The sequence below is a fragment of the Terriglobus aquaticus genome, from assembly GCF_025685415.1.
In the GTDB taxonomy this organism is placed as follows: Bacteria; Acidobacteriota; Terriglobia; order Terriglobales; family Acidobacteriaceae; genus Terriglobus; species Terriglobus aquaticus.
Window position 1 is genome coordinate 746,733 of the sequence record NZ_JAGSYB010000001.1, and the last position, 115,343, is coordinate 862,075.

At 61.6% G+C, this 115,343-nt stretch carries 94 protein-coding genes and 2 tRNA genes (2 of these 96 cut by a window edge); 45 read left to right on the plus strand and 51 right to left on the minus strand.

The window, feature by feature from the left end:
• Positions 1–1,286, minus strand: partial view of a single-stranded-DNA-specific exonuclease RecJ gene (recJ, locus tag OHL12_RS03300; protein WP_263412414.1) — the 5' portion only. Its footprint begins 577 nt before the window's first position; only the first 1,286 of its 1,863 coding nucleotides appear in the window; the start codon lies at positions 1,284–1,286; its stop codon lies beyond the left edge, outside the window.
• Between the two features lie 34 nt (positions 1,287–1,320).
• Positions 1,321–1,788: a hypothetical protein gene (locus OHL12_RS03305; RefSeq protein WP_263412415.1), complete on the minus strand. Its 468-nt coding sequence runs from the start codon at positions 1,786–1,788 to the stop codon at positions 1,321–1,323.
• A gap of 80 nt (positions 1,789–1,868) precedes the next feature.
• Between OHL12_RS03305 and OHL12_RS03310 the strand changes: the two genes are divergently transcribed.
• The 7 genes from OHL12_RS03310 to OHL12_RS03340 all read left to right on the plus strand — a co-directional run bounded on the left by OHL12_RS03310 (position 1,869) and on the right by OHL12_RS03340 (position 8,196).
• Positions 1,869–2,147 carry a DUF507 family protein gene (locus OHL12_RS03310; protein WP_263412416.1) on the plus strand — a complete coding sequence of 93 codons (279 nt, stop codon included), beginning with the start codon at positions 1,869–1,871 and terminating at the stop codon, positions 2,145–2,147.
• Positions 2,147–2,422 (plus strand): DUF507 family protein, encoded by a 276-nt coding sequence (locus tag OHL12_RS03315; protein ID WP_263412417.1) that lies wholly within the window; start codon positions 2,147–2,149, stop codon positions 2,420–2,422. The genes OHL12_RS03310 and OHL12_RS03315 overlap by 1 nt, the downstream gene beginning before the upstream one ends.
• Positions 2,423–2,487: 65 nt before the next feature.
• Positions 2,488–2,564, plus strand: a tRNA-Glu gene (locus tag OHL12_RS03320).
• Between the two features lie 423 nt (positions 2,565–2,987).
• On the plus strand, positions 2,988–4,535 hold the full coding sequence (locus OHL12_RS03325; RefSeq protein ID WP_263412418.1) for a TolC family protein: 1,548 nt from the start codon (positions 2,988–2,990) through the stop codon (positions 4,533–4,535).
• Positions 4,532–4,801, plus strand: coding sequence for a YtcA family lipoprotein (locus OHL12_RS03330; RefSeq protein ID WP_263412419.1), 270 nt, complete (start codon positions 4,532–4,534; stop codon positions 4,799–4,801). Before OHL12_RS03325 ends, OHL12_RS03330 begins: the two co-directional genes overlap by 4 nt.
• A gap of 3 nt (positions 4,802–4,804) precedes the next feature.
• On the plus strand, positions 4,805–6,037 hold the full coding sequence (locus OHL12_RS03335) for an efflux RND transporter periplasmic adaptor subunit (RefSeq protein WP_263412420.1): 1,233 nt from the start codon (positions 4,805–4,807) through the stop codon (positions 6,035–6,037).
• 62 nt (positions 6,038–6,099) lie between these two features.
• Positions 6,100–8,196, plus strand: a complete 2,097-nt coding sequence (locus OHL12_RS03340) for an FUSC family protein (RefSeq protein WP_263412421.1) — start codon at positions 6,100–6,102, stop codon at positions 8,194–8,196.
• Positions 8,197–8,448: 252 nt separating this feature from the next.
• Here the strand turns inward: OHL12_RS03340 and fabF are convergent, their stop codons facing one another.
• From fabF to OHL12_RS03370, 6 genes are read right to left on the minus strand one after another with little or no spacing between them, the layout of a single operon-like run.
• The gene (fabF, locus tag OHL12_RS03345) at positions 8,449–9,702 is read right to left on the minus strand and encodes a beta-ketoacyl-ACP synthase II (protein ID WP_263412422.1); all 1,254 of its coding nucleotides are present in this window, start codon (positions 9,700–9,702) and stop codon (positions 8,449–8,451) included.
• Between the two features lie 27 nt (positions 9,703–9,729).
• A complete protein-coding gene (locus tag OHL12_RS03350; RefSeq protein WP_263412423.1) occupies positions 9,730–10,488 on the minus strand; it encodes an SDR family oxidoreductase in 759 nt (252 codons plus the stop codon).
• Positions 10,489–10,528: 40 nt separating this feature from the next.
• Complete coding sequence (locus tag OHL12_RS03355) at positions 10,529–11,428, minus strand: SDR family oxidoreductase (protein WP_263412424.1); 900 nt, start codon at positions 11,426–11,428, stop codon at positions 10,529–10,531.
• A gap of 21 nt (positions 11,429–11,449) precedes the next feature.
• A complete protein-coding gene (locus tag OHL12_RS03360; protein WP_263412425.1) occupies positions 11,450–11,746 on the minus strand; it encodes a putative quinol monooxygenase in 297 nt (98 codons plus the stop codon).
• 25 nt (positions 11,747–11,771) lie between these two features.
• A complete protein-coding gene (locus OHL12_RS03365; protein ID WP_263412426.1) occupies positions 11,772–12,404 on the minus strand; it encodes an NAD(P)H-dependent oxidoreductase in 633 nt (210 codons plus the stop codon).
• 24 nt (positions 12,405–12,428) lie between these two features.
• Positions 12,429–13,409: a zinc-dependent alcohol dehydrogenase family protein gene (locus tag OHL12_RS03370; protein ID WP_263412427.1), complete on the minus strand. Its 981-nt coding sequence runs from the start codon at positions 13,407–13,409 to the stop codon at positions 12,429–12,431.
• A 127-nt stretch (positions 13,410–13,536) separates the two neighbouring features.
• Between OHL12_RS03370 and OHL12_RS17365 the strand changes: the two genes are divergently transcribed.
• From OHL12_RS17365 to OHL12_RS03385, 3 genes are all read left to right on the plus strand, one after another.
• The gene (locus OHL12_RS17365) at positions 13,537–14,067 is read left to right on the plus strand and encodes a CGNR zinc finger domain-containing protein (protein WP_344688095.1); all 531 of its coding nucleotides are present in this window, start codon (positions 13,537–13,539) and stop codon (positions 14,065–14,067) included.
• Between the two features lie 127 nt (positions 14,068–14,194).
• Positions 14,195–14,785 carry an alkylmercury lyase family protein gene (locus OHL12_RS03380; RefSeq protein ID WP_263412429.1) on the plus strand — a complete coding sequence of 197 codons (591 nt, stop codon included), beginning with the start codon at positions 14,195–14,197 and terminating at the stop codon, positions 14,783–14,785.
• On the plus strand, positions 14,785–16,170 hold the full coding sequence (locus tag OHL12_RS03385) for a pyridoxal phosphate-dependent decarboxylase family protein (RefSeq protein WP_263412430.1): 1,386 nt from the start codon (positions 14,785–14,787) through the stop codon (positions 16,168–16,170). Before OHL12_RS03380 ends, OHL12_RS03385 begins: the two co-directional genes overlap by 1 nt.
• A 111-nt stretch (positions 16,171–16,281) precedes the next feature.
• Here the strand turns inward: OHL12_RS03385 and OHL12_RS17370 are convergent, their stop codons facing one another.
• Positions 16,282–16,518, minus strand: a complete 237-nt coding sequence (locus tag OHL12_RS17370) for an ATP-binding protein (protein ID WP_399260544.1) — start codon at positions 16,516–16,518, stop codon at positions 16,282–16,284.
• Here OHL12_RS17370 and OHL12_RS03390 point away from each other — a divergent pair.
• Complete coding sequence (locus OHL12_RS03390) at positions 16,462–16,896, plus strand: hypothetical protein (RefSeq protein WP_263412431.1); 435 nt, start codon at positions 16,462–16,464, stop codon at positions 16,894–16,896. The two genes, OHL12_RS17370 and OHL12_RS03390, sit on opposite strands and share 57 nt — an antisense overlap.
• A gap of 294 nt (positions 16,897–17,190) precedes the next feature.
• On the opposite strand, the gene OHL12_RS03395 is transcribed toward OHL12_RS03390, so the two are convergent.
• The 3 genes from OHL12_RS03395 to OHL12_RS03405 form a co-directional block, all read right to left on the minus strand.
• Positions 17,191–18,138, minus strand: a complete 948-nt coding sequence (locus OHL12_RS03395) for an alginate lyase family protein (RefSeq protein WP_263412432.1) — start codon at positions 18,136–18,138, stop codon at positions 17,191–17,193.
• 217 nt (positions 18,139–18,355) lie between these two features.
• Entirely contained in the window at positions 18,356–21,844 is a 3,489-nt protein-coding gene (locus OHL12_RS03400) for a TonB-dependent receptor (protein WP_263412433.1), read from the minus strand.
• A 435-nt stretch (positions 21,845–22,279) separates the two neighbouring features.
• Positions 22,280–23,491, minus strand: a complete 1,212-nt coding sequence (locus OHL12_RS03405; protein ID WP_263412434.1) for an alginate lyase family protein — start codon at positions 23,489–23,491, stop codon at positions 22,280–22,282.
• 241 nt (positions 23,492–23,732) lie between these two features.
• Here OHL12_RS03405 and OHL12_RS03410 point away from each other — a divergent pair, with 241 nt between their 5' ends.
• From OHL12_RS03410 to OHL12_RS03425, 4 genes are all read left to right on the plus strand, one after another.
• Complete coding sequence (locus tag OHL12_RS03410) at positions 23,733–24,953, plus strand: hypothetical protein (RefSeq protein WP_263412435.1); 1,221 nt, start codon at positions 23,733–23,735, stop codon at positions 24,951–24,953.
• Positions 24,954–25,291: 338 nt separating this feature from the next.
• Positions 25,292–26,776 (plus strand): L-arabinose isomerase, encoded by a 1,485-nt coding sequence (gene araA / locus OHL12_RS03415; RefSeq protein WP_263412436.1) that lies wholly within the window; start codon positions 25,292–25,294, stop codon positions 26,774–26,776.
• Between the two features lie 5 nt (positions 26,777–26,781).
• Positions 26,782–28,365, plus strand: coding sequence for a ribulokinase (locus OHL12_RS03420; RefSeq protein WP_263412437.1), 1,584 nt, complete (start codon positions 26,782–26,784; stop codon positions 28,363–28,365).
• Between the two features lie 9 nt (positions 28,366–28,374).
• Positions 28,375–29,085: an L-ribulose-5-phosphate 4-epimerase gene (locus OHL12_RS03425; RefSeq protein ID WP_317889795.1), complete on the plus strand. Its 711-nt coding sequence runs from the start codon at positions 28,375–28,377 to the stop codon at positions 29,083–29,085.
• Positions 29,086–29,207: 122 nt separating this feature from the next.
• Here OHL12_RS03425 and katG read toward each other — a convergent pair whose 3' ends face one another.
• Positions 29,208–31,493 (minus strand): catalase/peroxidase HPI, encoded by a 2,286-nt coding sequence (katG, locus tag OHL12_RS03430; protein WP_399260551.1) that lies wholly within the window; start codon positions 31,491–31,493, stop codon positions 29,208–29,210.
• Between the two features lie 118 nt (positions 31,494–31,611).
• Between katG and OHL12_RS03435 the strand changes: the two genes are divergently transcribed.
• A complete protein-coding gene (locus OHL12_RS03435; RefSeq protein WP_263412438.1) occupies positions 31,612–32,505 on the plus strand; it encodes a LysR family transcriptional regulator in 894 nt (297 codons plus the stop codon).
• A gap of 33 nt (positions 32,506–32,538) precedes the next feature.
• On the opposite strand, the gene OHL12_RS03440 is transcribed toward OHL12_RS03435, so the two are convergent.
• The 18 genes from OHL12_RS03440 to OHL12_RS03525 form a co-directional block, all read right to left on the minus strand.
• Positions 32,539–33,936 (minus strand): glycoside hydrolase family 27 protein, encoded by a 1,398-nt coding sequence (locus OHL12_RS03440; RefSeq protein WP_263412439.1) that lies wholly within the window; start codon positions 33,934–33,936, stop codon positions 32,539–32,541.
• A gap of 130 nt (positions 33,937–34,066) precedes the next feature.
• The gene (locus OHL12_RS03445; protein ID WP_263412440.1) at positions 34,067–36,145 is read right to left on the minus strand and encodes a beta-galactosidase; all 2,079 of its coding nucleotides are present in this window, start codon (positions 36,143–36,145) and stop codon (positions 34,067–34,069) included.
• A gap of 161 nt (positions 36,146–36,306) precedes the next feature.
• Positions 36,307–38,367: a beta-galactosidase gene (locus tag OHL12_RS03450; protein WP_263412441.1), complete on the minus strand. Its 2,061-nt coding sequence runs from the start codon at positions 38,365–38,367 to the stop codon at positions 36,307–36,309.
• An 84-nt stretch (positions 38,368–38,451) separates the two neighbouring features.
• A complete protein-coding gene (locus tag OHL12_RS03455) occupies positions 38,452–40,017 on the minus strand; it encodes a sodium:solute symporter family transporter (protein WP_263412442.1) in 1,566 nt (521 codons plus the stop codon).
• Positions 40,014–41,057: a LacI family DNA-binding transcriptional regulator gene (locus OHL12_RS03460; RefSeq protein WP_263412443.1), complete on the minus strand. Its 1,044-nt coding sequence runs from the start codon at positions 41,055–41,057 to the stop codon at positions 40,014–40,016. Before OHL12_RS03460 ends, OHL12_RS03455 begins: the two co-directional genes overlap by 4 nt.
• A 41-nt stretch (positions 41,058–41,098) precedes the next feature.
• Positions 41,099–42,742 carry a DUF5597 domain-containing protein gene (locus OHL12_RS03465; protein WP_263412444.1) on the minus strand — a complete coding sequence of 548 codons (1,644 nt, stop codon included), beginning with the start codon at positions 42,740–42,742 and terminating at the stop codon, positions 41,099–41,101.
• 44 nt (positions 42,743–42,786) lie between these two features.
• Positions 42,787–44,097, minus strand: a complete 1,311-nt coding sequence (locus tag OHL12_RS03470) for a hypothetical protein (protein ID WP_263412445.1) — start codon at positions 44,095–44,097, stop codon at positions 42,787–42,789.
• On the minus strand, positions 44,094–45,200 hold the full coding sequence (locus OHL12_RS03475) for an alkaline phosphatase family protein (protein ID WP_263412446.1): 1,107 nt from the start codon (positions 45,198–45,200) through the stop codon (positions 44,094–44,096). Before OHL12_RS03475 ends, OHL12_RS03470 begins: the two co-directional genes overlap by 4 nt.
• Before the next feature lie 53 nt (positions 45,201–45,253).
• Complete coding sequence (locus tag OHL12_RS03480; protein ID WP_263412447.1) at positions 45,254–46,573, minus strand: tetratricopeptide repeat protein; 1,320 nt, start codon at positions 46,571–46,573, stop codon at positions 45,254–45,256.
• Positions 46,574–46,842: 269 nt separating this feature from the next.
• Positions 46,843–50,433 (minus strand): TonB-dependent receptor, encoded by a 3,591-nt coding sequence (locus tag OHL12_RS03485; RefSeq protein WP_317889796.1) that lies wholly within the window; start codon positions 50,431–50,433, stop codon positions 46,843–46,845.
• Between the two features lie 231 nt (positions 50,434–50,664).
• Positions 50,665–51,753: an anti-sigma factor gene (locus OHL12_RS03490; RefSeq protein ID WP_263412448.1), complete on the minus strand. Its 1,089-nt coding sequence runs from the start codon at positions 51,751–51,753 to the stop codon at positions 50,665–50,667.
• Entirely contained in the window at positions 51,750–52,313 is a 564-nt protein-coding gene (locus OHL12_RS03495) for an RNA polymerase sigma factor (protein ID WP_263415061.1), read from the minus strand. Before OHL12_RS03495 ends, OHL12_RS03490 begins: the two co-directional genes overlap by 4 nt.
• Positions 52,314–52,455: 142 nt before the next feature.
• A complete protein-coding gene (locus OHL12_RS03500) occupies positions 52,456–53,262 on the minus strand; it encodes a high-affinity nickel-transport family protein (protein WP_263412449.1) in 807 nt (268 codons plus the stop codon).
• A gap of 52 nt (positions 53,263–53,314) precedes the next feature.
• Positions 53,315–54,382 carry an aldo/keto reductase gene (locus OHL12_RS03505; RefSeq protein ID WP_263412450.1) on the minus strand — a complete coding sequence of 356 codons (1,068 nt, stop codon included), beginning with the start codon at positions 54,380–54,382 and terminating at the stop codon, positions 53,315–53,317.
• A 58-nt stretch (positions 54,383–54,440) separates the two neighbouring features.
• The gene (larB, locus tag OHL12_RS03510) at positions 54,441–55,223 is read right to left on the minus strand and encodes a nickel pincer cofactor biosynthesis protein LarB (RefSeq protein WP_263412451.1); all 783 of its coding nucleotides are present in this window, start codon (positions 55,221–55,223) and stop codon (positions 54,441–54,443) included.
• Positions 55,220–56,638 carry a nickel pincer cofactor biosynthesis protein LarC gene (larC, locus tag OHL12_RS03515; RefSeq protein WP_263412452.1) on the minus strand — a complete coding sequence of 473 codons (1,419 nt, stop codon included), beginning with the start codon at positions 56,636–56,638 and terminating at the stop codon, positions 55,220–55,222. The genes larB and larC overlap by 4 nt, the downstream gene beginning before the upstream one ends.
• A gap of 49 nt (positions 56,639–56,687) precedes the next feature.
• Complete coding sequence (larE, locus tag OHL12_RS03520) at positions 56,688–57,545, minus strand: ATP-dependent sacrificial sulfur transferase LarE (protein ID WP_263412453.1); 858 nt, start codon at positions 57,543–57,545, stop codon at positions 56,688–56,690.
• A gap of 57 nt (positions 57,546–57,602) precedes the next feature.
• Positions 57,603–58,523: a hypothetical protein gene (locus OHL12_RS03525; RefSeq protein WP_263412454.1), complete on the minus strand. Its 921-nt coding sequence runs from the start codon at positions 58,521–58,523 to the stop codon at positions 57,603–57,605.
• A 451-nt stretch (positions 58,524–58,974) separates the two neighbouring features.
• On the opposite strand from OHL12_RS03525, the gene OHL12_RS03530 reads away from it, so the two are divergent.
• The 4 genes from OHL12_RS03530 to OHL12_RS03545 all read left to right on the plus strand — a co-directional run bounded on the left by OHL12_RS03530 (position 58,975) and on the right by OHL12_RS03545 (position 65,189).
• Positions 58,975–62,202 (plus strand): TonB-dependent receptor, encoded by a 3,228-nt coding sequence (locus tag OHL12_RS03530; protein ID WP_263412455.1) that lies wholly within the window; start codon positions 58,975–58,977, stop codon positions 62,200–62,202.
• 64 nt (positions 62,203–62,266) lie between these two features.
• Positions 62,267–63,601: a tRNA (N6-isopentenyl adenosine(37)-C2)-methylthiotransferase MiaB gene (miaB, locus tag OHL12_RS03535; protein ID WP_263412456.1), complete on the plus strand. Its 1,335-nt coding sequence runs from the start codon at positions 62,267–62,269 to the stop codon at positions 63,599–63,601.
• Positions 63,598–64,110 carry a bifunctional nuclease family protein gene (locus tag OHL12_RS03540; RefSeq protein WP_263412457.1) on the plus strand — a complete coding sequence of 171 codons (513 nt, stop codon included), beginning with the start codon at positions 63,598–63,600 and terminating at the stop codon, positions 64,108–64,110. Before miaB ends, OHL12_RS03540 begins: the two co-directional genes overlap by 4 nt.
• A 29-nt stretch (positions 64,111–64,139) precedes the next feature.
• Positions 64,140–65,189: a glycosyltransferase family 9 protein gene (locus OHL12_RS03545; protein WP_263412458.1), complete on the plus strand. Its 1,050-nt coding sequence runs from the start codon at positions 64,140–64,142 to the stop codon at positions 65,187–65,189.
• On the opposite strand, the gene aroA is transcribed toward OHL12_RS03545, so the two are convergent.
• Genes aroA through deoC form a run of 3 tightly spaced genes read right to left on the minus strand, consistent with a single transcriptional unit; the run spans position 65,140 to position 69,126 of the window.
• Positions 65,140–66,435, minus strand: coding sequence for a 3-phosphoshikimate 1-carboxyvinyltransferase (aroA, locus tag OHL12_RS03550; RefSeq protein ID WP_263412459.1), 1,296 nt, complete (start codon positions 66,433–66,435; stop codon positions 65,140–65,142). The genes OHL12_RS03545 and aroA overlap by 50 nt on opposite strands.
• Before the next feature lie 41 nt (positions 66,436–66,476).
• Entirely contained in the window at positions 66,477–68,387 is a 1,911-nt protein-coding gene (locus tag OHL12_RS03555; RefSeq protein WP_263412460.1) for a SpoIIE family protein phosphatase, read from the minus strand.
• A 10-nt stretch (positions 68,388–68,397) separates the two neighbouring features.
• A complete protein-coding gene (deoC, locus tag OHL12_RS03560) occupies positions 68,398–69,126 on the minus strand; it encodes a deoxyribose-phosphate aldolase (protein ID WP_263412461.1) in 729 nt (242 codons plus the stop codon).
• Between the two features lie 110 nt (positions 69,127–69,236).
• On the opposite strand from deoC, the gene OHL12_RS03565 reads away from it, so the two are divergent.
• Positions 69,237–70,271, plus strand: coding sequence for a M20/M25/M40 family metallo-hydrolase (locus OHL12_RS03565; protein WP_263412462.1), 1,035 nt, complete (start codon positions 69,237–69,239; stop codon positions 70,269–70,271).
• A 21-nt stretch (positions 70,272–70,292) separates the two neighbouring features.
• On the opposite strand, the gene OHL12_RS03570 is transcribed toward OHL12_RS03565, so the two are convergent.
• The 8 genes from OHL12_RS03570 to dnaX all read right to left on the minus strand — a co-directional run bounded on the left by OHL12_RS03570 (position 70,293) and on the right by dnaX (position 78,422).
• The gene (locus tag OHL12_RS03570) at positions 70,293–70,469 is read right to left on the minus strand and encodes a copper resistance protein CopC (RefSeq protein ID WP_263412463.1); all 177 of its coding nucleotides are present in this window, start codon (positions 70,467–70,469) and stop codon (positions 70,293–70,295) included.
• Between the two features lie 28 nt (positions 70,470–70,497).
• Entirely contained in the window at positions 70,498–71,274 is a 777-nt protein-coding gene (locus OHL12_RS03575; protein WP_263412464.1) for a cytochrome c oxidase subunit 3, read from the minus strand.
• Between the two features lie 16 nt (positions 71,275–71,290).
• Positions 71,291–73,075 (minus strand): cytochrome c oxidase subunit I, encoded by a 1,785-nt coding sequence (locus tag OHL12_RS03580; protein ID WP_263412465.1) that lies wholly within the window; start codon positions 73,073–73,075, stop codon positions 71,291–71,293.
• Positions 73,072–73,788, minus strand: a complete 717-nt coding sequence (locus tag OHL12_RS03585; protein ID WP_263412466.1) for a cytochrome c oxidase subunit II — start codon at positions 73,786–73,788, stop codon at positions 73,072–73,074. The genes OHL12_RS03580 and OHL12_RS03585 overlap by 4 nt, the downstream gene beginning before the upstream one ends.
• Positions 73,789–73,790: 2 nt before the next feature.
• Positions 73,791–74,399 (minus strand): recombination mediator RecR, encoded by a 609-nt coding sequence (recR, locus tag OHL12_RS03590; RefSeq protein WP_263412467.1) that lies wholly within the window; start codon positions 74,397–74,399, stop codon positions 73,791–73,793.
• Positions 74,400–74,409: 10 nt separating this feature from the next.
• A complete protein-coding gene (locus tag OHL12_RS03595) occupies positions 74,410–75,495 on the minus strand; it encodes a serine hydrolase (protein ID WP_263412468.1) in 1,086 nt (361 codons plus the stop codon).
• Positions 75,492–75,809: a YbaB/EbfC family nucleoid-associated protein gene (locus OHL12_RS03600; RefSeq protein ID WP_263412469.1), complete on the minus strand. Its 318-nt coding sequence runs from the start codon at positions 75,807–75,809 to the stop codon at positions 75,492–75,494. Before OHL12_RS03600 ends, OHL12_RS03595 begins: the two co-directional genes overlap by 4 nt.
• A gap of 273 nt (positions 75,810–76,082) precedes the next feature.
• Positions 76,083–78,422, minus strand: a complete 2,340-nt coding sequence (gene dnaX, locus OHL12_RS03605; RefSeq protein ID WP_263412470.1) for a DNA polymerase III subunit gamma/tau — start codon at positions 78,420–78,422, stop codon at positions 76,083–76,085.
• Positions 78,423–78,543: 121 nt separating this feature from the next.
• Here dnaX and OHL12_RS03610 point away from each other — a divergent pair, with 121 nt between their 5' ends.
• Complete coding sequence (locus OHL12_RS03610) at positions 78,544–79,020, plus strand: hypothetical protein (RefSeq protein ID WP_317889797.1); 477 nt, start codon at positions 78,544–78,546, stop codon at positions 79,018–79,020.
• Positions 79,021–79,240: 220 nt separating this feature from the next.
• Positions 79,241–81,079, plus strand: a complete 1,839-nt coding sequence (locus tag OHL12_RS03615; RefSeq protein ID WP_263412471.1) for a hypothetical protein — start codon at positions 79,241–79,243, stop codon at positions 81,077–81,079.
• A 59-nt stretch (positions 81,080–81,138) separates the two neighbouring features.
• On the opposite strand, the gene OHL12_RS03620 is transcribed toward OHL12_RS03615, so the two are convergent.
• Positions 81,139–81,627, minus strand: a complete 489-nt coding sequence (locus OHL12_RS03620; RefSeq protein WP_263412472.1) for an SET domain-containing protein — start codon at positions 81,625–81,627, stop codon at positions 81,139–81,141.
• 219 nt (positions 81,628–81,846) lie between these two features.
• Between OHL12_RS03620 and OHL12_RS03625 the strand changes: the two genes are divergently transcribed.
• Positions 81,847–82,677 carry a tetratricopeptide repeat protein gene (locus tag OHL12_RS03625; RefSeq protein WP_263412473.1) on the plus strand — a complete coding sequence of 277 codons (831 nt, stop codon included), beginning with the start codon at positions 81,847–81,849 and terminating at the stop codon, positions 82,675–82,677.
• 51 nt (positions 82,678–82,728) lie between these two features.
• Here OHL12_RS03625 and OHL12_RS03630 read toward each other — a convergent pair whose 3' ends face one another.
• The gene (locus tag OHL12_RS03630; RefSeq protein ID WP_263412474.1) at positions 82,729–83,352 is read right to left on the minus strand and encodes a hypothetical protein; all 624 of its coding nucleotides are present in this window, start codon (positions 83,350–83,352) and stop codon (positions 82,729–82,731) included.
• 171 nt (positions 83,353–83,523) lie between these two features.
• On the opposite strand from OHL12_RS03630, the gene OHL12_RS03635 reads away from it, so the two are divergent.
• The 3 genes from OHL12_RS03635 to lysA all read left to right on the plus strand — a co-directional run bounded on the left by OHL12_RS03635 (position 83,524) and on the right by lysA (position 86,692).
• Entirely contained in the window at positions 83,524–84,735 is a 1,212-nt protein-coding gene (locus OHL12_RS03635; RefSeq protein WP_263412475.1) for a tetratricopeptide repeat protein, read from the plus strand.
• Positions 84,736–84,856: 121 nt separating this feature from the next.
• Entirely contained in the window at positions 84,857–85,261 is a 405-nt protein-coding gene (locus tag OHL12_RS03640) for a PspC domain-containing protein (protein ID WP_263412476.1), read from the plus strand.
• Between the two features lie 129 nt (positions 85,262–85,390).
• Positions 85,391–86,692, plus strand: coding sequence for a diaminopimelate decarboxylase (gene lysA, locus OHL12_RS03645; RefSeq protein ID WP_399260580.1), 1,302 nt, complete (start codon positions 85,391–85,393; stop codon positions 86,690–86,692).
• 51 nt (positions 86,693–86,743) lie between these two features.
• Here lysA and OHL12_RS03650 read toward each other — a convergent pair whose 3' ends face one another.
• Positions 86,744–88,486, minus strand: a complete 1,743-nt coding sequence (locus tag OHL12_RS03650) for a M28 family peptidase (protein WP_263412477.1) — start codon at positions 88,484–88,486, stop codon at positions 86,744–86,746.
• A gap of 130 nt (positions 88,487–88,616) precedes the next feature.
• On the opposite strand from OHL12_RS03650, the gene OHL12_RS03655 reads away from it, so the two are divergent.
• From OHL12_RS03655 to OHL12_RS03670, 4 genes are all read left to right on the plus strand, one after another.
• Positions 88,617–89,357, plus strand: a complete 741-nt coding sequence (locus OHL12_RS03655) for a YebC/PmpR family DNA-binding transcriptional regulator (RefSeq protein ID WP_263412478.1) — start codon at positions 88,617–88,619, stop codon at positions 89,355–89,357.
• Positions 89,358–89,433: 76 nt separating this feature from the next.
• On the plus strand, positions 89,434–90,162 hold the full coding sequence (locus OHL12_RS03660; RefSeq protein WP_263412479.1) for an acyloxyacyl hydrolase: 729 nt from the start codon (positions 89,434–89,436) through the stop codon (positions 90,160–90,162).
• 148 nt (positions 90,163–90,310) lie between these two features.
• Complete coding sequence (ftcD, locus tag OHL12_RS03665; RefSeq protein WP_317889833.1) at positions 90,311–91,234, plus strand: glutamate formimidoyltransferase; 924 nt, start codon at positions 90,311–90,313, stop codon at positions 91,232–91,234.
• Between the two features lie 25 nt (positions 91,235–91,259).
• Positions 91,260–92,228 (plus strand): hypothetical protein, encoded by a 969-nt coding sequence (locus OHL12_RS03670; RefSeq protein WP_317889798.1) that lies wholly within the window; start codon positions 91,260–91,262, stop codon positions 92,226–92,228.
• Positions 92,229–92,314: 86 nt separating this feature from the next.
• Here OHL12_RS03670 and OHL12_RS03675 read toward each other — a convergent pair whose 3' ends face one another.
• A complete protein-coding gene (locus OHL12_RS03675; RefSeq protein ID WP_263412480.1) occupies positions 92,315–93,712 on the minus strand; it encodes a DUF2252 domain-containing protein in 1,398 nt (465 codons plus the stop codon).
• A 65-nt stretch (positions 93,713–93,777) separates the two neighbouring features.
• On the opposite strand from OHL12_RS03675, the gene OHL12_RS03680 reads away from it, so the two are divergent.
• Both OHL12_RS03680 and OHL12_RS03685 read left to right on the plus strand, forming a co-directional pair.
• Positions 93,778–94,083 carry a PadR family transcriptional regulator gene (locus OHL12_RS03680; protein WP_263412481.1) on the plus strand — a complete coding sequence of 102 codons (306 nt, stop codon included), beginning with the start codon at positions 93,778–93,780 and terminating at the stop codon, positions 94,081–94,083.
• Positions 94,071–95,666 (plus strand): hypothetical protein, encoded by a 1,596-nt coding sequence (locus OHL12_RS03685; RefSeq protein WP_263412482.1) that lies wholly within the window; start codon positions 94,071–94,073, stop codon positions 95,664–95,666. Before OHL12_RS03680 ends, OHL12_RS03685 begins: the two co-directional genes overlap by 13 nt.
• A gap of 8 nt (positions 95,667–95,674) precedes the next feature.
• Here OHL12_RS03685 and OHL12_RS03690 read toward each other — a convergent pair whose 3' ends face one another.
• Both OHL12_RS03690 and OHL12_RS03695 read right to left on the minus strand, forming a co-directional pair.
• Complete coding sequence (locus OHL12_RS03690; RefSeq protein WP_263412483.1) at positions 95,675–95,911, minus strand: anti-sigma factor family protein; 237 nt, start codon at positions 95,909–95,911, stop codon at positions 95,675–95,677.
• A 118-nt stretch (positions 95,912–96,029) separates the two neighbouring features.
• Complete coding sequence (locus OHL12_RS03695) at positions 96,030–96,656, minus strand: sigma-70 family RNA polymerase sigma factor (protein ID WP_263412484.1); 627 nt, start codon at positions 96,654–96,656, stop codon at positions 96,030–96,032.
• A gap of 164 nt (positions 96,657–96,820) precedes the next feature.
• Between OHL12_RS03695 and OHL12_RS03700 the strand changes: the two genes are divergently transcribed.
• The 3 genes from OHL12_RS03700 to OHL12_RS03710 all read left to right on the plus strand — a co-directional run bounded on the left by OHL12_RS03700 (position 96,821) and on the right by OHL12_RS03710 (position 101,462).
• The gene (locus OHL12_RS03700; RefSeq protein WP_263412485.1) at positions 96,821–99,244 is read left to right on the plus strand and encodes a lytic transglycosylase domain-containing protein; all 2,424 of its coding nucleotides are present in this window, start codon (positions 96,821–96,823) and stop codon (positions 99,242–99,244) included.
• Between the two features lie 76 nt (positions 99,245–99,320).
• A tRNA-Ser gene (locus OHL12_RS03705) sits at positions 99,321–99,408 on the plus strand.
• Between the two features lie 566 nt (positions 99,409–99,974).
• The gene (locus tag OHL12_RS03710) at positions 99,975–101,462 is read left to right on the plus strand and encodes a serine hydrolase domain-containing protein (protein WP_263415066.1); all 1,488 of its coding nucleotides are present in this window, start codon (positions 99,975–99,977) and stop codon (positions 101,460–101,462) included.
• A gap of 96 nt (positions 101,463–101,558) precedes the next feature.
• Here OHL12_RS03710 and OHL12_RS03715 read toward each other — a convergent pair whose 3' ends face one another.
• Positions 101,559–102,182: a CGNR zinc finger domain-containing protein gene (locus OHL12_RS03715; RefSeq protein WP_263412486.1), complete on the minus strand. Its 624-nt coding sequence runs from the start codon at positions 102,180–102,182 to the stop codon at positions 101,559–101,561.
• A 120-nt stretch (positions 102,183–102,302) separates the two neighbouring features.
• Between OHL12_RS03715 and OHL12_RS03720 the strand changes: the two genes are divergently transcribed.
• The 3 genes from OHL12_RS03720 (at position 102,303) to OHL12_RS03730 (ending at position 104,719) form a co-directional block, all read left to right on the plus strand.
• Positions 102,303–103,151, plus strand: coding sequence for an alpha/beta fold hydrolase (locus tag OHL12_RS03720; protein WP_263412487.1), 849 nt, complete (start codon positions 102,303–102,305; stop codon positions 103,149–103,151).
• 65 nt (positions 103,152–103,216) lie between these two features.
• Positions 103,217–103,912 (plus strand): alpha/beta fold hydrolase, encoded by a 696-nt coding sequence (locus OHL12_RS03725; protein WP_263415067.1) that lies wholly within the window; start codon positions 103,217–103,219, stop codon positions 103,910–103,912.
• A 33-nt stretch (positions 103,913–103,945) separates the two neighbouring features.
• Positions 103,946–104,719, plus strand: coding sequence for an SDR family oxidoreductase (locus OHL12_RS03730; RefSeq protein ID WP_263412488.1), 774 nt, complete (start codon positions 103,946–103,948; stop codon positions 104,717–104,719).
• A 344-nt stretch (positions 104,720–105,063) separates the two neighbouring features.
• Here OHL12_RS03730 and OHL12_RS03735 read toward each other — a convergent pair whose 3' ends face one another.
• On the minus strand, positions 105,064–105,477 hold the full coding sequence (locus OHL12_RS03735; protein ID WP_263412489.1) for a YybH family protein: 414 nt from the start codon (positions 105,475–105,477) through the stop codon (positions 105,064–105,066).
• A 142-nt stretch (positions 105,478–105,619) separates the two neighbouring features.
• On the opposite strand from OHL12_RS03735, the gene OHL12_RS03740 reads away from it, so the two are divergent.
• From OHL12_RS03740 to OHL12_RS03755, 4 genes are all read left to right on the plus strand, one after another.
• Positions 105,620–105,997: an ArsR/SmtB family transcription factor gene (locus OHL12_RS03740; RefSeq protein WP_263412490.1), complete on the plus strand. Its 378-nt coding sequence runs from the start codon at positions 105,620–105,622 to the stop codon at positions 105,995–105,997.
• On the plus strand, positions 105,997–106,449 hold the full coding sequence (locus OHL12_RS03745; RefSeq protein WP_263412491.1) for an SRPBCC family protein: 453 nt from the start codon (positions 105,997–105,999) through the stop codon (positions 106,447–106,449). Before OHL12_RS03740 ends, OHL12_RS03745 begins: the two co-directional genes overlap by 1 nt.
• Before the next feature lie 135 nt (positions 106,450–106,584).
• A complete protein-coding gene (locus tag OHL12_RS03750) occupies positions 106,585–107,337 on the plus strand; it encodes a DUF899 family protein (protein ID WP_263412492.1) in 753 nt (250 codons plus the stop codon).
• Positions 107,338–107,839: 502 nt separating this feature from the next.
• Positions 107,840–111,421 carry a carboxypeptidase regulatory-like domain-containing protein gene (locus tag OHL12_RS03755; protein ID WP_263412493.1) on the plus strand — a complete coding sequence of 1,194 codons (3,582 nt, stop codon included), beginning with the start codon at positions 107,840–107,842 and terminating at the stop codon, positions 111,419–111,421.
• A 366-nt stretch (positions 111,422–111,787) separates the two neighbouring features.
• Here OHL12_RS03755 and OHL12_RS03760 read toward each other — a convergent pair whose 3' ends face one another.
• Positions 111,788–113,716 (minus strand): hypothetical protein, encoded by a 1,929-nt coding sequence (locus OHL12_RS03760; RefSeq protein ID WP_263412494.1) that lies wholly within the window; start codon positions 113,714–113,716, stop codon positions 111,788–111,790.
• Positions 113,717–113,749: 33 nt separating this feature from the next.
• On the opposite strand from OHL12_RS03760, the gene OHL12_RS03765 reads away from it, so the two are divergent.
• A complete protein-coding gene (locus tag OHL12_RS03765) occupies positions 113,750–113,872 on the plus strand; it encodes a hypothetical protein (protein ID WP_263412495.1) in 123 nt (40 codons plus the stop codon).
• A gap of 486 nt (positions 113,873–114,358) precedes the next feature.
• Positions 114,359–115,343, plus strand: the start of a protein-coding gene (locus OHL12_RS03770; RefSeq protein WP_263412496.1) for a TonB-dependent receptor. It continues 2,459 nt past the right edge of the window; the window shows 985 of its 3,444 coding nt (coding positions 1–985); its start codon is at positions 114,359–114,361; its stop codon lies off the right edge, out of view.

Genomic DNA, 115,343 nt, shown 5'->3' on the forward strand with positions numbered 1-115,343 from the left:
ACGGATCGCCCTGAGCCGTGCGCCGCGCCGTCGTCATGCGTGATGACCAGGGCTGCTCGCTGCGTGCGATCGACCACTCGTGACGCCAGGATGCCGATAACTCCGCGGTGCCAACCTTCTCCGTCCAGGACGAAGATGCCCGGCCGCTCCGATCCCGCGGCTTCGATCAGTTGATCGATCTGCTCGTGGAGGCCCAGAAGGATGCTGGATTCAACGTTGCGACGATCTTCGTTGAGCGTGTGCAGTCGTTGGGCCAGGGTCTCTGCCTCTTGCGGATCCCGGGTCAGCAAGAGGGCAACCACATCGCTGGCCACATCCATGCGTCCTGCTGCGTTGATGCGTGGAGCGATGCGGAAGGCGATTTCGGAAGCGAGTGGCGCGCGGCCGGAAGAACCGACCTGCGCCAGCCGCATGAGCGCGCGTAGCCCGGGCTGCCGAACGTCGCGCAGTTCCGCCAGACCAAGTGCGACGATCGCGCGGTTTTCGCCGGTCAGCGGGACGGCATCTGCGACCGTCGCGATCGCGACCAGCTTGAGAAGGGAACGCTGGAGCTTTTCAAAGCTGGCCGGCTCTACGGGTTCTAGTGGCGTGCCGGGTTCGCCAGCAGCCCGTAACAAGGCTTCTGCCAGCTTCCAAGCCACCGCGGCGCCACAGAGGTGTGTTTCGGGGTACGCACAGCCAGTCTGGTTGGGGTTGATCACCGCGACTGCCTGTGGGACGCCGCGAGACTCCGGCAGGTGGTGATCCGTGACAATCAGATCCATGCCGCGGGCCGCCGCCTCCTCGGCGGCGACAAAGGCGCGAATGCCTGTATCGACGCTGATGACGAGCCGGACGCCTTCGTCGGCGGCCTCCGCCAACACACTCGGCTGCACCCCGTAGCCTTCGCGGATGCGATGCGGAATGTGGTAGCGGACCAGGGAGGGTCGGCCGCGAGGTGTGATGCGGTCAATGGCCGTCTTCAGCAGAACGGTCGCTAGCGTGCCATCTACGTCGTAGTCGCCGTAGATCAGCATGGGCTCTTCGCGGCGTACGGCTGTAACGATGCGACGAACGGCGCTCTGCATGCCCAGGAGCAGGGAAGGATCGTGGAGATGAGTTAGCGAGGGCTCAAGGTAGGTTGGGACGTCCTGCGCGTTGCGCAAACCACGCAGCCAGAGCAGCCGTGCAACCCACTGTGGCAGATCCGCTTGCCGGGAAAGGGCGTCTACGCCGTCTGTGTCTGCCGGGGCTAGTTCCCAGGTACGGCTTGATGCCGTCACGGCCGGGTTTGCGTGCTGGGCCATGGCACCCTCATGCGGGGTGAAGCTGGCACTCACTCTAGGCGTCCGAGTCGTCGCCGCTTTCGATGTGGATCGAACCCAGCTCTGTCATTGCTTCGAGCCACTGCTGATAGCGGTCGTACCACTCGGTCGCGGTCTCGTACAGAAAGACGACACCCTGGTGGGCAAATCCTAGCTGCAGGTAACCGATCTTTCCGACGTGCTTGGCAAGGTGGTGCGCATCTTCCATCTCCGGACTGTCGTCGTCCGGGAAGTTCTGGGCGCGCATCTGCTCCATCAGAAGTTCCAGATCTTCCTTTTCCAGCACGACGTCCGACATGGTGACGAACTGCGCTCCGCTCGCCTTGGCGTGCTCGACGAAGTCCTTCCAGCTGTCGGCGTTCTCCTCTTCAAAGATGATCGACGGCACATCCTCTGGCACATAGGCACTGAACCTGCGCAGCCCATTTCCGGCTACAAAGGCAATCATGTCGTCTTTCAAGGAGTGGAGGTCGTCAGGCTGCATACAGGGTATTGTCTCACCGCGCGCGTCCTCGAAAGCACTGGGTGGCGGCATGCGCACGCATGGTACGATGATTTCCGTTCATGCTCTTCTCCAAGGAATACATCGGCTATCTTTCGCGCCAGGTGGTGCGCCGCCTGACGGAGGCGAAGATGGTGCGCACCGAAACGCCTGCTGTGCTGCAGGAACGCGTCTACCAGGGTCTTCTGGACGAGTTGTCGCTGGAGGACCGTATCAACGACGAAGCGCGCCTGATTCTCGAGAGTATTCAGGACGACATGTTGCGCACTGGCGCCAGCTACCCTGAGATGTTTAAGAAGATCAAGATGCGTTTGGTGCAGCAATACAAGGCGGTGCTCTAATGCGCCTTTCCCGGGACAAAGTGAACAAGCTGGCTCACGTGATCGCGGATACTCTTGCGGATACTGACCAGGCGGAGTTCCTTGAAGATCGGAACACGTTGCGCCAGGAGGCGCGACGGATCCTGGAGCAGCTCTTCGTCGAGGAAACACGCATCGACGGTGCTGCCCGGCAGAAAATTCTGTCTCAGCAGCGGATCATCCCGGAAGGTTCCCAGGAATGGGACATCCTGTACCGGAAGTACTATAACGACGAGGTCAAACGGCTCGGAGTGTAAGCAGGCGCGACACCTCGGATTGAAACTGCCGAGCGGGTTGCGTATACTGAGTCTGTTGCTGTTACGGCGATATGGTGTAACTGGTTAACACGTCGCCCTCTCAAGGCGAAGAGTTCGGGTTCGAGCCCCGATATCGCTACCAAGATTCGAATAGACGAGCAAGTTAGAGGCGATCCGACAGGGTCGCCTCACTTGCGTTTGGGCCGGGCATTCCTACGGGTGCCCGGAGTACATCTCTCTCATGTCAGAACGTTGAGGAACTCTCTTCAAGCCGTATGCTGAGCGCGCTGCAATCGAAGGCATCCTTCACACCGTTGAAGATGGTGGCCAAGATCTGAAGCTCTGGCGTGGAGGTACCGAGAACACTCGATCAGTAGCCAAGGCTGTCTGTGCTTTCGCAAATGCGATTGGCGGTGTAACCGCACCGCGGGGCCGACCTCTTCCAGAGCCCATCGTCCGGCCGATTCCGCGGGTGCTACTGTCGCCGGCCAGCGTGTTGGAATACGCTGACCACAGACGGCCTTGGGGAGAGAAGCGGTCCCGAACTCGCTAGACTCGAGGTACGATGCGCAATCAGCCACAGGAATCGCTCGATGCGGCACGGGAAGGAGCATCCCGGGTTCGCGACGCTAGCCTGCGATCTTCGCGCGTTTGCGCGCTCGACTTTCACATCGTACTTTTTGCAACGATCTCCGTTTTCTTCGCTCTAGGAGCCAGGGCACAAGAGCTCCCCTCGCGACCCGACCGGCCCTGGCTGACTCCGGACCAGACAAAGCTCGCCACCAGAGCCATTGCGAACCGCCAACCGAAAGAGGCCGAACTCGAAGACAGGGTCTACACTCTCTCCGATCTCATCGACTTCGCCGAGGCTCACAACCCGGAAACCCGCGAAGCCTGGCAAGCAGCCGTCGCTCAGGCGAAAGAGACAAACGTCGCCCGCAGCGCACTATTCCCATCCCTCGATGTCGGCTTCCTTGCTCTCAGCCAACGCAATGGCGTGCTGCTCTACGACACCTTCGTTATTCAGGAACTCGGCATCGGTGAAGTCAGCGCGCGCCTCACCTATACGGTCTTTGACGCTAACGAGCGTCTGAACCGGGTTCGGCAGCAACGTGAACTACTCCACGCTGCATCGTTCCGCTTCAATGACGCGCATCGCAAGCTGCTCTACAGCGTCATGCACGGTTACTACACCTTGCTCAATGCACAGGGGCAGCGCGAAGCGGCCCAAGCGAACTACACCAGTGCCGCGGCAGTTGCCGACTCCACGCAGGCGCGCTTTGACGAGGGCCTTGCCACGCTGCCCGACCTGTCCGAGGCCAAGGCTGCAGCCGCGCAGGCGAACTACGAAGTGCAGCTTCGTATCGGTGATGAAAGGAAGGCGGCCGGCACTCTCGCGACCACGCTTACAGCGCCCCCAGACAGCGCCTTCAAGGTGCAGTCCATCGCCGATCTGGAGATTCCCTCCACTATGGCCGATACGGCTCGCGGACTCATTGAGACCGCGCTGCACAACCGCCCTGACCTGCTCGCGCAAGCATCCAACGTCGATGCCGCGAAAGCCGGGGTCCGCGCTGCCCGCAGCCGATATTATCCCAGCGTCAGTTTCAACGGTACGCTCGGGGAACTCCGCGCCATCGGCGGCCAAAGCGACTATCTGGCCGCCTACGCCACCGGCAAAGTCTGGGATGCCGAAATGAACCTCCGTTGGAACGTCTTCGACGGGGGTGAGCGCCGCAATCGCGTAGCAGAGGGCCAAGCGGATGTGCGGCGCGAACAGGAGGCTCTTCGTGCATCACAGGACCGCATCGAGTCCGAAGTCTGGAATGCCTATGTTGACGCTCAGACTGCGCTACGCCAGCGCGATGCAGCCACCGCCCTGCTGAATGCTTCGCAAGACTCCTACAATCAGGCCCTCGAAAGCTACCAGGCTGGCGTTCGCAACATCGTGGACGTGCTTACCGCACAGCGCCAGCTTGCCCAGGCACGCTTTGAGGACACGGCGGCGCGGGTGGCCGTGCTCGACAGCTTTGCCCAAGTGCAATTGCGCACTGGCACACTGCTGCGCCTTGTTTCTCAGATGCCAAGGACTGCCGGAGCAAGACAGCCATGAAATTCAGAGCACCCTATCTCTGCGCTACGCTACCGCTCTTGCTCTTGGCGGGCTGCGCACACAACCCATCCGTCAACGTCCTGGGCTCCTACTTTCCGGGTTGGGTATTTTGCGTTTTCGTCGCATCGCTGCTTACTGTGTTCGTACGCTTTCTTCTACGCCGGCTCGGCTGGGAGCACCAGCTCGCTCCGCTCGTCGTCATCTATCCGTCGATCGCCATCCTTTTCTGTCTGACTCTATGGCTCATCTTCTTCGGGGTGCGATAAACCATGCCGACCCAGACGTCATCCGCAGACTCGCAAGCTCCCGTCCAGTCCCTGGTCGGCAAGGTTGTCAGCGCTGTGATCGTGCTGCTTTCTCTGCTTATGGTCCTATTTGCCATCTGGATCACCACAAGAAATCCACGCACTGATGACGCCGAGGTCTTCGCCAACTTCATCGGCATCGCGCCCGTTGTCGAAGGCCCCATCACCGAGCTACCGGTCAAAGACAACCAACTTGTTCGCGCCGGTGATCTTCTCTTCCACATCGACGACGCTCCCTACCTCTACGCGCTGCAGAACGCGCAGTCGCAGCAGGCAGCGCTCGCCGGCCAGATCGACAACGAGAGCCGCCATATCGCCGCGCAGCAACACGCCGCAAGCGCAGCGGCGGCCGGCATCGATACTGCACTGGCGAACAATCAGCGCAATGCTGCCGATGTGCTGCAGGCTGTCGCGCAGGTCGATCAAGCGAAAGCCGAGCTCCAGCGAGCGACGGAGGAAGCCAGCTATGCGAAGGCCAATGCCGAGCGCATCGCACCTCTGCTTGCTAAGCGCTATGTCACTCCAGACCAGTTACAGCAGGCACAGACTCTCAGCGCCTCGCGCGCGCAATCCGTTGGCACCGCGCAGGCAGCGCTTGCAGCCGCACAGGCCAGGCTGGAGGCGGCACGCGCCGGCCAGCGCGCCTCCGCCGCTAACGTCACGCAGAGCGGGGCACAGTATCGGCAGTCGCAATCCGCCGTCGATATTCTGAGCCCGCTCACCGCACAGCGTGGAGCCCGTGCCGCCGCTGTCAGCCGGGCCCAATACGACTACGACCACACCCGCGTCTACGCTCCCTTTGACGCGCGCGTCACAAACCTTCGCATCTCCGAGGGCGCCTACGCAAAGGCCGGCCAACAGGTATTCACCCTCATCGATACCCGTGTCTGGTGGGTCATCGCCAACTTTCGTGAGACGCAGCTTCAGCGCATCCACGTCGGCGACCCCGTTGAGGTCTACACGATGTCGCATCCCAACGAGCGTCTTCACGGCACGGTCGACAGCATCGGTTACGCCGTAACGCCAGACGCCGACACCATCGGCCGCCTCAGCCCAGACCTTCCCGATACGCAACGCACTCTCAACTGGGTGCACCTCGCCTCGCGCTACCCGGTGCGCATCCGCATCGACCACCCCGCGGCCGACCGCCTCCGCATTGGTGAGTCCTCCACCGTCATCGTTCACCCAGCTCATTAGAAGGGCACGCAACGTTGGGCACCGCCGTCACTCCCGCCTACGCACAGGTCCGTCAGGAGCGCGTGCCGCGTCCCACTCTGGCCTCTTTGTGGGACTACCTCAAGCAGGAGCTCAAGCCCTATCCCGGACGCTGGTGGCTCGTTCTCCGCATGGTGATGGCCGCGGCCATCATGATGCTGTGGGTCGTCACGTTCCGGATCCCCAACGCGGCCCTCGGCGTCTACTACACGCTGCTGATCTCTCGGGAGTCCGCCAGCGAAACCTGGGAAGGCGCATGGAAGCTTCTCGCCTCCATCGGTGCATCCCTCGTTTTCACTCTCACCGGCAACATCCTCACAGCGGGCTCACCCGTACTCCACTTTCTGTGGGTTGGCCTCTCGTTCCTGGTGATCTTCTTCCTGATCAGCGCCGTCCGGGAGTACCGCGTCGCTACCGGCTTCGGCTTCCTCGCCATCTCTTCTATTCCACTCTGGGACTTTCCCACCTCAACTGACCGCGCCCTCACCTATACCCTATGGGCTGCCCTCTCCGTCACCATGGGTGCCGCTGTCACCGTTGTCGTCGAAACGGTCTTTGCGGCCCTTCACCGCACCACGCCGCTCGAGGATGGCGTTCTCGGCCGCCTCAGCGACGTTGCATCCGTCCTGCACGATCCGCAACATGTAGCCCGAGACACCCGCGAACAGGTTCTCCAGTACTCCGAAATCGGTACCGGCCTGCTGCGCCGCTATCTCGCACGCGCCGATGCCGGAGCGGCCGAGTATGCACGCCAGGCAGTCCTTATCGGTCTCGCCGGCCGTCTTATCGACCTCACCGCAGCGCTCCTCATCCCTGCGGAACTGGAAACTCTCACATCAGCGGACCTCGAGCACCTGCGCATTCTCGGGGATCGGGTGCAGGCCATTCGAGAGATCGGCATCTTGCAGCAGGGCAGCACCACTCCGCTGGTGGAACAGCTGCCCTCGCCACCCACCGCTGCCACGGTTGTGCAATTGCTTCACTCCACCGTCGATCTGCTCGGCCAGTCGCTCGACCAGCCCCAAAATGCAGACATCTATATCGCAAGCGACGAGCTTCGCGAGGCGCCCGTCTTCAAACGCGACGCCTTCACCAACCCGCAGCATCTTGTGTTCGCACTCCGCGGCGGGGGCGCGGCCATGTCGTGCTTCCTGCTCTATCACCTCTTCGCGTGGCCGGGCCTTTCTTCCTCCCTTGCCACCTGCATGATTACCGCGCTCAGCACGACGGGGTCCTCGCGCCAGAAGCAGATTCTCCGCGTGCTGGGGGCCATCACAGGTGGCCTTGTGCTCGGCATCGGCGCGCAGGTCTTCTTGACGCCCGCGTTCGACACGGTAGCCTCGTTCGGAGCCATGTTCACGGCTGTTACCGCGATCGCCGCCTGGATCGCCACCTCCAGCCCACGAATCTCCTTTTATGGAGTGCAGATCGCCTTCGCCTTTTACCTGGTGCACCTGCGCGTTTTTGGACCGCAGCGAATGCTGACGCCCGCTCGCGACAACGTCATCGGCATCCTGCTCGGGCTGCTCGCCATGTGGCTCATCTTCGATCAGTGGGACGCGCAACAGGCGAGCACCGCCATGCGCACGAGCTTTGTTCATGCTATGCGCCAGATCGTCACGCTAATGCGCACCCGCACCGCTGGCAATGGCTCCAAGGCCGATTTGCTCCGCAGCATTCGTGCCCAGCGCGACAGCATCAACGCTACCTTCACGCAGGTCCGCACGCTCGCCGATAGCGTCCTGCTTGAATTCAGCTCCGACCGGTCCGAAGCGCTCCGCGTCCGCCGCCACATTCGCACATGGACGCCCGAGCTCCGCGCCTTCTTCTTGCTTCAGGTCACACTGTCCCACATCCGTCTGATCAGCCCGGACGGTCGCCTGCTGCGCCATGCCGAAGAAGTGGAAGAAGCAAACGCCGCCACGCTTGAGAGCCTCGCGGACTACCTCGAGCACGGCTCCGCGCCGCCTATCAGTAGCTCGCTCCTGCGCGTGCCCGCGGATGGCGACTCGCGGGAGTACACCATCGTCTGCAACAGTGCGAAGATTCTCAAGAACCTGACACCGCAGTTCCTCGCGCTCAATGGTGACGGAAGGCCCGGCGATGACCCCGCAGAAGAACGCCTCGAAGGCGGTGCCTGAGGAACGGGATCCCAAGCGCGCCAGTACAAGGCAGATCGCCGGTCAGATCACATCTAAGCAAAGGTGGCCTGTCTCGCAGCGGAACGTGTCTTGCTGTCCATCTTGTTGCGCAGCTCCATCGTGTTGGCGGTAATGGTGCGCTTGCTCAATGCATTGCCCTGGTCTCGCCATTTGAGAACGGCTTTGCGATCGAAATCCGGCTGATCGTTACCGATCTCCAGGGAAGGTTCAAGAACCGCAGAGGTCCCGTTTCTAGGGCATTCGCTTGAAGATCAAAGAAGCATTTGTCCCTCCGAAACCAAAGGAGTTAGACATCACATAGCGCGATTCCATCGCTCTCGGCTGGCTCAACACCAAAGGAAAAGTGCAAGCAGGGTCTTCGGTCTCAAGGTTGGTCATTGGCGGTGCTACTTGATCGCGCAGCGCCAGAACGGACAGACCCGCTTCGAGGCTTCCAGCGCCGCCGAGAAGGTGGCCTGTCATCGACTTCGTCGAACTTACCCAAAGGTCAGGGTTCGCGGAGAAGACCTGCCTGATGGCCGTGGCCTCCGCGCGGTCACCCAGCGGAGTGGACGTGGCGTGAGCATTCAGGTAAGCGATGTCGGACGCGGAGATTCCAGCGTCAGCCAAGGCAAGCTCCATGACTCGGCGGATTCCGCTCCCATCCTCTGGAGGAGCATTGGTGTGGAAGGCGTCCCCATTCGCGGCATAGCCAACGATCTCCGCCAGAATCGACGCATTGCGGGCTTGGGCATGCTCCAGAGTTTCAAGTACAAGGATGCCTGCACCCTCGCCCGTCACAAAGCCGTCCCGACCGATGTCCCAAGGGCGGGACGCGCACTCGGGATCTTCGTTACGCGTCGAGAGGGCCTTCATCGCAGCGAAGCCGGCAATAGAGAGGGGAGTAACGGCGGCCTCGCCGGCACCAGCGAGCATGACGTCTGCCTCGCCACGCTGCAGGATCCGAAACGCCTCTCCGATGTCGTGTGCTCCGGTGGTACAGGCCGTAGCGCAGGTGAGGTTTGGCCCGCGAGCGCCGTGGCGAATCGCGATTTGACCCGCGGCGAGGTTTGCGATCGATGCTGTTATGAAAAAGGGCGAGACCCGGCCTGGACCACCTTCCATGAGCCGAGTGTGCTCGCGCTCGATGACCTCAAAGCCTCCGATACCGCTACCGACGTGCACGCCAACACGGTGTGGATCCTCATCAGCCATAGCGAGCTTGGCATGACGAACAGCCATCTCCGCGGCTGCAATCGCAAACTGGATGAAGCGGCTGGTCTTCTTGATGTCCTTGCGGTCGATGAAGGCCTCAGGCCGAAAGTCCTTCACCTCTCCCGCGATCTTGCATGCGTGGTCTCTTGGGTCGAAGAGTGTGATTTTCTCGATTCCGGAGCGGCCCTGAAGGATGGCGGCCCAGGTCTCTTCCGTGCCGATACCGACGGGACTAATCAGTCCTACACCCGTGACCACCACGCGCCTCTGCTCAACCAACCGCACTTGCATCGATGACTCCTTGATTCTGTGCCTGGCTTAGACCTGGGCAACGCCACCATCAACGAAGAGCTCAATGCCAGCGACAAAGCTCGCATCTGCTGACGCGAGGAAGACGGCGACTCTCGCCACCTCTTCCGCGCGACCGATACGCCCGAGGGGAATGTCCGATCCGAGATGGTCGTGAAATCCTTTCAGATGTTCAGCGTCCGTGACGCCGGCGAGTCCGTTCAGGCCAGGCGTTTCGATGGGACCCGGGCTGATTACGTTGACACGAATCCCGCGATCCTTCAGATCGTTCGTCCAGCCGCGAGCGAAAGACCGCACCGCTGCTTTCGTCGCCGAATAGACGCTGAAGGCAGGCTTGCCCTGCTTAGATTCGATAGACGCGTTGAGAAGGATCGAACCACCGTTGGGGATGAGCGGCAGCGCCTTTTGCACGGTGAAGAGCAGGCCTTTCACGTTTGTGTTGAAGTGCTGGTCAAAATGCTCTTCCGTGATCGAGCCCAGCGGCGAGAAGCTTGCCACACCTGCATTCACGAACAGGATGTCGATGCGGCCCTTCTCCTGCTTCACCCGGGTGAAAAGTGCATCCAGCTCGGCAAGGTTGCTGACATCCGTCCTGATGCCGCGGGAATGTGCTCCGAGGGACTCCACGGCTCTGTCGAGCTCAGCCTGACGCCGCGCGGTGACGTACACGAAGGCACCTTGTTTGATGAATTCCTGTGCCGTCGCGAGGCCGATACCGGAGTTGCCTCCGGTGATGAGTGCGATTTTGCCTTGCAGTTTCCCTGACATCTGCGTTTCTCCTCTACGATTTTTGGTGGCGTATGCCGCTTTACTTGTCTGTGGCCCCCAGAAGCCGCGCCTTGTTCTTCACGAGAAAAGACTCAAAGCTCGTTGGGGGAACACCTGTAAGTTCCTGGACGGCATGCGATACACGTTCGAAGTTGCCGGCTCGGGTATTCGCATCGGTGGTGACGAGCATCGGTGCAAGCTGTGGAGATACGCCACTCGCGACCAACTCGCGTGCAAGGGCGGTATCGTCAACCTGCCGCACCTCAATGGGGCGATCGACTGAGCGGGACAGGGCAGCTGCCAACTCGGCCGCTGACATCGCGTGCGGTCCGGTGATGTCGTAGATCTGGCTGGTTTCTTTGTCGCGCACAAGAGCTGCGGCGGCGGCGCGCGCGACATCGGAGCGCGTCACGTAAGCAATCCTCCCAGCACCTGCTGAGGTCAGCCAGGTGCCGGTCCTCAGCGCAGCGGGGATTAGGCCTAGTTCTACCGGGTTTTCGGCGTACCAAGCGACGCGAAGAATCGTGTAGGAGAGATCGCTCTCCCGTATCGTGGCTTCGGTAGCCACGTGGTCCGAGGAGAACGGAATGGCAGTGCTCGCCTCGGGCTCCGGCATCGAGGTGTAGTGGATGTGGCGAACTCCCGCGCGCTTCGCTGCGTCGATCGCATTCGTGTGCTGCTGAACGCGTCTGCCGGAGAAGAGATCATCTGTCGAGATCAGCAACAGACGATCAGCACCTTGGAATGCCTTGCTCAATGTTTGCGGATCATTGAGATCTGCATGACGTAAATCCACACCAAGGCTTGCATAGGCGCCCAGCTTGTCTGGTGTGCGCGTGGTTGTGATGATGCCCGACACACCCGCATGTAGCAGTTGGTCCAACACCATTTGGCCAAGGCGTCCACTGCCCCCCGTGACTAAGATTCTTGATTGACTCATAACCGTCTTCCTTCTGCCGTATTACAGCTCGGTCAGGCGTGTCATCGTGGGCGGCGCAGCAAGCCGTCCTTCGAGTGCCTTGAAGACTTTCTTCGTGTACTCCTGCTGCATGTGAAAGTCATGGGCGGCTTCCGAACGGAACACTTCGAAGAACACCAGCCGGTTCGGATCGTCCTGCCGAACGGTTTGGTAGAAGACTTCGACGCCCGGTTCGGCGATTGTCAGCGGTAGATTCTCGTTTGCAGCCGCCACAATCAGGTCCCGATACTCCGGCTTCACCGTGGCTTCTACCAACAGAATGACTTTGTTCTCAGGCATGGCTTTCCCTCTCCTGTCGTTTCGCTTACAAGCTCTGGTGGATCTGCTCGATCGGTTTGCGAACCTTCGCCAAATGCGCGTGCTCATCGCCATTGGAGTGAACGCCCACAGCTACCAGCACCGTCGAGCGCAGGAGCCTTGCCGGTAGACCGAGGATCGCGTCGACCTTGTCCGGCACGAAACCTTCCATGGGACTGACATCGATGCCAGCCTCTGCGGCCGCTGACACAAGCACGCCCAATGCGATGTAAGCCTGGCGCTGCGCCCAGATGAGGCGCTGCTCCGGAGCGAAGCTCATGATGAACCCTTTGATCTGGTTTTCGCGAGCCTCAAGAGCTGATCGAGGAACACTGCGCACTGCAGCGGCCAGGTCGATGGAACGCGCAATGGTCCGCTCGTCAACGTCGGTCTCGGCCGCCAGCACGAAGAACAGCGAAGCCTCCGTAACCTGTGGCTGATTGAATGCAGCTTCCGTTCGAATGCGCTCGCGAACGACAGGGTCAGTGACCTGTAGAAGACGGAAGGGCTGCAGATTGAACGACGTGGGCGCAAGCCGCAACGCTTCCAGAAGTATGTCGAGCTGTTCAGGCGAGATGCTCGCGGCAGGGTTGTACTTCTTGACTGCATAACGCTTCTGCAGCGCAGGAATGAGGGACATGTTTTTCTCCAAAGAAGGTTGAGTTTAGAAACGAAACAGGATCTTGCCGCTGCGCTCTGCGGTTTGTGCATGCGCCAGAGCTTCCTGGTATTGCTCGAGCGAGTACGTCTGCTCAACTTGGGCGAAGAGCTTGCCTTCCGCGACGAGCGACGCAAGATGCTGGTAGGTCCACTGCACCTCTGCTCGCGGAGCATTCCGAAGCCACCTGATCAGCCAGAAGCCGTGAAAGCTGAGTCCGCGGAAGTACATATCCACGGGGTCGATCTTGGGGAAGACGCCGGTCTGCAAGCCGTACCCAACACCGACACCGCCATCGCGCACAAACTGCAGAAGCGTTCCGATGGGTTCGCCTCCGAGCGTGTCGAAGGCGACGCTGAGGCGATCGGAACCGAGGGCAGCCTCAATCTGCTGCTTGAGGTCATCGCCCTGCAGCACGACTGCGTCGCCCCCAAAGGCGCGTACGGCATCTGCAGCCTCTTGCCGCCGCACCACGTTCAATGTCTTCAGGCCAGCCAGCTTCGCCAACTGCACGATGTATTGCCCCATGGCTGCGTTTGCGGCGGTCTGGCCAATCCAGTCGCCTGGCATCAGGTGCGTGTATTGCTTCAAAAGGAGGTACGCGGTTGCCGGGTTGATGCCGATCATGGCGAGTTGAACCGGGTCGGCGGATTCGCTCACCTCCACCACGTTTCGGCTGGAAACCACGGTCTGTTCCGCCCACGTCCCTTGCTCGTACGTTGGCAGAATCAGCACCCGCTTTCCGTCCAGAGCACTTGCCGCGTGGCCGGTACCGATTACGCGGCCAACACCTTCCGAACCGACGTTGTACGGGAACTCGGGCCGCACCCCATATTTGCCTTCCACCAGCATGAAGTCGGATCGGTTCATCGGAGCCGATTCCATCTGCACCAGCAGATCGTCCGCGGCAAGCGACGGTGCCGGTGCACTGTCCAGCCTGACTACCTTCGCAGCGTCTCCAAAAGCTGTGAGTTGTAAACGACGCATTGAACTCTCCTTGTGCCGATCGCGGCTGTAATGATCTAATAAGAGAGAGGCATTACATCAGGAGCAGATTCGAACAACCAACAAAGAGATTCAGAAAAGATTTGGAATCGTCTGGAAAGGACAATGAATGGAATCGACGGAGAAGTTGAACAAGTCGATTGAGCGCGTCCTGGCCTTCCTTAATTCGCGTGCTGTGGGCTTTGAGAAGGGCATAGACCAACTGCGCAACGCGGAGGAAGCCTCCCGGTTCTTGGCACCCGCTTTCGGTCAGCAGGCTGTGATCTCCTCCCGTGCCCTGGGAGAGCTCAGACGCTTGAGGCAAGCCCTGCTGGATCTGGTAGCCACAGGATGGCGGGAAGGAGCGGCCGCGGACGCGCTGAATGAAATCGCGTCCCGTTCGCTGTACACCATCGCCTTTCGAGGCGACCAGGAGATTGCCCTTCAGCCTGTTCACGAAGGCGCAGCCTTGAGTGTTCTTATCCGGGACGTTGCCGGTTTGATCGAGGCGGGCCAGTGGAATCGCGTAAAGCATTGCTCGGATGGAGCATGCTCCGCGACCTTCTTCGACCGCAGCAGGAACAGGACGCAGCGCTGGCATTCTTTTGAGATCTGCGGAAACAAGAACAACGTGGCGGCTCACCGGGCCCGCCACGCCTGAAAGGGCGCAGATGAAGCTAGGAAACGAGCCGGTCGAAGCGCAGCAGTTGGCGGATGTGCATGCAGCGCTTATTCAGCAGTTCTTGACCGCAGGTAATTTGCCGTCCATGGATCGCATCGCATCGTCCTTGCAGATCACCGCCCTTGAGTTGACCAAGCGATTGAACGCGCTGGCCGATCTGCACGGCCTCGTCTTGCATCCGCACGCAACGGAACCGTGGGTCGTGCACCCGTTCTCAACGACGCCAACGCTGCATTATGTCGAAGGCAGTTTGCATGGCTGGTGGGCGCCGTGTATTTGGTGCGCCCTGGGCGTTGCGCAACTCGCAGGCGGCGTGGTGCGCATCCATACGCGCATCGGTGCGGAAATCGAGCAGATTGTGGTGGAAGTCAGAAACGGTGTTCCGCTAGATGCCGATGGCATCTTCGTTCACTTCTCGATCCCGCCCCGTCGCGCATGGGCCAACGTTCATCAGCATTGCTCTCTCGTGCTGCCCTTCCGCAGCCACAACGACATCAACCAGTGGTGTGAGCGGCATGGCCAGACATACGGAGAAGCCGTAACTCTGGAGAGGACGGCGGCTCTCGCAAGGCGTTGGTATGGACCCTACGCGCGAGCATCCTGGCGCAAATGGACCGTGGAACAGGCGCGGGAGATCTTCAATGAGTCCGGTCTGACGTCCCCGTTCTGGGAAATCCCGGGGAGAGGGACCTACTGATGTCGTCACTTCTAGCCGACCCCGCCCAGGAAGTGCAGTTGATACGCAACGCTGATGATCGCGCTGCGAACTATCTTCGGCAGATTGGTTATCGCCGCGTCTTTCCGAGCGACGAAAGCCTCGCAGGGCTTGCGGCTTTCGATGAGGCGTTGCCAGAGCACGGGAAAGATCCCGCTGAAGGATTGGCGCTGCTTGACGAAAAAGGCTCGCCCGCGACCGTCGCCACAAACGATCCACGATACTTCGGATTTGTCATTGGAGCAGCACTGCCGGCAGCAGCAGCGGCGGAGCGGCTGATGCTGTCCTGGGATCAGAGCGCGTCACTCTTCCTTGGATCACCCGTAGCCGCGAAGATCGAGAAAGTCGCCGCGAACTGGATTCTGGAGGTTCTCGATCTGCCGCGTGAAAGCGCCGTCGGGTTCGGGACCAGCGCTACCGCCTGTACGCTGGCCTGCATCGCGGCTGCGCGCCGATCTATCCTGGCGCGGCATGGGTGGAACATCGATGATGAGGGCTTGATCGGGGCACCGGAGGTCGAAGTCGTTCTCTGCGAAACGGCCCACATCACCGTCAAGAAAGCTCTCCGCATTCTGGGCTTTGGCATGAAGCGCGTTCACATTGTTCCAGCCGACGCCTATGGAAGACTTGATCCGAGCAAGTTGCCAGCGCTGAACGATCGCACCATCCTCTGCCTGCAGGCGGGCGAGGTGAATACCGGCGAGTTCGACGACTTCCAGCAGATCATCCCCAGAGCCAAAGCTGCAGGAGCTTGGGTCCACGTTGATGGTGCCTTCGGGCTGTGGGCCCGTGCATCCAGCTATGCGCACCTTACTAGTGGGATCGAGCAGGCGGATAGTTGGACGACAGATGGTCACAAGTGGCTCAACACTCCGTACGACTGCGCCATGTCTATCTGCAGAGACCCGAACGCTCTCGCAGGCGCCATGAACAGCGACGCTGTCTACTCCTCCGCGTCCCCTTATGCACAGAAGAATCTCACGCTTGAGTTCTCACGCAGGGCACGGGGTATTCCGGTGTGGGCGGCGCTTCGCAGTCTGGGCAAAACAGGCGTGGCCGAGATGGTGGAGCGTCACTGCTTACTCGCACGTCAAATCGCTGAGGGTCTGACTGAGGCGGGCTACACAGTCCTAAACCGCGTCGTCATCAACCAGGTCTTGGCACGTGCCGCTGATGATGAGGAGACGAAGGCTGTGGTCAAGGCGGCGCAAGAATCGGGAGAAGCGTGGTTCGGTGCGTCGATCTGGAACGGCAAGGCGGCATTTCGGATCAGCGTCTCGTCCTGGCGTACACATGAGCTTCATGCAGAACGCTTGATTACTTTGATGAGAGCAATCAGGCGGTTAGAAGTCCGGATCCGGCCCTGAGCCGTCGAATGAAGTGTGTCATCGATAGTGACATTGCGATCTGTCGTGAGTCGCTCGTATTGACCCTGCAGGAGTCGCAGTCGAACCAATCCGCGTCTTGTGGTCCTTACGCTAAACGCGGGCAAGAGGAAGCTGCACCACGCATCGTGCGCCGGAAGAGGTATTTTTGTCGAAATAGATTCGGCCCCCCGAGCGCTCGACAACGAGTCGCGACACGGCCAGGCCTAGGCCAGCTCCGCTGGCGTTTTCTCGTGGCTGCTCGCTTCCCCTGTAGAAGCGATCAAAGACGGTGTGCTGGGAGCGGAGGCTGTCCTCCGCGCGGCGCAGGCGGCGCAAGCTAATCGCCACCTGATCTCACGCCAGCTTTCGGCCTTGGCTCAGAGCGAGCTGCGCTCCACGCTGGATGTAAATTTCGCCAGCGTACTGGAAAGTGAAGCGGACCTCGCCGTGGTACGAGCGCAGAGCATCGTTGCGCAGCATCGGGCACGGCTTGCCACCGCGGTCGGATCGCAGAGGCCAATCATGGAGTCGCTCGTTGAGCCGTCCGGCAGCGGCGATGCAAGGCCAGGTTCGCCCGATGCCTTGCAGCAACAGGCCCAGGCGCAACGTGCAGATCTGGCGGCGGCACAGGCACAGCAGCAAGCGGCACAGGAGCTCGCCCTTGCGGAAAAGCGCCTGAAGTATCCCACGCTCAATGGCCTGCGCACAGCCCGCCAGATTCCATAGCGGGATCACACGCTGCACGACAACTACGCCGCTGCAGGCTTCAACTTGAACATATCTCTCTTCACGGAAATCTTTTTGCCGCCCGGCGCGCGGAAGCCGAACTGGAATCGACAGCACGGCAGCGCGACGTAGAGCAGGTACACCTGCGGGTGACCGAGCAGGTGCGGGATGCATGGTACCGGGCAGATGAGGCTTACCGTAGCTCGATGTAGCGGCTCGTCTTGTCGTCAGAGCAGGGAAGCGCTGCATCTGGCTTAGGATCGGAACCTTTTCGGACAGCCGTACCACTATTCCCTACCTCGGTGGCTCTCCTCCTAGGTAGAAGACACGCAGCGAAGGGGCTTGGGCGATGAGCGTTGTTAGCCCGGGAAGTTGGAAGCGCGCCGCGACTGGTGGAGCCCAGCCGATCTGGTCACCGCTAAGTGGGTGAGCGTTTTCTTGGGCGACGCCGGTCCGCCTTTGGAAGAGAGAGGGATCTTGTGTTTGCGCGATGGTTGCAGCTGCGAGCTTTCGTAGAGCTCCGTCTCGTTCGGCAAAGAGATCTGTGCCGTTTGCCTGGCCGAACTCCCCGATCATCACCAGGGGAGCAAGCGCATACAGGTGATAGTGCAAAGCCTTGCTGCCGCGGGCCATCTCAAGCGGCAATGTGCCGTCTGGCTGAATCTGTGCAATGCCGTTCCGATATGCTGCGTAGGCCCATTCCAGATCGTTCGGCTCGTTCGTTGCAGCGGCGATAGCGGCCAACTCCATTCCGGCCCAGTACAGGTGATTATTCCCCTGCGTCTTCCGTTGAGCGGCCTGGTCGTACCAGTCGCGTGTAGCTTGTCCTAGCGTCCTTAGCCAAGGGATGATTACCTGCTGCTGCGAAGAAGTCTGCAGCCCGGAGTCACGCACTTTCAGGTAGGCGACGGCGATCGCTCCGGCCAGCCAGCCCTGCACGTAATACGACTGCGCCGAAGACATGCGGCCCGTCATGGCATGCTGCGCCGCGAGAGAGGCGATATAGCCCAGCGTGCATCGGGCGGCGTCGCGTGAGCCGGTGTCGCGATATTCATCTGCCTCCGTCACAATCTGCAGCGCTGCTGACTTCGCCGGCTTTGCTGCTTCGGTGTAGGCCTTCATGCGGACAGGGTCGACGATCGAGTGCGTCGGATCGTCCAGGCGGTAGAAGCCGTCCATGATCAGATCGGGACCTACGGCCGGGAGCGCAGGACAGGAAGCCGCTGCGTCGGTCAGGGTCACGGGACGACCGCTCCACGGAGAGCGAATGGGGCTTTGTGCGCTTGCAAATCCACAAACGATAGCGAAGGCAACAGCAACAGCAGCGCGCTGTTTCAGCATGGTCAGACTCCCCGGAGTTGCGGAAAAAGAAGGCGGAGAGGCAGGAAACCTCTCCGCTGGAGGGAGGCACAGCGAATGCAAGTCAGGAATAGTTGATCCCTGGCCCGCAGACATCGTGTCAGAACGTGAAGCGTCCTTGCAGTTGCAGGTTGCGTGGACTCTGCGCGCTGGTGATCTGGCCAAATCCATTGGATCCCGCACGGAAGTCGGGAACGAATGTGTTGGTTCCGGAAACCTGATCCGCAGCCGCGGTCAGCGATGAGTTGGGCGCATTGAAGTTGGTGTGATTCAGCACGTTGAACGCATCCAGGCGCAACTGCAATTGCAGTTCCTTGTACAGCGGAATTGTCTTGGACACGGAGGCGTCGAACTGCACGATGCCGAACGAGCGCGCTGCATCGCGTGGCATGGTGCCCAAGGACGAGTCTAGAATCCGAGTGCGGTTGCCGTTCACCGTGGCGTAGATGGGACCGCTGGGCGTGAGCGGGTAGGCCTGCGGACCGACGGCTGTGTTATCCACCTTGCGGAAGTAGCGCAACGAAGCACCATCAAAGTACGGCTTTACGATGATGTCTTTCACCTGCCCGTTCGGCCGCTGTTGCGAGACGTTCGGATAGACGTTGTTCTGCGTGATGTTGACCGGCAGGCCCGTTTGCCCGACAAAGGCAGGCGAGATGTTCAGGCCGCGCAGCCACTTCGGTCCGCCTGTCGTGTATTGCAGTGCGATGTTAGCGCGGTGCTTGATGTCGATATTGCTGACTGCGTAGTCCTGCTTCCGGAGGCTGTCGATGCCGGTGTACTGCGCGTTTGCAGTGCCGTTCGGCGCGGAGAAGTTGTAAATGGTGGAGCCATCGTCCAGCGCCTTGGCGTACGTATAGCTGGAGAGGATCTTGAGGCGCGCGTTGAACTGCCGGCGAGCATTCACCTGCAAGGAGTTGTAATTCGACATGCCCACGTGTCGCACGACACTGAATGTCTGTAATGCCGGGAAGGGCTTGACGAGTTGTGTGGCCTGCGTCGTGTTCGCCTGAGTGACCGCGTTTGCCTGCGCAAACGGGACAAGGTTGACCGGGATGTTGTACGGCAGATGGAGCGAGTGGTTGCCAACGTAGTTCACTTCGAGCGTGACGGCCAAAGGCAGCTGCCGCTGGAAGCCCAGGTTCCATTGCTGCACCAGCGGCATGGGCGAGAGCTTGTCGAAGCTGAGGCCGCTGACGGTGTAGGGATTACTGGCGCGTGTCGTGTCAGTAGGCGAGGGGATCGCCGCAAAGGAAGCCGTCAGGTCAGGAGAAAGCGTGAGCGGCAATCCCTGGCTTAGGCTGAAGGCCTGAGGCCTCGCTGTTCCCAGCGCATTCGAGGTCTGCGTCTGGTCATAGCCCGGGAAAGCGATCTGGCCGCCAAGGTTCTGGAAGATCGTTCCATAGAACGTGCCAAAGGCGCCGCGGATGACAGTCTTTTGATCCACGCTGAAGGCAAATCCGACGCGGGGCGACAGGTCCACCTTGGCCGTCTGCACGTTCAGCGATTCGGATGCATTGACGCCGGCACGCAGCAGCAGGCCCGTCGCCGGATCGAAGCGGGAGTACACATTGTTGGCAATTTTGACAGGAGCTTCGTACTCGTAACGCAGGCCGGCATTCACGGTAAAGCGCGGTGTGACCTTCCAGTCATCCTGCATGAAGAAGCCCAGGTTCCAGTTGCGGCGGCCGGTGGGCGGCTGCGGCAATTGGTAATTCGCTGTGCTGATCTTGCCAGTCAGGAAGTCGGCGAGTCCCGTCGTCGGATTACCGCCCGCACCATGATTCGTCTGCGTCCCGTTGAAGTTGATGGAGCCGTTGGGGCTGCCGGAAGGGTTATAGCTGTTGAACTGGTTCTTGCGCAGGGATGCGCCGAAGCGGAAGGTATGCTCGCCCAGCGTCTTGGTGACGGTGAGGTACGGGCTGAACGTGTTCGTGATGTTGATCTGATTCGTGTTGGTGTCGGCACCGATGTTGTTGTAGCCGGTGATGGTGATCTGAGGCGTCTCATCCAGCGGAAGGCTGGCAATGCCGAGTTGCTGGCTGGCGCCCAGACCCGCACCCGGCGGATTGCGACGCACGTCATTGCGGAAGAAGCCCATGTTCAGGTCAGTCACCAGCGTGCTGGTCCACGCGCGCGTGTGCTGAATGGAGCCGATCCATGCGCTCGAGCATGAGCAATCGAAGTTGGTGTTGAGCAGCGGCACCTGATAGACCACCGGGTTCGGCGAGGTGTTCCGGTACCGATACACGTTGAAGCTGAGGCGATCCTTCTCGGTGGCTGCGTAGTCGACGCGGCCCACCAGGCGAAGCTGGTCCGGCGAGGTCGTGTCCTGCTGCACATAGTTGTTGGTGTTGCGGCCGTTCACAGGGTCTGGTGTTCCCGCCACGTTGGGTAAGGGCATGAGCGCCAAGATGCGGACGGCCGCTGGATCCAGACCGGTGGTGATCCGGTTGCCAGCGTAGCGGGGCGTGTTTGTTCCCGGTGCGGTGGCGGAACCGGGTACGTAGATCGGCACCGTCGAAGCCGAGAAGTCGCCGGCACGTTTCGCCGCATCGGGTACGGTCAGCGTGGTCGTCGTGGTAGCGCGCTGGATCTGCCGGTCATAGTTGACGAAGAAGAACAGCTTGTCCCGGCCATTAAAGACCTTGGGGATCCACACCGGGCCGCCCAGCGAACCGCCGAATTGGAAGAAGCGGTTGCGCGGCCTTGGGATCGGTGTACCGTCTGACTGAAGGTTCAGCTTGTTGAAGTAGGTGTTCGCGTTCAACGCCTCGTTGCGCACCAGCGAGTACACCGCGCCGTGAAAGACGTTCGTGCCCGAGCGCGTGTTGGCCGAAAGGACGGCGCCGCTCGTGCGGCCGTACTCGGCAGGCGCGTTCGTCGTCAAGAAGCGGAGTTCGTCGACACCGTCCGGAGAGGGAAGCGTCTGAGGCTGCCCCGTGGAGGCGACGATGGTCGAGACGCCGTTTAGCAGGACCTCTGTGTTCAAGGTGCGGCTGCCATTGATCGAAAGCTGGGCGGTATTGACCGTGGTCGGGTTTCCGCCGGTCGCGACGCCAGGGACAAAAGCGAGAAGGTTCTCGGTATTCCGATTGGCCAGCGGAAGGTTCTGCACCTCAGATGGCGAGATCAAGGTTGAGACGTTCGACGTCGTTCGGTCGAGCTGCTCTCCTTTTGCTGTAACGGTGACCACCTCATCGCTGGCGCCCAGCTCCAGGGTCACGTTTACCGCCGTCACCTGGGAGACGGTGGCGATCACATTATTGATCGTCGTCGTCTTCAGACCGGATGCGGTGACGGTGACCTTATAGCTGCCCGGGAGGACCGAGGGAGCGTTGAAGGTACCGGCACTGTCCGTCTGACCACGAAACACGACAACGTTGGTGTCGTTATTGGTGATGGTGACGTTGGCGTTCGGCACCAAGGCACCGGATGGATCGAGCACCTGACCGCGGACGGTTCCGTTGGTGTTCTGTGCCATGAGGCTGGGCTGCAGGGTCGGAACCACCTGCAGAGCGGCAACTGCCAGACTGGCCGCGAGCAGGCCATTGCGGCTGCGCCGATAGGAATTGATTTGAGTGCTCATACTGCCTCCAAGATGTGGTGCGGATTTCGGAGCTCGCATGCCAGCAGGAGGGGTGCTTGGCCCCTCCCGCGTCTGCCTGGTAGGCGGGCTTTGTTCAACGCCACGTCACAATGCGTGTGGAGGAAGAACAGTGACAAGTTACTCACCGTTTGACACTGAATTGATCCCGTTTGAATCTTTGCCAAACCCATTCGGATCAGCGGCTTAGCTTCATCCAAGCGTGACCGGGCTTCAGGTCAATCGGTTGCCGGAGTGCTCTCACCGAGGCGGCGGTACGGGAGTTCGCTAAGAGCAAGACGCAAATTGCTGAGTTCCGGACAGACCACCCGAGCGATGCCCGAGCATGTGGCAGGCGAGATCCTACCCTTCTCCTAGGTGGAGCGAGCGACCGCAGCAACGCAGCCTCCACCTCCGCAGCCTGGTCGGATCAGGACGCTAGCTGACCCACAGCAGCGGCTGCCGGACCGGGTAGTTGCGGATCACTTCACGATCACTCGGGTCGGGATTCAGTCGCTTCCATGTGTCCAGGTAGTCCGGCCGGTTGCAGGCCAAGCCCGTAAACAGCAGACCCGGTGATCGCACCGGCAGCGCGTCGAAGTGTTGCACGTCATGGGCGTACGGCCAGGAGCTCTTATCCCGCAAGTAAGGGTAGAGCCACGCGGCTGCCCGGCAGGCACCGCGGCCGTCCGGCAGGCTAGCCTGCACCACGTTACGCCCCGGAACGGTCAGCGATTGCGCCAGACACACCGTCACGTCAAAGTTGAAGATCGAGTAGCTGTACGGTTTTGTCCGGGCAAGTTCCAGAGGGAAGGAGCCATCCGGAGCCATCTGCGTCGTCAGCAGCTTGTCCATGTACCACTGGCGGATGCGGTCGCGGATGCCCTCGTCCCGGTTCACACGGGCAAACTCCGCTGCCTGCAAAGCCCAGCAGGTCGCATGGTTGTTCTTGGCGTCGCGCTCCGTCACGCCTTTCTGGCTCGTGTCCATCCACTTCAGGTACTCCCGAAACCAGGTCGTTACGCCTACCCATTCTGCGTCCGGCATGTTGGACTGCAGCAAAACGGCGGATCGTGCGACTTCAACCAGGTGCAGAGTATCGATGATGCCGTAGCTGCGTCCGGTCGAGACCCCGACCACACCTTGCGAATATTCAAGGTTTGGGTTCATGCGCGTATCTGGCGTTACAAACCAGGCACGGAGGTGAGCTCTCGCCGCATCCGCGTAAGCTGCCTTTCCCGTCAGCATCCAGGCCGCGGTCAGTTGTGGTACCAGCAGCGAGAGCCGAACCATGACGTGGCGGTGGCCATCGAAGTTGTCAGGATTGCTCTGGCCGTCCCGATTGATGTAGGGACCGCTCGGGTTCGCGGGGTTGGGCCAGAAATAGTCAGCTTGCGAAAAGTAGTCATGCCGGCCTCCGGGGCTTTTGGCTGAGGGCACATCCACCACCGTCAGCGGCTTCTCAACCAAGGCAGATTCCGCAGCCTTCAGAATGCGCGCGCGATCGACATTCGCAACGAATTGCTTCGGATCAGGCAGGCTGGGGATCGCCGCGACCCAACCCGGAAGACGCGTTGTGCCCACGCCCGCAGCGGCCAGGCCGGATCGCTTCAGCATGTCGCGTCGGGAATGTGTGCCTTGCGCCTTCACAACGTCTCCTTTCGACAGGCGGACGCCTGCAACGGCTCCGCCAAGCTAAGCTTTACTCGTTCCGACGCACTATCGCCAGTGTGAAACCGTTAGTGCGCCGTATTCATGTTTTCTGAGGAAATCAGCTGTTTGGGCCGACGTTACAAACGTCCTCGCGTTCCGCTATGATGCCTCGGTGGTCACGACGCAGCGCCATTGGACGACCTGGAAACCGATCACAGAGGAAGATCGGGCGATCGTCATGGCGGAGCTGCAGGCGGTGCTTGCGCATCCGCAGTTTGCGAACAGCAAACGGTATCCCAGCCTGCTGCGCTACCTGGTCGAGCACACACTCGCAGGCGACGTAGACCACATCAAGGAACGCACGCTGGGTGTCGAAGTGTTCGGGCGACCCGCAACCTACGACACGACGAATGACACCGTGGTTCGCTTCACGGCAAGCGAGGTGCGGCGCCGTCTAAACACCTTCTACTTGCAGAGCGAAGAGCGTCCGATCCAGATCGCACTGCCGGTCGGCTCCTACGTACCTGAATTCCTACGTGACATGTCCGCCGAAGAAGAGCACGCGGTGCAACATGTTCCAGCTCTTCACCCAGCCATAGACAGCAAGCCAGCAGCACCCACTGCGCCTCAGGAAAGTTCGCCTCTAGTTCAGTTGGAGCCGGAGCAATCAGCGGCATATGAGACCACTGCCGCTCACAGGATTTCTCGCTTATCGTCAATCCTCATCACGGTTGCGGTCGCGTTGGCCGTCTGCGGATCTGCAGCTTTCGCGTGGTACCGAATGCACCCGATCGGCGGATCGGCGGTCGACCGCTTCTGGCAGCCGTTTGCCCGAGACAGCCAGAAGCCCTTGCTCATCGTCGGCGGCAATATCTTCTCTGACAACCTCTACTCGGGGACCGAGACGGCGACCTCTGATGTGGACTATCCCTTTGTGTCGATTCAGATCGCGTCGGCCATGACACGGGTCAGCAGCCAGTTGCAGCGCGAGGGCAGCAGCGTGGACGTGAAGGCTGCCAACGGCACCACCCTCAACGATCTTCGGGATCGGCCGTTGATCCTGATCGGCGGCTACAACAATCAATGGACGAAGCGGCTCACAAGCGCGTTGCCGTTGCGGCTGACTCCAGCAGCGGCACCCGCGATTCAAGATTCCGCGCGTCAGGCACAGGTCTGGCAGCGGGATCGAAACCAGCCCTACAACTCGTCCGACGACTACGCCCTGATTGGCCGCTACCGCGACACTACCACGGGCAACATGGTCGCGCTCATCGCGGGCATCGGGCGCAACGGTTCGGAAGCTGCTGCGCAGTTTCTAACGGACGAGCGCCGCATGGGAGATCTTGAGCGGCAGGTAGGAAAGAGCTTTGATCGCGCCAACTTCGAGGCTGTGCTCCGTGTCCAGGTAATCCAGGGCAAGACAGGAGCTCCTACCCTGATCTCTGTACGGTCTTGGTAGGCACTGGGCCTTAGAAGCTGCCGCGAAGCCGTACGGCCTCATCACCTCACTCCTTCTAGTGTCCGAGCGGAGGTCTTGCCAACTACATCGGTGTGACCTGGAAGCGCGTGCTTTACGGAAGCACCTGTGGGCCTCACTCCAGCGTAGAGTGGGCGAGCGGTCGGTCGTCGATGTATACAGTTCGAATGGCCGGCCCCTTGACTCGAGTCAGTTCTATGGGTGCCTCGGGCTTGTGGCGGATGCCGGTCCGTTCATGTTCCAATGCTGGGAAACGTTTCGACTTGATCCTCCAGATCGGAATCGTACTCATCCCTCTACTCGTTTAGTCAGGATTTGGCATGACCTCAGCAGCGCAGAAGGAACTTTGGTTTTGTACGGGCAGTCAGCACTTGTACGGCCCTGGCCCGTTGGGTCAGGTTGCTGAACATTCGCAGGCTATTGCGGCTTCGCTCGATGCGCGATCAGAGATTCCCGCCCGCGTCGTGTTCAAGCCGGTGCTGACCACAGCCGATCAGATTTTGCAGTTGTGTCGCGAGGCGAATAACGCGGAGACCTGCATTGGTCTTGTGCTGTGGATGCACACGTTCTCGCCGGCAAAGATGTGGATTGCCGGTCTGACCGCGTTGCGCAAGCCATTCCTTCACCTCCACACCCAGTTCAACCGCGAACTGCCGTACGCCACCATCGACATGGACTTCATGAACCTGAACCAGGCGGCGCACGGCGACCGCGAGTTTGGCTTCCTGACGGCGCGGCTGCGTCTGCCGCGAAAGGTGGTGGTGGGGTATTGGGAAGACGGCGACACCATTGACGAGATAGGCACATGGACCCGAGCGGCTCTGGGCTGGGGCGAGTCGCAGACGCTGAAGGTTGCGCGCTTTGGCGACAATATGCGGAATGTCGCGGTGACGGAAGGGGACAAGGTTGAAGCACAGAAGGTGTTCGGCTACACCGTTTCCGGTTACGGCATTGGTGATCTGACGGACCGCATGGCGCAGGTCGCGGACCGCGAAGTAGAGACGCTCGTGCAGGAGTATCGGGACAGCTACTCCATCGCGAAGGAACACGACAAGCCAGACGCCCTTGCCGTCGCGGCGCGAATCGAATTGGGCCTGCGCGCCTTCCTCACCGAGGGAGGCTTTGGCGCCTTCACCGACACCTTTGAAGACCTGCACGGTATGGGGCAGCTACCAGGCATCGCAACCCAAAGGCTGATGGCAGATGGGTTTGGTTTCGGCGGCGAAGGCGACTGGAAGACTGCCGCGCTCGTTCGCGTGATGAAGGTAATGGCACAGGGGCTGCCGGGCGGCACCAGCTTCATGGAGGATTACACGTACGATCTTGCGGGACGGGCGAAGGTGCTGGGATCGCACATGCTGGAGATCTGTCCCACAATTGCGGCAGACCGGCCGTCGTTGGAGGTTCATCCATTGGGCATCGGCGGAAAGTCGGATCCGGTGCGGCTTGTATTCACATCGCCTGCAGGTGCGGCCATCGTTGCCAGCGTGGTGGACATGGGCAATCGCTTCCGCATGATCGTCAATGAAGTCGACGTGGTTACACCCGAACAAGCGTTCCCCAAGCTTCCGGTCGCACGGACGCTGTGGCATGCGAAACCGAACCTGAAGGTCGCTGCCGCCGCATGGATCTACGCCGGTGGTGCGCACCACACCGGGTTTTCTCAAGCGCTGACCATGCAGCATATGGAGGACTTCGCGGAGATCGCTGGGATCGAGCTCGTCCGCATCGATGACGAGACCAGATTGCACGAGTTGAGGCGTGAACTTCTCTGGAGTGATGCGGCGTACCGCATCGGAAAGTAGGTACTGTGGCGATCGTTGCCGGCGTTGATTTTGGAACGCTCAGCACGCGGGTGACTCTGCTGGATAGCGAACGCGGCCGGCTTGGCATGGCGCTGGCTTCCTATCCTCTGCAGCGGCGGCGTGACGACCCGGATTACGCAACCCAGTCGCATGAAGACCAGATGGGTGCATTGGTCAAGGCCGTTAAGCAGGTGCTTGCGGATACGGGAGTTGCAGGCGAAGAGATCGCAGCCATTGCTCTGGACACGACGGGATCCTCGGTGATCCCGGTCGATGCAACGATGCAGCCGCTGGACGACTACTACTTGTGGTGTGATCACCGCGCGCTGAAGGAGGCGCAGCAGATTACCGCCGCCGCCCACGTACAGCAAGTGGAAGCGATCGACTGGTGCGGGGGCGTTTATTCGCATGAGTGGGGTTGGGCCAAACTGCTGCACTGGTTGCGCCATAACCCGCAAGAGCGAGATCGATTCGCAAGCGCGTTCGAGCACTGCGACATGGTGGCCGCTACCCTTGCCGGCATCACCCATCCGAAGCAGGTGAAGCGTTCCGCATGTGCCATGGGCCACAAGTGGATGTGGAATCCGAAGTGGGACGGCTACCCTTCCCAGCAGTTCCTATCGTCGCTTGATCCTCTGTTCGACGGCATCCGCGAAAAGATGTCGGGTGATGTACTGACCAGCGATCACCTGGCGGGGCACTTGTCGGAGGCGTGGGCGGGCAAGCTCGGCTTGCGTGCGGGTATCCCGATTCCAGTCGGCGCCTTCGACGCGCACTGGGACGCAATCGGTGCTGGTTGCCGCGAAGGCGACGTGGTCAACGTGGTTGGTACGTCCACTTGCATCATCGCGATGACACGGACCACCCAGCTTGTGCCCGGCGTGTGTGGTGTGGTGCCGGGCTCAGTGCATCCGTCCTTCACGGGGGTTGAAGCAGGACTTTCTGCCGTTGGGGACATCTTTGACGCCATCGCCAAGCGTGCCGGCCGCGACGTGAAGTCGCTGTCGCAAGGTCTGGATGCCTACGCCGCTGGGCAGACCGGCCTTCTGCGTCTGCCATGGGATAACGGCGACCGCACCGTTCTGGTGAAGAGCGAACTGGGCGGTGTTACGCTCGGCTGGAACCTGCTGCACACCGCCCAGGACGAGTTGTTTGCCGCAATCGAGGGAACCGCCCTGCACACCCGGATCATCCTGGAGCGCATGGCAGAGCACGGCGTGCCAACGGAGCGAGTGATCAATGCGGGAGGTATCCCGCAGCAGAATGCGGTACTGAACCAAGTGTATGCGAACGTCTTCAACAAGCCGGTGCTGGTGCCGCAAACGCCGCCCACCAGTATCGGGTCAGGCATCTTTGCTCTGCTTGCAGCCGGCGCCTTCGGGTCCATCGAAGAGGCGCAGCAGAAGATGTGTCCCGACACCCGCACCTTCACCCCGGAACCGGTTGCGGCTGCGCGCTATGAGAGGCTCTACCATCTGTTCCGCTCGGTCTACTTCGGGCTGGGTGATTCGACAGCGGACGCAGTCCCGCTAGGCCACGTTCTTCGGGAGCTTAGGAATCTCGCGGCACAAGCACGCGAGCATGCGTAGGAGAGATCGATGCTGCTGCAGCGTTTGCGGGAAGAGGTGCTCGAGGCCAACCTGGAGCTGGTCAAGCGAGGGCTGGTGCTTTATACTTTCGGCAATGCGTCCGGCGTGGATCGCGACCAGGGCTTAGTTGTGATCAAGCCCTCGGGCGTGGACTATGACAAGCTGAAGCCCGAGCACATGGTTGTTACCGATCTCGAGGGCAACATTGTGGACGGCGAACTTCGGCCGTCCTCTGATCTGGATACACACACGCTGCTGTACCGCGAGTTCACCGGGATCGGCGCAGTCGTTCATACCCATTCGGAGTATGCGACCAGCTTCGCCCAGGCTGGCCTGCCCATTCCGGCCTACGGCACCACGCATGCGGACTACTTCTATGGTCCTGTCCCGGTCACCGAACCGCTGAAAGATGAAGCCATTCAGGGCCGTTATGTTCATGAGACCGGGGCGGCGATTGTGGAGCGTTTTCGGCAGCCCGGCCGCGAGGTCGATCCGCTGGCAATCCCCGCGTGCCTCGTGGCAGGGCATGCGCCGTTTGTGTGGGGCAAAGACGCGCATGATGCTGCGCACAATGCTGTGGTGCTGGAGGCCGTCGCGCGCATGGCATTTCGCACAACGCTGCTGCGGGCAAACTGCGAAGGCGTGTCGCAGGCCTTGCTGGATCGCCACTATTTCCGCAAGCACGGGGCATCCGCGACGTACGGTCAGCGCACCAAGTAGAGGCTGCCGGGAAGCATTCGTCGACCCAAACAAATGAGAGCGGCGCAACTCTTGCTGGTCTCCTGCAAGGGTGCGCCGCTCTCGTTGTTGGCGGACTGCCTGTGGCTCAGGCACTCCGGAGGTTACACGGTATGAATGATGTCAAAGCGATCCAGGTTCATCACCTTGAACCAGGCATGGACGAAGTCGTTCACAAACTTCTGCTGGGAATCCGAGCAGGCATAGACCTCAGCCGTGGCGCGAAGCTGAGCGTTGGAGCCAAAGATGAGGTCGGCGCGTGTTGCCTTCCACTTCACCTCGCCTGACTTCCGCTCGCGACCCTCGAAGGTGTTCTTCTCGCTGTCTGCCGCCTTCCAGACGTACTTCATGTCCAGCAGGTTAACGAAGAAGTCGTTGGTCAGCGTGCCGGGCCGATCGGTGAAGACACCGAAGTTCGTCCCGCCGTAGTTGGTGTTCAGCACTCGTAGTCCGCCGATCAGCACGGTCAGTTCGGGCGCGGTCAGGCGCATCAGCTGAGCCTTGTCCAACAGCGCGACCTCCGCCGGTTCCGGATCGTTGTAGCCGTAGGAGCGGAAGCCATCTACCTTTGGCTCCAGCACCGAGAACGACTCCACATCCGTCTGCTCCTGCGTTGCGTCGGTGCGTCCCGGCGTGAAGGGAACCGTGACCTGGGTTCCTCCATCCTGAGCGGCCTTTTCGATCGCTGCCGCACCCGCGAGGACAATCATGTCAGCCAGCGATATCTTCTTCCCGCCCGTGGCGGAAGCGTTGAACTCCTGCTGCACCTGCTCCAACTTCGCCAGGACGCGGCTCAACTGTTCCGGCTGGTTGATCTTCCAGTCCTTCTGCGGTGCGAGCCGGATACGAGCTCCATTCGCACCACCACGCTTGTCGGAACCGCGGAACGTTGAGGCGGAGGCCCAGGCCGTCGATACCAGCTCCGGCACAGTGAGTCCGGATGCCAGTACCTTCTCCTTCAGCACCTTGATGTCCGCTTCGTCAACCACTGGATGGTCGACAGCGGGCACAACATCCTGCCAAAGCAGATCTTCGCTCGGCACTTCCGGCCCGATGTAGCGGGCCTTCGGGCCCATGTCGCGGTGGGTCAGCTTGAACCAGGCGCGAGCGAACGCATCCGCGAACTTGTCCGGGTTCTCGTAAAAGTCCTGCGAAATCTTCTTGTACACCGGATCCGCAATCAACGCGACGTCCGAAGTCAGCATTCCTGGCTGATGCTTCTTGTTCGGATCGTGAGCGTCGGGCACCGTGTTTGCGCCCTGGTCGCCCTTGGGCTTCCACTGGTGCGCACCGCCCGGGCTCTTGGTAAGCTCCCACTCGTACTTGAACAGGTGCTCGAAGTAGTCGTTGGTCCATTCACGAGGCTTGGTCGTCCAGGTCACTTCCAGGCCGCTGGTGATGGCGTCTCCCGCAATGCCCGTCTTGTACGCACTGGACCAGCCAAGGCCCTGATTCTCGATGGGCGACGCTTCCGGATTGTGATCCAAGTGGTGGCCTGCGCCGGCTCCGTGGGTCTTGCCGAAGGTGTGGCCGCCCGCAATCAGGGCCACCGTCTCTTCGTCGTTCATCGCCATGCGTCCGAAGGTGATGCGGATGTCTCGTGCGGAGGCGGCCGGATCGGGAACGCCTTCAGGACCTTCCGGGTTCACATAGATCAGACCCATGGTGGTCGCCGCGAGCTGTGGATGAAGCTCACGATCGCCGGTGTACCGCTTGTCCGTACCCATCCACGTGTTTTCCGCACCCCAGTTCACATCGTGGTCCGGCTCCCAAACATCGGGTCTACCGCCAGCGAAGCCAAAGGTCTTGAAGCCCATGGTTTCGAGGGCGACGTTGCCGGCCAGAATCAGAAGGTCGGCCCACGAAATCTGCTTACCGTACTTCTGCTTGACCGGCCACAGGAGCCGGCGGGCGCGATCCAGGTTCACGTTGTCGGGCCAGCTGTTCAGAGGTGCAAATCGCTGCTGTCCGCGTCCGCCGCCACCACGACCGTCATAGGTGCGATAGGTGCCTGCTGAGTGCCAAGCCATGCGGATCATCAGTGGACCGTAGTGGCCAAAGTCGGCCGGCCACCAGTCCTGCGAGTTGGTCATCACGTCGGCAAGATCTTTCTTCAGACCCCAGTAGTCAAGCTTCTTGAACTCCTGGACATAATCGAAATCTTCTGCCATCGGGTTGGACAGGCGCGAGTGCTGGTGCAGCAGATCCAACTGAAGATGGTTCGGCCACCAGTCCCGGTTGGTCATGGGCGCGTGGCGCTCCACGGTGTTGCTCGGCGCAGCCCCACTGGCAGCCGCTTTGTGATCAAACGGGCAGCCTGCCTGTCCGGCCACCTGTGCGTTCGGCTCGGACTGTGCCGGTGCCACGTATTCGCTCTGTTCGAAGCCCATCGTTTCTCCTTCTGGTCTCTTCGAGGGCTCCCACAGGGCACACCCGAATCGTCGAGTTCGACTCTAGCACCCGCGATTTCATAGTTCAAATAAGCCACAGGCTTGCGAGGTATAGGCTATGGCTATGGAATTGCACCAGCTCCGATACGCCTGTGCTGTACACGATACGGGCAGCTTCAGCCGCGCGGCCGAGCGTTGTCAGGTGGCGCAGCCATCGCTTTCACAGCAGGTACTCAAGCTGGAAGAGGAACTCGGCACCAAGCTCTTCGACCGCCTCAGCCGCGGCATCCGGCTGACTGAGGCCGGACGCGCTTTTCTGCCGCACGCCCGTTCTGTGCTGGACCATCTGGAATTGGCACGTGCCAGCGTTTCTAATACGGCCGACGTTCGGGGCAATGTGACACTCGGCGCGATCCCGACAATCGCTCCGTACCTGATCCCGCCGTTTACGGTCGCGTTCGCCAAGCAGTACCCAGTGTCGCGGCTGCGGATCGTCGAAGAAACCACGCCAGGTCTCATCGAGAGCTTGAGAAATCTCTCGATCGACTTTGCGCTGCTGTCCTTACCCATCCGGCAGAAAGATTTGGAACTGACCCGGATCCGCACCGAGCGGCTCTTTGTGGCTCTGCCCGAAGCGCATCCGCTCGCCAGTCGTCGCTCCCTTGCGCTGACAGAGCTGCGCGGCGAATCCTTTGTTATGCTGCGCGACGGCCATTGCTTCCGCGATCTAAGCCTGAACCTGTGTGGAAGCGCTCGCGTCACACCGAATATTTCGTTTGAGAGCAGCCAGTTCAGCTCTGTGCTGGGCATGGTTGCCGCGGGCATTGGAATCTCACTCATCCCAGAGATGGCGCTCACTCGAGCGGCTGCCTGCAGGTTTCTTCCGCTGCGCGACAGCACGGCGGTTCGCACCATTATTCTGGCGTCTCTTCGCGGCCGCAGCTTCAATCAGGCGCAGCAAACGTTCGCAACCTGGCTTCAGGCTCGCTCTCGAAGGCGCAAAGAGGTATAGCACCAAACCCGCTTCGAGATGCTCGCAGGAAGCCTAGTTTTGCCACAAGTACATCGCGCAGCCATGCGGTGGCAACTGCTTGAACTGGGCGCTGTCGCTCAAAATTTCGCCAGTCCATGCATCTTTGATAGGGATGCCACGCGGAATCTGAACACCGTGCAAAGAACTCGGTGCGGGCAGCGTTGCCTCTGACAAGTTGAAGAACGCGATCGCATGGTTCTTGTTCAGCATGTCGGCCGTCCACACGACCATTCGTTCGTCGGCGTAGACCTGACGGCTCACCAGAGCGGTTTGATCGACACGAATTACCTTCCGGTTTGTAAGCAGCGAGATCGTTGCCGCATCCAGCATGGTCAAATTCGTGCCAAGAACAAGCGGGCTGCGACTGATCGCCCACAACGTAAACTGCGATTGCTCCTCGTCCAACGAAAGGCGTGACATGCGCGGTCCCGGTCCCACGTCCGGCCTGGGTGCAAGCATGCCGAACGGCAGCATATCCGCATCCGGCCAGTGACCTGGACCTGCGTGTGGCGCCCAAGCGGCAATACGTGCAAACTGACTGCTGACCGAGAAAGGGAAGTCGCCGGAGCCGCTCCAGACGTCCCACACGTCATTCGAGATGCGCCACATCTGCGAGAGCCGTTGCACCTCGTCGGCATGCTGCAGATTCGTCGGTCCGGGAGAGAGGCTTAGCACCATGGCACGTCCGCTCTTTGCGATGGCGTCGTGGATTTGCCGAATCTCCGAAGCCCTGTACGGGTGGTCTGCAATGCAATCGACCTTGAGGAAGTCCACACCCCAGTGGCTGTACTGGCGGATGAGGGAGTCATACCAAGCCTGGCCGGCTGCGTTGTCGCGCACCCCGTAACTGGTGGGGTCCCAGGGGCAGGTCTCGGCAACATCCGCCGCATCGGGAGCGGAAAAGGGCGAGCCCTCGATTGGCAGCTTCAGGCGAACACTTTCTTTAGGGATGCCGCGAAGAATGTGAAGCCCAAACTTCAGGCCTTGCGCATGCGTCCACCGTGCCAGCTGCATCATGCCTTCAGACCCGCTATACAGCCGCGTCTGCCCGTCGTGCTTCACTGGTGCGCCGCCCGCGGAAGGAAAGCGCACCGGAGCCGGCAGGAAGCGGCCGTGTTCGTCGAGAGCGTATTGCAGGTTTCCCGGATGAGGCCGCTGTTCGGGGTTCTCCATGTACCAGCCCTCGTCGACGACGGCATAAGTCCATCCGAACGGCTTCAACTTGTCTCTGAGAACCTCCGCGTTGGCGTGGAACTGCTGCTCGGTCACAGTCAGGCCGTAGCTGTCCCAACTGTTCCAACCCATCGGTGGCGTGGGCGCCAGGATGGTCGAACCGCTCTGCGCCCCCAACGTCGCCGCCAGTAAGACCGCAAACGCCGCAAACAGACAGGAGGAAAGCCATCGACGCATTGAGACCTCTTTCCGACTTGGCGCGCTTGCGGCTCACCGCAGCCAGCCTTCGCGATATTTAGAAGCTTCCCGTAAACGCTGCCCTTTGTGATCGGAAGCGCGGCAAGCACCGAATCAGGCGCGTCCTGAGTTATCGTCGGCTCGGTCTCGTACCGCTTCCGAGTGACTTGCTCTCGATGATCATCAAATCCCAGGGCTGCAGATGCACGCTCGCACCCTGAGCCACGGAGGCGTTCGTCAATAGATCCTTGCCCGCGGTTCCGTTGAACCGAACATCCTGCGCGTCCGAGCTGTAGTTCAGCAGATAGGTCAGTGTGCTGCCGTCCGCGCTGCGGCCGCGCTTCACGCGCACCGGCGACGCTACTGTCCCTGCGTCCACCGGAATCCCGCTGCTCCGCAACGTGTCCAGAACGACGGCTTGCTGCAGTTCGGGCGATAGAACCGTCCCCTCATAGGTGAGGGTTCCCGTGCCCCAGGTGTTGCGCGTGATCGCAGGCCACCGGCCAAAGAAAGGATGATCGTACGTTGCAAGCGTCTGAGCGGTCGTTGGTCGCAGGAACTCCGCCCAGTCGGTCACCCGGTTGGCTGCGCCGGCGTGGAAGGGATCATTTCGCAGGCTCAACGGCTTTTCCAAGCTTGAGAATTCCTGATAAGTGAAACCGGCCGCTTCGCGCAACGGCCCGGGCGCCAGCTCCCAGCGCACCGCTGAGTTCTCATTGGTGAAGCCGCTCTTGAAGGTCATGAGCACGTGGCCGCCGTGATGCACGTAATCGGCGATGCGCCGCAGCAGCGCGTCGTCTGCAGAGTAGAGCGACGGGACGACAAGCAGCTTGTACTGCGAAAAGTCCGGCGTGGTGGGGAACACAAAGTCGGTTCCAACGTTGGCGCGGTACAGAGCACGATGCAACTGCTGCAACGTCCCTCCATACGAATCGCTCATCTGACCTGGCGTCCAACCACCGGGCGAGGATGCGTACGGCATGAAGCGGATGGCGTTGGCCGAGTCGACGCTGTAGAGAATCGCGACATCGTTATGCACCTGCATGTTGGCAATCTTCGGTCCGATCTGGCGAAGTTCGTGCGCCACTCGCGAGACTTCCGCATAGGCTCGATTGGGTTGCAAATCGTGGCTGAGCACGCCCTTCCAGTAGGTCTCCTGTCCCGCGTGGATGGAATGCCAGTGCCAGTACTCCACCGTGTTGGCGCCGCTGCTGGTGTGGGTATACACGTCCAGGCGTAACTGTCCGTCATAGGGCGGGAACTGCCCTTGTGAGCTCCAGCCCTCGGTCTGCGCATCCGTCTCGGTCACCAGGTAGTTGCCATGCTTCAACGAGCGTGCGAAGTCGCCCTGCATCGCCTGGAACGCACCGTCCATATGGTCCTGTGCAACCCAGTAAGGATTGTTCGCGACCACGTCCAGAACCTTGGACACCTCGACTTCGTTCACGTCGGCCCGCATCATGCTGCCAAAGTCCTGCGTCACAAACTGGTTCGGCCCGCGATGGGAACGCACGAGCGCGGCCTGCCATGCTAGGAAATCTGTGACTCGATCCTGCTGGAACCGAGACCACTCCAGCTTGTAACTCGTACTGGTGGCATGATCGCGTGTGGGAAAGTCGGCCCAATCGTTCACGTCCTGTCCCCAGTAGTTGAGAAACCAGGCTTTGTTCAGCGCGTCCGTTGTGCCGAACTTGCGCTTGAGCCGATCCACAAACGCTGGATAGAGCGATGAGTTGGTGGCGCCGTAGCTGGAGGTTTCGTTGTCGATCTGCCAGCCGATCACGGCGGGATTGTCCTTGTAGTGCTCCACCAGGTTCACGATCAGGCGTTCGGCATAGCGCCGATAGTCTGGATCGTCGGTGTTCATGTTCTGCCGCATACCGTACCCGGTAGCGCCCCCGTCTATGGGCCGGGCGAGCATCGCTGGATGTGCCTTCGCCATCCAGCTCGGAATCGAGTACGTCGGGGTTCCCAGGATCACCTTGATGCCCGCTTTGTTCATGGCATCGACCACGCGGTCCATCCAGGCGTACTCAAAGACACCGTCACGGGGTTCCCACAGGCTCCAGGTGGACTCGCCCATGCGCACCACGGTGATGCCGGCGTCTTTCATCAACTTGACGTCCACGTCGAGTCTGCCCGGTTGCAGTGCCGCTGGCATGTACTCGTTGTAATAAGCGGCGCCGTACAGAATCGTAGGCTGCTTCATCCCCGGTGCGGCTTCCTGCGCTCCAAGGGGAACGCTAAGGGCGAGAAGAGAGGCAAACCGCAGACTTCGAAGGAGAGGATTTCGCATCGTGGAACTCCGCTGAACGTACGGTTCAACCTGCAACCGGTGTTTTGCCACTCAGAACTGAAGCGGCTGACGGTCTACTTCAGGACCGCGACCTCGTATTGCGCAAGGGTGATCTTGCTGACGGTTTCTCCAGTCAGCACATTCGACATGCCATGCGGAAGAGCGACGGTCTGCGGGGTCGCGTCGTAGTTCGTCAGGATATAGACCTTCCGGCCAGGAGCGGAACGTACCGCCAGATCAACCCCAGCCGGCAGGTCCGGCATCACGGTCTCAAGGCCGCTCTGACTCATCATCCACTTGGCTGCAGCAGTCATCGCGGGCTGCTCCAGCGCCGTGCCAATGTACGTAATTTGCCCTTTGCCGACGTGGCGCGTCACGGCCGCAGGCTGGCCATTCAACCAGCCATTGCTCTTGCCATAGCGCATCAGCACTTCGGTTCCCGGAGCGGGTGAGCCCAACTGTTCCGCCCATTTCGGCGAAGTCGAGTTGCCCCACGTTCCGGTCACGGGTGCGGCCTCGTCCAGCGCATACCACTGTTCCACGCGATCGCCCAGAAGGCTTCCCAGCGGTCCCGGTTGCCGTTGTGGCATCAGGCTGTTGTCTTCGTCCTTCATGGCGCTACGCTGCGTCAGCACCAGGTGGCCGCCAGCCTCTACATAGGCTTCCAGGTTGTGGATGGCAGCCGGCGTTAGCAGGTTCAGCGCTGGGGCGACCACGAGCTTGTAGCGGGACAGCGGCGCCACGTCCGACACAACATCAACCGAATGCGCCTGCGCCCGTAGCGCGGCGTACCACGGAACGATCGCGTCGCCCACGGGATCGAAGCTCTTGTTGTGCCGCTGCCAGTTGATCGCCCATCGGCTTGGGTAATCCTGCAGGATGGCAACCTGCGACTCGACCGTGGTGCCGGCGAGCACGGGGGCAGCTTTTTCAAAGTCTGCTCCAATCTGCTGAACCTCTGCATAGAGCGGAACAGGTGTCCCATCCGCACCCACGAGCACCCCGTGATACTGCTCCTGCCCGTTCAGCGCACTGCGCCACTGCCAGTACTCCACCGCTTCCGCGCCGTGCCCAATGGCGTGCCAAGCCATGGCACGCACTTCGCCCTTGTCCAGGGCCGTATTGTTGGGCGACCAGTTCACGAAGCCTGGCTGCGTCTCCATGACCCAGAAGTTCTTGCGGAGAAATCCCCGTGTCAGGTCATGCGCGGCACCGTTCCGCGCCAGGTCCAGATGCCCACGGCCCACGTAGTCGTCCCATGACGCAAAATCCAGGTCCTGCGCCACGGTGTAGTGATCGTAGGCATCGAACCAGCCCATCATGTTGGTCGTAATGCGTTGCCGCGGCTCAGCGTACTTGCGGATCGCGTCCAGGTGTGCGCGCTGATAGCTGCGCCAGGTGTCGCTGACAAATTCTTTCCAGTTCAGCAACAGACCGGGGTTGCCGTATCCCTCTTCGATTGGGATCTGATCCCAGCTCTGGTAGGTCTCGCTCCAGTACGCCGTGGTCCAGCGCCGGTTCAACTCATCCAGTGTCTTGTACTTGGCTTTGAGCCAATGCTGAAACTGTGCCCGAGTACTTGGGCCATAGCTTTCTGCCGCATACTCATTGTCGATCTGCCAGCCGATCACATCGGGATCGTGGCCAAAGCGTTGCGCCATGCGTTCCGTGATCCGGGTGACCAGTTCGCGATACTTGGGACTGGACCAGTCAAACTGTTGGCGATTGCCATGTTCGTCCTTGCGGCCATCCTCTTTGGTGCGAAGAGTTTCCGGATATTTCTGAGTGAGCCACGCCGGTGGCGCAGCGCCGGGTGTGCCTAGAACAACTGCGATATGGTGCTTTTCCGCCGCTCGGATGGCTCGCTCCAACCAGTCGAGCTGGAAGTTTCCCTCACTCGGCTCCATCGTGCTCCAGGCAAACTCGCCCACGCGCACCAGGTGGATGTGCGCAGCTTCCATGAGTGCCAGGTCGGCTTCCCACCTCTGCTCAGGCCACTGCTCCGGATACCAGGCCGCGCCCAACAGCAATGCAGGCACCCGCTGTTCCGTAGGAAGGGCCTGTTGTGCCATGACAGTGCATGGCAGAACGGTGGCAGTAATCGCAAGCAGCGCGGAACGTAGGTGATGTCGCATTGGGGGCACGTTTCCTCGGCGGCAGTGTATACGGATTCACTCAGCCTTGGCGACTGACCGGTTTGCCAGGTCCGAAAGCTCGCCCTATCTCCAGATCCAATTGCAAACTGCGGTACACAGCAAAAGAAGCGTGGCCACCAGGAGAAGACGTCGATCCACGGGAGATGCCAACGCATTGCTTCGGCCCAGTAACGTCTTTTCACTCACAGAGAGCGCCGGTGCGCCGCTCGGAATGACAAGCACCAGCGTCAACGCAACGGTGAAGGCGAGGAGTGCCGCATAGAAATTCGCCGCCATGTTGCTGCCGAACGGGATGGCTCCAAGCCGACCCAGGAAGATGATGCCCAACGCCACCGCGGATCCCGCGCTGAAGCCCACCAAAGCACTTCGTTCCGAAGCTGAGCGGGAAATCATGCCGCCGAAAAACACCGCCCAGAAGGGAACCCCAAGCACCGAAAAGATAAGTTGCACTGCTTCCATGATGTTGCTGAACAGGAAATTAAGCAGAGAGAGGAACAGGCTGAGGACTGCGGCTACCAGGATGGCAGCGACGCCGAGGCGAACCGGCGTGGCCTGGCGCTGCCCGGATTTTCGAGACCTCAGCTCTGGTAGCAAATCGATCGTACAGATCGCCGCAAAGGCGGAAAGATTTGACGCAAAGGACGACATGAGGCCAGCGCACAACGCCGTAAACCCGAGTCCCAGCATCCACGGTCCGTACAGTTGCTGCATCATGCGTGGGATCGTTCGATCAAAGCGGCCGTCGTTGACATGAAGCAAGATGGGAGCGGCCAGACCCGGCACGACCACGATCCCCGCAAACAGAAGCTTGCCGAAGCCGGCCAGCAGCGGCACCTGTCGCGCGGCCAGGTCTGTGCGAGCCGTGAACGCTCGCTGCATCAGAACAAAATCCGTACACCAGTAGCTGAAACTGAGCACGCAACCCAAGCCGACCACAATGCCGAGTAGGTCCATCGGAGCGCGTGGGTCTACCCAGGGAAGCTTGCGCCACACATGACCATGCGCACCCAAAGCGGCACCGTTCAGCAAACCCGGCATGCGAGCGCACCGGATGGCAAGCGGAGCGGTTCCGGCAAGCAGCGTCGCAAACTGCAGCACCTGGTTGTACATGGTGGCTCGAATGCCGCCCAGCAAGACATAGCTGGTGACTAGCGCAGTACAGAGCAGCAGGCTCCAACGCAACGGAATGTCTGCGATGACATGGACTACCTCACCCAGGGCATAGAGGCTGATGCTTGCCAGCAACTGAAGTACCACTGCGGTTACGCCAGCGTTCAGCAGTTGCATCCTGGGGCCGTATCGCTGGCCAAGAAACTGCGGCACACTCTGGATGCCGTGTTGCCGGTAGAGAGGCATCATCCAGATGGCGAGAAACACTAGCGCAGGGATCGCTCCGATCCAATAAAAGTGCAGAGCCACCGCACCGTACTGGGCCGCCATGGCGCTCAGGCCGACTATTTCCACCGCGCTGAAGTTTGCAGACAGGTACGCCGCCAGCACGATCCCGAAAGGGAGAGAGCGGGATGCCTGAAGGTAGTCTTCCGATGTAGCGACCCTGGACCTGGTCCAAAGGCCAACCAGGAGTGTGAACGCAAAGTACGCAAAGAGCGGCAGCAGGTGCGGATTCACTGTGGTGCTCTACGAACTCGGGGCTTGTTCGTGGATCGTCTCGCCTGGCGAGGTGGCGCAGTGGTCCCGCGCACCACCAATTCGGTTTTCAGGCTGAACTGTGCACCCCTACCATCTTCCTGCCGCTTCGTGTGCTCAAGCGCTTCGATGCAGAGCTGCGCCAGACGTTTGCGCGGGATGCGAACCGTCGTGAGTGGGGGATGCATCACTTCACTCAGCAGGACGTCGTCGGTGCCGATCAGGGAGATGTCGCGGGGTACCTGCAGGCCGCGCTTGTGTGCGCCGAGCATGGCACCGAACGCACTCAGGTCGTTGGCATGCAGCACCGCAGTTGGCGGCTCGGGCAAGTCTAGAAGTTGGGCCATCGCGGCCTCGCCACCCGGGACCCGGTAGTTTCCGGGCTTGACCAGCGTCGCATCATAACGGAGGTCTGCCGCTTGCAGTGCCTGCCGGAACGCGTTGACCCGAAGCTTCGACGTTTGCATCTGCGGGTAGCCTCCGATGAAGCCGATGCGGTCATGGCCGAGCGAGCGCAGATGCAGAACTGCTTCTGTAAAGCCGGATTCGTAGTCGATCGCTACATCGCTCCGACCGGCGTCTGTACTGCGCCGATCCAGCGTCACGATAGGAATGCGGCGCTGCAGGAGCGGCTCGATAGCCTGAGTTTCAAATTCGGAACCCATCAGGACCGCGCCGTCCACTTGGCGCATCAGCATGCGACGTACTGAACGCAACAGGCCTTCCGCATCCTGCACGCTCGTCAGCAGCATCTCGTGATCGATCTGCTCTAAGGCCGCTTCAAACGCCGCAAGAAACTCGGAGAAGTATGGGTTGCAAATGTCCGGGATGACCAGACCGTAGGTTTTGCTTCGCCCGTACTTCAGGGTCGTCGCACTCGGATTCGGGATGAATTTGGCTTCGTCGAGAATGACCTGGACCCGCCGCGCCGTCTCTGCCGTGACCGCGTTTGAGCCGTTGATGACGCGTGACACGGTGGCGCTCGATACTCCGGCGCGCCGTGCGATTTCACGCATGTTCATGTGCTCACTCTACCTCGGTCCGGCCTCTAGGCGGCTCATTCTCAGAATGTACCCATCTTGATATGCACCACCGCATTCCCGGATCGCCGGAAGTTCAGTCCACGGTCAGTCTGGTCACCATTCCATAGGCGCAGCGGGACCCACTTGCCATCCACGTAGTGCCCCTCTTCGGCCTGCAGAATCTGCGAGCCGATGCCGGGCAGATGGCCCGCAGTGTGGAAGAAGACACTGCTATCGACTCCCGTGACAAGAAACTCGTCAGGGCCGATCTGGGCCACCAGGGCGCGACCGCTATGATCCGGGGTTCCGGGAGCCGGCCGGCCATCTGGCTGTGGGAACCCGAACCGGACCGTTGCTTTCCATTGCCCGAAGTCCAGCTCCTGTTCGGCCTGGCCTGGCGCATCTACTGCGGTCTGCAGTTTGCCTTCCAGGTTTAGCTGCGCCAACTCGCGAGCCATCGGCGCCAGAAGCGCGTAGTTGGACGTGTGAGCTCGCGGGCCTTCCGGCTCGCGCCGGTGAGCAGCCGAATCGTCCGGCGCTGCTGGTGCCCAGGTCCATCCGGTGCGGTCTACCCCGAACGGAGAGAATCCGATCGCACCCTTGCCTAGAGCGAGATACAAGTAGGCCGCGTAGGAATCGCCGTATCCAGTCTCTGGAATCCAGAGTGGGTTGTCAGGCCGGGCGTACGCGTCCAAGACGCTCGTATAGAACTTGCGGTCGTCCGAGTAGATATCGGGTCCGATCATGTCGATGGCGGGCGCTAGAGCCTTCCACAAGGGAAGCATCGTCTGCGTGGGACCGCCGGAAGGCCAGCCAATGCCGGGATTCGGAATCTGGCGCTCGGGCAGTTCCCCGATCGGGTACTCGAGCCAGACATTGCAATAGAAAGGGATGTCGAGCTCCCGTTTGCCTGCTTTCGCAATCTCGTTGACGTAATGCGCCTGCTGATAGGCCTGGAAGGTCTCATCAGCGCGGCTGCCAAATACTTCGGTCCAGGTCCCAGGCTGCTTGTGTAGGGCTCTCAGCACTTCAGCCGGCACCTGCCCCGCAAACTCGCGGTTCGATTCCGTTGAGTAATCCCGAGGTGAACCGATGATGCCCGATTCGTTTTCCACCTGCACGAGGATCACGGTGTGCTCCTGAGCATCGACCTCTGCAACGTGATGCATCAGCGCGGCGAACGCGCGCTGGTCCGCTTGCAGGTTGTTGCGCGAGCCGGCAGCTAAGACGTCGATGGGTTTGCCTGCCGCATTGATCACCCTTGGATAAGTCTTCGGATCGGTCTTCACCCATTGCGGCACGTAATGCATGTTGCCGTTCTTCCAAGTGCCAAACCACAGGAGCACTAGATGCAAGTGGTGCTCTCTCGCGCCCTTAATCAGAAGGTCGGCGGTGCTGAAATCGAACGTGCCGGGTCGAGATTCCAGTTGCTCCCAATAGACCGGCGCCTCAACCGTATTCGCGTGCATATCCTCCAGTGCAGGCCACACCTGCGGCAGCGTGCTTGCCCACGAACTGGAATTGTTGATCTGTGCTCCCAGAACAAGAAAGGGAGCGCCGTCCACAATCAACGCGTGGCGACCGTTCCTGGTCTCAAGGTGCGGCTTTTCTGCGGCTCTAAGGACCAGCGGCATCACCGAACAAAGAGCGCCGACAAAAGCGCAGCGTAGTGCAGTAACCATCATGGTTATTCCTTTCGTCGGCTTACTTGCCGCGTAATCCGGTGGGCTCAGCTCAACAACCGCAGTGCTTGGGACATCGTCTGTGGAGCAGAGAGTGCTTTACCCGCAGTCAACCCTGGGCCAAGGACGGCCGCCTCTCCGGTGCGCTCGTGCCAGACCAGACAGCTTGCGGTCTCCGCTCCGGGAAGCCGTTGCAGGTTGATCCAGGTGTACCAGGCACCCTGTTCCGCATCGACCAGCGATCCCCTTGTATCCAACCCGGCCGGCGGCGCTCCCGAGAGCATCTCGTTCATACCCTGCTCCGCCTGCCGCGGCGTGAAGCGAAGCAATAACGTGTTTGGCTCTGCACGCCGAAGGCACTCTCGGGCTGCCCATTGCACAAAGGTTGTCGCGAAGATCTGTGTGCCCGATCCTTCCGTCAATAACGAAAGCTGAAAGTGCGTGAGCGCCGAATCTGCTCTGTCCATGCCCATCTGCTCGGGAGTGGTCTGCATCAGCAGCGTTCTCAACTGTTCTGGACCGCTGCTTTCCGCGCTCATCGCATTCCGTGCGCGTGCAAGCAGGCTGGCGCGAACTGGAGCGAGGGCGTCGTAGCTGACGACCGTGAGGCTCTGGCTCGTACGGGGCATCGCTTCGGCATCCCGCCGCGATCCTCCATCGATATACCAATGCCCGTACTCGGAAGGGTGCGCGGAGGCTCGCTCGGCGGTATGCCGCAGCATGCCTTGCCAGCCATCCCGGTCCGCAATCCGCAGCGCAAGGCCATGCGAGCGCAGCTTGCGGAACGCTGGAAGACCTTCCAGCGTTCCGTCGAGCAGGATTAGCACGTGCCGAGGAACCGCTGCGCCAGCCTGGGTAGGATCGGGAAATGCTTCGACAAAGTCCTTCGCTGCCTGGCGGAATCGAGGCATCTGCCCGCTCGACCACAACGTAGCGGTCAACACATCCAGGTAGTGGCCTGGTTCGCTGACCCAGTCCATCGCCTCCAACGATGCAGGAAGCTCGAAGGTACGGAAAGGTGCCAGCAACCGCTCCCGCGATACCGCGTCCCGCGCCTGAAGCTGCGTGAGTTGCGAGAGGATTCGTTCCCGCTCCCGTGGAAAGCGATAGTCATAGGCGGCAATTTCCCGCAGCAGAAGTGGCAGCAGCGGAAGTGGCAACGTTCGCAGAAGCGGCAGAAAGCGCGTAACCATCTGCCGCGCTTCGGGCGGGTACTCGTGAAACGACGTTTCCACCAGGTCCTGTGGCTTGCGTACTACAGCCGAGCCGCCGTTTCCTTGAAGGCCTTTCTGGCTGCCGGTCTCCACGTGCTCCTCAGCACGTTGCTGCGCCGGCGAAGCGTTGGCCAACTGCATCACGACAGCACCTCCGTGAGCGGTGTGCCGCGGGCGAACCGCGCCTGAAAGCCAAGGCGCTGCGCCAGCGTGGGGACCAGGTCCAGCGAATCTACGGGACGATCGATGACAACGTTTTGTCGCACGCCGGGCCCAAGCACCAGCATCCACGTAGTGCGGCTCAACGGATCGCCGGTGCGATGGTGCTGAAAGCCGTTCCCACCGGAGTCCTCGTCGGAGTCTCTGCCGAAATCAGGCAAAACGTACAGCGTGGTGCGGTCTTTGTATTCCGGCTCGCTCTGGATCGTGCGCCAGATCTCCGCGCAAAGGCGATCGCTGCGCCGGATGCCCTCGAGGTAGAGCGAGAACGCGCCGGAGTGTGCGATGTCGATGTCGTGCAAGGTGATCCATAACAGCGACGGTGCAGCGCGGCGCATGATCTGCCGGGCGATATAGAACGAAAGTTCATCGGGACTGTTGAGAGTCGCGGCATGCGCCCGGAAGTCTTCTATAGAGAGGTCCAGAAGCTCGGCCGTGCGATGCAGGTCCTGTTCTGAGATTGAACCGGTGGGCGACGGATCGAACAGCGGCGTCTCGTAGTTGTCGCGCAGCATGTGCTCCGTCATGGCTCCGCCGGTGGTCCCGCGCATGGCTGCTGCCAGCAGATGTTTAGGTAGGATGACCCGTGCGCCAAGACCTGTTCCGTACAGGCGATTGTTGCTCTCCCCGATGCCGCCAAACCCGTTGCTCGGCGCGACCACCCAAGCGTCCTCCGCCGGGCGCTTCAGGTCGCGCCGCAGGTACTCAAAGACAGTGGGGTTTTCCGGCTGCGTCGCTGCGAAATTGTTGAAGCGCTCATACACACCGGTGGCCAGTGAGGCGGTAGCCACGTAATGCCCAAGGATGCCGCGGTTGATGACCTGCGTGTAGAACGTAGCCTGCGGAATCAATTGGCTCAGCAGCAGAGGGATGTTCGCCTGTCCCTCCGGCGCGAACGTTTCTGCATCGCGCGCGCCCCCGCCAAACGTGACGACAACCGCTTTGGGCGCTGGCCCGGCACCGAGCGACGCCATTGCGGCCGCGGGAAAGAGTCTCGCGCCAGCAGCGCAGCCCACAGCGTGCCGCATGAAGTCGCGCCGCGTTTGCGACTGACGATGTGCTTCCTGTCGCAGGTAGCTGCTCAGTTCGCCGTAACCAGGAATGTCGTCACCTCCTTCATGCGCCGTTCTTCCTCAGCCTTTGCATCACCCGCATACTTCTGTTGCAGCGCGATCTCCTGCTGCGCCTCGTCCCGCTTTCCCAGGTGAGAGAGAGCGCGCGCGAGCCGGTAGTGCGCCTCGGGGTAGTCGGGACGCTGTTGCAGAGCACGGTGCAGCAGATCAGCGCTGCCCGCCCAGTCGTTTCGCGATTGCTGCAATACCGCGAGCTGGTACCAGGCATCGGCCAGCTTGGGATTCACGCGAACCGCATTCCGCAACAAAGCTTCAGCCGCTACAGCATCCTGCTTGTCCGCAGGCTGGTGCAGGATGGCGACTCCAGCAAAGAGCGACGCCTCAGCATTCGCCGGATGCGCCTCCGCAAAGCGCCGCAACGAGGTACATCCTTCCTGCTGGGCACCGCCCAAAGCACTGCAGCTTCGGCCAAGCAGGTCCGCGGCCGTACTGGAGTTCGGGTCCTTGCCGAGCAGGTCGGCAAACACTGGAACTGCCTTCTCGTAATCAGCGTTGCCGTAGTACGCAACGCCTAGTGCAGTGCGCATCCGTTCGCTGGACGGGTAGCGCTGCGCAGCGTAGGTCAGCACCTGGATCGCAGCGGGGAACGTCCAGTGACGCATCAGCTCCGTGGCATAGCTGTATAGATTCGCCTCACTGGGATCCAGCTCTGCCGCGCGCTTGAAATGCTGCGCGGCCGATTCGAAGTGGTGCGATTGTTCCTCCGCCTCGCCCAGCAGTTCTTGCAGCGGAGCCGAGCTCTCCTGGTCCGGCGCCGCATGCAGGACGGTAAGCGCCTGGCCTGGATCATTGGCTGTCAGCAGTGCCACGGCCCAATCGTGCCGCAGATCATCGTCCACGGCAACGCCTTGCTGCTGCATCAGGCGCGCTCCGGCGGAGTAGGCCTTCGCAGCAGCGGAAGCATTGGCCGCTTCCATCTGCGCCTGCGCCAGATGGATCATCAGGACCGGATTGTCGGGCTGCTGCGAGCTGGCTTCGGTCAGCAGAGTAACCGCTTCTCCGGGCGCCCCTGACTTGATCAAGGCCACCGCAAGGTTGCCGGAGATGTCCGCATCACGCGGCGCCAGCCGATGTGCGCATTGCAGATATGGAAGCGCCTCCTTCAGATCTCCCGACTCCGCGAGAGTCATGCCGGTAGCAGTCTGGACCTCGACCTGCTTCGGATATTTCGTAGCAAGCCGCAGCAGGGAAGGCCGCGCCGCGGCGAGGTTTCCAGCCTCATAGGCTTGAATGGCCGATGTCAGACTTGCCTTGTCTTCGGCTGACATCGATGCACCACTCTGTTGCTGTCGTGCGGGAGTGTGTCTGGTCGCTGTGGCGTCCTGCGCCCACAGCGTCGCCCGGCTGCACGAAACTCCGAGCAGTACGGCCGCGACGACAAAACGGGCAGGGATCATTGCGACGATCTTACTCAAGCTCAAGCAGATGCTGATAGGGCAATCGGGTCGCGGCGTATGACCCGAGCGATCCAGGACTGTAAAACCGACGCAGCCGGAGTAGCTCCTCCGGCTGCGCAGTTACATCGTTGTAGCGCTGGTTAGAAGTTGATCTTGCCCGCGAACTGCCAGAATCGCGAGTCAGGCGTGAAGGCACCCAGGTTGCGGGCACCCGTAATCTGCCCACCGCCGCTGCTTATGTTCGCATTGGGGTTGCCGTAAGCAGGTGTGTTGAGCAGGTTGAAGTAATCGGCGCGCAGTTGGAACGTGGTTTCCCGGAAGAGTCCGAAGTTCTTGTATAGCGAGCCATTAATGCGCTCGTAACCCGGTCCGTACGCGCTGTTGCGCGGCGATCCGAGATAGGGAAGCGCGAACAACCCGGTGACCGTCTGTCCCGCTGCCAGGGGCGTGGGGTTACGGAACGAGCAGGGGTTATACCAAGTATTCGTGTTGCGCGTCGACGTAGGGCAGGTGAATGGCTTCGTCTGCGGATCGGACGTACCACCCCCAGCGAACTCGTTGCGGATCATGACGGGATGTGCGCCAGCACCGGCAGGACCAGTCACGCTCAAATTCATGCTGAACGGGTTACCCGTTTGCGCGACAAACGTGAGTGAGTTGGTCCATCCACCCAGCAGGATATCCAGAATGCCCGGGTGATTCCCGTGCGCCCGGCCTACACCGTACGGGATGGCGTACGAACCATTCAGTGCGAAGCGGTGTCTTACATCGAAAGGTGAGTTGCTGTAGTCACTACCAAGGCCGATCAGGTTCGGTCCGCGATACCCAGCGTCGCCCGTGCTGCCGAGTGGCGTTGGTGCATCGTCCAGCGCGTGCGAGTAGGTGTAGCTTGCCAGAAAGCTAAGACCGCTACGCAACCGCTGATCCAGCTTGGCCTGAAGGGAGTTGTAGTTTGAGGCTCCTTCATAAGAGCTGTATGCGTCACCACCGATGGTGGGGAACGGTTGGTACGGAGTAGTGTTCGCGCCCGGTGCCTGGAGAACCAACGCCGAGTTCCGGTCCGGGAAGACCACCAGGTGACGCGAGTTCGAACCAACGTACGACACCGTGGTCGACATCGTGGGGTTAATTGCGTACTCCAAGGCCAGATTGTATTGCTGGCTGTACGGCGTCTTCACAAAAGGATCGGAACCACGGAGATTGGGGTTAGACACTGAGTTTTGCAGGCCAGCCGCGATTGCTGCGTTGAAACCGTTCTCCAGGGTGATGCCGTTGTTCCGGCAGTTACCCACGTTGCATGACCCATACAGCGTCTGTGAGTTGTAGGTCGAGTCGAACTCAAACGGATAGTTTTCACCCAAATTCGGGTAATAACCAGCGCTTTCCAGGCCGCCGTAGAAGATGCCGTAGCCGGTCCGGATCACCGTCTTGTCATTCAGCTTGTAAGCCAGGCCAAAGCGCGGAGCGAAGTTCTTCTTTTGCGGGTCAACCAGGAAACGGTTGTTCGTGTACTGCAGGTTGATATGGTTTGCGGCCAGCGTGTTCAGGAAGCTCGCTGCCAACGGCACTCCGCTCTTGGACTGCGGGATGCGGTAGAAGCCTGTGCCAGCACCGGGTGCCAGCGTATTTACGATGAACGCCGCCTGGTTATCGTGACGTTCCAGATAGGGCTGTGCGTACTCATAACGCAGGCCGATATTGATCGTGAGATTCGGTGTCGCCTTCCAGTCATCCTGGAAGTATCCGGCACGGATCCAGCGAACATCGTCCGACGTAAAGATGTTGGAGACTGCTGCTGTGTCCATGTTGTTGGTCAGGAAGTCGGCCACTCCGAATCCCGTGTAGGCGATGCCGGTCGTCTTATCGGTCGGTGCGCCCGCGGCCGCGGTGAACTTACCTGTAAAGCCGTAAGAACCGCGCGACTGAGTCGGCTGGGTCGTCGAGAAGCGAATGCGCTGGAAGTTCACGCCCATACGCATGCTGTGATTGCCTGCGATCTTCGTTACGTTATCCAAGATCTGGTAGACGTTCTGGTACTCATCCGTCACCGCAAACGTTGGTGAACCGAAGCTTGAGATACCACTGACGGCCACGTTAGGTAGGCCGCCATTCTGCTGCCCGCCGGGAATGCCGCCCAGGCCCAGGCTCGCGGCGAGTCCAGTGTTGCTGCCGTTTGGCTGCAGGAACCCGAAGTGGCCGTAGTTGTAACCAAAGCGCGCTTCGTTCACCAGGTTGGGGTTGAAGATGTGCGTCTCGCTGGCGGCCAGAGCTTCGCTCAAATTGGTGATCGTTCCCGTGTCACCGAAGCCACCACCATCCAGCACATTGCCCAGCGGAGGTGTGCGTGTGCCAGGGGTGTTCGAGTAGCTGGTGCGGACGAACATCTGATCGTGCTGACTGGCGTTGTAGTCCGCGCGAATATCAAATTGCGTCGTGTTGTTTACGGCGTTGCGGCTGCTGAAGTAGTTGTTTACTGCCGTTCGGCCGCCAATTGCCTGGTTTGGCTGTGGGTACAGGTTCAGGATCTTGAGCGCGGTCTGATCGATTTGTGACGGCAGCAGCGTGTTGTTCGGCAGTGGTGTAGCGATGTTGCCGGAGTTGGGCTGCACCAGCTGCACTGGAGAGTTGCCGGTGAGCGCCGGATTCAGCAGTTCGGAGAAATTGCCCTGGCGCATCAAGGCAGTCGGAACGGTAAAGGTTCCTGATTCGCCAAAGATAATGCGGTTCGCTTCCGCGTCACCAAACAGGAAGAGCTTGTCCTTGAGGATCGGAAAGCCAAGCGTTCCGCCGAACTGGTTCTGCCGGTATTTCGGCACAGTCCGGTTACCGAAGGATGCCCACTCGTGGATGTCGAAGGCATCGTTGCGGATGTACTCCCAAGCCGCGCCGTGGATGTGGTTTGTGCCCGACTTTACCGAGGTGTTGATTACAGCACCTGCGGAGTGGCCGAACTCCGCGCTATACGCTCCCGTTTGTACTTTGAATTCCGCCAGGGCTTCCGGTGGCGGCTTCACGCTGTAGCTGGCGCCGTTGAAGAAGTCCACCACGTTTACGTTGTTATCCACGCCATCCAGCAGGAAGTTGTTCTGCTCAGCGCGCTGGCCGTTGGCGTTGAAGTCGCCACCGTTCTGACCGCGCGAGCCGTTCGCAGGCGCAATGCCGGTCGTGAGCTGCGCGATGAAGACGTAGTTGCGACCGTTCAACGGCGTATCGACGATCGTCTGTGCCTCGATCACCTGTCCGGTTGAGCCGTCACCGGTCTGCAGTTGAGGTGCTTCGGTGGTGACTGTCACCACGTCCGTTGCGCCTGGGGTGAGTGTCATGTCGACGCCCGCACGCTCATCCACGTGAAGCTGTACGTTCTTCTGCTCCGAAGTGTTGAAGCCGGAGGCCGAGACCCGAACGGTGTAGTTACCGATCTTGACGGGCGAAAAGGTGTAAACACCGCTGCCGTCCGTTTTGTCAGTCAGGGTGAACCCTGTATCAACGTTCGTAATTGTCACCGAAGCGTTGGAGACTGCAGCGCCGGACGCATCTCGGACAGTACCGGTGATAGTGCCTTGATCGACCTGTGCGAATGCACTTGCCCCACAGGCCGCAAGAGAGAGTGTCACTGCGAGAGTTCCACCTCGCAGAGCCGTGATGGGCGATGGCGCCATTTGACCTCGAAATTTCATCCTGTGTCTCGCTTTCGGTGGCTGCATGTTCGGCGTTTCTGAATCCGTATACATTGCAGCGCCAAGAACTCTAAGCCGCTGGAGAAATCGGTGTCAACATCTTCTTTTCAGCTTCGATTGAAGCTGCTTCGGGCGGTTGATTCGCACTAAAAGCAGCCATCCCTCGACGATTGTCAGGGCGTAGCAAGGCGAAAACAGTCAGATGTGAGATGGCCGAGTCAGGTCTCGAGAGCAGATCCACAGATAGAGGACATGCTCACCGCGGGATCACGCTTCCGAACGTTTCTAGCTCGCGCCAACCAGCACAATCGGCATCGTGGGTGTGAGCGAGCCGCCAGCATTCTCTACCGTGATTGCAAAGCCCGTAGCAGCGACGTGCTGGAAATGGCTGTTGATTAGCGTTGCGTTGCCTGCGTTATCAGGCCTGAAGGTGCCAGCGGGGATGGGTGCGGAACCGTCCGCCGGCATCAGCCAGAGTTCATACACCTTGTTCGCCGGAAGGCTGCTCAGATCACTGCCCGTGAAAACAAGCGTACCCGTGCTGGCGAGGTAGGTGCCTCGCCCGGAGGGCCGCTTCTTCTCCTTCGGAACGGTGAGGGTCACGTGCAGCGCAGTGGGATCCGCCAAAGCCGCAAGCACTTGTTGCGAGTCCGCCGCAGCTGCCGCAATCTGCTGTTCCTTAGTTAGAGCTTCGCCGAGCTGCTTCCGCTCGGCTTCCGTCTGATTTGCCGTGGCGGCCAGCGAGTCGGCTTTGGCTGCAGCACGCTGCGCCTGCAGGGCTGTGGCGTCGGCCTTTGCCGCGAGCGCGGCACTCTGTGCAGAGAGGGCAGCCGCCCGGCTTTGCGCCTGTGCAGCTTCCTGCTGCTTGGTCGTCAGTTGAACTCCCGCCTGTTGCAGGGAGTTGCGTAACCGATCCCGCTCCGCAGCCACGCTTGCAACCTGTGACTGTGCGTCGTGTAACTGTGCAACCTGGCTTTGCGCCTCATGATTTCTGCGCAGCAGCAGGCCAACTCCGACCAGCAGAGCCGCTGCCACTGCCCACCCGGCCCACAGCAGCCCCAGGCTCCAGCTCCAGCGAGGCGAGCGTTCGACCACCTCGGCAACCCTGCGCGGTGCTGGCGCCGCGGCAACTGGTACGGTACGTTCCCGTTCCACGCTGCTCTGCAGGCGACTCAGCGCCGATGCAGGCACCTCTTCCATAACGGTCGTTGCCGATGCGTATAGTCCGAGAACTGACTGAATCTCAGCCAGTCTGGCGGCCACCTCCGGATCGCTCTCCACCAGGCCCGCCACCTGCGTCATCTCTTCAGCAGACAGCGCCTGCATCGCGTACAGGATCAGGTCGTCTTCTGTCACAAACCCATGCATGCTCATGCTTTCAGGGTCCTTTCCAGAAGATTGACCGCCGCCCGAATACGTGTCTTGACCGTGCCCAGGGGTGTGGCCGTTTTGGCTGCGATCTCTGTATGCGTCAGTCCTTCGAAAAACGCCATTTCCAACGCCGTCTGTTGTTCAACAGGAAGCTGACTCGCCACCTCGCGCACCCGCGCCAACAGCAGGTTATTTTCGGACGACGCAGCAAGGTTCACCGGCGACGCCAAGGGCAGATCGTCGACCGGTTGCGTCAGCTTCCGCCTGCGAATGCTGTCCACCGCACGGTTCCGCGTCATCACCGCCAGTAGCGGTTCCAGCGATTGCTGGTCCTCGCGCAACTCGAACGGCTTTCTCCAGACCTGCATGAAAATCTCCTGGAGAACGTCTTCTGCGTCCTCTCGATCGTTCAGGACTCTCATGGCGACTGAAAAGACGAGCTTCGAGTGCCTTTGGAAGAGGCGCGTCAGTGCCTGCTCATCGCCCTCTTTGATTCTGAGAAGCAGAGCAGGATCTGACTCCTGGCCCTCTTCCAGTCTCGGTCGCGTTGAAGAGTCACTCATAGAACGTTCGGGGAAGGCGGATGGTTTGTGGCCTACAGCCACTTACGTGCATACGATACACAGCGCTGGAAGCCTTGTGGAACGATTGCGCAACAAAATTCGTTGGCTCGTGACGTTTGCGGCACCCTTTGCCGCGGCGGCGTCACTGCGGTGTCCACTGCGGGTGAGTGGTGAACAGCCCATCCACAAAGCCAAGGTGATACATCAGGAACAGGCCGAAACAGAGGCTGATACCGCCTGAAATCCACCCCAGCGAGTCGGTCCAGCGATGAAATCGCGTCGAGCCGTACCTGAGGGGAATGGCAAAAAGTGTGGTCATCAGCACCATGCCCAGCATAGTCCCCACACCAAAGATCACCAGGTATACGGCCGCCCAGACCGGATCCTGAATGGTCGCAAGCACCAGAAGTGCCACGGCAGCAGAGCCGGCTAAACCGTGTACCAGACCGATGAACAAAGGCCGCAGTGTATGGAACACGCCCAGCTGGGTTAGCGAGCTGCGAAGCGGGCTGTATCCAGCTTCCTCGACTTCGGAAAGGGAAACGCCTGCTGGTTCAGGGGCGGTCGCGAACCGGCGCGAGAGGTACGGCAGCAAGCCGGTTAGGTTAAGAATGCCAAGGAGCACCAGCATGACGGCCACACTGAACTCCATCAGCAGACCTAGCCGAATCGGTATCTGCACGTGAAAGAGGATGATCAGGCATCCCACGAGGAAGACGGTGATGGTGTGACCCAGGCCCCAAAGGCATCCGATGAGAGCCGCGTGCGCGATGGATCGCTGCCTTGTGACAATGGTCGACAACGCAACCACGTGATCGGCGTCCGTGGAGTGACGCATTCCCAGCACCAGGCCAAGACCCACCAGGAACAGGACTCGGCCGGAGTGCGGTTGTTCCCCCGGTAGAAGGGCGCACAATGACACAGCCTTCGCGAGGAGAAAGGCGCTCAACGCCGTTCCCGCTCACGCTCTACAGACCCGCACTGCCGGAAGCCTCGCATGGTTAGGAAGGCTTCGTCTCAGGATTTGCACTGCTGCCGCCCAGCCACTTCGGATTCTGGGCCGTGCCGTCGAAGATGTTCGAGGTCTTGAAAGGCTCAAACCGGCCGGTCAGCGCTACCTCCCGTGTACGCCCCAGCAGGTCGCTTCGTTGCGCCTCCGTCATCGGTTTGAAGTCGTGAGCTGCCGTAAGAGCCTGTTGCAGAATCTCCGGCTTGTCGATGCCGGTGATGACAACAGAAACGCCCGGGACGGAAAGGCCGTAATGCAACGCCTCTGCCGGCTGGAAGGTATTCGTCTTCAGCAGCCAGCCGTCCCCAAACGTCTTCATCGCCAGCACGCCTGTTCCGGCCTTGACCGCCACCGGGATCACCAGGTTCGTGAACGACCGGAAGTGCGCGTCGAAGACGTTGACCGGCATCTGCACCGTATCGAACTTGAAGCCGTGCTGGGCCGCGATCTCGAACATGCGCAGGTGGATCTGTGGGTCCTTGTGACCCGTAAAGCCGATGTAGCGAATCTTGCCGGCTGCCTTCGCAGCCATTGCGGCGTGAATCGCACCGTCGTCTGCAAAGATTCGATCCGGGTCTTCAAAGCGGAGGATCTCGTGAAACTGCACCAGGTCGATTACGTCGGTGTTGAGGCGGCCCAGTGACTGCTCCAACTGCTTGTCGTAGTCCTTCGCAGTGCGGGCGTCCAGCTTGGTCATCAGAAAGACCTTCTGCCGGTAGCCATCCTTCAGCGCCTGGCCCATGCGCACTTCACTGATGCCGTCGTTGTAGTCCCAGCAGTTATCCATGAACGTGATACCCGCATCGATCGCGCTGCGGACCAGTCGTATCGCATCTGCCTGAGGGATCTTCCCGTCTTTGTCCAGGTGATATCCGCCCATGCCGATGGCTGAGACGCGTTCACCCGTCGTGCCCAGCTCGCGGTAGAGCATGCCCGGCGCCTCGGGCCGCTGTACCGGCGCCCGGTCTGAGGTCTTGCCCGCCTGTGCGTCCGCAGAGGCTGTTGCGACGGAGGCAACCCCCGCGGCTGCCGCCGTCTTCAGGAAATCTCTGCGCTCCATGGTCTTCTCCTGTGTGCCGTACTTCCAATGGGATGCGATTTCGTGACGACGTGCCAGCTTACCGCGCAGCCGCTTTTGCGCCGTTCCTGGGATCGCTGGCCCGGGCGATCAGAGTTGCCGAATACGCGGCTCCAAATCCGTTATCGATGTTCACCACGCTTACGTTAGGCGAACAGGAGTTCAGCATCCCAAGCAAGGCGGCTGTGCCGGCGAACGAAGCTCCGTATCCCACCGAGGTCGGGACAGCGATGACGGGAACCGCCACCAGTCCGCCGACCACCGACGGAAGCGCGCCTTCCATGCCGGCGCACACGATCACGCAATGCGCTTCGAGGACCTGGTCGCGTACGGCCAGCAATCGATGCAGCCCCGCCACACCAACGTCGAAAAAGCGTGTGACCCGGGTTCCGAAGAACTCCGCGGTAAGGGCTGCCTCCTCCGCTACGGGCAGGTCGCTGGTGCCGGCGCACAGCACGGCGACGTGTCCCCAGGTGGCTGGCAGGTCAGTTTGCCGCAGTGAGATCAGGCGCGCCGTCTGGTGGTAGTGCGCTTGCGGTGTCAACGCCTGTACCGCGGCAGCGGTCTCCGGCGTGGCGCGGCTTGCCAGCACGTCAGACCCGGCCGCAGTCATGCGCGCAAACAAGTCCGCCACCTGCTCCGGAGTCTTGCCCGCCGCATAGATTACCTCTGGCAGGCCGGTGCGAAGCGCCCGGTGGTGGTCAATGCGCGCTTCTCCCGTGTCCTCAAATGGCAACTTCGCCAGTCGATCGGAAGCTTGCTCGGGCGAAAGCGAGCCGCGCTGAACGTCAGCCAACAACTCCAGAACCGCGGCGGGATTCATGACTTCGGCCCCTTCGTGCTGTGTGCGTTCAGGTAGGCCGCCATGGCCGCAGCATGGACTTGCTTCAGCGGCACACCGTTCTGTTCCGCCAGCCGGCGGCAATCTTCAAACTCTGGATTCGCGTTCAAGGTCTCGCCCATCGATCTTCCGATCTTCACACGGACATTACCGAACTCGGTCTGAACGTCCACGTGCTCGCGGTCGAGGCACACGCGCCGATCCATGCGGGTGCGGACCCCAAGCGTCGTGGTCTCTCGCAGCAGCATCTGCTCCAGCCGGTGCGCGTCTTCTGACCGGGCCAGCACGGTCAGCAATGTTCCAGGCCGGCCCTTCTTCATGATGACCGGCGCCAACATCACATCCATGGCGCCTGCATCGAGCGCACGGTCTGCCACATACGCGAGAAGCTGCGGCGTTGCATCGTCGACCGCGGTTTCGATCACAGCAATGGACTCCTGTGCCGGTTCCTGAAACGCCGCACTCAGCGCGCTCTCGGCAAATCCATTCCGTTCGGAGCCCGCAGGGGCAGAGGCCTCTCCCACGCAAAGCCGGAGAACGTTAGCGAAGCCCGGGGGGTTGCGCGTACCTGCGCCGTAACCGATGCTCTGCACCTGCATGACAGGTTGAGGACCGTAGGTGGGCGATAGCGCGCGCAGCAGTGCCGCGCCCGTTGGCGTGGTCAGCTCTTTTTGCAGATGGGCAGCATACGTCGGCACGCCACGCAGCAGATCTGCGGTCGCGGGTGCCGGGACAGGGAACACGCCGTGCGCGCAGCGAACGGTGCCGCTGCCGACATTCACGGGCGAGCAGTGCCAAGCATCCGCGCGCAGGTGAACCAGCCCTGCTGCCGAGGCCACGATATCGACGATGGCATCCACCGCGCCGACCTCGTGGAAGTGGATCTCGTCGACCGGAACGTTGTGGATCTTCGCCTCAGACGCGCCGAGCAGATCGAATGTGCGCATCGCGAGGTGCTTTACGTCGTCAGTGAGCCGCGACCTACCGATGATCTCGCGTATGTCCGTGAGGGACCGCGCGTGACCCTCGTCGAGGTCGGCACCTGCATCCATGGCGACCTCGTCCCACGTGTTCGCACCAGGGGTCGACGTGAACCCATGGTGACCTTCGCGATGCTGATGCTGAGTCTTCGCTTGCGGGGAGTAGGGCTCGCCTTTCCGCTGCTCTTCCGGCCGCGAGGGCGCCGGGACTTCTGCTGGCTGGCCTTGATCGAGCACCCGCACCTTCACCGCCGTGATGCCACTGCGATCGACCGAGTCGAACTGCAGCGAGGCTCCCAGGTTCATTGCATCGGCAGCATCCTCCAGGACCGATCGCGGAACACCGGCATCGACCAGCGCTCCTAGCAGCATGTCCCCGGCGATCCCGGCGAAGCAATCAAGGTATGCGACGCGCATCGGTGCTACCTTCTCTCCTCAAGCAATTTGTGTGAACGCACGCCGGTCTCTAACGCGCCGCAGCGATAGCTGAAGCGGGCAGCACCGCGTTCATCGATCCCGACCGGTATCCGTCAGCGTCCACCGTGACGTAGGTGAACCCGAGCAGCTTGAGCGCGGCAGAAAACCGCTGCAACATCTCTGCGGAAAGCGCCCGCGGCAGATCGGCGCGGTCGATCTCGATGCGCGCCAGATCCCCATGATGCCGCACCCGTACCTGCGAGAACCCAAGCGCATGCAAAGCTGCCTCAGCCTCTTCCACTTGCCGCAAATTGTGTGGGGTCACAGGGCGGCCGTACTCGATGCGGCTGGCCAGGCAGGCGCTGGCTGGCTTGCTCCAAAGCGTCAGGCCGGCTTCTTGCGCCAGAGTCCGGATATCTGCCTTTGTCAGGTGTGCCTCGACGAGCGGAGCCACTACCCGGTGCTGTGCCGCGGCACGCTGTCCCGGCCGAAACTCGCCACGGTCGTCCAGGTTCATGCCAAACGCAAGATGCGCCAGGCCGAGCCGGGCGCGCTCCGTCTCCATGGCTTGGAACAGCGTGTCCTTGCAATGAAAGCAGCGAGACGAGTCGTTGCGGGCGTACTCCGGCCGACTCACCTCGTCCGTCACGAGCACCCGCGTTGCAATCCCGTGCTCGGCCGTGAAGGTAAGGGCTTGCGCGAGTTCTGCACGGGGCAGAGAAGCCGAGTCCGCAATGGCCGCGACTGCGCCAGTGCCCAGCACCCGATGGGCCGCAAACGCCAGGAATGCCGAATCCGTCCCGCCGGAGTATGCGATGAGCACGGAACCGAGCGCCAGCAGTGACTCGTCCAGCAGCCGTGCTTTCTCGGCAAGCGTCATTGTCTCGGCATTCACGTGTTCCTTCATCCTCTCCCCGTCTGCAGTCAATTGGATGCACGCGGCAGACCGGATCCCGGCGACGACTCAAGCACGTACTTCCAATGCTTGGAGCACGCCAAAGCTTCGCGCCATCCGGGTCGCCTCTGTCAGCGCCGCAACCACCCGGGTTCCGTCGCTGTCCTGCTGCGCGTTCAGCGGTGCAAACAGGATCGTCTCTTCGCGCCGGGCAGAGCAATTGCATACGGCCAGAGCACGCATCAGCCAGATCGCGGCGGCGACACTTCCGCAATCCAAGCCGACCCAATCTTCATAGCGATCCACAACTTCGAAAGAAGTCTCCTGCGCAATCTCGTCCTCAATGCGTCTGCGGGTGGACTCTGAAATCGGAGTTACGTCCAAGCCAGGCTGAAGCAGCGGCATCTGCCGGTCCATGGCGGCCAGCAGCTCGGCGACCTGCGCATGCTGCGCCTCCGTCATGTGGTCCTGCCAGTAGTGACAGGTCTTCGCGACAGAGGTGATCACGTTCTTGATCTCCTTTTCGACGCGGAAGTGCGGGCCGGTGGGGAGGAATACGGACAAGCCCTGCACCACCGCCGTCACGTTCTCCATCACGATGGCTCGAGCCACCCACCCAGCCATCGCCGCGCTCGTACAGTACAGGCGCAGCCAGCCTGCGCGGCTCGCGGGCTCAGCGCACAAACGGGTGACCAGGCCAATGCCTCGGCCGATTTCTGCTGAAGCGGCAAGCATGCTGGTTTGCTGCTCTGGCGTCAGGTTCGAACCGCGGAACGGTTCCAGCAGCTTGCCGCGATGCGGTGGTCCGCCGGCCATCGCCAGATGGCAAAAGGTCGCCCACATCTTGTCCCACTCCACCTTGCCGTCTGGCCCATATCGCAGGCCGGCAGAGCCCATCGAGCGGGGCTGAACCGCTGCGTCGAACACTTGGTACGTCTCTGGCAGCAGCACGCGCAACCGATGTTCGAACTCTTCCATGCTGTCGCTCATCGATCCATCCTCACCACCATCTGCCTGCGCGTTAGGGCAGGTTGCTGTCCCCGTTCTGCGAGGCATCCAGTGTCAGCGTAATCCAACCATCGCCTGCGGTCCCAAGCACCCCTTCCGTCCTTGTGTAACATTGACGAGTCGGTAGCTCCCCCGAACTGCCCTGTGCTTCGATCCATGTTCCCCTCGCAGACAGCTTCGTACTCAGCGCTCAGGCTCCCATCCGCACCCCTGCGGGTCGTAGGCTGCAACGCGGCGCTCGGTCGTGGTCTCCTCGCAGGCCGATGTTTGGCCGTGGGCTGCTGTCGCTCCCTCCTCTTGGCATAAAACAGCGTCGATGTCCTGCTAAGGACGGCGGTCCACCGCGCGCGAACGCCAATCATACAAAGCATCTGCTGATCTTCTTTCCACCTGGTTCGCTCGCCAGGATTCCAATCGAGCGTCGGAGTGTTTTATGTCTCACCGTCATCCTTTCGGATCGCGTCCTCTCGCATCCGTACTCGGCCTTGCGCTTCTACCCGCAGTGACCTTCCAGGCGCATGCGCAGACATTCCGCGGTTCCATCAGCGGCAACCTGCAGGACCCGTCCGGCGCGGCCGTTGCGGGCGCTACGATCACCGCCACGCAGGAAGATACGGGCATCGCTCGCACTACTGTTTCCTCCTCCAGCGGCGACTACACCTTTGCGGACCTTCCTCTCGGCCAGTACACCGTGACCGTTTCGGTCAGCAGCTTTCAGCCGTACGCGGTCAAGGGCGTCACCGTCAGCGCCGGCTCCACGTACTCCCTTCCCATCCGCCTTGCAGTGTCCGAGCAGACAGCAACCGTCGATGTATCCGCAAGCGCCCTCGCGCTGGACACCGCGAACATGCAGCAGACCACCACACTGCCCGAGCACCTGTTGCAGGACGTTCCGCTGAATGGCCGCGACTTCAAGAAGCTGGTTGGGGTGCTGCCCGGTTTCGGCGGCTACTCCGGCGTACTGGGGTCCATCAACGGCGCGCGCGCAAACCAGACCAACTGGCAGATCGACGGTACCGACAACAATGACCTTTGGACGAACAACTCCGCCGTGAATCAGTCAGGCGTGCAGGGTATTGCCGGAACGCTCATGCCGGTCGATGCAATCCAGGAGTTCTCGCTGGTCACGCAGTCCACGGCGGAGTCGGGGCGCGATCCGGGAGCCACGGCCAACCTCATCATCAAGTCCGGCACCAACCAGTTCCACGGCTCGGCGTATTACTTTAATCGCCACGAGGCGCTCAGCGTCGACCCTGTGTTTGTGCCGAAGAAGAAGCTGCGCAACGAGAACTTCGGCGGCTCCATCGGCGGACCCATCGTGCCGAACCGGACATTCTGGTTTCTGGCTTTCGAGCGGCAGCAGTTCACCATCGGCATCCAGGGCCTGGGCACCGAGCCCTCTGCCGCGTATCAAAACGAAGCGCGCAATCTGCTGGCGCTCAACGGCATTCCCGTTAATCCGCTCTCGCAGACGTTGCTGAACACCTTGTGGGAGCCGGGCGCACTTACCGGCCCAGCCAACTCCGGCAACTTCAGCCCCGGGCTAGAAACCGGCTTCAGCAACAACGGCGTACTGAAACTGGATCACACCTTCGGAGCCAACGATTACCTCTCCTTCCGCTACTTCATCGGGCAGGGGAATCAGGTCGCTCCCAGCGGCAACGTGGTTCAGAACAGCTACTTCGAGATAGCACCCATTCACATTCAGAACTACTCGGTCGTCTACAACCACACCTTCTCGCCGCGCGTGACCAATCAGGTGCTTCTGGGCGTGAGCGCTTACAACCAGAAGTTCGACGACTTCAACCACAGCTTCGACGTCAATACTCTCGGTTTGAACATCGGCAACACCGGTCTTACCGGAGCGCCCAACATCATCCTCTCGGGCTTCGACCAGATCGGCGTCAATCCGCCGCAAGGACGCCGGGACATCACCGGCCATGTGACCGACGCGCTTACCTACGTCGTGGGTAGCCACTCCTTCCGCTTCGGCGGCGAGTATCGCAAGGCACAGTTGGACGAGTTCTACCACCGCAACGGCCTGGGAACCTTCAATTTCGATGGCACCCGCGGTCGCCGACAGTTGAACGGCAGCGCTGTGGCGTACCCGAATAACCCGTACACCGACAGCAACGTCGCCTCGCTCGCCGACTTTCTGGCCGGGTATGTTTCCACCTCCAACCTGGCGCGCGGAAACCCGGAGCGGCTGGTGTACATGAACACCTTCGACCTGTTTGCCCAGGATGCGTGGCAGGTGAACCGCAGGTTGAACGTGAACTACGGCGTGCGCTGGGATTACGAAGGTCCGATCCACAACGGCGATAAGAACCTGCCGACCTTTGTTCCGTCGCTCGGCGGCCTCGTGGTACAGGGGCAGACCATCGACAATCTGTACCCGCAGCGCTGGCTCAACTTTGGCCCGCGCGTCGGGTTTGCCTTCCAGCCGCGCCCTGACGCCGGCACAGTCTTCCGCGGTAGCTATGGCCTGTTCTACGACACAACTGCCATCAGTCCGTTCCTCGACAATCGTCCCTCGGGCACCACGGCGCCGAACGGTCTGGAAGGGAATCCCGCGGGTACTTCGCCGGTGCAGACGATCACGCAAAATGCGTACGCGATCGCCGCCGGGCAGCCGCTGTTCGCAGGCGGACCCGCGAGCATCGTGGGCCTCTTCTCCGTCTCGCAGAGCTTCAAGACGCCGGTTTCCCAGAACTTCACCTTCAGCGTCGAGCAGCAGGTCGGCAATGCTGCCATCTTCTCGCTGGGATACGTGGGCAGCCAGTCGCGGCACCAGGTTGCGCTGCGCGACATCAACCAGGTCAACCCAAATGCGGCCAGCACCACCCCGGTGCAGTTGCTTCGGCCGTATTACCGCCAGTTCCCAAACTTTGGCGCGATCAACCAGGTGGAATCCATTGCGAACGGCAACTACAACGGCCTGCAAGCCACGCTGCGCAGCAACCGCTGGCACGGCCTGACCGCTCAGGTGAACTACACCTGGAGCCACTCGCTGGACACCATGACGCAGTACCGCGCGCGCCTGCCCCAGGACAGTCGCAACTTCAAGGCTGAGTATGGCAACTCCGATTACGACACGCGGCATGCTGCCAACGGAGCCATCTCCTATGACATCCCGCGCTTGACTGGCGGTCCGCGCCGGCTGACCGAAGGTTGGCAGGTGAATGCCGCGTTTAACCTGCACGGTGGCCAGCCTTTCAACATCGTCACCGCTTCCGACAACAGCGGAACTGCCGACCGTTACCAGCGCCCCAACGTGACCGGAGCGTCCGCGGCCACAGCGCACACTTTCGTCCCCAACGGAGCTTCGCGCTACGTGCAGTGGATCAGCCCGGGAGCATTTGCCCAGCCGGCCGCAGGCACCTTCGGCAACCTGCGGCGTAACGCGTTCTACGGTCCTGGTTACGCGGACACTGACGTGTCGCTGTTCAAGACCACAAAGCTGGCCGAGCGCGTCAGCCTCCAGCTCCGGGTGGAGATGTTCAACGTCGGTAATCGCATCAACCTGGCTCCGCCCAGCGCTAGCTTTGGCTCGGCCAGCTTTGGCCGCGTGACTGACACGATCGGCGATTACAACGGCGCTCCTGGGATTGGCCCGGGCGAGCCCTACAACACGCAGATTGCAGCCAAGCTGCTGTTCTAAGCGGCACGACGGCCTCTTTCGCACCCTCTGCACCGCGAGAGGGGCCGCCGTATACTGGATTGTGATGAATTCGCCCGCCAATAGGACCTTCTACATCGAGACGTTCGGCTGCCAGATGAACGCCCACGATTCGGAAAAGGTCATCGGAACGCTGGAACACGAAGGCTACCGCCGCGTCGAGACCGAAGAAGACGCTGGCCTGATCCTGTACAACACCTGCTCCATCCGCGACAAAGCGGAGCAGAAGGTCTTCCATAGGCTGAACGAATACAAGCGCATGCAGGGCGAAGGCAAGCAGTTCGCCGTGCTTGGCTGCGTCGCGCAGCAAGAGGGTGAGAAGATTTTCGAGCGTGCACCGTACGTCTCGCTCGTCAGCGGCTCCGCTTCGTATCGCAACCTGCCGCAGATGCTGGATCGCCTGCAGGCCGGCGAGCAGCGCATCACCGGCCTCGACGACCGTCAGACCGACGAGACCTTCGACACCGAGTTCACGGCGCGCTCCAACCCGCATCGCGGCTACATCACCATCATCGAGGGCTGCGACAAGTTCTGCTCTTACTGCGTGGTGCCATACACCCGCGGCAAGGAACGTTCGCGCACGTCCGAGAGCATCCTGGCAGAAGCTCGTCGCATGGCCGACCAGGGCTACACCGACATCCAGTTGCTCGGTCAGAACGTGAACAGCTACCGCGACCCCAGCCTGCGGATGAGCTTCGCGGAGGTGCTCGCCGCCGTCGCCGCTCTGCCCGGTATCCGTCGTGTCCGCTTCACCACGTCGCACCCGCGCGACTTCACCCGTGACATTGTTGAGGCGATCGACACCATCCCCGCTATCTGCGACCACGTGCACCTGCCCGTGCAGTCGGGTTCGTCTGCCGTGCTCAAGGCAATGCAGCGTGAGTACACGCGCGAGTGGTACCTGGAACGGATCTCCTGGATCAAGAACGCAACCCGCGACATCAGCATGACGACCGACATCATCGTCGGCTTTCCCGGCGAAACCGACGATGACTTCGAACAGACCATGTCCCTGCTGGACGTAGCCGGCTACGACGCCGTCTACGCCTTCGCCTACTCGCCGCGTCCCAACACGCCTGCGATCACCATGGAAGACAGCATTCCCGAAGAGGTGAAGTCGGAGCGTCTGCAGCGTTTGTTGACGGCGCAACGCGAACGGCAGCGCGTCAGCTACTCGCGCCATCAGGGCCAAATCATGGACGTGATGGTCGAGGGCTACAATCGCCAGCGCGGCCAGATCACCGGGCGCTCCTCGCAGAACAAGACGGTGAACTTCACCACTACGCAGCCCATTCTTCCCGCACTTGGCAGCTACTGCCAGGTGCGCGTCACCGCCACGTACCCGAACAGCCTCGTGGCCGAGGCGGTGTCTGTACGATGAAGCCCGCACACACTTCCGCGCAGGAAGAGGTCGAGGTTCGGATTCGCGGCCTGATGATGGACCCGGTGACCAGCATGCCCATGATCGTTCTGAAGGACATCGGCGGCGACGCCGTGCTGCCGATTTGGGTCGGCATCTTCGAAGCAAACGCTATCGCGCTGGAGATCGAAAAGAACACCACGCCGCGTCCCATGACGCACGACCTGATTCGCAACATCCTGCGCGGCTTCGAGACGCACGTCACCCGCGTTGTCATCTCCGACCTGCGCGAAGACACCTTCTATGCCGTCATCTGGCTGGAACGGGGCGGCGAAACGCTCGCCATTGACGCGCGCCCCAGCGACGCGCTGGCGCTGGCCATGCGGGCCGATTGCCCTATCTTTGTCGCCCGCAGCGTTCTGGACAGCGCCAAGGCGAACAGTGCCGGACGGGACTCAGGCAACTCCGACGAACTGCGTCGCTGGCTTGAGAACCTGAACGACGACGATCTCGGCAAGTACAAGATGTAGGCTGCGTGAACAGCCGCTACTCTGGAAGCGTGCCGCACCCAACGAACTTTTTTCTTCCGCAGTATCAATCCGCACTCGGAACTGTGGTCCATGCCACGCCTTTGGTCGAGTTGCTGAAGCGGTCACTGCCGCAGGCGCGTGTCGTGGTTGCGAGCAGTGGTCTGGCCGAGCAGGTGTGGCAGGAAAATCCGCACCTCGAAAGGCTGTTGCACACGCCAAATCCTCTGCACGACCCTGTCGGTGCCGTGCGCGCCTTGCGTGCCGCACGCATGTTTGTCGGGGAACGGTACGTCACGTTGCTGACCACCGGCAACGAACGAACGAAGATCACCCTGGCTGCCGCGCTTGCGGGCCGGTCGCGTCGCATCGGCTTTGCCGTACACGGCGCGCTGGTTCAGCAGCATCTGGCGTTCGACTCTGCTCAGAGCCAGATTGAGAACAACCTTCGCCTGCTCGCCGCTGCGGGTGTTCCGCGTGATCCAGCGTGGCCGACCGAACCGCGCCTCTATCCTGGCTCAGCGGATCGGGCGTTTGCCGAGACCTTGCTGCAGGACGTTCGCCGCCCGCGCATTGCACTCGCAACGCAAACCTCTCCCACGCAACGCAAGAGCTGGTCGCAGGAGCGTTGGGTTGAGCTGGCACAGCGCTTGCGGTCGCTCTACGGAGCGGAACTCGTCTTCATCGGAGCGCCCGCTGAGACGGAGGCCATCGACGTTCTGCGAGCAAAGATCAGCTGCTCCACAACCTCGGCAGCGGGCAGGACCTCGATCCCGCAACTCGCGGCCGTCCTGAAGCAATGCGATCTGGGCATCATGCTCGACACGGGTCCGCTGCACGTCGCGCGAGGGGTTAACCTGCCTGCAGTGATCATTGCACCAGCGTGGTCGCCGGTGCATGAGTGGCTGCCGGTCGGCCATCCGCGTTATCGCATCCTGAAGAACGCAGACTTCCCAGCGCCCGCGCCGGACGACTACATCATCGATGAAGTCAGCGTAGGGGACGTGCTTGCTGCCACGTCCGACCTGCTTGCTACTGCGCGCCCAGCTGCCTCAGAAGAGGGAAGAACTCCGGAAAGCTGATCGCAGCAGCCTCGGCGCCGTGGATTGCCGTGTCGCTGGAGGCGCGCAGCGCGGCAATGCTGAACGCCATCGCGATGCGATGGTCGTCCCCGGAGTCGATCACACCCCCGTGCAGCGTCTGCCCGCCCGGCACGATCATGCCGTCTTCCAGTTCTTCCACTTCAGCTCCCATGTTGCGCAGATTGCGGACTACCAGCGCGATCCGATCCGATTCCTTCACACGCAACTCTTTCGCATCGCGAATGGTCACCCCGGTACGGGTATACGGCGCAACTGCCGCGAGCACAGGGAGTTCGTCGATCAACTGGGCCGAGAGCGAACCGGAGATTTCTGCGCCCTTCAAATCGGCCGAGCCATTCGCCTGCACCGTGCCGATCAGCTCGCCGTGTTTCTCCTCTAGGTTCAGCACCTGCAGACGAAGTCCCATGCTAACCAGCACGTCCAGCAATGCGCTGCGCGACGGGTTCATCCCCAGGTCGTCCAGCACCAGTTGCGACTCGGGAAAGAGCAGGGCAGCGCACAGGAAGAAAGCGGCAGAACTCAAGTCGCCAGGCACCGTCGCTTCAATCGCCTGCAGGGTCTGGCCGCCTGCAATCCGCACGCCTTCTGCATCGCGCTCCAGCTCCGCGCCAAACGCGCGCAGAGCGTGTTCGGAATGATCGCGTGTGCGCACGCTTTCCTTCAACTCGGTCAAGCCATTGGCCTGTAGACCGGCGAAGAGCACTGCCGTCTTCACCTGCGCAGAGGCGATCGGCGTTTCGAAGCGGATCGCCTGCAACGGCCCTCCATGGACCGTCATCGGGGCGTGTCCTTCGGTCAGGTCGATGCGTGCGCCCATCTGTTGTAGAGGTCCGCGAATACGTTCCATGGGGCGCTTGGTCAGAGAAGCGTCGCCCACGAAGCGAAATGTGCCCGCGTGCGGTGCTACCAGACCGGCCAGCATTCGCATGGTCGATCCGGAATTTCCGCAATCCAGGTCGCCGGCAGGCTGCGCAAAGGTTCCACCCACGCCCGTCACGCTGACCGCACCGCCCTCGTCGCGAACCGTGGCGCCAAGCTGCTCCATGCACTTCAACGAGCTATGCGGATCGGCACCCGTGCTGAAGTTCGCCAGCTTCGACGTGCCCTTCGCCAGGCCGGCCAGCATGGCGTAGCGGTGCGAAATGCTTTTGTCTCCTGGCAGTCGGACACTGCCGCGAAAGGAGCGAACTGGCGAAACGACTTCAATGTGCGTGTTCTCTTGCATACACACAGCAGGGTATCGCAGCGGAGCGCGAGCACCCACGCTTACCGCACGCGCAGAATCACCAGCGTCTCGTCGTCAAACCGCTCTGCGCCGCCCTGAAAGTCGTCCACAGCCTGGAACACCGCTGCAACCGCTGCTTCCGCAGACTCCGGCGCGGCACGCTGAAGCGACTCACAAATGCGATCCGAACCGAACATCTCGCCGTGCCGATCTTCCGCGTCGGATATGCCATCAGAGAAGAAGGTCACCATGTCACCCGGATCCGCAGTGACCACTACTTCGTCGTAGTCGGCTACGGGAAACAGGCCAAGCGGAAATCCCTCTGCCTTCAGCGTCTGCACCTTCGCCTCGCCGTTCACGCGTGTGAGCAACAGCGGCTGCACCGACCCGGCGTTTGCCACCCGCAAGGTGCGCGCGTTGTCGTCCCAAACGGCAAACAGCATGGTCACATACTGCGAGCTCAAGCGCCGCTCCTGCAACTGGTCGTTTAGCGCCTTCAGCATGGCGGCGGGAGACAGATGCTGAGCCGCCAGAAGCCGCAGGATGCCCATGACCAGGGCGGCGTACAGGGCCGCCGGCGCCGCCTTGCCACTCACATCACCGATGGCGATAGCGACGCGCCCAGGGCCGTACGGGATGAAGTCGTAAACATCTCCGCCGATGGAGCGCGCCGGCAGGAACTGGGCCGCAAACTCGGCGTGTGGCATGGAACTCGGCGGCGGTGGCAAGAGGCGCAACTGCACTTCGCGCGCCATTTGCAGATCGCGCTCCATACGCTGCTCTTCCTCAAAGATGCGCTCGTAGAGCCGTGCGTTCGAGATCGCGATTGCAATTTGCCCGGCCAGCGTGGTCAGCGTCCGCTGGTGTTCCTCGTTGTAGTAGTTCAGCCGCGTGTGCTCTACATCCAGCACGCCGATCACGCGCCCCTTGTACAGCAACGGCACGGCAAGCTCCGAGCGCACCTCTGCATTTACGGCAATGTAGCGAGGATCCTTGCGAACATCCGGCGCCAGCACCGGCTCGCGAAGCTGCGCCGCGCTTCCGATCAGTCCCACGCCGTACACAGCGCCCCGCTCTCGCCGAACACGCTCGCCATAGCGCGTGGAGAAGCGGTGCTCGAACTGCTGGGTGCGATCGCTCCACAGCAGGATGGTGAACATCTGAAAGTCCACCACCCGCTTCAGCAAGGAACCGATCCGTTCCAGGAGGTCGTCCAGGTCGAGAATGCTGGTGATCTCGCGACTGATGTCGTTCAGCACTGCCAGCGTCTGTGCCTGCCGCGACACGCGCGTGTAAAGCCGAGCGTTCTCAATGGAGACGGCGACACGGCTCGCGACCAGTTCCAGCAGGCGCTGCTGGTCGGTCGTGAAGGCGCCTACCTCCTCGGATTCGACATCGATCACACCGATCACGCGGTTCTTGCTGATCAATGGAACCGCCAACTCCGATCGCACATCGTTGTTCGCGTTGATGTAGCTCGGGTCCTCGCGAACATCGTTGACGAGCACCGCCCGGCGCGTCTGTGCCGCCCGGCCCACAATGCCTGCGCCCAGCTTTACCCGCGTCCGCTCAACCTCCGGTGCGTGCCCAATCTGGAATCGCATCCACAATTCCTGCGAACGCTCGTTGAGCAGCAGAATCGCAAAGATGCGGTACTGCACCACGGCGCGCACCAGGTCGCTCAGGCGCGTCATCAGCGTCTGCAGATCCAGCGTACTGTTCAGTGCATCGGCTAGCCGCAGCAGGAAGTCCACATGCGGCAGCGCAGCCGTGTCCTGAGGAATGCTCACGCGCGGCGGCTCCGTCTTTGCGGTCACCTGCGGATCGGTCGGGCGGTAGTCGCCTTCCATCTCTGGCCCGAAGAAATCGGGTCGCGACACGTGCACCTCCGATGCCGCCGATGGCTGCGCCGCGGTGCTGATCTCTACCCGGTCGTTCGTCCGCTTGGCCATCGTTGCCTGTTTAGTACCCGCTGGCTGCGGCAGCGGCTCCGCCTGCCAGCTCATTCACGATGGCGACAGAAGCGCTCGCGCCGATACGGTTCGCACCAGCCTCCAGCATGCGTATCGCGTCAGCCAGGGTGCGAATGCCACCCGAGGCCTTCACTCCGCAACGATCTCCGGCGATACTCCGCATCAGACGCAGATCAGGCACAGTCGCACCACCGCTCGCGAAGCCGGTGCTCGTCTTGATGAAGTCTGCACCGGCCGCCACGGATAGCTCGCTTGCTGCGCGCTTTTCGTCCTCAGTCAGCAAGGCTGTTTCGAGGATCACCTTCAGGATGCCACCACCATGCACCACGTCCGCAATTGCGGCGATCTCTTCCTGCACCGCCGCATGCATGCCGCTCTTTAGAAAGCCGATGTTGAGCACCATGTCCACATCGTGCGCGCCAGCGCGCAGCACCGCCTGCGCCTCGTCCACTTTGCTGCCGGACAGCGAAGCTCCTAACGGGAAGCCGATCACCACACCGACGGGAACGCCGCTTCCGTGCAGGCGATCCACGGCCAGCGGAACCCAGCATGGATTGACCATGGCGCACGCAAATTTGTATTCGGCGGCCTCTTCGCAGAGGCGCTCCACCTGGGCGCGCGTCGCCTCCGGCTTCAGCAGAGTATGGTCGAGCACAGCCGCCAGCTGCGCCGGGGTCAATGCTTGGTTCTGGGCTGGTGTCTGGGCTGGGGCGGGCATGTGTGTCTCCTGCTTCTCCTTCGGTCCACCGCGGGCGTTCCCCATTGTAGAGCGCACAGTTGGCAGGCTGTCTTGCCATTCTGAACCTCGGGCCGGGTTATGCTTGCACCATGCCCATCGATCCGATTGCGCTGACGCGTAAGCTCGTCGACATCGAATCGACGACGTACGACGAAGGCCGCTGCGGCGTTTTCCTCGCCGAATACCTCGAGTCACTCGGGTACGACGTCGAGCGCCAGCCAGTAGAACACGCTCCACTCGCTCCGGGCGCATCGCACTCTGGCCTGCCTCGCTTCAACGTCTACGCCCGCATGCCCGGCATCAATCCACTCGTTACCCTATCCACCCATTTCGACACAGTGCCGCCGTACTTTCCCTCATCGGAGGACGACGAGTACGTGTACGGCCGCGGATCCTGTGATGCGAAGGGCATTCTTGCTTCGCAGGTTGCCGCTGCAGAGAAGCTGCACAAGAACGGCACTCCCGTCGGTCTGCTGTATGTCGTTGGCGAAGAGCGGGACTCGGCCGGTGCCAAGGTCGCCAACCAGGATGGCCATGGTTCCAGGTTCCTTATCAACGGCGAGCCCACTGAGAATCAGCTCGCGCTGGCCACCAAGGGCGCTTTGCGAGTTGTGCTGACCGCCTCGGGCAAGATGGCGCACTCGGCTTATCCCGAGCTCGGCGAATCAGCGATCGACAAGCTCATTGACGTGCTGCACGATCTGCGCCAGGCCGATCTCCCCGTGGACGAGGAGATCGGACCATCCACGCTCAACGTGGGACTTATCTCCGGCGGCCGCGCTCCCAACGTGATCGCCGATGCGGCAGAGGCGCAATTGCTGATTCGGCTAGTTGGTCCATCGCAGCAGGTGAAAGACGTGATCGAGCCGATCATCGGCGACCGCTGCAAAGTCACTTACTCGTTGGACCTGGCTGCCGTGCGCATGAAGCGCATCGCAGGCTGGCCTACTATGGTTGCGAAGTACGCGACGGACATCTCGTCCTTAACTGCATGGGGCGAACCTCTGTTGCTCGGCCCCGGTACGATCCATGTCGCGCACACCGAACACGAGCGCGTGCTGAAGCGCGAACTGCTGGAAGCTGTCGATAAGTACGCGGAACTGGCAGCGTCGCTACTGCGCTGATCTTGCCCGCCTGCACGTTCCCTAGCGGCCGAAGCGACGGATCACAAACACGCCTGCACCGACCACGCTGACGGCACCGGCGAGCATGATCGCAATGGCGATGCGGTAGCTTTGCTGCTGCGCTGGATTGGTCTGCGACACCGTGTCGCGGCACTGACTGCAGCCCTGGGCCTCGGCGGCAGCACTGCAGAGTAGCATCGACCCGACCAGTAAACTCGCGCGCAGCTTATTGCCCATAGACGAGCAAAGCGAACAGGAATATCCAGAACACGCCCATGCTGTGCCAGTACCAGGCCGAGCAGTCCACAAGAATCTGACGCGACTCCAGCGACCGCACTGCCTTCATCCCAACCAGCGCGGCTGCCAGAAACAGAATGCCCAGCAGAAGGTGAACGCCGTGCACGCCAGTGATCAGGTAGAAGAAGTGTGTCGACGGGTTATCGCGGAAGGTCACGCGCTGCAGCTTCAGTTGACTCCACGCCGTCAACTGGCCCCATAGAAACGCGCCGCCCAGGACCGCCGAAATTGCAAGCCAGGGCAGAACGCGTCTGCGCGTCGGCGTTCCCAGCCCCAGCCACTCTTCCATCAGGTCAGACTCGCGGAACATGGCACGCCGAGCCAACTCCACCGACACCGACGAAAGCAGCAGCACCGCCGTGTTGATCCAGAGAATGGCCGGGATCTGGATCGGCAGCCAGCTATTGACCCATTGGTAGTTCGCGTTCACGTGCCCGGAGTGCTTGGTGACAAAAAAGGCGCTCACGATCGACACAAAGAACAACGCATCTCCGCCCAAGGCAAAGAAGATGCCGAGACGGTACCGCTGCAGGCGCTCCCGAGGGCCTCTCCTGCCTTGCGGCTGATTGCTCCAGTTGTCGTTGTCTCCACCGCCGCCGGTATGTTTCTCGTCGATGGGCGGGCGGCGGCCGCCGCCGGAATCACCCTCGTCGTAACGACGGGTCGGGCGCTGCTCCACTTCACCGGGATGCAGGATCGCTGGCATAGTGACTAAGCCGATACTACTCCGCCGTTGGCTCCGTGGCCCACTGCGGCAAAAATGGCGCTCCGCTTTCGTCGGTGTCAGCGAAAACGGCGCGATGATCGGCCGGCTGCGACGGTAGACCGTACTCGCACGGCGCCCGATGGCAGATCAGATCGGTGTCCTGAGGCGCCCATTCCATGGTCGTCGACAACCATGAGTTCGGTGTCGCCGGCTGACCTCGCCTCCAACTCCGGATCACGTTGGCGACCCACAGCAACTGTCCGGTCGCGAGCAGGATTGCGCTCGCCGTGATGTGACGCTCCAGCGGCAAGGTCGAGCGAACCAGCGCGCCCGCGACCCCGGCAAGCCCGTCGAGTTGCGCGTAGTGCCGGGGCTCGCCAGACAGGCCGGTCAGCAGCATAGGGAAGAACGTGTTGTAGGCGAAAAACACCGTCCACCAGAAATGCCAGCGTCCCAAGCGCTCGCTCAGCATGCGGCCGGTCATCAGCGGAAACCAGTACGCTACGCCGGCAAAGATTCCGAAGAGCGCGGCCATCGCCATGATCAGGTGAAAGTGACCGACGACGAAGAATGTGTTGTGCAGGTAGGAATCGAGCGCTGGCTGTGCCAGGATGGGTCCCGTCAGGCCGCCAGTGACGAAGATCGATACAAAGCCCAGCGCCCACAGCATCGGCGTTTGCATCTTTGGGCGCGACCTCCACAGGATCACCAGCCAGTTCAAAACCTTCGCCGTCGAGGGCAGGGCAATGGCCATGGTTGAAACTTCGAACGCTGTGCCGGCAAATGGGTTCAGGCCCGCGACGAACATGTGGTGTCCCCAGACCAGCAGGCCCAGCACACCGATCAGCCATGTTGTGCCGATCATCAGGCGATAGCCAATGATGCGGCGTCGCGCGAACGTGCCCAGTAGCATCGTTACCAGCCCCATGCCGGGCAGGATCGCGATGTACACCTCCGGGTGCCCGAAGAACCAGAAGAGGTGAAGCCACAGCAGGGGCGAACCGCCACCCACGCGCTGCTGCACGGCACCGCTAACCCAAGTGAGTGAAGGCACAAAAAAGGCCGTTCCCAGATGCCGGTCGCAGAACAGCATCACGAGTGCGGCCAGGAGCACGCTGAATGCCAGCACGGTCAGCAAGGAAGTCACCAGCCAACTCCATACCGTCAGCGGCATGCGTTCGTAGGTCATGCCTGCGCATCGGCAACGGATCACGGTGACCACCAGGTTCACGGCTCCCAGCGTCGATGCGATGCAGAAGATCGCCAGCGAAAGCAGCCACAGATCCATGCCGGTGGCCTGGCCGGGCCCGGCATCGGGCAGAACACTGAGCGGCGGATAAGCCGACCAACCGCCAATGGGTATGCCGCCCGGCACGAAGAATGCGGCAAGCAGTACCAGCAACGCCAGTGCGGTGAGCCAAAGCGCGACCTTGTTCACCAGCGGCAGCGCCATCGTGCGGCTGCCAAGCTGTTCCGGCAGAACGAGGTTCGCAAAGCCGCTCAGAGGAGCGACAGTGAGCACGAAAAACACCATCAAGGTGCCGTGCATCGTGACCCAGGCCAGGTAGTCTTCGGGCCTGGACACTCCGAGGAACGGCAGCGAGAGCGCGGGCAACACGCGATGAACCCGCATCAGCAGAGATAGGAACGCGCCGATGCCCAGCGCAAACAGCGCGATGCCCAGGTAGCCAAGTCCGATTCTCTGGTGCTCTCGCCAACGCGGCCTGACGACGGTGCCGACGAGATGCCGTGCATCGCTCAGGGTAGAAGCCGTTGCGGCGCTCTGCGTCTCGCGGTTCATGGACGCTGCTCCCGCACCCAGGTATCGAACTCCGCGGCCGGCAGAACCCGAACCACAGCCTGCATGCGGTAGTGGCCGAGGCCACAAACCTGCGTGCAGAGGATGGAATACTCGCCCGGGATCGACGGCGTGAAGTGGATGTGGAAGACCTGCCCGGGCAGGGCATTCTGCTTGATGCGCAAAGCTGGAATGCTGAAGCCGTGGATCACGTCCAGCGCACGCAGGCGTAGGTCGACTTCGCGCCCTGCCGGCAGTACCAGCGCGCTGCGAACGAAGTCGTCGCGACCTCGTTCATCCGCCGGATCGATGCCGGCCGGATTGCCTTCCCCGGGCGCGACGAGGCGCAGGTTGGTCGAGCCAAACGCGGCGTCCTTGCCGGGGTAACGGAAGTACCACGCAAACTGCATGCCGATGGCTTCCACCTGCATCGCGGCGGGATCGGCGCCGCCGTAGCGCATTGCCGCCCAGAGCCGCTCCGAGTGCCACGCCAGGGCAAAGAACAGAGCGGTGAAGGCAGCGATGGGCACGTACTCCAGGCGCCATCGCTTATGCCCCAGCGGCTGCGGCCCGCGACGTAGCAGAATACCTGCCACCAGCAGTGCCTGCGCCAGCACGCATAGCGCGGCGAAAATGGCGAGGTTGAGTCTCATCTGGCCGTCGAGTGCGGCGCCGTGAAGGGCGGCGTTCGCGGGCATGTGCCAGTGAAACTGCATCGTCAGAGCTCCCGCCGGTGCTCCAGCGCGCGGCTCATCGTGATCTCGTCGGCGTATTCAATGTCGCTGCCTGCGGGAACGCCGGTCGCGATGCGAGTGATCCTGATTGGGTGTTCGCGGCTCTGGGCGCGATGCAGTTCGTTTGCCAGCCAATGCGAAGTGGCTTCGCCCTCCACCGTTGGCGAGAGTGCAAGAATTGCTTCATCGATCTCCGCCAACCTGTTGAAGAGATTAGCCGTCCGCAGTTGCTCGGGTCCAATCCCATTCAGCGGCGAGAGCGTTCCGTGCAGCACGTGATACACGCCGTTGAAGCCGCGTGTCTTCTCAATGGCGGCGATGTTGGTCGGCTCCTCGACAACGCACACCGTGCGATGAGAGCGCGTGGGCGATGCGCAGTAGATACACGGATCGACGTCGGTGACGTTGTTGCACACCGAGCAGAGCCGGAGTTGCGCTTTCAGCGCGCGGATCGCGTTTGAGAGCGCTTCCGCGTCGGACTCGGGCGAGCGCAGAATGTGAAACGCGAGCCGCTGGGCCGACTTGGCGCCCACGCCTGGCAGCTTGCGCAGCTCGTCAATGAGCCGAGCCATCGGTTGTGCGAAACGTTCCACCGCTTTCAGCTTACTGCGGCGTTGCCGTGGCGCTCCGCTTACCGGCTGCGGCACCCGCAGAGACCAGCAGGCCGAGACCCGGCTTGAGCTGTTTTGCGTCAGTTCCGGCCGGCGACCACGTGTTCGCTATAGCTTGGGCAAGCTTGGCGATGGTGACTTCGCCTTCGTTGTCGACGCTCCAGCCCTGATCTTCGTTGTCGTAGGTGTAGATCGCCATAACGATCGGGCCGGTTTTTGCCGCGACGATGGCGACGTCGGAGCGGGTCGCGTTCAGCGAGCCAGTTTTGCTGGCGATCGCGGAACCTTCTTCGGAGGAGTCCACGCCTTCCAGGTAGCGCGGAACGGTCTCTCGGTAGAACTGGTTTCGCAACATGTCGAGGCCGACGGCGCAGGCCGCCGTTGCTTTCGCAGGATCGATTGTCGGCGTGCCGGGGAGGTTGAGCTGGCAGCGGCCGAGCCGTTCCATCAGGCTGGCGATCTGGCGCGGCGTAGTTTTGCCCAAACCGTACTTCGGCTGATCCGCCGGCATGGGTCCGGTCGCGGGCTTCATCACCTTCTTGTAAAGCCAGGTCTGGTCGAGGCCGAGGGCGAGCATGTCGGCGTCGACCTGTGCCGTTGGGAAGCGGTCGATCATCAGGTTGGTCGCGGTGTTGTCGCTGACGATGACCATCATCGTTGCGACGTCCTTCAGTGTGAGCGTGACCGGCGTGTCGAGGAAGTGCAGAATTCCGGAGCCGGCGACGCCTTCGCCGGGCTGCAGGGTGATCTTGTCGGACCAGTTTGCCTTGCCGAGCGCGACCTGCCGCTCGGCTTCCCAGAGCAGGGCGAGTTTGATGGTGCTGGCGGTCTGGACGACGTGATCGGCGTCGATGGCTGCAGTCTTGCCGGTGTTGAGTTGGATTGCGTAGAGGGCGACTTTGCCGTGGTGCGCGACGGCAATGTCGGCGAGGCGCTCGGGCAGGTCGGCGATCTCTTTCGCCGCGTCGGCCGGCGTTGGGTAGTGAGGTGCCGGCGGCTTTGGGGCGGTTTGGGCGTGGGCGGCTGCGGCGGCGAGGATGGCGCCGAGGGCGATCTGGAGCGGGCGCGGTGTTCTCATCCGAGCAGGTTGTTCAGGTCGAGGCCGCCGAGCATGTCCTGGCTGGCAGATTGCATCTGCTGGTCGGCTTTGCGGCCGGCTTCGTTGATGGCAGCGGTGATGAGGTCTTCGAGCATCTCGACGTCGGAGCCGCTGGCGCTGAGTGCCGTGGGGTCGATCTTGAGGCGAAGGAGTTCTTTGCGGCCGTTGACGCGGGCGGTTACCAGACCGCCGCCGGAGGACGCCTCCGCGACGGTTTGGCTCATTTTCTGTTCCATGCTGGACTGCATCTGCTGTGCCTGTCCGAGCATTTCCTGGAGCTTCGACATGTCCATGGTGCCCCCCTCCGCTTGTTCCGCTAAGTTCTTCTATCTACGAGTGTTCCCATTGAGGGTCGCTGCAAGTTCTTCATCCGGGACAACTTACGCGTAAGTTCCTGTGCACGTTGAACTTGGACGACCAGTCTAAAAACGGGAGAAAGCCTCTATCTCCATTTTAGCGAGCCGCGCCAAATGGTGCGCCAACTATTTGTAATCCGGAAATCATGAGAATTGAGGCGTTTACGTGCACACGCGGGTGCGAAGGGGCTTGACAGCCCGATTGCCAGGTCAGTCTTTGCGAAGGTCGAAGACGTTCGTGATTTCGGCGTTGAACAGACGCTGGGCGGCCTGCACTGTGGGGTGTTCGAGGGCTTTGGCCTGGGCGGAGCCGGTGCGTGGCTTCTTGGGAGCGGCGGTGGCCTTGTTGGCGACGGTGCCGGGAAGGAAGACGAGCTTGAGGCCCGCGCCGCCCTTGTTTGCGATGGCCCCGCGAATGATGGCCTGGGTGTCTGCGCGGAAGATAGTGTTCATCAGCGGCTTGGAAAGCGAGGTCTGAATCTGAACTTCGCCCCTCGTGACGGTCCAGGTGGTCTCTTCGAGCTGTTCGGCGGCCGAGTTCTGCGAGCCGGTGGCGAAGAGGGCTTCGACGGCGGCTGCCTGCAGGGTGCTTGCCTCCGACGAAGGCTCCGCTGTGGCTTGAGCCTCGCGATCCGGCGGTGGTGGCGGTTCGGTGTCGCCGTCCTGCACATTTAGAGCGTCGAGTTCGTAGGAGTCGATGGGCGGGAGGTGAGCGTCGATGCCGGTGGATGGGTCAGGGCCGGTTTTTGCGCCCGGTTGGGCGAGCGGCGGGACGATGCGAGGTCCCGGTCCGACGGAAGGCTTAGGCGCGACTCCCTCAGGGGCTGAGGCCCCGTCCGTTGCAGGGGTGGCGGTGACCGGGCTGAAAGCCGATCCCTCCGAAAGCCTGTTGGCTGGGCTGGGCTGCGGCTGGGCTGGTTTGTCGAATGGTGAGATCGGCCGGGGCGATTTGTCGAAGGGCGATGAATGGACCGGCGGTGCGGCTGGCGTGCTGGTCTGTTCGAGCAGAGAAGCGGCCTTTTCCACTACGGACGCACGGTGTGCATCCTCCGGTTGCGATGACACGGTTGGGGTGGGTGCGGACGAAGCTACCGTGGCCGATATGGGCGAAGGCCGGGTAGGTGCTTCAGGTGAGGGTGCAGTGGCCGGTGCGGGCTGGTTTTGTCCACTCGCACGTCCCTGAAGGACGTGGGGCCCGGATTCCGTTTGGTCCTGGACAGGGGAGTTCGCTGCTTCGGCCTGGGTGGTTTGTGCTGGCGAGCTGGATTGAGGTTTTCCCGCATCAGCGGTGCGCGACGATGGCGTCGGCGTGGCAGGGCGCGGGGCCGGCGTCGGAGTAGCGATGCGGCGCGTGGTGTCGGGCCGCGGGAGTTGGGAGAGGAAGTGCTCCATGGGGAGCAGGCGCTGGAGGTGGACGAGCTTGAGCAGGCCGAGTTCGAGGTGAAAGCGCTGTTCCTGCCGGAAGCCGAGGTCGTCGAAGGTGCGCAGCATGACCTGCATGAAGCGGGTGAGCTCCTCTTCGGTGAAGAGCATGGCGGAGCGTGCGGCGCGGCGGCGTTCGTCGGGGGAGATCTGGAGGAGTTCGGTGTCGGGCGAGTCGGGGGTGAGGTTCGCGATCTTGGCGACGACAGTGTTGCGGAGGTAGCGGACGAACTGCCGGGCGATCTGGGCGGGGGAGTTGCCGGCGTCGAGCAGGCGGTTGGCGGTGGTGAGGACGCCAGAGGCCGAGTTGGCCGAAACGTGTTCGAGTATCTCTTCGAAGACGGTGTTTGGCACGGAGCCCATGAGGTCGCGGATTTCGGCGGCGGAGAGCTGGGGCTTGGCGATGCCACCTTCCTGCACGACGGGAGCGGAGGCGATGGCCTGGTCCATGATGGACAGCGCGTCGCGCATGGAGCCGTCGCCGGCTTCGGCGAGCAGGTCGAGGGCGGCGTCGTCGGCGAGCACGTTCTCGTCGACGGCGATCTTGCGGAGCTGACCGAGGATGTCGTCAAGCTTGACGGCGTGGAAGCTGAAGTGCTGGCAGCGTGAGCGGATGGTTTGCGGGATGTTTTCGGGCTCGGTGGTCGCCATCATGAAGACGATGTGCTCGGGTGGTTCTTCGAGGGTCTTCAGGAGGGCGTTGAAGGCGGCGTCGGTGATTTGGTGCGCCTCGTCAAGGATGTAGATCTTGAAGCGGTCGCGGGCGGGCCGGTAGCGGGCGGCGTCGCGGAGTTCGCGGATCTCGTCGATGCCGCGGTTGGTGGCGGCGTCGATTTCGATGACGTCGACGGCGTTGCCCTGACGGATTTCGCGGCAGCTATCGCAGGTGAGGCAGGGCTCGGGCGTGGGGCGTTCGGGCGAGCCGATGGTGCGCTGGCAGTTGAGCGCGGAGGCCAGGATGCGCGCGATGGTGGTCTTGCCGATGCCGCGATGGCCCGAGAAGATGTAGCCGTGCGCGACGCGACCCTGTTCGAGCGCGTTCTGGAGCGTGCGGGTGACGTGGTCCTGGCCCACGACGTCGCCGAAGCGGAGAGGACGGTACTTGCGGGCTAGAACCTGGTACGGCACAGGGTTAGTTTACTGCCGGGTCGGGACGGCGGAACGGTTGGCGGGCACGAATCGGGGCAGGTGGAGAGTACGCAACTCCGTTGCTGTGATTTCGCTCTAACGGACTGCTAGGAGAGAGACTTTGGCCATATCGAAGGTAGCGTCGAGGATTGTGACAGTGTGTGGTCTTGCCAGCCTGTTTGCGGTTGGAACGGCGGCGAGACCGGCCCAGATCAGCATTGGAGTGAATGTTGGTCCTGCTCCGGTGTGTCCCTATGGGTATTTCGACTATGCGCCGTATAGTTGTGCGCCGTACGGGTACTATGGCCCGGATTGGTTCACGAACGGGGTGTTCATCGGTGCCGGACCGTGGTTCCACGGCGGCCACGGTTTTTACGGACACGTGGACAACCGGTTCGATCCGCGGCGGGGTTACAACGGGCCGCTGCCGGACCGGGGTGAGGGAGCGTTCAATCACTTCCACGGGAACGAAGGGCGAGACGGTCTGGGCCACATAGGGAATCCCGGGCACGGTCCGGAGGGAGAGCACAGCCCCGGATTCGTGGGCGGCGGGCGGCCCGGTGGTGGTGGCCATTTCGGTGGCGGCGGACGCCACTAGAGCTCTGTGTTGGAGCGTCCCGGTCCTTGCGAAAAGGGCCGGGACGTTTCTGTTTTGGGAGCGTTAGAGGTGTACCGAGTACGCGGCCTTCTCCGTGATAGAAAGTAGCGCAGAGCCCGCACGTGGCTCGCTTCTGCCCGACACGTTAGCCCCGCTCTGACACGACGCCGACGTGACCGCGCCGCGCAGAGTCGCGCTCCTATGACAAAGGAACCGGACTATGACTGTGCTTGCCAACCTGGCCAAGTGCTTGCCCCTGTGCGCGCCGAAGAACGCTGGTGCGCGCTCGACGTTTTCATTCTCCAAGGCTGTTGCAGGCGTCGCGTCGGCGTCGCGCGGCGGTGCGGGCAGAGGCAGGCTCCGCTGGCGCGGCCTCGTCACGTTTGCGGGCCTGATTGCGATGGCAGGTCCGGCGATGGCGCATGCGCAGGGACTGCAGGTGAGCTATGGGGCGAAGGGCGTGCAAACGCTGAGCTACGCGGGCGTGACGCTGATGGACGCCGGTGCGCACCCGGAGGACGCGTTTCACATCTGGCACATGAAGTCGACCGACCTGAACGGCAATTTGGTGAACACGGGGCAGTACGGTTGGGGCGAGAGTAACAACGGGACGCAGTGGGACGCGGCCACGCAGACGCAGACGTACTGGTTCCAGTGGGGGTCGATCCGGACGCAGTTTGTGCAGAGCGGCGACACGCTGAATGTGGTGATCACGGAGAGCAACGATGCGGGCTCGGGCGTGATCTTCGACGGCGCCGAGGTGGATGCGCTGACGATGCAGTTTCCGCAGGACCCGAAGGGGTTCTATGGCTACTCGCAGGATGCGATTACGACGACGGGGCCGGGCGTGAGCGTGGCGGATTACGGCCAGGGCGTGGTGACGAGCGTGGTGCCGGACGAGAGTGTGCCGATGTACGCCGGATGGAAGAGCTTGGGCGGCAATGCGTATGTGCCGTTGATGACGACGTCGGCACCGGACGGGCTGGCGACGTTTCTGCCGCGGGTGGATCGTCCGGTGAATCCGGGAGAGACGTTCACGTATACGGTTTCGCTGCGGTTCACGCCTGAGGGAACCGCGGCCGATGCGAGCGATGCGTATGCGAGCTTTGCGAAGACGTATCCGAGCCAGATGACGTGGACGGATCATCGGCTGATGGGGACGGCGTACCTGGCGAGTTCGCCGCAGGGTGCCACGGACAGCACGCAGCCGGGTGGCTTCCCGACGAATCCACGCCGCTACTTCAACGATGCGAGCGTGGATGTGACGACGCGGGCGGGGCTGCAGGCGTTCCAGAACCGCATATTGGCCGTGGCGCAGGCGAATGTTGCGAATGCCAAAGCGATGAATGCGCAAGGCGTGATGACGTGGGACGTGGAGGGCGAGCAGTTTCCGATGAACACGAGTTATGTGTGTTCCCCGGACCAGATTGCGCGGGTTGCGCCGGAGATGGAGTTGCGGGTGCTGGACAAGGGTTCACGGTACTACGGTCAGCGGCTGGATGATGCGTACTTCAAAACGATGACCTCGGCGGGGCTGAAGGTGGGAGTGTGCGTGCGGCCGCAGCAGTTCGTGCTGGCGGGCAACGGAACGGCGAGCCAGAATGACCTCCCGACCAATGCGGCGGTGATTGCGAACCTGGAGAACAAGATCCGGTTTGCGAACAAGCGGTGGGGCGCGACTATGTTCTACGTGGACTCGAGCGTGGATGCGAACGGGGGAACGCTGGACCCGGCGATCTTCCAGAAGCTGATCACGGACATGCCCGGATTCCTGCTGATTCCGGAGGAGAGCACGCCGCGGTATTACGCGTATACGGCACCGTTCTACAGCTTCCTGTTCCACACGGACCTGGGGACGCCGGCGTCGGTGTACCAGTACTACCCGAATGCGTTTGGAGTGAACCTGGTGAACGATGTGGCGGCGTCGACGCTTGAGCAGTACCGGCCGCAGTTGGTGCAGGCGGTGCAGCAGGGCGACGTGCTGGCGGGGATCGTGGACTTCTGGCAGGCGAACGATCCGGTGCTGGTGCAGATGTACATGCAGGCGGGACGGTTCTAGCGCCGAGTGGTGCTGTGAGGGGCGCGGGCATTGCCTGCGCCCTTTTCTGTTCGGCGAGACTACGGCTTGCGGAGGGTGAGCGGGAGGCCGAGTTTCTTGCGGCGTTTGACTTCGGCGGGCGAGAACATGGTGCCGCGGCAGTTGGGGGCGCCGCAGAAGCAGGGCTGGTCGTCCTGGTCGGAGTCGTGGAGGTGGTACTCGTAGGTGAGCTCTTCGCCGGGAGCGATGTTGCGGAGGGCGAGGATGAAGATGCGCTCGTCGACCTCTTCGGTCTGGCAGTTGGGCGAGCAGCAGTGATTGATGAACATGGCGGCGCCGAAGCCGTCGATGACCTCGCCGTTGTCGCCGACGGAGAAGAGGTAGGTGATGTCGCGGTCGGCGTAGCGTTCGTCGGCGGCGGACTTGGAGAGTCGCGGGCCGTCGTACTCGAGGATGCGCGCGCCCTTTCGGATGGGCGTGAGGGTGTAGCAGCCGGCGCCGTGGACGGCGGAGGAGCGGATGAGCAGATCGGGACGCTGGGTGATGCGATCGCGCGAGGCAGGCGGCATGGTGGCGAGTATGTCAGCTAGTTAGCGAGTCAGCAAGTCGGCCGTCAGCCAGTCAGTGGGTGGGCGGCTGGTTCGGTGCGTTCTGTTGCGGGGTGGCTGGTAGTGCTTGCTCGTGGCGGGGGTAGCGCGGCGTTGGTGGCGGGCGTCTAATGAGTTGGTTGAGGGATGCCGGTGGCGAGTGACGCAGGGGTGCGGAGGCTGACGATGCGAGGTGAGTCGGTGCGAGGCTTGGCCTGGATAGGCGTGTTGGTGCTGGGCGGTGTGGGAGTGACGGCTCGGGCGCAGGCGGTGCCGCCGCCGAGCATTTTGAAGGAAGACTGCGCGGTGCTGAAGGGCAAGGCGAAGCAGAAGTGCGAGGCAAAGAACGCGGCGTCCGATGCGCCTGCGGCGGCGGCCAAGGCTCCGGACACGAGCGATATGCCGACCGGGGCGGATGCGGATGTGCCGGGGGAGCTGCCGTCGCCACGGCCCGCGAAAGCTGCCAAGGCCGCAACGAAGCCGGATACGAGTGACATGCCTTCGGGCAAGGATGCGGACCCGCCGGCGGAGTCGATGCAGCCGCTGTTGCCGAATGGGCAGCCTGATCCGCGAGGCCCGCTGCCGAACCCAGCGGGATCGAGCTCTTCGTCGTCGTCCTCATCGAGTTCATCGTCCTCGTCTTCCAGTTCTGCTGCGGACGACGATGATGTGGCTCCGACTACGTCGGGGTCCGACACGCCAGTGAAGTCGGCGACGCTGAAGGATCTGGGCAGCCATGCGGATTCAAGCGCGGCGCGGGTGAAGCTGGAGCAGAGCCGTGTGGCCGACGATCTGAAGGTCGGGCGGTTTTACCTGAACGACGGGAACTTTGCCGGTGCGGAGGCGCGGTTCAAGGATGCCCTGCAGCACAATCCGGACGATCCGGAGGCTCACTTTGCGATGGCGCAGTTGTTGCTGAAGCAGAAGCGAAACCAGGATGCTGCGGTGCAGTTGCGGGCGTACCTGGCGCTTGCGCCGGACGATGAGCATACGAAGGATGCTCAGAAGTTGTTGGCGAAGCTGGGCAAGTGAGGGTGCTGCGGGGCGGTCGCTAATACTGCGGGTTAGACGGTCGCTGTTGCTTCAGTCGCGGACGAGAAGTTCGTCGTCGTAGTCGAGGGGATCGGGCAGGGCGGCCTGCATGGCGCGCAGGTGCGCTGGGATGTGGCTCGCGCTGTCGGATGTTGCGCCGATGCGTGAGGGCGGAGCGGCAGCGGAGGAGGCCGCTTGCTTTCCGCGACCGGGAACAGGGGCAAGTGGATCGATGTGGGTCGCCTGTTCTGTTTCCGCCTCGACCTGGCTTGCCTCCTGAAGGACCTCGTCCAGAAGCAGATAACGGCGAATGTAGCGGAGCGGCTCTTCCGCCGCCGCCATCTCGCGGAGGTGGTAGAGCCACACGTCTTCGCGGTTGGACTGGCGGGTGTGGGCGCGACGCCGGATCTGCTTGATCGAACCGTCGGGGCCCACGCGCTGGTAGGCGAGTGCGGGCTGGATGAAACGGATGCGCTCGCCTTCGCGGAAGAAGTACCTGGCGAAGTCTTGCGAGAAGAGAAGCATGTGGGCGCGACTGCCCTGGGACAGCCACTCAACGGCTTCCATGGCCGTGGTCCAGGGGCGCGCGGTGTGAGATCGAAACCATTTGCGAAATTCGAATCCGTTTTCGCGGGCCTGTGTGATCAGGTGCTGCAATAGCTCAATACGGGTCATGATGCCTGCCGTGTTTCCAGTCCTCGTCGCAAGCTTCGATCGCGGCCGGAAGATGGTCTTAGCCTTCATACTTAGCACGACAGAAGCCGCGCGCGCGCCGACCGAACGATGGAAGCGCAACAAGTGCAAGCGCCTTTGCGTCATAGTTGCAGACCTAGCAAGGAGAAACGTTTGGCTGGACGCGGTTTGAGGGTGGTGGCGGGATGTGTGCTGGCGGGGTTGTTGGGAACGTGCGGTTTGGCACAGGCGCAGCACACGTATCCGTTGAACCTGGACCCGGCGGTGCGCGACGGCTTGCAGCACTTTTACAACCTGGATTACGACGGCGCGGCCCAGCGATTTGAGGCCGTGCTGCGGGCGCATCCGCAGGATCCGATGGCGAACGCGTATGTGCTGATGGTGGTGGAGTTTCGCGAACTGTACCGGCAGGACCTGCTGGACACGACGTACTATGCGCGGGAGAACTTCCTGTCGAGCGGGCGCAAGGTGAGCATCGATCCGGTGGTGCGCAAGCGGATCGAAGACCTGACGGATGGTGCGATTGCCCTGGCGGACGCGCGCATCAAGGCGAATGGGCAGGACAAGGACGCATACTTCGCGCGAGGGTATGCGAAGGGGCTGCATGCGGCGTTCACGACGCTGGCGGACCACAGCTTTGCGGGAGCGGCCCGGCAGGGGTTGAGCAGCCGCAACGATAGTGAGCAGGTGCTGAAGCTGGACCCGGACTACACGGACGCCAAGATGGCGGTGGGCATTCAGCAGTTTGCCGTGGCCAGCCTGCCACGAATGGTGCGCATGCTGGTGGGCATTGCCGGGATTGGCGGGAACAAGGAGCAGGGGTTAGTCCTGCTGCGCGACTGCGCCGAGCACGGGAATGCGACCAAGGTGCAGGCGCAGACGGCGCTGAGCCTGTTTCTGCGGCATGACCGGAGGTATGCCGAGGCTTACGACGTAGCGCACCGGCTGGCGGAGGAGTATCCGCACGACTATTTGTATCGGCTGGAAGAGGCGAACCTGATGAAGGACGCGGGTCGTGGACCGGAGGCGATTGCGATCTATCAGAAGGTGATCGCGGACGCGGGAAAGCCGGGCTACTTTGTGGAGACGCGGCTGCAGCTTGCGCTGTTTGGGCTGGCCGAGACGCAGCGTGGGCAGGGCGACGTGAACGATGCCGCGCAGAACTACGCGAAGGCGGCGCAGCAGCCGAACTGCAGCGACTGGATGCGGAAACGCGCGGAGTTGAATGCGGGCGAGATGCTCGACCTGTTGCACCAGAGGGACGCGGCGGTGCAGCAGTACACGCTGGCGAGCGCGCCGGGTGGAGACCAGTCGCAGACGGGCGAGGCGAAGCGGTATCTGCGAACGCCGTACGCCGGGCGCTAGGACTGCGGCGCGCGGAGCGTGTTGCCCGGTGGCGTTGGGTGACATGTGGGGTTGCGGAACCGCAGCAGGGGAGATTGCGTAGACATCCGTGTGGCGTAGAGTGAGGCCACGGAGGCAAGCGATGGGCGGAACGTTGATGCGATCGCGGTTGGATCGGAAGATCGCCGGGGTTTGCGGCGGGATTGCACGGAACCAGGGCTGGGACAGCAACGTGGTGCGCCTGATCTGGGTGGTGCTGGTGCTGTTTGCTGGAACGGGTGTGCTGGCGTACATCGTGCTGTGGATCGTGCTGCCGGAGGAGCCGTTCGCGCTGCCGCCGTACGCGGGATACCCGCCGCCTCCACCGCAAGGGTACGCGGGATATCCGCCACCGCAGGCGCAGGGATATGCTCCGCCGCAGCATCCGGGGGCGTATCCGCCGCCGCATGCCGGGTCGTATCCGCCGCCGCAGCCACCGGCGCAGTACCCGGGCGGGCCGACACACCAGGGTCCGGTAGAGCCGGGTGGAGGCTCGCAGAACAGCTAGGTTTATGTGTCGGAGTGGATGATCGAAGCGAAGGGGCGCAGGCTGACTGCGCCCCTTTTGCGTTGGCTCGGCTTGAGTGCTGGCGGAGGTTCTGCGTTGCTGCTGCGATAGCCTTGGAGGGTGGACCTGTTGAAGTTGGAAGCGAGTGGACGGCCGTTTGCGGTGTGCGGCGACGAGTTGTGTTGTGTGGGTGGCGGCAGCAGCGTGGAATTGCGGTCGCTGGCGCAGGAGTATGGGACACCGCTGTATGTGTACTCGGGTGACCAGATCGTGGAGCGGGCGCGGATGTTTCAGAACGCGTTTGCCGACCGCGCGCATACGGTTTGCTACGCGGTAAAGGCGAACTCAGCGCTGGGGATTCTTCGATTGCTGGGCGATCAGGGCTGCGGCTTCGACATTGTGAGTGGAGGGGAACTGGCGCGCGTGATCGCTGCGGCCGGGCCGGAACGCGCTCACGAGTGGACCGGACGCGTCGTGTTCAGCGGCGTGGGAAAGACGGCGGAGGAGATGGACTCGGCGCTGGCGGCGGGCATTCTGCAATTCAACGTGGAGAGTGAAGCCGAGCTGGAGCTGCTGGCGGAGCGTGCGGAGCTGTTGCAGCGGAAGGCGCGGTTTGCGCTGCGGGTGAACCCGGATGTGTTTGCGGAGACGCATCCGTATATCTCGACCGGGTTGAGTGCGCACAAGTTTGGGATTGCGATCGGGCTGGCGCGCGGGGTGTATGCGCGGTTCCGCGAGCATGCTTGGCTGGAAGCGACGGGCGTGAGCGTTCACATCGGGTCGCAGATCCGGCAGGTGGAGCCGTTTCAGGCGGCGATGGAGCGGGTGGTTGCGCTGGTACGGGAGCTGCGGGCCGACGGCGCGAACATCCGCACGGTGGACGGCGGCGGGGGACTGGGCATTGAGTACGGCGCGGAGGAGTTCAGCCCGGCGGCGAAGGTGTGCGCGTATGCGAACGCGGTCCGTGCGGCGCTGGGCGATTTGGACGCGCACCTCCTGATTGAGCCGGGGCGCTTCCTGGTGGGGCAGGCTGGGGCGTTGGTGAGCCGGGTGCTGTACACGAAGCGCAATGGCGAGAAGAAGTTCGTGATCACGGACGCGGCGATGAACGACCTGATCCGGCCGGCGCTGTACCAGGCACACCACGAGATTGTGCCGGTGATGCAGGTGGCTGATGCCGAAGCGGAGACGGTGGACGTGGTCGGGCCGGTGTGTGAGAGCGGAGACTTCTTTGCGCGGGATCGCAGCCTGCCGGAGCTGGAGCAAGGTGATCTGGTCGCGCTGCTGGACGCCGGCGCGTACGGGTTGAGTTTGAGCTCGAACTACAACACGCGGCTACGGCCGGCGGAGGTGCTGGTGCGGAGCGGTGAGGCGAAGCTGATCCGGCGCCGCGAGACGTATGAGGAGTTGTTTGCTCCGGAGATGGTGTAGCGATTGCGCCTGACGATGTCAGGCGCAAGTCTTTGTGGCGGGAACGTCTATCTACTTCTGCGCGTCCGGGTAGAGATTGCTGAGCGGTCTGTCGTTGGCCAGGCCCATGGGAATCGAGGGGCGGGGCAGCATGCTGTCGCGCTGCGCGGTGTTGTAGAGGAAGATGGCTTCGATGACGGCGGCCTGCTTCAGGTCGGGCTCGCTGAGGTGGTCGTAGGTGTCGAGGTTCGTGTGGTGGGTGCGACTGTCGTAGTCGCGCGGGTCCTGGATGAACTGGAAGCCGGGCAGCCCGGCGAGCTGGAATGGGACGTGGTCCGTGGAGCCGGTGTTGCGCTGGCTGACGGTGGTCATGCCGAGGTCGGCGATGGGTGCCATCCACTGCTGGAAGATGTCGGAGATGCCGCTGTTGCCTTCGGTGTAGATGCCGAGGAGTTTGCCGGTGCCGTTATCGAGGTTGTAGTAGGCGTCGAGGTTTGCGGCTTCCGGCTTTGGAGTGGGCGGGGTGCTCATGACGCGAAGGAAGTCGGGGATCTCTGGCGCGTCCTTCGCGGCGGGAGCGTAGTGGAAGGTGGCGTAGTGGCTGCCCACGTAGCCCATGGAGCCGTAGAGGCCCTGCTCCTCTCCGCTCCAAAGAGCGATGCGGATGGTGCGGCGCGGGTGGACGTGGAGGGTGTTGAGGATGCGCATGGCTTCCATGGCGACGATGGAGCCGGCACCATTGTCGGTAGCGCCGGTACCGCCGATCCAGCTATCGAGGTGGCCGCCGACGAGGACGACCTGATCTTTGAACTGTGGGTCGGTGCCGGGGATCTCCGCGACGGTGTTGAAGCCTTGGGCGTGCTCGTCGCCGAACTCGGTGTTGGTGGCGAGCTCGACCGTGACGGGGACCTTGTTGCTGAGAAGGCGGTCCATGCGGCCGTAGGCTTCGTCGGAGATCACCTCTTCGGGGACGGCCTGGCGATGCTCTGGCCGGTAGACGTACCAGCCCATGGAGGCGTTGGTGTCGTTGTGGAGGACGCCACCGGAGCCGCCGGGTACCAGGATGGCGGCAGCGCCTTCCGAGGCGAAGAAGGCGCCAGCTCTTTCCTGAAAGCCGAAGTTCTTAATGGCTTCCTGGAACTTGGGGTCGGAGACGGGGAGCACGTCCTGCTCGCTCATGTCGCCGTTGAGCGGGTAGGCGGCGATCTCTCGCAGCTTTGCGGCGTCGTAGTGCTGCATGGCGGGCACCTTGTCGGGATCGACGGTGGGATCGCCGGAGCCGGAGTGACCGTAGAGGACGATCTTGCCGCGGAGCTTGCCCTTCCACTCGGCGAAGTCGGCTTCCTTCTTGAACCCGGGCACCTTGATGACTTCTGCGGTGACGGTGCCGTGGGTGGCAGGGGACCACGGTGTGGCCTGGGCGAGGAAGACGCCGGAAGAGGGTTTGACCATGGCGAGGGACGCGGAGTGCTGCGTCCACGCCATGCCGAAGTCGCCCCAGCTTTCCAGGTGGGCATTGGAGCAGCCCATGGCTTTCAGCTGGTCGGCGGTCCACTGGTTGGCGCGGGCCATAGCGGGCGAGCCGGTGAGGCGCGGGCCGATGTCGTCGAAGAGGGCGCTGGCGTACTCCATAACGTGGGAGTGGAGGAAGCCTTCGTCGCGGATGCGGGCGTACATGTCGAGGTCGATGGCTTCGCGGGCGGGTTGCGCTGCCGGAGACGGCGCTGCGTGCCGCTGCGCAGGCGAGGCGGATGGAACAGCAGCAATGGCGGAGAGAGCGAGCGCGGCGGCAAGCAGGCGATTCCGGGAAGGCATACGTTTGATCGTACCGGCAGGTATGTCGGCATTGCTATACTTCGTTCTGTTGCGCTGGCGTTGAGTCAGCGGCTGCGCTGTGCCGTGATGGCCTGCGCGGGAATGCACGGAAGAGCTGAGGTTTTGGATTATGTCTGGCCACTCAAAATGGGCAACGATCAAGCATAAGAAGGGGGCGGCGGACGCCAAGCGCGGAAAGGTCTTCACCCGGCTGATCAAGGAAATCACGGTGGCGGCGAAGCAGGGCGGCGGCGATCCGGATGGCAATCCGCGGCTGCGGACGGCAATCCTGGCGGCCAAGGCAGAGAACATGCCGGCCGACAACATTAAGCGTGCGGTGCAGCGTGGCACGGGTGAAATCGAAGGCCTGAGCTACGAAGAGATCACCTTTGAGGGCTACGGTCCGGGCGGCGTTGCGGTGATGGTGGACGTGTTGACGGACAACCGGAACCGCGCGGTGAGCGAAATTCGACACGCGTTCAGCAAAAATGGTGGGAACCTCGGCGAGTCTGGCTCGGTCGGCTACATGTTTGCCAAGAAGGGCGTGATCACGCTTGCCAAGGACGCGGCGGACGAAGAGAAGCTGACCGAGATCGTGCTGGAGAGCGGCGCCGAGGACCTGAACGACCAGGGCGAGCACTGGGAGATTGTGACCGGGCCGAAGGAGTTTGAGGCGGTTCGCGATGCGGTGACCGCGGCGGGATTGAAGCCAGAGCACGCGGAAGTCTCGATGGTGCCGTCGACGTATCAGAAGCTGGAAGGCACGCAGGCCAACGCGATGATGCGATTGCTGGATGTGCTGGAAGATCTGGACGATACGCAGAACGTGTATTCGAACTTTGACTTTGACGAGGCGACGGTCGCCGCGTAGGCCGAACACGAATCGGCAACAGGGAACCGCGAGGGCCGCCATGTCGGGCGGCTTTTGCGCGTCATAAGGGATAGGGATGATGGTGGGACGGAAGAGTTGGGCCGCGGCGGCGTTGCTGGTGTGGACGGGTGTGGCGGGAGCGCAGGCGAGGAGCGGCGCGGATGCGGTGCCGGCGCTGGCCAATGCACGGGCCTGGAACGTGGGTGCGCTGTTCCAGGGCGGCAAGGGCGTGACCGAGAATCGCGATGACTTCCAGTTCTTTATGGCTGGAGCGCACGTGGGCAAGGTGCTGACCGGGCAGATCGGGCAGGGTGTCTTCCGCGGGAACTTCGAATACGGGGCGGAGCTGTTTCCGTACTGGCAGTCGAACACGCCCACATTTCAGCGGCAGTACTGCACGCCGACGGTGAACCCGGCGGTGATCCAGTGCTCGGCGCCGTACACGGTGGGTGGAACGTTCCATGGCGTTTCTGTGACGCCCATCATTCTGCGCTGGAACTTTACGCACGGGCGGCGGGTAATGCCGTGGGCCCAGGCGGCGGGCGGCCTGCTCTGGACGAATCATAAGTATCCGGCGTATGGTCAAGGGCCGGTGAATCTGATCAACGATGGATTGGGCTCTGACGCGAGTGTTTGGAATTTCACACCGCAGGGCGGGATCGGGCTGCATTATTTCGTCAAGCCACGGCAGAGCCTGGACTTGAGTGCGAACGGCGTGCACATCTCGTCGGCGAGCCTGGGCGACCGGAACCCGGGGGTGAACGCGAGCGTTCAGTTCTCGATTGGGTATTCGTGGTGGAAGTAGTGGATGTGAGGCAGTAGGGCATTAAGGCCGCGGGAGCGCTCCGGGAGGACACGCAGAGAGCGCGCGCGGTTGAATCAAGACGGGGCTAACAACGCCCGGGCGAGTTGGTTGTGCAGTGGCTGAAGTTCTGGATCGAAGCGATCAGATTGTGGAATGCGTCCCCAATTTTTCCGAGGGGCGGGATGAACAAGTAGTGCGAGAGATCGTCTCAGCGATGCAGGTGCCGGAGGTGCGGCTGCTGGACTGGTCGATGGACGCGGCGCACAACCGGAGCGTGGTGACGGTAGCGGGACCGTGCGAGGCGGTGGCGGAATCGGCCGTTCGCGGCGTGGGCCGGGCTTGCCAGTTGATCGACCTGACACGGCAGAGCGGGGAGCACCCCCGGATCGGGGCTGCGGACGTGGTTCCGTTTGTGCCGGTGCGCGGCATCAGCATGGGCGACGTGGTGAAGCTGGCGCATCGCGCCGGCATGGAGATGTGGCGGCGGTACGGAATGCCGGTCTACTTCTATGAAGCGGCGGCGGTGCGGCCCGACCGGGTGAAGCTGGAAGAGGTGCGGCGCGGGCAGTTTGAGGGCCTGTGCGCGGCGGTGCGGACCGATTCGCGGCGCTGGCCGGATGTGGGTGCGGGAGCGCTGCATCCTACGGCGGGAGCAGCGGCGGTGGGGGCGCGGCAATTTCTGATTGCGTACAACATCTACCTGGATTCGACTGATGTCTCCGTTGCACGGGCGATTGCGAAGCAGTTGAGGGCGGCCGGCGGAGGGATGCCCGGGGTGAAAGCCATGGGAGTCATGGTGGACGGCCGCGCCCAAGTGAGCATGAACCTGACGGACCTGCGGCTGACTCCGGTGGCAGCAGTTCACCGGGAAGTGGGATTGCTGGCGCAGCGGCATGGTGTTCGAATTGCAGAAGGGGAACTGATCGGCCTGATCCCCGAGGCCGCATGTGAGCCAAACGCCGCATGGGTGCGTCAAATACCGCAGTTCCGCTGGGAGCAGAAAGTGCTGGAGGCGCGGCTGGCTTCTCCGCTGGCATGGCCGGGGCTGGTGCGCCCGGTGCTAGCTGCCTGAGCGCCCGGAACGAGGAGTGAAACGGATGAGTTTGAAAAAGACCCTGGAGAGAACGCTGGGCATGGGCATGCTGGTGGGTGCGTGTGCTCTGACGACCAGCGCGCGGGCCGCGCAGTTGAGCGGCGATGCGCGTGGAGCGATTCCGCGTGACGTGCAGCAGTTGATCGTTGTGGATTACCGGGCAATGCAGAACTCCAACGCGGCAATGAGCCTGAAGGACCGGGTGCTGCCGCCGGAGTTGAAGCGACTGGAGACGGCGCTGAAGCAGAGCGGTCTGAAGGTGGATCGGGACACCGATACGCTGGCGTTTGCGGCGTACCGCGTACCTGGTACTGAGAACCAGACGCGCACTCTGGGCATTGCGCAAGGGCAGTTCCAGACGGCGTCGATCCTGGCGAATTTTGCCAAGCAGAAGACGAAGCCGACGATCATCCGCAACAACCAGGTGTACCCGATGGGTGCTGCCGGGTATAGCGTTGTGTTCCTGAACCAGACGACGATGCTGTTTGGAGATGCGAACGCCGTAAAGGCGGGGCTGGATGCACGCGATGGGCTCTCGGGCAGCTTTGTGCAGAATGGCGACATGATGAACGAGATGGCCACTGTGGACCAGAAGAACCTGTGGAGCCTGCTGGACCAGAAGGGCACGCAGACCATGATGCGCGGCGTGCTGGGCGAAGCGGCGAGCCTGACGGACTACGACACGGTGAAGAACCGGATGAAGTCTTCGCGCTACACGCTTGATTTTCAGAACGGTGTGAAGTTCAACATGGCCGTGGTGATGAGTGACACCGTGACGGCGGCGACAGCGGCCACCCTGATGAAGGGCATGGTGCTGTTGCGGAAGACGCAAGGATCGCCGCTGGAACAGGCCACCATGGATGAGACGGCGATCGACTCCAGCTCGGGGACGCTGCAGGTAAGCTATGCGGCGAATGACGGGCAGTTTTCGAGTCTGCTGAGCTCGCCTCTGTTTTCGCAGGTGGTGCGGTAAGACCTCATCTGTAGTTTTGGAGATGCGAACAGCGCAGCCAATTGGCTGCGCTGTTTATGTTTCGGGGCATTGCTGATTGATCAGCTCTACCGCTTCGAGGCTTTTGCAGATGTTGCGCTGGCCTTCTTGGATTTAGAGGAAGTTGTGTCCGCTTCAACGAGTGGGATGCCTTGCTGCTTCATCTTTTGGCGCAGAGCTTTCCAGTCCTGGCGGGTCTTGCGGGCGTAGCTCTCGGCGAAGCGCAGGATGGATTTGCTGAAGCGGCCATTGCTGCCGATGTAGGCGGAGATGGCGGCGGGGTCGCCACCGCGAGCGTGCCCGCGGGCCAGGATTTCGCCGCAGAGGCTGGCGTAGCCCTGCAACATTGCCGGGGTGATGGAGCTGAGGTCGAGCGAAGCCTTGTGATCGTTGAACTGGCGGACAAGGTAGTCGCGGCCGTGAACAGTGGTGTAGCCGAGGAATGGATCGGAGACGAGCTGCATGAGGCGCTGGCCGTCGACCACGCGCTCGCCTTGGTGCGGCGTGCCGGAGGCGGATCGCGGAAGATAGGCGGCGTAGGCGGAGGCCGGCTCCTCTTTGACCTGGAGAAACAGGGGATCGCTGCCTGGACGCCGCGATGAGCCCTCCATGTAGACGACATAGCAGCGAAGGCCGACTGAGCCTGTGCCGACGACGCGAAGGACGACATCGACGGGACGGTACTGCGCGAAGAAGTGGCGACGCTCGGACTGGAGGGTGGCGCCGTAGTGCTCCAGGCCGGCGAGGATGCCATCGCGTTCCAGTTCGGTGACGGCCTGCTGCAAGGGTGGCTGGTGAAGCAGATGACGGGCGCCGCCCGGTGTGGCGGGCTGTGCGGTGAGCTTGTCCAGGAGCCGCTGCGGGGTGCTGCGCTGGGCGATGCGGAAGATGGCCGGGATGGGAGCAAGGTGGGCCAGACGCCTGATCTGGAAGCGAGCGAGCTCGACCACGGGCATGGTGGCGAACTGCTGCATGGCCGTGCTGTAGCTCTGTGTGAAGGTGTCGACGGAGGCCTGACGTGCTTCGCGGTCGAGGCCTGTCTCGCGGCCGGCGAGCAGAAGGCTGGTGGCGAAGCGCTTCACGTCCCACTCGAAGGGGCCCTGGATGGTTTCGTCGAAGTCGTTCAGATCGAAGACGAGCCCGCCGTCCTGGGCGGCGAAGGCACCGAGGTTGGCGACGTGGGCGTCGCCGCAGAGCTGGGTGACGAGACCCGTGTGCGGGTGTGCGGCGAGGTCCGCCGCCATGATGGAGGCGGCTCCACGAAAGAAGCCGAAGGGCGAGGCCGCCATGCGCTGGTACTTGAGCGGAATCAGCGAGGCGATGCGCCCGTGCATGGAGGCGGAGAGGACCTGAAGAGGGTCGGAGGCGCAGCGCTTGGCGTCGAGATCGCCGAGATCGGAGCGGGAGCAGTGCTTGCGCGCGAGCACGCCGACGGAGCGCCTCTCGGCCTGGGTGAGTGAAGCCATCTTTTGGAGAGTACTGCGGTTTGTCGTTGCCAGCTTTCTCTTGTTAGATCTACATTGTGGTGGTAATGGTCGGAGAGTTTGAATACCTCGTGCTTACCGCTGTGGCCCGTCTTGGAGACGAGGCCTACGGAGCTGCGATTCGCCGCTTGCTTGCCGCGTCGGGAAGGCAGGCGTCGATCGGTGCGCTATACACCACTTTGGACCGCATGGAAGCTAAGGGACTCGTGCAGACGTGGATGGGCGAGGCCACAGCAGAGCGGGGCGGACGGGCCAAGCGCATGGTCAGGCTGACTCCGAATGGTGTGCGCGAAGCGAAGGAGTTCTTTCGGACCGTGACACGGGTGAGCCGGGGAGTGGCATGGGCGGAATGATGAGCCTGTCGACGAGGGTTGCGGATGCGACGCTGCATGCGCTGATGCCGCTGTTGGAAGCGAGCGAGCGCGAGGCTGTGCTGGGCGACCTGCTGGAGGAAGGGCAGAGCGGGTGGGCCGTAGTGGCCGCTGTGGGTGGGCTGTCCGGTCGCCGAATCCTGAGCCGGCTGCGCCGCGGTGAGGCCCTGGTGCCGGTGAGCGACGCTGCTGTGTCTTCAGAAAGTATGGGCGTGGAAACGTGGCCGGAGTGGGTGTTGCCGCTGGCCGTGGGCTTGATTGCGGCGACTTGCGTGGTGGCACTGCTGGTGCCGCCGCGCGCGCATGCGCTGTCGTGGCCAGGGGTGATGTCGCGGTCAGCGTTTCTGCTGGGAGTGGCGGCGTTCGCGGCGTTAGGAGCGGTGGCGCTGCTGCATCGAGCGTACCGGGAGTACTTCCGGAGGCCGGGCGCGACGCTGCTGGCCTGCGCGTGGAGTGCGGCAATCTGGATTCCGCTGTTGCTGCTGGTCTGGTCGGAGCATGCGATCTGGGCTGTGCTGGCGCCGGTTCCGATTGCAGCAGTGGTGGCCAGCTTTGCCAAGCGAAAACAGGCTGCGGAGCGGGTGTGGGACGCGGAAGCGGTAACAGGGCCGGAGCCGATGTTTGCAACCGGAGCGCAGATGAGCGCGTTGCGGCTGGCACGGCTGGCAGTTGTTACGGCGTTGCTGATGCAGGCACTTGTGCTGGCGGCGGTTTGCCGCGCGGTTCCGCTGGTGTGTTCGCTGGTGATCCTGACGACGGCCTGCCTGGCATGGGGATTTACACCGGTGCGGGCCCGAGAGGGTTCTGCGGCTCCGGTGCGGGCACAGATCGCCGTGCTGCCGTGTTTTCTGCTGACATGCCTGGCTCTTACGCCGTTCTTGCAAATGGGGTTGCAGATGGGAGGGCTAAGCTCTGTGGTTCTGGCGAACCCATTGCGTGGGGCGCCGCAACTGAAGCCCATCAACACAAAGGTGTATTCGGGCGTGGTGCTGATGGCGCCGCCGTTGCCAAAACGCAAGTTGCTGCTGAGTCCGCCGAGAGCGGTGCTGGGCGGCGTGGTGCGACTGGCACATCCGCTGGTGATCCCATTCGACGGAGCGTACTGGTACTTTCAGGCTCCGGCAACCGGCCCTACGCGGGGAGCCAAGGTGCAACGCGGCGATCCGACCAAGGAGCACGTCCATTCGAGTGACTGGACTCCCCTGGAAATGGAGGCTCACCAGCACCTGGGCAAGCGGCTGGACGCGAGTTGCTGCAGAAGCATGTCCGTCGCGCTGGTGAATGCGGATACGCGGGTGGGTCTGATCCAGGTAGAGGCCCGTTTACGGGACATGACGGGAAGACAAGCGAAGACAGTAAGCCTGGGAACGGTTCCGATCCGGTCCAGTATCGGGAGGGCGATCTCTACCGGCAGGGCAAACGTGGCGGAGACGTTGCATTTTCCGATCGCGGGCGAGGCCGCATCAGCAAGATTCGACGAGATCACGCTTGTCTTCAAGCTGGCACCTGGCCGTGAGTTGGCTGGAGCCAGAGTGCAGGTGTCGAGCTTTACGCTGCAGCCGTAACCGCTGAATTAATGGCGGAGACCGCAGCGGTGCATGATGCTGCTGATGGTGTGCTCGCGCATCTCCGTGGAGAACTCGTAGACCTGGTGGTCGCGGTAGATCTGGATGGTCTGGCGTGTGGTGTTGACCAGGATTTCGCAGTGGTCGCACTCGGCCAGGTGAGCGCGGATCTCTTCGAGCAGCTCCGCATCGACTTCGTTGTCGAAGTAATCGGTCATGCGTGCAAGGAAATCTGTACAGGTCACTGGACCACGCTCCACGATAGAGATGCGCGGCGGCGTGTGGAAGGTGCGACGCGTGAGTACATTTTTGTACGGACCGTGAACACCGCCGCGGTGCCTGTGCGCTGAGTGCTGAAGGCCATCACGGCTGTACCGACCCGTCTTTGCGCTTTAAGTAGCGGCTGAGGCGTTCGCGAAGTTGCAACCGGGCGCGCAGCAGCCTGGACTTGACGGCGGGAACGCTGAGACCGAGAGCTTGTGCGGTCTCTTCGGTGGACAGGTTCTCGATGTCGCGCAGGGTGAAAACGGTACGGAAGCCGGGGGACAGGCCGGCGATGGTCTTCTGCAGGATGTCACCGAGTTCCGAGGTGGACAGCTGCTGCTCGGGATCGGGAGACCAGTCGGCGAAGTCGCGCGGGATGGAGCCTTCTTCGGTCTGGACGTCCTGGTCCATGCTGACGGTGCGGCTGGTCTTGCGCTTGCGGAGGCGCATGAGGCTCTCGTTGACCGCGATGCGCGTGAGCCAGGTGGAGAACTTGCTGTTGCCCTGGAACTGGTCGAGCTTGTTGTAGGCCTTGAGGAAGACGTCCTGGACGATGTCTTCGGCGTCTTCGCGGTTCTGCGTGATGTGGTTGGCTACGCGAAAGATGGCGCGGTCGTACTGCCGCACGAGCGTCTCGAAGGCCTCGGCATCGCCGTGCTTGGCCCGCTCGACCAGAGCTACATCGGGGTGAACCTCTTCGGTTCCTGGTTGTTCCAGAACTGGCATGCGTCTTGTTGAGTGTACGACCGCGGAGGTTGGGTCGCAATCACGATGCGTGCCAAGGGCCGAGGAGAATTATTGCGGAGCCGTGCTGTGCCGTTACCAAGATGGGTTCGGACAAGGTTGGGCGGGAGCGCGCCGGGAGCCACGGCCCGGCTTATTGTGGAGGTGTGACGTTTGGGCTGGGTAGTAGAGGACGGTTCGGGCTGCTGGCCCTGGTGGCATGCGGTGTAACCGCCACGGCGGGTGCCGTGCCGAAGAAGCCGGCGCATTCCGGGTCGCAGCATGCCTCCCGGCAGACGGCTGGCAGCGCCCACGGACCGGCGCGTGGCAGCGCAGGCGCAGCGGCGAGCCGGCGTGCCGGGGTTGGTGGCACGCGGGCGCAAGGGAAGGCCGCCGGTGCGCGAGGTGGGCGAAGCTCTGGTGGTGCGCGCTCTGTACACGGGCGTGCCGTTCCGCAGGTGCATGTGCGGACGGTGGAGTCGGCACCGACTCCGGTGAGCCGGCAGTTGTCCACGGCGTTTGTGCAGACGGAGCAGTTGCGGCCGATGGCGCAGCAGTTGGCGAGCACGCGTTCGGCGGCAGCGTACGCCGGCGTGCAGAACTATGCGGCAGCACACCCGGGCGAGGGAGCGGCGGCGGCGTATCTGGCGATCGGACACGCGTACACGCTGGACCGCAGCTATGCCGCGGCAGGTGGGGCATTCCGGCAGGCGGCCAACGCGGGTACGAGCCTGAAGGATTACGCCGACTTTCTGGGGGCGCAGGCTTCGGTGCAGAACCACGATGCGACGGGCGCGATTACGCTGTTGACCGGGTTTGGGACGCGGTATCCGGACAGCATCTTTGCCGCGAGCGCGCCTGTGCTGCTGGCGCAGGCGTACCTGTTGCAGAACGACGGAGCGGCGGCTTTGCGGGCGTTGGCGACGCAGATGGGTCAGCCCGCTTCGCAGAAGGCGGACTACCTGCTGACGGAAGCGAAGGCGCATGAGCAGCAGGGCGACAACGCAGCCGCAGCGTCCATTCTGCGGCAGATCTATGTGCGGCTGCCGTTTTCGCCGGAGGCGGCGCAGGCCAAGGCCGAGCTGCAGAAGCTGAACGCTGGACCCAGCGCGGGAGAGCGCAAGCTGCACGCAGATGCCTTGTTCAACGCGCACCGCTATGCCGAAGCAGGGGCGGAGTATCACTCGATTGAGCGGGATGATGCGTCGCTGGGGCAGGCGGACCGCGATGCGCTGGAGATCTACGCGGCGGTATGCGATCTGCGGCAAAAGCACCTGTCACGGCGTGATGCGGAGCGGCTGCCGCAGACGAGCGATGACTCGGCGGCGTTGCGGCTTTACATTCTGGCCGAGCTGGCGCGCAATGATGGGGATGAGGCAGGGAACCGGTCGCTGCTGGAGCAGATGGAGCAGCGCTTCCCGAACAGCCGATGGCTGGAGGAGGGTTTGTACTCCAGCGGCAACATGTACCTGATCAAGCGCAACAGCGCGCAGGCGATTGCGAACTACTCGGAGCTGTTTCGGCGGTTCCCGAACAGCACGTATGCGCCGTCGTCGCACTGGCGGGCGGCGTGGTTGAACTACCGCTCACGCAACTACGCGGAAGCCGCGCGGCTGATGGAAGAGCAGGTCGCGAAATACCCCACCAGCACCGAGGCGCCGAGCGCGCTGTACTGGCGGGGACGGCTGTTTGAGGATCCGGAGAAGAACTACGCGCAAGCTGCCAACTTCTACAACGCGCTGAATACGAGCTATCAGAACTATTACTATGGCGTGCTGGCTCGCGAGCGGCTGCGTGCCATGGGAGCGCAGCCGACGGTCGCGCCGGCGTTTCCGCTGAGCAGCGTGCGCACGCCGCCCGCGCCAACGCTGGTGCAGGCGCTGCCGGAGAATGATCCGCACCTGATCAAGGCGCGGCTGTTGGCGAATGCCGGCCTGAACGACTACATTGCGCCGGAGATCCAGGCCAGCCCAGGAAGCGGTCAGTGGGGTGCGCTGGCGCAGGCGGAGATCTATCGCAGCTATGGCGAGAATGTGCGGTCTCTGCAGGCGATCAAGCGCGCGGGATCGTCGTTCTTTGCCTTGCCGATTCGCGAGGTTCCGAACGAGTACTGGCAGTTGTTGTTTCCTCGGCCGTATTGGAGCGACCTGACAACCGATGCTGCGGCGCATGGTCTTGACCCTTACCTGGTTGCCTCGCTGATCCGGCAGGAGAGCGAGTTCAATCCTGCGGCTGTTTCGCGGGCGAATGCATATGGGCTGATGCAATTGCTGCCAAGCGTCGGCAAGGCAGAGGCGAAGAAGCAGGGAATCGGTCGATTCCAGACAGGGATGCTGCTGGATCCGTCGACGAATCTGCGGCTGGGGACGGGCAACCTGAAAGCGGTGCTGGACCGGTTTGGCGGCCAGGCGGAGTATGCGCTGGCGGCGTACAACGCGGGCGACAGTCCCGTGCGGCGGTGGATGGCCGAGAACAACTACAAGGACATCCCGGAGTTTGTTGAGTCCATTCCGTACTCGGAGACGCGGGACTATGTGCAGTCCATCCTGCGAAACCGCGAGATGTACCGGCAGTTGTACGCAGGGCAGTGATCGGTTGTGAGGCAGGCTCGGAGAGCATGGACGTGCCGAAGTAGAGGCAGCAGTCTGTGTTAGCCTGAGGCTGTACGGAGAGATGGCCGAGTGGCTGAAGGCGCACGCTTGGAAAGCGTGTATACCGCAAGGTATCCAGGGTTCGAATCCCTGTCTCTCCGCCACCCTTCCCACAAACAAGACAGAATGAGCAGCTTAGGTTCGTCGAGCGACTTGAGCCTGACAACCATTGTCGTCACGTTAGGACGAATGGACACATGCGGACAGGTAAATCTGTCCAACTTGGTCTCCGGTCGTTATCGTTGAGCTCCCCGGCTTCAAGTTCGGTGTGAGATGTATGTACCAGCTCTGAACATCGCTGTCCCGAGTGGCCTGTGCGACCACCTGCTACACGCCGAGATGGGGAAGCGCATGGCGGAAGGCGGGTATGCGCAGCGCGTTTCCGACGTGCGACACGCCGAAGCTATCCCAAAGCTGCCATGAACCTATGCGGTTGCTGACGCGATGCTCGTCGAGTCGGCGTCTGGTCAGATGAGCCTCACGCCTGCTATGTGCCCGTTGTTGCCGGTTGTTGACGAGACGCCGGACTTATAGGACCGATCGCGTTGTGGCTTTCTGTTGATGAACTCACGAAGCAAAATGCACGTACAACGCTATGTGTGTTGCTGGAGTTCAACTGAAGAGGTGGGCTATGAGAGTGGGAGCTAGCCGTCGAGATGTTATGAAAGGAATGATTTCGGCTACTCTCGGCACTCTCATCTCCACAAGGCTGAGCGCTGGTGCAGCGGATCCTGTCGAATTGAGTTCCGCCTCTCTCTTTCAGGGGGTGCGCAAGAAGATCGACTACGCGATTGCGACCGGAGAAGCAACGGGTGTGGCCGTCGCGGTGATCCAGGGTGGGCGCATTGTTTGGGAGGAAGGCTTCGGGTGGGCTGACCGGGAGGCAGGGCTCAACGTAACGCCGCACACGCCATTCAGCATGGCGTCCATCACGAAGCCTTTTACGACGACTACACTGATGACGCTGGTTGCTGCAGGCAGGCTCTCCCTTGACGGCAGCGCGAACGAGTTCCTCGCGAGGAGCAAGATCTTCTGCGAGAACGGCAACCCGGCCGCCGCGACAGTGCGCATGCTCGGAGCACACGTCAGTGGCTTGCCTGGCATGTACGAGCCGTACGAGGCTGCCGAAAGCAGCCTTATCCCGAGCCCTGACGTGCTGCTGAAGGACTATGGCAGGCTGGCCTATCCGCCCGGTTCGGTCTACGAGTACAGCAATCTCGGATATGCCGCGCTGAACGCCATCGCACTCTCTTTGACGCAGATTGAGTTTGGGGCGCTTATGCGAGACCGCGTCCTCTTACCACTGGGCCTCAAGGACAGCTTCTTCGGCAGTGATGCGAAGCGGGTTCCGAGTGGGGCACTGCCTTACGATCCGCTCGGCCGCGCTCTCCCACACTACCGCACGTCGACTCCAGCCTCCGGTGAGCTGTATGCGAGCGCTCACGATCTTGCTCAGTTTCTGCTTTTCAACCTGGGACACCATGTTGGTCATGGAGCGCCGATCCTGGGCAGGCAAGAGATTGCCGAGCTGCATCGACCGGTGTTCCGCGGGCCGTCCGGAATTGCTACAACATTTGGTTGGTTCCAGGGCCACACGGTTTCCGGCGTTCCATTCTTCTTCAAGAGTGGTGGAGACCCGGGAGTCGCGAACCGAATGTGCTTTGTGCCTTCGAAAGATCTGGCCTGTGTGGTCGTCACGAATCAGTCGAATGCAACTCCGTTAGCTTACGGCGTCTGTGATGAGGTGATGCAGAGCGGGTTAAGAGATTGGATTCAGCCCGTGGAAGACTGCGGCTTTCCTGCCACCCCAATGGTTGACGCGGCGAGGTTTGCGGGGCAATGGTACGGCTCACTTCAAAATGACGAGGTCGATGTGCCTATCCATTTGCAACTGCAATCTGCACAGGCGGCAACTCTCGCCATTGGAAACCAAAGCGCTGAGCCACTTGAGCGGATCAGTGCTGAGGGGGAAGCCCTGACAGGGCTGACGAACGGGTATATCGCTTCACCCGACGTGCTGAGAACCGGCGCTCGTAGCCTGGAGATTAAACTGCTCCGCAAAGACAACGAACTCGTTGGACGGGTCTTCGCAGTTTCGGGCGATCCAAACGTGAAGAACGCACGGCTGCCGTACGTGTTGAACTTGCGGAAGAGGTAGGGAGAAACGCTGCTGTCCTCGGCGACGAACACTGTTAACAAAGCAGCCTTCCGATCGCTGCGTTGACGGAATCGGGTGGAGAGAGTTGACTGGTCGTCAGTTTGCGCGCTTTCTTTGCTGGTAGGCAGCAACTTTCACCTTGTTGCCACAGATGTTCATGCTGCACCATCGACGAGAGCCCTTCTTGCTCGTGTCAAAAAAGTGAACGACACACGATTCGCATTTGCGAACGCGCGAAGGTTCCTTCTCCACCAATAGATTCGCTGTGCCATTAGCGATGAGCGCCCATAGGTCGGAAGGTGTGTGCAGTTCGACACGAGTTTCCCGAATGAGCTTGCCGTCTCGCTTGTGCAAGGACGTAAGTTGAGGGTGCTGAAGCAGCAGAGAGTTCACCTCAGAGACGAACGCATCCCCCGGTAGCTTTCCGCTCTCGATTCGCAGGACAGCCTCCCTCAATCTCTCGCGGAAGGTGATGAGCTGTTTCAGGAAGGCTTCTGCTTCTGCGGAGTCTCGCCATTTTCGTACCGCAGCCCTGTCTCGGATCGAATTGATCATCCCGGAAGCCACCATCCACCGTTCTAGCGCTCGAACATCCGTGAGCAGCTCCGTAGGACCATCCGCCAAGACGGGTTTTGTATTTAGAAAATCCAGGATGGGCCGGTTGGCCACGAACAGAAATCCATCCTTCCAATCGTTCAACTTATGGGCAGCTGCGTTCATACTTCCTCTCTCTTAAGCTACTCCGAAAAATAAGAGACACCGATATTGCAACGTTTACAGGTGTCAAATAGTCTCACTATATGCAAGGACAGCCGCACGCGCATCGGGAGGAATTTCGTTATGACCACGTTTCAGCACGCCACCGTTCATGGAGTCAGTGTCTTCTATCGCGAAGCAGGTTCCAAGGCTTCGCCAACGATCGTGCTGCTGCACGGCTTTCCTAGCTCGTCGCATATGTTCCGGGATCTCATTCCGCGGCTGACAGAAAGATTCCACGTCATCGCTCCCGACTACATTGGCTTTGGTTACAGCGATGCTCCTGCCGCAGACAGCTTCGAATACACCTTCGACAATCTCGCTGCCCATGTAGAGGAGCTGCTCTTCGGCGTGCTTGGGTTGAAGAAGTTCAGCATTTATGTGCAGGATTATGGCGCGCCTATCGGCTATCGAATCGCTTTCAAACATCAGGAGGCTATCGAAGGGGTCGTCGTACAGAACGGCAACGCCTATATCGAAGGCATCGGCGCAGCTTTTGACCCGATGAAGCCATTTTGGATCGACCGCAACGCGGAGACCGAAAAGCCAGTACGGGAGCTGCTCAAAAAAGAGACGACCATCTTCCAGTACACGCACGGCACAAAGGATTCGTCACGGATCAATCCTGACTCGTACACCATGGATCAGCTCTTCCTCGATCGTCCTGGTAACGACGCCGTCCAACTGGATCTGCTGCACGACTATCAATCGAACCTCGCGCTGTACGACGGGTGGCATGAGTTCTTCCGCAGCAAGCAGCCGAAGACTCTCATCGTCTGGGGCAAGAACGATCCCTTCTTCACGGTCGAAGGCGCGCAGGCCTATCTGCGCGATATTCCAAAGGCCGAGCTTCACCTGATCGATACCGGTCACTTCGCGCTGGAAGACTCGAGCGAGTTCATCGCAGAGCAGATCGTGAAGTTCTTCGCCTGATTTCGCAGAGCGAGAATGGCAGTCTTTACGGCTCCATAACGAAGCACAGGAGAGGCATGACCGCAATGAACTTCACAGAGAAGGCAACAGTTGTACTGGTTCACGGAGCCTGGGCTGATGGTTCAAGCTGGCAGGCAATCATCCGTCCGCTCCAGGAGTGTGGCTTGAACGTAATTGCAGCGCCGATTCCGCTCACCTCCCTGAGTGACGATGCTGGCGCACTCAAGCGCACGATTGCAAGGACACAAGGTTCCGTCGTCGTCGTAGGACATGCCTACGCAGGTGCCGTCATTGCGACGGCGATCGATGAGCGCGTCAAGGCATTGGTATATATCGCGGCTCTGGCTCCGGACGAGGGAGAAACGGTCGCCGAGGTCTTCTACAAGGACGAGAGTCACCCAATGGCGCCTGAACTTGCTCCTGATGCAGACGGGTTTATCTGGATGCCTGACGAAGGATTTGCAAACGCTTTTGCACAGAACGCCACGCAGGAGCAGCTTGTAATCTCAAGGGCCGTGCAGCGTCCGATCGCCGTGAGGAGCATTCAGGAGGCAGCGCCAGCGCCGGCCTGGAAGTCGAAGCCAACGTGGTATCTGGTTGCTGAAGACGACCGGATGATCAATCCGAAGACACAGCGCTTCATGGCAAGGCGCATGAACGCCACCGTGCGATCTCTCCTCGTGGATCACACACCGCTGCTCACCGCTCCTGACAGCGTCGTCGACATCATCCTCGAAGCCGCACGAGCAACGATCTCCTAAAGGGAGCAAGGTACAGACGCACTGGAGGGGATCATGAAGGATGTATCTGTAGCTATCGTCACCGGAGCCAGCCAGGGTATTGGCCGCTCTACCGCTATCCGCCTAGCCCGTGACTTCTCCGCCGTGGTCCTTGCTGCGCGTAATGGCAGCGCGTTGGAAGAGGTGGCCGAAGCAGTCATGGCTGCCGGTGCTGAACCGCTCTCGTGTGCGCTCGATCTGAGTCAGGTAGAGGCGTCGGAGACGCTCGTTCGCAAGACACTTGACCGCTTCGGCCGGATCGACGCACTCCTCAACATCGCCGGGGCCGTACCGCAAATCGACCTTTTCGAGATGACAGATGAACAATGGAGGGCCGGCATGGAATTGAAGCTGCACGGCGCGCGCCGGTTGACGATGCGCGCATGGAAGGCTCTGAAGGAGTCGCAGGGTTCCGTGGTGTTCATGTCTGGCAGCGCTGCCCTTGATCCCAAGCCGGCATTCGCGGCCGTTGCCTCCACCAACGCGGCGATCACCGCACTCGCAAAGGCCTTTGCCGAACAGGGCATTAAGGACGGAGTGCAGGTGAACAGCATCGTGCCTGGCGCCGTGATGACCGGGCGGAGGCGCTCTTTCCTTGAAAAATGGGCACCGGCTCACAACATGAGTATCGAAGAGGCAATGAAGAGATTTCCTGAAGAGGCAGGCATCGCCCGTTACGGTCAACCAGAGGAGATCGCGGAACTCCTAGGATTCATGGTCTCTCCCGCAGCGAAGTGGATGACCGGTACGTCTGTTCGCATGGACGGTGGGGAAGTGAAAGGAATCTAAACGTTGCCGCGCTTGTGTGCTGCGCGGGTTGATCTTGCCTCCGGTGGTGACTGCCGTGGCGATCCCGAGCCAGGCAGAATCCTGGGCCCTTGCGGGGCTGCGCCGTTACGCATGGCCGCAACGCCAGAAGCTCGCCCGATGCTGTTTTGCCAAGCCGATATCAATCGAGCGAATTGCATGGAGATGGTTCACTCAAACCGCCGACTGCATGCTCCGCTTGGGCAGAGGCCACAGCGGCGGACCATCTGATCAACGCCTTTGCGAACTCCTCCGACGGCTCAATGCGCAACTGGCCTCTTCCCGGCAATTGCGATTGAAGCTAAGCGCGATTCGGCGGCACAGAATCACGTTCGAAGTACAGGCTGTCCTGTGCGCGGGTTTGTCAGTGTCACGTTCTCAAGGGCCTGGATGCGCCAGCCGTTGGGTAAGAGTCTCAGCACCGCGAGGATCACGGTATCGACCGAATGCGGACCAGCCGGATGTGCTTTGCCAATGTTTAGACGACTCCAGCAGTGGAGCACTGCAGCATCATCGCCGAGAGCTATGGTCGAAATGACTTCATTCTGCATCGTGGAATCGCTATAGATCGTCTCGTGAATCGGCGCATGCAGGGCGACAATCTCCTGAACGCCACGTACGTAGTGTCCGAAGCGGTTGACGAAGCTAGCGTCCGCGCAAAAGAGCGCAGCAAGTGCGGTCATCTCGTGGCTGTTCCACGCCTCTTGGAACTGCTCAGCTATGTCCTCGGGTCGCTTCATCGCAGATCATCCTATTTCAGCCAAAGATTTACTGACGAGAAGCCGTCGTTCCAGGTCTGATCTGGCGGGAGGAGCGCATGCGGTCCTCTGGCTTCATGTCCTCGGTTGACGTATTCCTTAAAAGGAATATACAGTCTGATGCATGTCGCGAGCAGCTCATCCGGCGGATGTTTTCAGTGCCATAGGCGAACCGCGGCGGCGCGAGGTTATCGCGGTGCTCTCTGATGGCCGGGAACACGCCGTCAACGAAATCGTTCTTCGGATGGAAGTGGGCCAGCCTGCCGTGTCCAAACATCTGGGTGCGCTACGCAAGGCGGGCGTGGTCACGATGGTTAAACGCGGACAGCATCGCATGTACCGCTTAGAGCCGAAGGGCCTGAAGCCTGTCCACGACTGGGTAAAGGCCTTCGAACGCCACTGGACACAACAGATCGGCGACATCAAGCAGCGCGCGGAGCGCAAGGCGCTGGACCGACTTATTCGCCTTGACGATGACGTGAATCGGCGAAAGGAGAACTGATGGCAGCCACTGTGAAGAAAGACGTACTGCAGGCCTTCGAGATCATCAAGGAGGAGGAGATTGCGGCACCGGTAGAGATCGTATTCGAGACCATTCTCGAACAGATGGGGCCCTTGAATCGGCTACCCAAGAAGCCGATGCCCATGGTTCTGGAGGCATGGCCCGGCGGACGGTGGTTTCGCGATCTGGGCAACAACGCCGGCCACTTCTGGGCAGTCGTGCAGGCGATCAAGCCGCCTTCGCTGCTGGAACTCTCAGGGCCGCTGATCATGTCGACTCCGGCGATGTCGAACCTTCAATACCGCCTCACGGAAGAGAACGGCGTGACCCATCTTCGATTCGTGCACCGGGCGATGGGCTGGTTGGGAGAGAGCGACCACGGCGTGAACGAAGGGTGGGCTTATCTGATGGAGTGCATTCACACGGCAGCGGTTGAAAGGGCGAGGCGATAGCAATGTGTCCATTCTGCATAGGAACAGCGGCGTGGGTCGCCGCAGGCGTGATCGCAAGTGGCGGGGCCTCTGCGCTTGCGGTCACAAGATTTTGGAAGAACAAATCACAAGCGTATGTGGGCGAGGAGAAGAATCATGTGGAGCAATGAACAGATCGCTGCAATGAGCAAACCGGCTATTGTCTCCCGCGAAGAGTGGGACAAGGCTTGGCTCGAGATGCTGGGCAAAGAGAAGGAACATACGCGGGCACGCGACGCACTGGCTGCGGCACGCCGGCGGATGCCGTGGCTGGCGGTCGAGAAGGAATATGTCTTCGAAAGCGGCGACGGGAAGAAATCACTCCTTGATCTGTTTGAAGGCCGGCGTCAACTGATTGTCTACCGCGCTTTTTTCGATTCAGGTGTCTACGGATTCCCGGATCATGCCTGTGTCGGCTGTTCGCTCGGCGCAGACCAGGTCTCGCATCTCTCGCACCTGCACGAACGCGACACTACGCTTGCTTACGCCTCTCGCGGTACACAGGAACAGCTTGCCAACTTGAAGAACCGCATGGGCTGGCAACACATCCCGTGGTACACCATCGTCGATGACTTCGATAAGGATTTCGGCGTGGATGAATGGCACGGCCACAACGTTTTCATTCGTGACGAGAACGACAAGATCTTTCGAACGTATTTCATCAATGTCCGGGGCGATGAAGCGATGGGCACCGTATGGAGCTACCTGGACGCAACCCCACTCGGACGGCAGGAGGATTGGGAAGACTCGCCGGCGGGCTACCCACAGACACCGCGCTACAAGTGGTGGCGCTGGCACGACGCCTACGGGAATGAAGACCGCAAATGGTCGAAGGTGGTTGATGACGCCGCGACACGAAACCTGAGGTAAGGTGTTGCGGTGCTGCGGAACCGGCTTTGACAAGCTGGCTGGTGTGCATGGGACTTCGGGATCAGCAGCGCCTCTGCATCTCACGAATCTTCGACATCGGCGACATTGCACGCGCGCCGTGCTCCTCGGATCCCTGGCTGTCCGCCACTCCCTCGTCGACTAGCGGCGAAGAGCCCGGAATCCTGAAATCCATGAAGAGCGACGGTCTGGCGGGCGTCTATACAGCACCGTACTCTTAGTTGCGCCTTGCTGCCGAGAGTCTGCGAGCCGTGACGCAGTGTGCGGATCAACCCGGGTCATTCCTTGTCGTATCCGCTGAGTCAGATCACCGCCGCGATCCACATCCAGTGAAGCGAAAGAATATCGCGACGGCTGAAACTTCTCACGTCAGATCGCGTCAGGTTAGCAAAGTACCCAAATCATCCTTTTGCAACATTCGCTGAAACCCGACCGGGTCTCAACGGGCGCGGCCGTCGTTTCAGTAACGATCGGAGCCACACGCATGCCTCATTTCCGTTCCATCGTGTTCGCTGCCACGATGTCGCTGCCACTCTTCCTCAGTTCTGCATCCATCAACCCTCTCCTTGCACAAGAAACGACCGGCTCGCTCCAGGGCACGGTGCGTGATCCTTCCGGTGCGGTCGTTGCTCACGCGACGGTCACGGTCACCACCCCAACGCTGGTCGGAAGCAAGAGCGACACGACTGACAGCAAGGGCAACTACCACTTCGCGAACCTGCCTCCCGGCTCGTACACCATCACGGTCGATGCGCAGGGCTTCACCCAACTGAAGCAAACGGGATTGATGATCGAGGTAGGACGCAGCCCGTCGGTCGATCTGAAGCTCGGCATTGGGTCAGAAAACACGACCGTAGAGGTGACGACCGAAAGCCCGCAGATCGACACGACTTCTGTGACCACGCAGACGGTCGTCGGGGCAGACGTAATCCAGTACGTTCCGCGTGGCACCACCTTTCAGTCCGTTATCCAGTTCGCCCCGGCCGCTCGCAACGAACCGCTGATGGGCAACACCACCACCAATGGCAGTGGCAGCGTTTCGCCCGGTAACGGCAGTAACGGCAGCCCCTACGGCTACTCCATTGCGGGCGGTTCCGATTCTGAAAACTCCTACCTGGTCGAAGGCCAGGAAACCGCCAACCTGATTGGCGGCTACTCCCACACCAACGTTCCGTTCGACTTCATCCAGGAAGTTCAGGTGAAGACATCGGGCATCGCGTCAGAGTACGGCGGCGCCATGGGTGGCGTGGTCAATGTGATCATGAAGAAGGGCAGCGCGCAGTTCCACGGCTCCGCCTTCATTCAGTACAACTCGTCCGGCCTGAATGGGTCGCCCAACCCCTCGCCACGCTACAACCCGCTTGACTCCGGCACGACGACCAACTGGCTGGGCAGCAGCGCGGGCTACCAGGGCTTTATCGATCCTGCCTACCAGAGCAACACGCCCGTCAAGCCAAAAACCAGCCTTGTCTTTCCCGGCTTCACGCTGGGCGGCCCCCTGGTTCCATTTAGTAGCACGCTTAAAGACAAGCTGTTCTTCTTTGTTGGCTTCAACCCCCAGCTCAGCCGGTACGCCATCCAGGTGAACTACGGACCCAGCAATGGCGGCCTGGTGCCGTTCAGCCAGAACCAGAACACCTACTACACCATTGCCCGCGTGGACGCACAGGCCACGAAACGCATCCGCGTGTTCGGCTCATGGCTCTACCAACTGCAGCGCGAGAACGGCGAGAACCTGCCTTCTCTGGATTCCAAGCAGGGCTACTTCAACGCCGCCACGGGATGCTTCGGTGCGGCTACCTCGGCAAGCAATCCTTGCCTATCTACGGGCATTCCGCAATTCGCTAATGCGCACACGCTGGGCTACGTGGCACCCAACATCACGGTCAACACGGGTGCCGACATCACCGTTACCAACAACATCGTGGCAACGTCGCACTTCGGCTATTACTTCGAGAATTATCACGACTTCGGCTTTCCCACGACGGGCGTGCTGAACTACTTCAACACCAACGGCCTGGGCACGACCGATGCGACGGGCGCTCCGTTACCTGCTGCCTACCAACAATCGACCGGCTACTACAACGCTGCGCTTGACCAGAACTACACGCAGTACAACGCCAGCAAAGCTATCCAGTTCGATCAGGATGTTGCCTGGTTCAAGAGCGGCTGGGGCGGTAGCCACAACTTCAAGTTCGGCTATCAACTCACCCGCAATTCCAACACCTTGAACCAGCACTACAACGAACCGCTGGTGAACCTGTACGTCGGCAACTCCTCTGCCGCTCAGTACAGCCCGTCCAGCAGCACGGGCAACGCAAACTGCGCGGCCTACGTGGCTCTGTACGGCGCCTGCCAGGGCCGCTACGGCTATGTGTCGATCGAAGATTTCGGCACCCACGGATCAGCAACCAGCTACAACCACGGCCTGTACGCTCAGGACTCGTGGACCATCGCTCGTCGCCTCACGCTCGACTACGGCGTTCGCTTCGACAAGGAATACCTGCCTGGTGAAGCGCAGAACGCAACCTCAATCACCGGCGCCAATCTTTCCAAGCCGATCAACTTTAGCTGGACCGACAAGTTCGCTCCCCGCATTGGTGCTTCCTGGGATGTAGCCGGCGACGGCAAGACGAAAATCTTCGGCGACTATGGCAAGTTCTACGACACGATGAAGCTGAATCTTGCGATCAGCTCCTTTGGCGGCCAGTACTGGCAGAACTGCTACTTCGCCCTGGATACACCCAACCTCGGCAGCATCAATCCTGTGTTCAACAGCGCCAGCCGTTATTGCAGCGGTGCGGCTCCCAATAGCACCACCAACTTCGCTGGTGGGGCGACGCCCGCCGGTCTCACCTTTCTGGAGAGCCAGGACTTCCGCAGCTTTCCAACTACCTGCTCAACCTGCAGCGCGGTGCAGGAGGGTGTGGCTCCCGGCCTGAAGCCGTACCAGCAGCATGAAGCTGTGGTTGGCGTGGATCGTCAGCTCACCCGCACGCTTGCATTGGAAGTTCGCTACGATCGCCGCCGACTCGATCAGGCGATTGAGGACGCGTCGCTCGCATCTTCGGTTACCGGCAGCGAGACCTTCGTCGTCGTCAACCCTGGTCGTGGCGTGAATGCCAGCTACACCGGCTTCTGCCAATTCCTGTATGGCGCTGGCGCTGCAGACTGCACCTCCAGCAGCGGCCAGTACCCGCCGGACCAGCAGATTCCAGCGGCGCGCAGTTATGACGGTGTCGAGTTCCGTTTGCAGAAGGCCGTGAGCAATCACTGGTCGGGCATGTTGTCCTACACGTACAGCTACTTCCGCGGCAACTACACCGGCCTCACCAGCTCTGACCTGGCAGACGGCGGCTCCGGCGGTCGTAACGCTCCCAACAACAGCCGTTCCTTTGATGAACCCTACTTCCAGTACAACGCCAACGGCGGATCCTCCAGCGGCCGCCTTCCCACCGATCGTCCCAACACGTTCAAGGGATATGCGTACTACACCCTTGGCTACCTGCGCCGGTTCAACTCGGACTTCGGTATCTTCCAGACCATCTACCAGGGCTCGCCGAATACCACCTACACCAACGTGGGCTACAGCGAGAATGCCTTCCCAGTTGATGTCTTCAATCGCGGCAAGTGGGCTGACGTAACGCAGGATCCGTCCACCGGCATCATCACGGTTGGCACCCCCCGCACCTTCCGCAATCCCTGGTACAACCAGACCGACTTCGACTTCACGGAGTCGTTCAAGATTGACGATCGGCAGTCGCTCCGATTCGCCACTACCTTCACCAACCTGCTAAATGATCACGCGGTCACTGCGGTGTACGAACAGCTTGACTCCGCCTACTCCGCCAACCAATACATCACGCCGGGCGGTTACGCCTTCTACGACGGCGCTGCCTTCTACGCCGCCGCGGAGCACCCGTACGACGTGGCCAAATCACTGAACGGCAGCACCGCCACGAGCAACAACTTGGGCGGTCCAGAGACGATCAACTCACAATATGGCAAGCCGCTGTATTACCAACAGCCGCGCAACATCCGCTTTCAGTTGAGCTACACCTTCTAACTTCAGGTATGCGCTTTCGGCCGGGTCTGACCTCGCAGATCCGGCCCTTTTTTGCGCTAAACCACACCGCTTCCAAAGGAAGGTGTGCTTCCGTCGCCAGCCCTGGATCGTGCCGTTGCCCTGCAAGCTCGCAGAGCCTCCGATGATGTGCCGACGTTCCAAGTCGCTCTATAGCTGGCGAAGTGCTTCCGTTGAGTGCTTCCGTGCCGATGCGTCAACCGCGATGGTACTGGCCGCTCTGCACCATCAGCCAACAGGCGTGTGACTGAAGGCTGTTGCTGGCAAAAGAGAAGGTCCATTCGTCGTTTCGGACGTAATGACACGGGACCCGATCTTCAGGTTTTATGGACTGGTCCTTATTTGGGCTCACCTTTGTTGCGGAGGCTCAACCATGCCGGGAGATAGCCATACTTCAGCAACCTGGCCACCGCGCCCGCTGCCACCAGCACCGGGCTGTCGCTGCCATTGGAGCGTAAGTGTGCCGCTCTTGGTGATGGACGGTGGCAGTGCGAACTCGACCTCCTGCGGGTTCGCCTTTCGCAGGTTCAGCGGCCGCACCACGGTGCCGTTGGCGAGCACCTCCATGGGCAGCGCGTAGTTTTCGCCGGCGTAGGTGATGCGGACGGTGTACGCCGCGTCGGGGTTCAGGCCGGTGTAGCGCAGGCTCAGGGGTGTTTCGTACAGCGTCTCCGCATAGCTGAGCCAGGAGAGTCGCCAGCCGTTCTCCAGTGTGCGATCCGCGATACCGTTGATCGCGGTGCGATACATCTCGGGGTCTTGCGTCCAGGGTACGCCGCGGACAAGATGAGGCTCGTTTGCCGGGTCACCCAGGTCATCGTAGTACCCGCCCGGTGCTGGGGTTTGCCAGTGTGCAATGCGCTGCAGTCGCGCCTGCTTCGCCGCCTCGTCGGGCAGGGCTGACACGCTGTGCATCTCGCTCGTAAGCCAGGTGCGGTCATTCAACGGAGTGTCAATCCGGTCCAGGTTCGCTCCGCGCTCCCAGTTCGAGGCGCCGTAGCGTGGGATGCTTAGTTGAAGGCCGACCTCGTGGAAGAGTTTGCCGGCGAGCGCTTCCAGATGTGAATGAATTTCAGTCTCTTCGCTCCCCGGGTGGGTATGCTGCAAAGCCTGTGTAGCGGCCTGCATTCTCTGCTGCGCGGTTCCCGGAGCTGCAAGTGCTCTCAGCGCCGCTTGCTCGCTGCTGAGTTCGCGGTCACGCTTGATCTGCAGGTAGCGATCATAGGCGTCGCGGTACAACAGGCTGTGCCATCGCCAGTCGGCAATGCGCGGCTCTGGCAAGTTCGCAAACTGCTGGTGCGTGTTCTGAATGGTGCTGGCCGTGGCGAGGATCTGGGTCGACCAGTTCTGTTCCAGGCCCGCGATCGCGTCTGCGTATGCCTGCGACCTTTCGCCCGCGCCGAGGAAGTATCGTGCGTACTCCTGCAGCGTTGTGGACGGCGACGTGTTGCGATTCCAACCCAGCGCGGCCCAGACGATCTTGTTCACGTCGTCGTTCACGCCTTCGCTGTACAGCATGAAGCCCGAGTTGTCGGCGGCATAGCGGCGGTAAGTGGTGGTGAACGCCTCGGGTCGCGGGCAGATCGGTTCACGCCCCTCGGTAAGGGCAAAGATCGGGTCCCACTCCGGTACGGGGAACTGCGCGTGCATGGTATGAGCGATGTCGGGATAGAACTCGACCGGCAGATCCGCGGGAATTTTCGCGCGCTCTTCCGGCAGGCCTTCTCTGGACTGCGGACCAAAGAAAACGCCGTTGAGCCACGATGGTCGCTGCGCCACCAGATCGTAAAAATGCTGAAACCGTTCTGCGGTGAAGCCCTGCGCAGAGACCCAGATTGTTGCCTGCGGATGGTAGCGGTGCAGGATTGTGGACTCTTTCGCCAGCAGCGGAAACAGCACCTCGGGTGCGGTGTGGCCGGGATCGCCGCCGGGCACGTGCAGGCTGTCCACCAGCGGTAGGCGGCGCACGAGGCCCTCGAACTGCTTCAGCTCCGCGTCAACCTGCTTGGGGTCGGTGTAATCCTTCGCCATCTCCGGGTAGTACAGGTCGTAGCGCAGCCCGTACTTCTGGCTCAGAGCAGAAAGGCCGACCACGACATCCAGTGGCGGCGCGTGGAACAGCGGACTGGTCCGGTCGTCGTCTGAGATGGGAGCGATTACCTGAACCGTGTTCATGCCGAAGACAGCGAGGTCCCACATCTGCTGCTCAAACTGCGGTAATGTCCAGGCGTCGTATGTGTTGTTCTTCATCCGGTACCCGATCTGATATCCGCGCACCGGTTTGTCCGGGGCGGAGAAGAACGGAGCCGGGTGGGGCAGGGGATCGCCGTGTGCGTTCAGGTGTCGCAAGAGCCAACCAGCGCCGAAGAGCTCACCCCGGGCATCGTTAGCGGCGATCACCAGGACGCGGCCATCCTGAAGGGTCGCGACTGAGAAGCCTTCGGCAACCTGCTTGGCTGGTAAGTGTTGTCTGACCTGTCGCCACTCTGCATGCAACTGCCTGGGCAAAAGGTGGTCAACTTCCATATCCCGTGCGAGGACCACTGTTCTTTCCCTTAAGTGAACGGCGTTCCCTTGCACCCATTTGGAATGTGTCTGCTGAGCAGCTTCCATAGAAAACCGGAGCGCGACCACCTCTTCTACCGGGCGATTTCTGCTGCACACGACGTGCACAGTCTGCTGCGCAGGTGAAGAAAGCGGGGTCACAAGGATGGTGGAAAGCACGAAATACCGGAGCATTGATGTCTCTTCCTGATTGTCGACAATAATAATTAAAACTGTCGACATATTTTCCTTGATTTACCAACTTGCGAACAGTTACCTTGCGTTCACACATGAAATGACGCCGTTTCTCCAGAAGGAAGGAGATCAGGCGTGGCCAGACCGGCCCGCAGATTGCGCGCTTCATAGGAGATTAGTGTGCGAAACAGGAATGTCATTCAAATTGGGGCAGTGGCAACCATGCTGTCCTGCGTTGCGGCAGCATATGGACAGAGCAGCACGGGGTCTCTGTTTGGAACGGTAACTGACACTTCCGGAGCTGTGGTCCCCAACGCAACCGTCTCCGTTGTGAATGTCGACACAGGCGTGAGGACGGATGTGAAGACAAACGGCGAGGGACTCTACTCGCTGCGCTTTCTGCAGATCGGCCAATACCGGGTGATGGTGGAAGCGCCAGGTTTCAGGCCCTACGCCGTTGGACCGGTGACGGTTGAGACCAACCTGCCGCTGAAGGTGGACAGCACGCTGGCCATTGGGTCAGAGACTTCCGTGTCCGTGAACGCGGATGTGGTTCCGCTGCTGAACACGGAAAACGGCACCGTGCAGGCTGTGGTGGACGCGAAGACGATCGACAACGTGCCGATCAACGGCCGCAACTTTACGCAGCTGACGCAGTTCACGCCAGGCATCGCGCTGACCAACCAGAACCAATGGAACGGCGCGACTGGCAACCCGAACAATTCCGGTGTGCGCCAGCAGAGCGTGGCCACAGCGCCGTCCATCAACGGCAACCGCATGATCACGAACAACTACACGCTGGACGGCATCCAGTTCTTCGACTCCGGTGCCAACTTCTCGAACGCCTTCGGCCTGCCCGGCTACAACCCGAGCCCGGATGCGATTCAGCAGGTCACCGTGGTCAGCACAAATCCGGCAGCCGAGTTCGGCTTCGGCACCGGCGGACAGATTCTGACTGTGTTGAAGAGCGGCACCAACAGCTTCCACGGCAGCGCCTACGACTACCTGCAGAACTGGAACCAGGACGCGAACACCTGGGGTAACAAGCGCGTGGCGAATGTTGCGAGCTTCACGCCCAGGACACGCTACACTCAGCAGACCTTTGGCGGCACGCTGGGCGGCCCCATCTTCCGAGACAAGCTGTTCTTCTTCGCCGACTACGCCG

What these genes read in the sequence shown, in the direction of transcription:
- OHL12_RS03305 (WP_263412415.1), bottom strand. Translation starts at nt 1,788, where the DNA reads ATGCAGCCTGACGACCTCCACTCCTTGAAAGACGACATGATTGCCTTT.
- OHL12_RS03310 (WP_263412416.1), top strand. Translation starts at nt 1,869, where the DNA reads ATGCTCTTCTCCAAGGAATACATCGGCTATCTTTCGCGCCAGGTGGTG.
- OHL12_RS03315 (WP_263412417.1), top strand. Translation starts at nt 2,147, where the DNA reads ATGCGCCTTTCCCGGGACAAAGTGAACAAGCTGGCTCACGTGATCGCG.
- OHL12_RS03325 (WP_263412418.1), top strand. Translation starts at nt 2,988, where the DNA reads ATGCGCAATCAGCCACAGGAATCGCTCGATGCGGCACGGGAAGGAGCA.
- OHL12_RS03330 (WP_263412419.1), top strand. Translation starts at nt 4,532, where the DNA reads ATGAAATTCAGAGCACCCTATCTCTGCGCTACGCTACCGCTCTTGCTC.
- OHL12_RS03335 (WP_263412420.1), top strand. Translation starts at nt 4,805, where the DNA reads ATGCCGACCCAGACGTCATCCGCAGACTCGCAAGCTCCCGTCCAGTCC.
- fabF (WP_263412422.1), bottom strand. Translation starts at nt 9,702, where the DNA reads ATGCAAGTGCGGTTGGTTGAGCAGAGGCGCGTGGTGGTCACGGGTGTA.
- OHL12_RS03350 (WP_263412423.1), bottom strand. Translation starts at nt 10,488, where the DNA reads ATGTCAGGGAAACTGCAAGGCAAAATCGCACTCATCACCGGAGGCAAC.
- OHL12_RS03355 (WP_263412424.1), bottom strand. Translation starts at nt 11,428, where the DNA reads ATGAGTCAATCAAGAATCTTAGTCACGGGGGGCAGTGGACGCCTTGGC.
- OHL12_RS03360 (WP_263412425.1), bottom strand. Translation starts at nt 11,746, where the DNA reads ATGCCTGAGAACAAAGTCATTCTGTTGGTAGAAGCCACGGTGAAGCCG.
- OHL12_RS03365 (WP_263412426.1), bottom strand. Translation starts at nt 12,404, where the DNA reads ATGTCCCTCATTCCTGCGCTGCAGAAGCGTTATGCAGTCAAGAAGTAC.
- OHL12_RS03370 (WP_263412427.1), bottom strand. Translation starts at nt 13,409, where the DNA reads ATGCGTCGTTTACAACTCACAGCTTTTGGAGACGCTGCGAAGGTAGTC.
- OHL12_RS17365 (WP_344688095.1), top strand. Translation starts at nt 13,537, where the DNA reads ATGGAATCGACGGAGAAGTTGAACAAGTCGATTGAGCGCGTCCTGGCC.
- OHL12_RS03385 (WP_263412430.1), top strand. Translation starts at nt 14,785, where the DNA reads ATGTCGTCACTTCTAGCCGACCCCGCCCAGGAAGTGCAGTTGATACGC.
- OHL12_RS03400 (WP_263412433.1), bottom strand. Translation starts at nt 21,844, where the DNA reads ATGAGCACTCAAATCAATTCCTATCGGCGCAGCCGCAATGGCCTGCTC.
- OHL12_RS03410 (WP_263412435.1), top strand. Translation starts at nt 23,733, where the DNA reads ATGGCGGAGCTGCAGGCGGTGCTTGCGCATCCGCAGTTTGCGAACAGC.
- araA (WP_263412436.1), top strand. Translation starts at nt 25,292, where the DNA reads ATGACCTCAGCAGCGCAGAAGGAACTTTGGTTTTGTACGGGCAGTCAG.
- OHL12_RS03425 (WP_317889795.1), top strand. Translation starts at nt 28,375, where the DNA reads ATGCTGCTGCAGCGTTTGCGGGAAGAGGTGCTCGAGGCCAACCTGGAG.
- katG (WP_399260551.1), bottom strand. Translation starts at nt 31,493, where the DNA reads ATGGGCTTCGAACAGAGCGAATACGTGGCACCGGCACAGTCCGAGCCG.
- OHL12_RS03435 (WP_263412438.1), top strand. Translation starts at nt 31,612, where the DNA reads ATGGCTATGGAATTGCACCAGCTCCGATACGCCTGTGCTGTACACGAT.
- OHL12_RS03440 (WP_263412439.1), bottom strand. Translation starts at nt 33,936, where the DNA reads ATGCGTCGATGGCTTTCCTCCTGTCTGTTTGCGGCGTTTGCGGTCTTA.
- OHL12_RS03445 (WP_263412440.1), bottom strand. Translation starts at nt 36,145, where the DNA reads ATGAAGCAGCCTACGATTCTGTACGGCGCCGCTTATTACAACGAGTAC.
- OHL12_RS03450 (WP_263412441.1), bottom strand. Translation starts at nt 38,367, where the DNA reads ATGCGACATCACCTACGTTCCGCGCTGCTTGCGATTACTGCCACCGTT.
- OHL12_RS03460 (WP_263412443.1), bottom strand. Translation starts at nt 41,057, where the DNA reads ATGAACATGCGTGAAATCGCACGGCGCGCCGGAGTATCGAGCGCCACC.
- OHL12_RS03465 (WP_263412444.1), bottom strand. Translation starts at nt 42,742, where the DNA reads ATGATGGTTACTGCACTACGCTGCGCTTTTGTCGGCGCTCTTTGTTCG.
- OHL12_RS03475 (WP_263412446.1), bottom strand. Translation starts at nt 45,200, where the DNA reads ATGCGGCACGCTGTGGGCTGCGCTGCTGGCGCGAGACTCTTTCCCGCG.
- OHL12_RS03480 (WP_263412447.1), bottom strand. Translation starts at nt 46,573, where the DNA reads ATGTCAGCCGAAGACAAGGCAAGTCTGACATCGGCCATTCAAGCCTAT.
- OHL12_RS03485 (WP_317889796.1), bottom strand. Translation starts at nt 50,433, where the DNA reads ATGTATACGGATTCAGAAACGCCGAACATGCAGCCACCGAAAGCGAGA.
- OHL12_RS03490 (WP_263412448.1), bottom strand. Translation starts at nt 51,753, where the DNA reads ATGAGCATGCATGGGTTTGTGACAGAAGACGACCTGATCCTGTACGCG.
- OHL12_RS03495 (WP_263415061.1), bottom strand. Translation starts at nt 52,313, where the DNA reads ATGAGTGACTCTTCAACGCGACCGAGACTGGAAGAGGGCCAGGAGTCA.
- OHL12_RS03505 (WP_263412450.1), bottom strand. Translation starts at nt 54,382, where the DNA reads ATGGAGCGCAGAGATTTCCTGAAGACGGCGGCAGCCGCGGGGGTTGCC.
- larB (WP_263412451.1), bottom strand. Translation starts at nt 55,223, where the DNA reads ATGAATCCCGCCGCGGTTCTGGAGTTGTTGGCTGACGTTCAGCGCGGC.
- larC (WP_263412452.1), bottom strand. Translation starts at nt 56,638, where the DNA reads ATGCGCGTCGCATACCTTGATTGCTTCGCCGGGATCGCCGGGGACATG.
- larE (WP_263412453.1), bottom strand. Translation starts at nt 57,545, where the DNA reads ATGAAGGAACACGTGAATGCCGAGACAATGACGCTTGCCGAGAAAGCA.
- OHL12_RS03525 (WP_263412454.1), bottom strand. Translation starts at nt 58,523, where the DNA reads ATGAGCGACAGCATGGAAGAGTTCGAACATCGGTTGCGCGTGCTGCTG.
- OHL12_RS03530 (WP_263412455.1), top strand. Translation starts at nt 58,975, where the DNA reads ATGTCTCACCGTCATCCTTTCGGATCGCGTCCTCTCGCATCCGTACTC.
- miaB (WP_263412456.1), top strand. Translation starts at nt 62,267, where the DNA reads ATGAATTCGCCCGCCAATAGGACCTTCTACATCGAGACGTTCGGCTGC.
- OHL12_RS03540 (WP_263412457.1), top strand. Translation starts at nt 63,598, where the DNA reads ATGAAGCCCGCACACACTTCCGCGCAGGAAGAGGTCGAGGTTCGGATT.
- aroA (WP_263412459.1), bottom strand. Translation starts at nt 66,435, where the DNA reads ATGCAAGAGAACACGCACATTGAAGTCGTTTCGCCAGTTCGCTCCTTT.
- OHL12_RS03555 (WP_263412460.1), bottom strand. Translation starts at nt 68,387, where the DNA reads ATGGCCAAGCGGACGAACGACCGGGTAGAGATCAGCACCGCGGCGCAG.
- deoC (WP_263412461.1), bottom strand. Translation starts at nt 69,126, where the DNA reads ATGCCCGCCCCAGCCCAGACACCAGCCCAGAACCAAGCATTGACCCCG.
- OHL12_RS03565 (WP_263412462.1), top strand. Translation starts at nt 69,237, where the DNA reads ATGCCCATCGATCCGATTGCGCTGACGCGTAAGCTCGTCGACATCGAA.
- OHL12_RS03570 (WP_263412463.1), bottom strand. Translation starts at nt 70,469, where the DNA reads ATGCTACTCTGCAGTGCTGCCGCCGAGGCCCAGGGCTGCAGTCAGTGC.
- OHL12_RS03575 (WP_263412464.1), bottom strand. Translation starts at nt 71,274, where the DNA reads ATGCCAGCGATCCTGCATCCCGGTGAAGTGGAGCAGCGCCCGACCCGT.
- OHL12_RS03580 (WP_263412465.1), bottom strand. Translation starts at nt 73,075, where the DNA reads ATGAACCGCGAGACGCAGAGCGCCGCAACGGCTTCTACCCTGAGCGAT.
- OHL12_RS03585 (WP_263412466.1), bottom strand. Translation starts at nt 73,788, where the DNA reads ATGCAGTTTCACTGGCACATGCCCGCGAACGCCGCCCTTCACGGCGCC.
- OHL12_RS03595 (WP_263412468.1), bottom strand. Translation starts at nt 75,495, where the DNA reads ATGAGAACACCGCGCCCGCTCCAGATCGCCCTCGGCGCCATCCTCGCC.
- OHL12_RS03600 (WP_263412469.1), bottom strand. Translation starts at nt 75,809, where the DNA reads ATGGACATGTCGAAGCTCCAGGAAATGCTCGGACAGGCACAGCAGATG.
- OHL12_RS03615 (WP_263412471.1), top strand. Translation starts at nt 79,241, where the DNA reads ATGACTGTGCTTGCCAACCTGGCCAAGTGCTTGCCCCTGTGCGCGCCG.
- OHL12_RS03620 (WP_263412472.1), bottom strand. Translation starts at nt 81,627, where the DNA reads ATGCCGCCTGCCTCGCGCGATCGCATCACCCAGCGTCCCGATCTGCTC.
- OHL12_RS03630 (WP_263412474.1), bottom strand. Translation starts at nt 83,352, where the DNA reads ATGACCCGTATTGAGCTATTGCAGCACCTGATCACACAGGCCCGCGAA.
- OHL12_RS03640 (WP_263412476.1), top strand. Translation starts at nt 84,857, where the DNA reads ATGGGCGGAACGTTGATGCGATCGCGGTTGGATCGGAAGATCGCCGGG.
- OHL12_RS03650 (WP_263412477.1), bottom strand. Translation starts at nt 88,486, where the DNA reads ATGCCTTCCCGGAATCGCCTGCTTGCCGCCGCGCTCGCTCTCTCCGCC.
- OHL12_RS03655 (WP_263412478.1), top strand. Translation starts at nt 88,617, where the DNA reads ATGTCTGGCCACTCAAAATGGGCAACGATCAAGCATAAGAAGGGGGCG.
- OHL12_RS03660 (WP_263412479.1), top strand. Translation starts at nt 89,434, where the DNA reads ATGATGGTGGGACGGAAGAGTTGGGCCGCGGCGGCGTTGCTGGTGTGG.
- OHL12_RS03670 (WP_317889798.1), top strand. Translation starts at nt 91,260, where the DNA reads ATGAGTTTGAAAAAGACCCTGGAGAGAACGCTGGGCATGGGCATGCTG.
- OHL12_RS03675 (WP_263412480.1), bottom strand. Translation starts at nt 93,712, where the DNA reads ATGGCTTCACTCACCCAGGCCGAGAGGCGCTCCGTCGGCGTGCTCGCG.
- OHL12_RS03680 (WP_263412481.1), top strand. Translation starts at nt 93,778, where the DNA reads ATGGTCGGAGAGTTTGAATACCTCGTGCTTACCGCTGTGGCCCGTCTT.
- OHL12_RS03685 (WP_263412482.1), top strand. Translation starts at nt 94,071, where the DNA reads ATGGGCGGAATGATGAGCCTGTCGACGAGGGTTGCGGATGCGACGCTG.
- OHL12_RS03695 (WP_263412484.1), bottom strand. Translation starts at nt 96,656, where the DNA reads ATGCCAGTTCTGGAACAACCAGGAACCGAAGAGGTTCACCCCGATGTA.
- OHL12_RS03710 (WP_263415066.1), top strand. Translation starts at nt 99,975, where the DNA reads ATGATTTCGGCTACTCTCGGCACTCTCATCTCCACAAGGCTGAGCGCT.
- OHL12_RS03715 (WP_263412486.1), bottom strand. Translation starts at nt 102,182, where the DNA reads ATGAACGCAGCTGCCCATAAGTTGAACGATTGGAAGGATGGATTTCTG.
- OHL12_RS03720 (WP_263412487.1), top strand. Translation starts at nt 102,303, where the DNA reads ATGACCACGTTTCAGCACGCCACCGTTCATGGAGTCAGTGTCTTCTAT.
- OHL12_RS03725 (WP_263415067.1), top strand. Translation starts at nt 103,217, where the DNA reads ATGAACTTCACAGAGAAGGCAACAGTTGTACTGGTTCACGGAGCCTGG.
- OHL12_RS03730 (WP_263412488.1), top strand. Translation starts at nt 103,946, where the DNA reads ATGAAGGATGTATCTGTAGCTATCGTCACCGGAGCCAGCCAGGGTATT.
- OHL12_RS03735 (WP_263412489.1), bottom strand. Translation starts at nt 105,477, where the DNA reads ATGAAGCGACCCGAGGACATAGCTGAGCAGTTCCAAGAGGCGTGGAAC.
- OHL12_RS03740 (WP_263412490.1), top strand. Translation starts at nt 105,620, where the DNA reads ATGTCGCGAGCAGCTCATCCGGCGGATGTTTTCAGTGCCATAGGCGAA.
- OHL12_RS03745 (WP_263412491.1), top strand. Translation starts at nt 105,997, where the DNA reads ATGGCAGCCACTGTGAAGAAAGACGTACTGCAGGCCTTCGAGATCATC.
- OHL12_RS03750 (WP_263412492.1), top strand. Translation starts at nt 106,585, where the DNA reads ATGTGGAGCAATGAACAGATCGCTGCAATGAGCAAACCGGCTATTGTC.
- OHL12_RS03755 (WP_263412493.1), top strand. Translation starts at nt 107,840, where the DNA reads ATGCCTCATTTCCGTTCCATCGTGTTCGCTGCCACGATGTCGCTGCCA.